Annotated in this window: 112 protein-coding genes (1 of these 112 cut by a window edge); 45 read left to right on the top strand and 67 right to left on the bottom strand. The window is 36.8% G+C overall.

The annotated features are described in order from the left end of the window. The 3 genes from FW781_RS01375 to FW781_RS01365 form a co-directional block, all read right to left on the bottom strand. Positions 1 to 911, bottom strand: partial view of an MFS transporter gene (locus FW781_RS01375; RefSeq protein WP_149385779.1) — the 5' portion only. 265 nt of this gene lie to the left of the window's left edge; 911 of the gene's 1,176 nt are visible here — the first part of the coding sequence; it begins with the start codon at positions 909 to 911; its stop codon lies off the left edge, out of view. Positions 912 to 996: 85 nt separating this feature from the next. Beyond that, positions 997 to 1,605, bottom strand: coding sequence for a hypothetical protein (locus tag FW781_RS01370; protein WP_149385778.1), 609 nt, complete (start codon positions 1,603 to 1,605; stop codon positions 997 to 999). 579 nt (positions 1,606 to 2,184) lie between these two features. Then, positions 2,185 to 2,967, bottom strand: a complete 783-nt coding sequence (locus FW781_RS01365; protein WP_149385777.1) for a helix-turn-helix domain-containing protein — start codon at positions 2,965 to 2,967, stop codon at positions 2,185 to 2,187. Between the two features lie 71 nt (positions 2,968 to 3,038). Here FW781_RS01365 and FW781_RS01360 point away from each other — a divergent pair, with 71 nt between their 5' ends. Beyond that, positions 3,039 to 4,244, top strand: a complete 1,206-nt coding sequence (locus tag FW781_RS01360; protein WP_228720110.1) for a CynX/NimT family MFS transporter — start codon at positions 3,039 to 3,041, stop codon at positions 4,242 to 4,244. A 12-nt stretch (positions 4,245 to 4,256) separates the two neighbouring features. Here FW781_RS01360 and FW781_RS01355 read toward each other — a convergent pair whose 3' ends face one another. Then, entirely contained in the window at positions 4,257 to 4,964 is a 708-nt protein-coding gene (locus tag FW781_RS01355; protein ID WP_149385776.1) for a DUF421 domain-containing protein, read from the bottom strand. A 56-nt stretch (positions 4,965 to 5,020) separates the two neighbouring features. Next, entirely contained in the window at positions 5,021 to 5,791 is a 771-nt protein-coding gene (locus FW781_RS01350) for an MBL fold metallo-hydrolase (protein WP_149385775.1), read from the bottom strand. Positions 5,792 to 5,883: 92 nt separating this feature from the next. On the opposite strand from FW781_RS01350, the gene FW781_RS01345 reads away from it, so the two are divergent. The 3 genes from FW781_RS01345 (at position 5,884) to FW781_RS01335 (ending at position 8,419) form a co-directional block, all read left to right on the top strand. After that, positions 5,884 to 6,198: a winged helix-turn-helix transcriptional regulator gene (locus tag FW781_RS01345; protein ID WP_149385774.1), complete on the top strand. Its 315-nt coding sequence runs from the start codon at positions 5,884 to 5,886 to the stop codon at positions 6,196 to 6,198. A 177-nt stretch (positions 6,199 to 6,375) separates the two neighbouring features. Beyond that, entirely contained in the window at positions 6,376 to 7,827 is a 1,452-nt protein-coding gene (locus FW781_RS01340) for a T9SS type A sorting domain-containing protein (protein WP_149385773.1), read from the top strand. A 40-nt stretch (positions 7,828 to 7,867) separates the two neighbouring features. Then, on the top strand, positions 7,868 to 8,419 hold the full coding sequence (locus tag FW781_RS01335; RefSeq protein WP_149385772.1) for a hypothetical protein: 552 nt from the start codon (positions 7,868 to 7,870) through the stop codon (positions 8,417 to 8,419). A 104-nt stretch (positions 8,420 to 8,523) separates the two neighbouring features. On the opposite strand, the gene bioA is transcribed toward FW781_RS01335, so the two are convergent. The 5 genes from bioA to FW781_RS01310 all read right to left on the bottom strand — a co-directional run bounded on the left by bioA (position 8,524) and on the right by FW781_RS01310 (position 13,493). Further along, on the bottom strand, positions 8,524 to 9,816 hold the full coding sequence (gene bioA / locus FW781_RS01330) for an adenosylmethionine--8-amino-7-oxononanoate transaminase (RefSeq protein ID WP_149385771.1): 1,293 nt from the start codon (positions 9,814 to 9,816) through the stop codon (positions 8,524 to 8,526). Positions 9,817 to 10,115: 299 nt separating this feature from the next. Further along, entirely contained in the window at positions 10,116 to 11,099 is a 984-nt protein-coding gene (bioB, locus tag FW781_RS01325; RefSeq protein ID WP_149385770.1) for a biotin synthase BioB, read from the bottom strand. Further along, the gene (gene bioD, locus FW781_RS01320) at positions 11,099 to 11,713 is read right to left on the bottom strand and encodes a dethiobiotin synthase (protein ID WP_149385769.1); all 615 of its coding nucleotides are present in this window, start codon (positions 11,711 to 11,713) and stop codon (positions 11,099 to 11,101) included. Before bioD ends, bioB begins: the two co-directional genes overlap by 1 nt. 54 nt (positions 11,714 to 11,767) lie before the next feature. After that, positions 11,768 to 12,877, bottom strand: a complete 1,110-nt coding sequence (locus tag FW781_RS01315; RefSeq protein WP_149385768.1) for an aminotransferase class I/II-fold pyridoxal phosphate-dependent enzyme — start codon at positions 12,875 to 12,877, stop codon at positions 11,768 to 11,770. Further along, on the bottom strand, positions 12,870 to 13,493 hold the full coding sequence (locus FW781_RS01310) for a hypothetical protein (protein ID WP_149385767.1): 624 nt from the start codon (positions 13,491 to 13,493) through the stop codon (positions 12,870 to 12,872). Before FW781_RS01310 ends, FW781_RS01315 begins: the two co-directional genes overlap by 8 nt. Positions 13,494 to 13,559: 66 nt before the next feature. Between FW781_RS01310 and FW781_RS01305 the strand changes: the two genes are divergently transcribed. Then, positions 13,560 to 15,050: an aminotransferase-like domain-containing protein gene (locus tag FW781_RS01305; protein WP_149385766.1), complete on the top strand. Its 1,491-nt coding sequence runs from the start codon at positions 13,560 to 13,562 to the stop codon at positions 15,048 to 15,050. Between the two features lie 170 nt (positions 15,051 to 15,220). Here the strand turns inward: FW781_RS01305 and FW781_RS01300 are convergent, their stop codons facing one another. From FW781_RS01300 to FW781_RS01260, 9 genes are read right to left on the bottom strand one after another with little or no spacing between them, the layout of a single operon-like run. After that, complete coding sequence (locus FW781_RS01300) at positions 15,221 to 16,408, bottom strand: PepSY-associated TM helix domain-containing protein (RefSeq protein WP_149385765.1); 1,188 nt, start codon at positions 16,406 to 16,408, stop codon at positions 15,221 to 15,223. Between the two features lie 2 nt (positions 16,409 to 16,410). Next, complete coding sequence (locus tag FW781_RS01295) at positions 16,411 to 18,879, bottom strand: TonB-dependent receptor (protein WP_172625639.1); 2,469 nt, start codon at positions 18,877 to 18,879, stop codon at positions 16,411 to 16,413. Then, positions 18,866 to 20,254: an AMP-binding protein gene (locus FW781_RS01290; protein ID WP_149385764.1), complete on the bottom strand. Its 1,389-nt coding sequence runs from the start codon at positions 20,252 to 20,254 to the stop codon at positions 18,866 to 18,868. Before FW781_RS01290 ends, FW781_RS01295 begins: the two co-directional genes overlap by 14 nt. Positions 20,255 to 20,258: 4 nt before the next feature. Beyond that, positions 20,259 to 20,504: an acyl carrier protein gene (locus FW781_RS01285; protein ID WP_047374822.1), complete on the bottom strand. Its 246-nt coding sequence runs from the start codon at positions 20,502 to 20,504 to the stop codon at positions 20,259 to 20,261. Position 20,505: 1 nt separating this feature from the next. Beyond that, positions 20,506 to 21,909 (bottom strand): MATE family efflux transporter, encoded by a 1,404-nt coding sequence (locus tag FW781_RS01280; RefSeq protein ID WP_149385763.1) that lies wholly within the window; start codon positions 21,907 to 21,909, stop codon positions 20,506 to 20,508. Then, entirely contained in the window at positions 21,906 to 23,717 is a 1,812-nt protein-coding gene (locus FW781_RS01275; RefSeq protein ID WP_149385762.1) for an IucA/IucC family protein, read from the bottom strand. The genes FW781_RS01280 and FW781_RS01275 overlap by 4 nt, the downstream gene beginning before the upstream one ends. A 7-nt stretch (positions 23,718 to 23,724) precedes the next feature. Continuing rightward, positions 23,725 to 25,041 carry a lysine N(6)-hydroxylase/L-ornithine N(5)-oxygenase family protein gene (locus tag FW781_RS01270; protein WP_149385761.1) on the bottom strand — a complete coding sequence of 439 codons (1,317 nt, stop codon included), beginning with the start codon at positions 25,039 to 25,041 and terminating at the stop codon, positions 23,725 to 23,727. After that, on the bottom strand, positions 25,034 to 27,442 hold the full coding sequence (locus tag FW781_RS01265; protein WP_149385760.1) for a GNAT family N-acetyltransferase: 2,409 nt from the start codon (positions 27,440 to 27,442) through the stop codon (positions 25,034 to 25,036). The genes FW781_RS01270 and FW781_RS01265 overlap by 8 nt, the downstream gene beginning before the upstream one ends. Continuing rightward, on the bottom strand, positions 27,414 to 28,940 hold the full coding sequence (locus tag FW781_RS01260; RefSeq protein ID WP_149385759.1) for a pyridoxal phosphate-dependent decarboxylase family protein: 1,527 nt from the start codon (positions 28,938 to 28,940) through the stop codon (positions 27,414 to 27,416). Before FW781_RS01260 ends, FW781_RS01265 begins: the two co-directional genes overlap by 29 nt. A gap of 216 nt (positions 28,941 to 29,156) precedes the next feature. Between FW781_RS01260 and FW781_RS01255 the strand changes: the two genes are divergently transcribed. Further along, positions 29,157 to 30,254: a TauD/TfdA family dioxygenase gene (locus tag FW781_RS01255; RefSeq protein WP_149385758.1), complete on the top strand. Its 1,098-nt coding sequence runs from the start codon at positions 29,157 to 29,159 to the stop codon at positions 30,252 to 30,254. 282 nt (positions 30,255 to 30,536) lie between these two features. Here FW781_RS01255 and FW781_RS01250 read toward each other — a convergent pair whose 3' ends face one another. The 9 genes from FW781_RS01250 to FW781_RS01210 all read right to left on the bottom strand — a co-directional run bounded on the left by FW781_RS01250 (position 30,537) and on the right by FW781_RS01210 (position 38,408). Next, positions 30,537 to 31,349, bottom strand: coding sequence for an alpha/beta hydrolase (locus FW781_RS01250; RefSeq protein WP_149385757.1), 813 nt, complete (start codon positions 31,347 to 31,349; stop codon positions 30,537 to 30,539). Between the two features lie 385 nt (positions 31,350 to 31,734). Continuing rightward, the gene (locus FW781_RS01245) at positions 31,735 to 32,310 is read right to left on the bottom strand and encodes a Crp/Fnr family transcriptional regulator (protein ID WP_149385756.1); all 576 of its coding nucleotides are present in this window, start codon (positions 32,308 to 32,310) and stop codon (positions 31,735 to 31,737) included. Between the two features lie 56 nt (positions 32,311 to 32,366). After that, the gene (locus FW781_RS01240) at positions 32,367 to 32,888 is read right to left on the bottom strand and encodes a GNAT family N-acetyltransferase (protein ID WP_149385755.1); all 522 of its coding nucleotides are present in this window, start codon (positions 32,886 to 32,888) and stop codon (positions 32,367 to 32,369) included. Between the two features lie 9 nt (positions 32,889 to 32,897). Continuing rightward, positions 32,898 to 33,908 carry a S41 family peptidase gene (locus tag FW781_RS01235; protein WP_149385754.1) on the bottom strand — a complete coding sequence of 337 codons (1,011 nt, stop codon included), beginning with the start codon at positions 33,906 to 33,908 and terminating at the stop codon, positions 32,898 to 32,900. Positions 33,909 to 33,977: 69 nt separating this feature from the next. Further along, entirely contained in the window at positions 33,978 to 34,772 is a 795-nt protein-coding gene (locus FW781_RS01230; RefSeq protein ID WP_149385753.1) for a helix-turn-helix domain-containing protein, read from the bottom strand. A gap of 72 nt (positions 34,773 to 34,844) precedes the next feature. After that, complete coding sequence (locus FW781_RS01225) at positions 34,845 to 35,426, bottom strand: 5'-methylthioadenosine/S-adenosylhomocysteine nucleosidase family protein (protein WP_149385752.1); 582 nt, start codon at positions 35,424 to 35,426, stop codon at positions 34,845 to 34,847. 101 nt (positions 35,427 to 35,527) lie between these two features. Continuing rightward, positions 35,528 to 36,229, bottom strand: coding sequence for a DsbA family oxidoreductase (locus tag FW781_RS01220; protein ID WP_149385751.1), 702 nt, complete (start codon positions 36,227 to 36,229; stop codon positions 35,528 to 35,530). A 74-nt stretch (positions 36,230 to 36,303) separates the two neighbouring features. Beyond that, positions 36,304 to 37,470 carry an MFS transporter gene (locus FW781_RS01215; RefSeq protein WP_149385750.1) on the bottom strand — a complete coding sequence of 389 codons (1,167 nt, stop codon included), beginning with the start codon at positions 37,468 to 37,470 and terminating at the stop codon, positions 36,304 to 36,306. 8 nt (positions 37,471 to 37,478) lie between these two features. After that, positions 37,479 to 38,408, bottom strand: coding sequence for an alpha/beta hydrolase (locus FW781_RS01210; protein WP_149385749.1), 930 nt, complete (start codon positions 38,406 to 38,408; stop codon positions 37,479 to 37,481). Positions 38,409 to 38,568: 160 nt separating this feature from the next. Here FW781_RS01210 and FW781_RS01205 point away from each other — a divergent pair, with 160 nt between their 5' ends. Next, positions 38,569 to 38,946, top strand: coding sequence for a winged helix-turn-helix transcriptional regulator (locus FW781_RS01205; RefSeq protein ID WP_149385748.1), 378 nt, complete (start codon positions 38,569 to 38,571; stop codon positions 38,944 to 38,946). Positions 38,947 to 39,033: 87 nt separating this feature from the next. Here FW781_RS01205 and FW781_RS01200 read toward each other — a convergent pair whose 3' ends face one another. After that, positions 39,034 to 40,230, bottom strand: a complete 1,197-nt coding sequence (locus tag FW781_RS01200; protein ID WP_149385747.1) for an MFS transporter — start codon at positions 40,228 to 40,230, stop codon at positions 39,034 to 39,036. A gap of 254 nt (positions 40,231 to 40,484) precedes the next feature. Between FW781_RS01200 and FW781_RS01195 the strand changes: the two genes are divergently transcribed. After that, positions 40,485 to 41,216 carry an MBL fold metallo-hydrolase gene (locus FW781_RS01195; protein WP_149385746.1) on the top strand — a complete coding sequence of 244 codons (732 nt, stop codon included), beginning with the start codon at positions 40,485 to 40,487 and terminating at the stop codon, positions 41,214 to 41,216. Between the two features lie 15 nt (positions 41,217 to 41,231). Here FW781_RS01195 and FW781_RS01190 read toward each other — a convergent pair whose 3' ends face one another. After that, the gene (locus FW781_RS01190; protein WP_149385745.1) at positions 41,232 to 41,573 is read right to left on the bottom strand and encodes a helix-turn-helix transcriptional regulator; all 342 of its coding nucleotides are present in this window, start codon (positions 41,571 to 41,573) and stop codon (positions 41,232 to 41,234) included. A gap of 544 nt (positions 41,574 to 42,117) precedes the next feature. Between FW781_RS01190 and FW781_RS01185 the strand changes: the two genes are divergently transcribed. Beyond that, the gene (locus tag FW781_RS01185; RefSeq protein ID WP_149385744.1) at positions 42,118 to 42,711 is read left to right on the top strand and encodes a Crp/Fnr family transcriptional regulator; all 594 of its coding nucleotides are present in this window, start codon (positions 42,118 to 42,120) and stop codon (positions 42,709 to 42,711) included. 79 nt (positions 42,712 to 42,790) lie between these two features. Here FW781_RS01185 and FW781_RS01180 read toward each other — a convergent pair whose 3' ends face one another. Next, positions 42,791 to 43,417 carry a chloramphenicol acetyltransferase gene (locus tag FW781_RS01180; RefSeq protein ID WP_149385743.1) on the bottom strand — a complete coding sequence of 209 codons (627 nt, stop codon included), beginning with the start codon at positions 43,415 to 43,417 and terminating at the stop codon, positions 42,791 to 42,793. A gap of 224 nt (positions 43,418 to 43,641) precedes the next feature. Between FW781_RS01180 and FW781_RS01175 the strand changes: the two genes are divergently transcribed. The 4 genes from FW781_RS01175 (at position 43,642) to FW781_RS01160 (ending at position 46,732) form a co-directional block, all read left to right on the top strand. Next, positions 43,642 to 44,487, top strand: a complete 846-nt coding sequence (locus tag FW781_RS01175) for an NAD(P)-dependent oxidoreductase (RefSeq protein WP_149385742.1) — start codon at positions 43,642 to 43,644, stop codon at positions 44,485 to 44,487. Positions 44,488 to 44,498: 11 nt separating this feature from the next. Continuing rightward, the gene (locus FW781_RS01170; RefSeq protein ID WP_149385741.1) at positions 44,499 to 44,945 is read left to right on the top strand and encodes a PPC domain-containing DNA-binding protein; all 447 of its coding nucleotides are present in this window, start codon (positions 44,499 to 44,501) and stop codon (positions 44,943 to 44,945) included. Positions 44,946 to 44,993: 48 nt separating this feature from the next. Then, positions 44,994 to 45,578, top strand: coding sequence for a Crp/Fnr family transcriptional regulator (locus FW781_RS01165; protein WP_149385740.1), 585 nt, complete (start codon positions 44,994 to 44,996; stop codon positions 45,576 to 45,578). Between the two features lie 86 nt (positions 45,579 to 45,664). Beyond that, positions 45,665 to 46,732 (top strand): SDR family oxidoreductase, encoded by a 1,068-nt coding sequence (locus FW781_RS01160; protein WP_149385739.1) that lies wholly within the window; start codon positions 45,665 to 45,667, stop codon positions 46,730 to 46,732. A 210-nt stretch (positions 46,733 to 46,942) separates the two neighbouring features. Here the strand turns inward: FW781_RS01160 and FW781_RS01155 are convergent, their stop codons facing one another. From FW781_RS01155 to FW781_RS01145, 3 genes are read right to left on the bottom strand one after another with little or no spacing between them, the layout of a single operon-like run. Continuing rightward, the gene (locus FW781_RS01155; protein ID WP_149385738.1) at positions 46,943 to 47,746 is read right to left on the bottom strand and encodes a helix-turn-helix domain-containing protein; all 804 of its coding nucleotides are present in this window, start codon (positions 47,744 to 47,746) and stop codon (positions 46,943 to 46,945) included. A 17-nt stretch (positions 47,747 to 47,763) separates the two neighbouring features. After that, positions 47,764 to 48,165 carry a GlcG/HbpS family heme-binding protein gene (locus tag FW781_RS01150; protein ID WP_149385737.1) on the bottom strand — a complete coding sequence of 134 codons (402 nt, stop codon included), beginning with the start codon at positions 48,163 to 48,165 and terminating at the stop codon, positions 47,764 to 47,766. Positions 48,166 to 48,169: 4 nt separating this feature from the next. Then, complete coding sequence (locus FW781_RS01145; protein WP_149385736.1) at positions 48,170 to 48,958, bottom strand: SDR family oxidoreductase; 789 nt, start codon at positions 48,956 to 48,958, stop codon at positions 48,170 to 48,172. A gap of 197 nt (positions 48,959 to 49,155) precedes the next feature. On the opposite strand from FW781_RS01145, the gene FW781_RS01140 reads away from it, so the two are divergent. From FW781_RS01140 to pdeM, 6 genes are all read left to right on the top strand, one after another. Then, positions 49,156 to 50,604, top strand: a complete 1,449-nt coding sequence (locus tag FW781_RS01140; RefSeq protein ID WP_149385735.1) for a S41 family peptidase — start codon at positions 49,156 to 49,158, stop codon at positions 50,602 to 50,604. A 286-nt stretch (positions 50,605 to 50,890) separates the two neighbouring features. Continuing rightward, positions 50,891 to 51,913 (top strand): ligase-associated DNA damage response exonuclease, encoded by a 1,023-nt coding sequence (locus FW781_RS01135; RefSeq protein WP_149385734.1) that lies wholly within the window; start codon positions 50,891 to 50,893, stop codon positions 51,911 to 51,913. After that, a complete protein-coding gene (locus FW781_RS01130) occupies positions 51,910 to 53,490 on the top strand; it encodes an ATP-dependent DNA ligase (RefSeq protein ID WP_149385733.1) in 1,581 nt (526 codons plus the stop codon). The genes FW781_RS01135 and FW781_RS01130 overlap by 4 nt, the downstream gene beginning before the upstream one ends. A gap of 42 nt (positions 53,491 to 53,532) precedes the next feature. Further along, entirely contained in the window at positions 53,533 to 55,986 is a 2,454-nt protein-coding gene (locus tag FW781_RS01125) for a ligase-associated DNA damage response DEXH box helicase (RefSeq protein ID WP_149385732.1), read from the top strand. 350 nt (positions 55,987 to 56,336) lie between these two features. After that, positions 56,337 to 56,939, top strand: a complete 603-nt coding sequence (locus FW781_RS01120) for a 2,3-bisphosphoglycerate-dependent phosphoglycerate mutase (RefSeq protein WP_172625638.1) — start codon at positions 56,337 to 56,339, stop codon at positions 56,937 to 56,939. A 48-nt stretch (positions 56,940 to 56,987) separates the two neighbouring features. Next, complete coding sequence (gene pdeM / locus FW781_RS01115) at positions 56,988 to 57,632, top strand: ligase-associated DNA damage response endonuclease PdeM (protein ID WP_149385730.1); 645 nt, start codon at positions 56,988 to 56,990, stop codon at positions 57,630 to 57,632. 257 nt (positions 57,633 to 57,889) lie between these two features. Here the strand turns inward: pdeM and FW781_RS01110 are convergent, their stop codons facing one another. Further along, the gene (locus tag FW781_RS01110; protein ID WP_149385729.1) at positions 57,890 to 59,107 is read right to left on the bottom strand and encodes an MFS transporter; all 1,218 of its coding nucleotides are present in this window, start codon (positions 59,105 to 59,107) and stop codon (positions 57,890 to 57,892) included. A gap of 150 nt (positions 59,108 to 59,257) precedes the next feature. On the opposite strand from FW781_RS01110, the gene FW781_RS01105 reads away from it, so the two are divergent. The 4 genes from FW781_RS01105 to FW781_RS01090 all read left to right on the top strand — a co-directional run bounded on the left by FW781_RS01105 (position 59,258) and on the right by FW781_RS01090 (position 61,035). Continuing rightward, positions 59,258 to 59,848: a TetR/AcrR family transcriptional regulator gene (locus FW781_RS01105; RefSeq protein WP_149385728.1), complete on the top strand. Its 591-nt coding sequence runs from the start codon at positions 59,258 to 59,260 to the stop codon at positions 59,846 to 59,848. A 70-nt stretch (positions 59,849 to 59,918) separates the two neighbouring features. Further along, a complete protein-coding gene (locus FW781_RS01100) occupies positions 59,919 to 60,377 on the top strand; it encodes a hypothetical protein (RefSeq protein WP_149385727.1) in 459 nt (152 codons plus the stop codon). A 2-nt stretch (positions 60,378 to 60,379) separates the two neighbouring features. Next, positions 60,380 to 60,682 carry a DUF3817 domain-containing protein gene (locus tag FW781_RS01095; protein ID WP_149385726.1) on the top strand — a complete coding sequence of 101 codons (303 nt, stop codon included), beginning with the start codon at positions 60,380 to 60,382 and terminating at the stop codon, positions 60,680 to 60,682. Continuing rightward, the gene (locus tag FW781_RS01090; RefSeq protein WP_149385725.1) at positions 60,679 to 61,035 is read left to right on the top strand and encodes a rhodanese-like domain-containing protein; all 357 of its coding nucleotides are present in this window, start codon (positions 60,679 to 60,681) and stop codon (positions 61,033 to 61,035) included. Before FW781_RS01095 ends, FW781_RS01090 begins: the two co-directional genes overlap by 4 nt. Before the next feature lie 47 nt (positions 61,036 to 61,082). On the opposite strand, the gene FW781_RS01085 is transcribed toward FW781_RS01090, so the two are convergent. Continuing rightward, a complete protein-coding gene (locus FW781_RS01085) occupies positions 61,083 to 62,045 on the bottom strand; it encodes a nitrilase family protein (RefSeq protein ID WP_172625637.1) in 963 nt (320 codons plus the stop codon). Between the two features lie 64 nt (positions 62,046 to 62,109). Next, positions 62,110 to 62,907, bottom strand: coding sequence for a helix-turn-helix domain-containing protein (locus FW781_RS01080; protein ID WP_149385724.1), 798 nt, complete (start codon positions 62,905 to 62,907; stop codon positions 62,110 to 62,112). Positions 62,908 to 63,046: 139 nt separating this feature from the next. On the opposite strand from FW781_RS01080, the gene FW781_RS01075 reads away from it, so the two are divergent. After that, positions 63,047 to 63,553 (top strand): pyridoxamine 5'-phosphate oxidase family protein, encoded by a 507-nt coding sequence (locus FW781_RS01075; protein WP_149385723.1) that lies wholly within the window; start codon positions 63,047 to 63,049, stop codon positions 63,551 to 63,553. 60 nt (positions 63,554 to 63,613) lie between these two features. On the opposite strand, the gene FW781_RS01070 is transcribed toward FW781_RS01075, so the two are convergent. From FW781_RS01070 to FW781_RS01060, 3 genes are all read right to left on the bottom strand, one after another. Beyond that, positions 63,614 to 63,847, bottom strand: a complete 234-nt coding sequence (locus FW781_RS01070) for a thioredoxin domain-containing protein (protein ID WP_149385722.1) — start codon at positions 63,845 to 63,847, stop codon at positions 63,614 to 63,616. 9 nt (positions 63,848 to 63,856) lie between these two features. Next, positions 63,857 to 64,741, bottom strand: coding sequence for a dihydrodipicolinate synthase family protein (locus FW781_RS01065; RefSeq protein WP_149385721.1), 885 nt, complete (start codon positions 64,739 to 64,741; stop codon positions 63,857 to 63,859). A gap of 150 nt (positions 64,742 to 64,891) precedes the next feature. After that, positions 64,892 to 65,347: a cupin domain-containing protein gene (locus tag FW781_RS01060; RefSeq protein WP_034698222.1), complete on the bottom strand. Its 456-nt coding sequence runs from the start codon at positions 65,345 to 65,347 to the stop codon at positions 64,892 to 64,894. Positions 65,348 to 65,448: 101 nt separating this feature from the next. On the opposite strand from FW781_RS01060, the gene pdxR reads away from it, so the two are divergent. Beyond that, a complete protein-coding gene (gene pdxR, locus FW781_RS01055; protein ID WP_149385720.1) occupies positions 65,449 to 66,879 on the top strand; it encodes a MocR-like pyridoxine biosynthesis transcription factor PdxR in 1,431 nt (476 codons plus the stop codon). A gap of 76 nt (positions 66,880 to 66,955) precedes the next feature. Here the strand turns inward: pdxR and FW781_RS01050 are convergent, their stop codons facing one another. Beyond that, positions 66,956 to 68,092: an Atu1372/SO_1960 family protein gene (locus FW781_RS01050; protein ID WP_149385719.1), complete on the bottom strand. Its 1,137-nt coding sequence runs from the start codon at positions 68,090 to 68,092 to the stop codon at positions 66,956 to 66,958. A gap of 127 nt (positions 68,093 to 68,219) precedes the next feature. Between FW781_RS01050 and FW781_RS01045 the strand changes: the two genes are divergently transcribed. Continuing rightward, complete coding sequence (locus FW781_RS01045; RefSeq protein ID WP_228720109.1) at positions 68,220 to 69,008, top strand: AraC family transcriptional regulator; 789 nt, start codon at positions 68,220 to 68,222, stop codon at positions 69,006 to 69,008. A gap of 77 nt (positions 69,009 to 69,085) precedes the next feature. Here FW781_RS01045 and FW781_RS01040 read toward each other — a convergent pair whose 3' ends face one another. From FW781_RS01040 to FW781_RS01005, 8 genes are all read right to left on the bottom strand, one after another. Continuing rightward, positions 69,086 to 69,586, bottom strand: a complete 501-nt coding sequence (locus tag FW781_RS01040; protein WP_149385717.1) for a CinA family protein — start codon at positions 69,584 to 69,586, stop codon at positions 69,086 to 69,088. Positions 69,587 to 69,705: 119 nt separating this feature from the next. Further along, the gene (locus FW781_RS01035; RefSeq protein ID WP_149385716.1) at positions 69,706 to 71,844 is read right to left on the bottom strand and encodes a catalase; all 2,139 of its coding nucleotides are present in this window, start codon (positions 71,842 to 71,844) and stop codon (positions 69,706 to 69,708) included. Positions 71,845 to 71,903: 59 nt separating this feature from the next. Beyond that, on the bottom strand, positions 71,904 to 72,281 hold the full coding sequence (locus FW781_RS01030; RefSeq protein ID WP_149385715.1) for a hypothetical protein: 378 nt from the start codon (positions 72,279 to 72,281) through the stop codon (positions 71,904 to 71,906). Between the two features lie 13 nt (positions 72,282 to 72,294). Beyond that, a complete protein-coding gene (locus FW781_RS01025; RefSeq protein WP_149385714.1) occupies positions 72,295 to 72,597 on the bottom strand; it encodes a hypothetical protein in 303 nt (100 codons plus the stop codon). A gap of 64 nt (positions 72,598 to 72,661) precedes the next feature. Continuing rightward, positions 72,662 to 73,249 (bottom strand): ferritin-like domain-containing protein, encoded by a 588-nt coding sequence (locus FW781_RS01020; RefSeq protein WP_149385713.1) that lies wholly within the window; start codon positions 73,247 to 73,249, stop codon positions 72,662 to 72,664. 400 nt (positions 73,250 to 73,649) lie between these two features. Then, a complete protein-coding gene (locus FW781_RS01015) occupies positions 73,650 to 74,264 on the bottom strand; it encodes a Crp/Fnr family transcriptional regulator (RefSeq protein WP_228720108.1) in 615 nt (204 codons plus the stop codon). 50 nt (positions 74,265 to 74,314) lie between these two features. Continuing rightward, positions 74,315 to 74,911 (bottom strand): Crp/Fnr family transcriptional regulator, encoded by a 597-nt coding sequence (locus tag FW781_RS01010; protein WP_149385712.1) that lies wholly within the window; start codon positions 74,909 to 74,911, stop codon positions 74,315 to 74,317. 329 nt (positions 74,912 to 75,240) lie between these two features. Further along, the gene (locus tag FW781_RS01005) at positions 75,241 to 76,125 is read right to left on the bottom strand and encodes a DMT family transporter (RefSeq protein ID WP_149385711.1); all 885 of its coding nucleotides are present in this window, start codon (positions 76,123 to 76,125) and stop codon (positions 75,241 to 75,243) included. A gap of 97 nt (positions 76,126 to 76,222) precedes the next feature. On the opposite strand from FW781_RS01005, the gene FW781_RS01000 reads away from it, so the two are divergent. Beyond that, positions 76,223 to 77,644, top strand: coding sequence for an aminotransferase-like domain-containing protein (locus FW781_RS01000; RefSeq protein WP_149385710.1), 1,422 nt, complete (start codon positions 76,223 to 76,225; stop codon positions 77,642 to 77,644). Between the two features lie 144 nt (positions 77,645 to 77,788). On the opposite strand, the gene FW781_RS00995 is transcribed toward FW781_RS01000, so the two are convergent. From FW781_RS00995 to FW781_RS00975, 5 genes are all read right to left on the bottom strand, one after another. After that, positions 77,789 to 78,385 (bottom strand): Crp/Fnr family transcriptional regulator, encoded by a 597-nt coding sequence (locus FW781_RS00995; RefSeq protein ID WP_149385709.1) that lies wholly within the window; start codon positions 78,383 to 78,385, stop codon positions 77,789 to 77,791. Beyond that, positions 78,382 to 78,762: a bacillithiol system redox-active protein YtxJ gene (gene ytxJ, locus FW781_RS00990; RefSeq protein WP_149385708.1), complete on the bottom strand. Its 381-nt coding sequence runs from the start codon at positions 78,760 to 78,762 to the stop codon at positions 78,382 to 78,384. Before ytxJ ends, FW781_RS00995 begins: the two co-directional genes overlap by 4 nt. Then, positions 78,759 to 79,220, bottom strand: a complete 462-nt coding sequence (locus FW781_RS00985) for a DUF1569 domain-containing protein (protein WP_228720107.1) — start codon at positions 79,218 to 79,220, stop codon at positions 78,759 to 78,761. Before FW781_RS00985 ends, ytxJ begins: the two co-directional genes overlap by 4 nt. Beyond that, the gene (locus FW781_RS00980; protein ID WP_149385707.1) at positions 79,214 to 79,750 is read right to left on the bottom strand and encodes a YfiT family bacillithiol transferase; all 537 of its coding nucleotides are present in this window, start codon (positions 79,748 to 79,750) and stop codon (positions 79,214 to 79,216) included. The genes FW781_RS00985 and FW781_RS00980 overlap by 7 nt, the downstream gene beginning before the upstream one ends. Positions 79,751 to 79,971: 221 nt before the next feature. Further along, complete coding sequence (locus FW781_RS00975; RefSeq protein ID WP_149385706.1) at positions 79,972 to 81,114, bottom strand: DEAD/DEAH box helicase; 1,143 nt, start codon at positions 81,112 to 81,114, stop codon at positions 79,972 to 79,974. Positions 81,115 to 81,403: 289 nt separating this feature from the next. Between FW781_RS00975 and pncA the strand changes: the two genes are divergently transcribed. Beyond that, a complete protein-coding gene (gene pncA / locus FW781_RS00970) occupies positions 81,404 to 82,009 on the top strand; it encodes a bifunctional nicotinamidase/pyrazinamidase (protein WP_047384986.1) in 606 nt (201 codons plus the stop codon). Between the two features lie 172 nt (positions 82,010 to 82,181). On the opposite strand, the gene FW781_RS00965 is transcribed toward pncA, so the two are convergent. Continuing rightward, positions 82,182 to 83,360: a pseudouridine synthase gene (locus FW781_RS00965; RefSeq protein ID WP_149385705.1), complete on the bottom strand. Its 1,179-nt coding sequence runs from the start codon at positions 83,358 to 83,360 to the stop codon at positions 82,182 to 82,184. Positions 83,361 to 83,461: 101 nt separating this feature from the next. On the opposite strand from FW781_RS00965, the gene aroB reads away from it, so the two are divergent. From aroB to FW781_RS00940, 5 genes are all read left to right on the top strand, one after another. Further along, positions 83,462 to 84,508, top strand: a complete 1,047-nt coding sequence (aroB, locus tag FW781_RS00960; RefSeq protein ID WP_149385704.1) for a 3-dehydroquinate synthase — start codon at positions 83,462 to 83,464, stop codon at positions 84,506 to 84,508. Between the two features lie 279 nt (positions 84,509 to 84,787). After that, positions 84,788 to 85,423: a porin family protein gene (locus FW781_RS00955; protein ID WP_149385703.1), complete on the top strand. Its 636-nt coding sequence runs from the start codon at positions 84,788 to 84,790 to the stop codon at positions 85,421 to 85,423. Between the two features lie 234 nt (positions 85,424 to 85,657). Then, positions 85,658 to 86,293 (top strand): porin family protein, encoded by a 636-nt coding sequence (locus FW781_RS00950; protein ID WP_149385702.1) that lies wholly within the window; start codon positions 85,658 to 85,660, stop codon positions 86,291 to 86,293. A gap of 207 nt (positions 86,294 to 86,500) precedes the next feature. Then, positions 86,501 to 87,085, top strand: coding sequence for a porin family protein (locus FW781_RS00945; RefSeq protein WP_149385701.1), 585 nt, complete (start codon positions 86,501 to 86,503; stop codon positions 87,083 to 87,085). Between the two features lie 862 nt (positions 87,086 to 87,947). Continuing rightward, entirely contained in the window at positions 87,948 to 88,655 is a 708-nt protein-coding gene (locus FW781_RS00940; protein WP_228720106.1) for a porin family protein, read from the top strand. A gap of 102 nt (positions 88,656 to 88,757) precedes the next feature. On the opposite strand, the gene FW781_RS00935 is transcribed toward FW781_RS00940, so the two are convergent. The 7 genes from FW781_RS00935 to FW781_RS00910 form a co-directional block, all read right to left on the bottom strand. Then, positions 88,758 to 89,705, bottom strand: a complete 948-nt coding sequence (locus FW781_RS00935) for a glycerophosphodiester phosphodiesterase family protein (RefSeq protein ID WP_149385699.1) — start codon at positions 89,703 to 89,705, stop codon at positions 88,758 to 88,760. A 140-nt stretch (positions 89,706 to 89,845) separates the two neighbouring features. Further along, the gene (gene purF / locus FW781_RS00930) at positions 89,846 to 91,345 is read right to left on the bottom strand and encodes an amidophosphoribosyltransferase (protein ID WP_149385698.1); all 1,500 of its coding nucleotides are present in this window, start codon (positions 91,343 to 91,345) and stop codon (positions 89,846 to 89,848) included. 128 nt (positions 91,346 to 91,473) lie between these two features. Further along, positions 91,474 to 92,196: a phosphoribosylaminoimidazolesuccinocarboxamide synthase gene (purC, locus tag FW781_RS00925; RefSeq protein ID WP_149385697.1), complete on the bottom strand. Its 723-nt coding sequence runs from the start codon at positions 92,194 to 92,196 to the stop codon at positions 91,474 to 91,476. A gap of 36 nt (positions 92,197 to 92,232) precedes the next feature. Continuing rightward, positions 92,233 to 92,928: a DUF3307 domain-containing protein gene (locus FW781_RS00920; protein WP_149387330.1), complete on the bottom strand. Its 696-nt coding sequence runs from the start codon at positions 92,926 to 92,928 to the stop codon at positions 92,233 to 92,235. Between the two features lies 1 nt (position 92,929). Then, a complete protein-coding gene (locus FW781_RS00915; RefSeq protein ID WP_047422919.1) occupies positions 92,930 to 93,535 on the bottom strand; it encodes a SatD family protein in 606 nt (201 codons plus the stop codon). A 170-nt stretch (positions 93,536 to 93,705) separates the two neighbouring features. Further along, entirely contained in the window at positions 93,706 to 93,858 is a 153-nt protein-coding gene (locus FW781_RS22250; protein WP_172625636.1) for a hypothetical protein, read from the bottom strand. Positions 93,859 to 93,965: 107 nt separating this feature from the next. Next, a complete protein-coding gene (locus FW781_RS00910) occupies positions 93,966 to 95,879 on the bottom strand; it encodes an endonuclease (protein WP_149385696.1) in 1,914 nt (637 codons plus the stop codon). A gap of 189 nt (positions 95,880 to 96,068) precedes the next feature. On the opposite strand from FW781_RS00910, the gene FW781_RS00905 reads away from it, so the two are divergent. The 9 genes from FW781_RS00905 to FW781_RS00865 all read left to right on the top strand — a co-directional run bounded on the left by FW781_RS00905 (position 96,069) and on the right by FW781_RS00865 (position 104,857). Continuing rightward, positions 96,069 to 97,208: an acyl-CoA dehydrogenase family protein gene (locus FW781_RS00905; protein ID WP_149385695.1), complete on the top strand. Its 1,140-nt coding sequence runs from the start codon at positions 96,069 to 96,071 to the stop codon at positions 97,206 to 97,208. Between the two features lie 20 nt (positions 97,209 to 97,228). Continuing rightward, positions 97,229 to 97,726, top strand: coding sequence for a DinB family protein (locus tag FW781_RS00900; RefSeq protein WP_149385694.1), 498 nt, complete (start codon positions 97,229 to 97,231; stop codon positions 97,724 to 97,726). A 371-nt stretch (positions 97,727 to 98,097) separates the two neighbouring features. After that, positions 98,098 to 101,028, top strand: a complete 2,931-nt coding sequence (locus tag FW781_RS00895) for a reprolysin-like metallopeptidase (RefSeq protein ID WP_149385693.1) — start codon at positions 98,098 to 98,100, stop codon at positions 101,026 to 101,028. Between the two features lie 473 nt (positions 101,029 to 101,501). Next, positions 101,502 to 102,215 (top strand): glycohydrolase toxin TNT-related protein, encoded by a 714-nt coding sequence (locus tag FW781_RS00890; RefSeq protein WP_149385692.1) that lies wholly within the window; start codon positions 101,502 to 101,504, stop codon positions 102,213 to 102,215. 73 nt (positions 102,216 to 102,288) lie between these two features. Beyond that, entirely contained in the window at positions 102,289 to 102,645 is a 357-nt protein-coding gene (locus FW781_RS00885) for a hypothetical protein (RefSeq protein WP_228720105.1), read from the top strand. A 311-nt stretch (positions 102,646 to 102,956) separates the two neighbouring features. Beyond that, positions 102,957 to 103,424: a pyrophosphohydrolase domain-containing protein gene (locus FW781_RS00880; protein WP_047374946.1), complete on the top strand. Its 468-nt coding sequence runs from the start codon at positions 102,957 to 102,959 to the stop codon at positions 103,422 to 103,424. Between the two features lie 2 nt (positions 103,425 to 103,426). Beyond that, positions 103,427 to 103,990, top strand: coding sequence for a TlpA family protein disulfide reductase (locus FW781_RS00875; RefSeq protein WP_149385690.1), 564 nt, complete (start codon positions 103,427 to 103,429; stop codon positions 103,988 to 103,990). Positions 103,991 to 103,993: 3 nt separating this feature from the next. Beyond that, complete coding sequence (locus FW781_RS00870; RefSeq protein ID WP_047374951.1) at positions 103,994 to 104,599, top strand: DUF4230 domain-containing protein; 606 nt, start codon at positions 103,994 to 103,996, stop codon at positions 104,597 to 104,599. Positions 104,600 to 104,671: 72 nt separating this feature from the next. After that, complete coding sequence (locus FW781_RS00865) at positions 104,672 to 104,857, top strand: hypothetical protein (protein ID WP_149385689.1); 186 nt, start codon at positions 104,672 to 104,674, stop codon at positions 104,855 to 104,857. A gap of 91 nt (positions 104,858 to 104,948) precedes the next feature. Here the strand turns inward: FW781_RS00865 and leuB are convergent, their stop codons facing one another. From leuB to FW781_RS00845, 4 genes are read right to left on the bottom strand one after another with little or no spacing between them, the layout of a single operon-like run. After that, positions 104,949 to 106,073, bottom strand: coding sequence for a 3-isopropylmalate dehydrogenase (leuB, locus tag FW781_RS00860; protein ID WP_149385688.1), 1,125 nt, complete (start codon positions 106,071 to 106,073; stop codon positions 104,949 to 104,951). Then, on the bottom strand, positions 106,054 to 106,662 hold the full coding sequence (gene leuD, locus FW781_RS00855; protein WP_149385687.1) for a 3-isopropylmalate dehydratase small subunit: 609 nt from the start codon (positions 106,660 to 106,662) through the stop codon (positions 106,054 to 106,056). Before leuD ends, leuB begins: the two co-directional genes overlap by 20 nt. A 16-nt stretch (positions 106,663 to 106,678) precedes the next feature. Continuing rightward, positions 106,679 to 108,067 carry a 3-isopropylmalate dehydratase large subunit gene (leuC, locus tag FW781_RS00850; RefSeq protein WP_149385686.1) on the bottom strand — a complete coding sequence of 463 codons (1,389 nt, stop codon included), beginning with the start codon at positions 108,065 to 108,067 and terminating at the stop codon, positions 106,679 to 106,681. A gap of 31 nt (positions 108,068 to 108,098) precedes the next feature. Then, positions 108,099 to 109,262: a 2-isopropylmalate synthase gene (locus FW781_RS00845; RefSeq protein ID WP_149385685.1), complete on the bottom strand. Its 1,164-nt coding sequence runs from the start codon at positions 109,260 to 109,262 to the stop codon at positions 108,099 to 108,101. 148 nt (positions 109,263 to 109,410) lie between these two features. Between FW781_RS00845 and FW781_RS00840 the strand changes: the two genes are divergently transcribed. Beyond that, positions 109,411 to 110,958 (top strand): hypothetical protein, encoded by a 1,548-nt coding sequence (locus FW781_RS00840; RefSeq protein WP_149385684.1) that lies wholly within the window; start codon positions 109,411 to 109,413, stop codon positions 110,956 to 110,958. A 281-nt stretch (positions 110,959 to 111,239) separates the two neighbouring features. On the opposite strand, the gene FW781_RS00835 is transcribed toward FW781_RS00840, so the two are convergent. After that, the gene (locus FW781_RS00835) at positions 111,240 to 112,214 is read right to left on the bottom strand and encodes a dipeptidase (RefSeq protein WP_149385683.1); all 975 of its coding nucleotides are present in this window, start codon (positions 112,212 to 112,214) and stop codon (positions 111,240 to 111,242) included. Between the two features lie 449 nt (positions 112,215 to 112,663). Between FW781_RS00835 and thrS the strand changes: the two genes are divergently transcribed. Both thrS and infC read left to right on the top strand, forming a co-directional pair. Further along, complete coding sequence (thrS, locus tag FW781_RS00830) at positions 112,664 to 114,583, top strand: threonine--tRNA ligase (RefSeq protein ID WP_149385682.1); 1,920 nt, start codon at positions 112,664 to 112,666, stop codon at positions 114,581 to 114,583. Positions 114,584 to 114,755: 172 nt separating this feature from the next. Then, positions 114,756 to 115,256, top strand: a complete 501-nt coding sequence (gene infC, locus FW781_RS00825) for a translation initiation factor IF-3 (RefSeq protein WP_172625635.1) — start codon at positions 114,756 to 114,758, stop codon at positions 115,254 to 115,256. Positions 115,257 to 115,343: the final 87 nt, after the last annotated feature.

Here is a 115,343-nt window from a genome sequence, read left to right as displayed (position 1 = left end):
GTTTTGGAAGCAGATGTCCAGATCAGCAGCTGTCCTGCCACTTCGATGATCAGAGAGATTAAAGCAATCTTAAAACCTCCGTATTTATCAGGAAATGAAGCAAATAAAATTCGGGTAAGAACGTAGCATATTCCGAAAACCATAAAGGCAAGTGAAGCATCCCCCCAATTCTTTTGTGAGAAAAACAAAGCAATAAAAGAAGCAATACAGCCAAAAGCCATTGATGAAAATGCAAGACTCAGTCCCTGGCCTGATATTGCACCGATCACTTTATAGAAAGGCGTCCGTAAATGATCTTTATCTACAGGAATAGAAGGAAGTTTTGCAGTAGAAAGCCAGCTTACAAGCGGAAGTAAGGCAATAAGAACAAAGGCCGGCAGGATATTATATTCTTTGCTTAGCCAGATGCTTAGGGGCGCTCCAATTGCTATTCCGGCATACATAGCAATACCGTTCCATGTCATTACTTTCCCCGATTTAGACTGTCCTGCCAGGCCTATTCCCCACGTCAGTGCTCCCGTAACCAGAAAACTTTCGCCAATACCATGGATGATTCTTGCTGCTAACAGAAATAGAATTGCCATCAGCGGGTGAGCCTGAAATAGTACTGCCAGTACATAAACGATTCCGGCGATAACCGCTAATACTACGCCGGACATCTTACTTTTCTTAGCTCCTTTCGTATCTGTTATTTTTCCGGAATAAGCACGGGTTAAAAGTGTTGACAGCGATTGTAATCCAATAACAAGGCCTATCATAATGCTGTCAAAACCTAATGTCTTCTGGACAAACCCTGGAAGTACTCCCAAAGAAATTCCTATGGTAAGATAAACTCCGAATACCGAAATGATAATGGGAACGGTTGCCTGATAGAAATTAATAGCCTGCCCTTTTTCTAATGTTGTACTCATAAATTTTGTTTAAAATATTCGGGTGCAAATGTCCCTGTACAACAAATACCAAACTTTGATCTAGATCAAAAAAGGTAGAAAAAGGTTACTCAAAATCCAATAAACCGTCAGTAAGCTGTTTCCATTGTATTTTAGCGACTCCCATCATTCCTCCTGCAGCAGTAGCAAGATTTCTGATAATATCAAGGAACTTGGCATTCAGATTAGGTCTTTCATTTCGTCCGTACACTGCGGCTTTTACATGAGTGGGACTTTTTGAGATCATAAAAGTAGAAGTTGCTGCGGAACTGTAAAAGTGAGCAATATGACGGTTTTTTTTATCTTCCGGATTTCTGGATGGCCTGCAGGTCATTGTTATACTTTCAGCAAAGCTGTTCTGATAAAAACAGATATCTGTAATTTCTACCCAATCATATCCTTTGGCTTCAGGTTCTCCCGGTCCCGGAATATCAATCCTGACAAAATCTCCTTTTTGCGGCTCTCGATCTACAGGATAGCCACTGAAATCATATAGTTTAAATGCTGCAAATGCCTCACCACAATAACTTTGCCACTTATTCACTGAGAAAAATCTCTCCTTTAATGTTTCAAATTTTAACGACATGGAGTCCTGATCAAATAGTTTTCTGGTTTCCGTATCATGGAACCCTCCGAATTTTTGTTTAGGGACTCCTTTAAATTTTTTTGGCTTCATGCAATATGTTTTGGAGAAATTACGGCAAAAATTCTATAGAATTTTATGAGTAGAGTCACAAAAAAGTTAAACAATTGTTTGAGTATTGTTTTAAAGAAGCTTTATTTTTATAATAATTCACTTTTTATAATTGTTCTGATTAGGCTAAAAAACGGCACACAATTCATCAGAGCGCGAATTATATTTAGCAGGATATGTTTTTGTGTAAAGAATTTCGGAATCCTAAAGAAAACTAAAATCATTTAGAGAATAATTATTTTTACTTAAAATAAATAATTATTAAAAAAAATAGGCTTATGATGTTTTGCATAACATGATTTTTGTTTATATTTGTGAATCGAAATAATTTTTTTTCATCATTTGTGTTTTTTTAAGGTCTCCATTCGTGGAGACCTTTTTATTTCTAAGAATGTCATAATTGAATATTGACCACTGAAGTGGAAAATGATATAAAATGTGAATTATATCCTTTTTCAAACAAGTCAATTGCTTTTAGATAAAGGATTACACAAAGTATTAAGATCTCAATAAGTCTCTTTTCCTCTATATTTCGACCGCTTCTGCTGGTGCTTTAAACGGCTATTGAATTGTTTTAATAAAATCTGTGGGTCTGAACTGCATCACAGACAGAAAACTTCTGGTATACGCTTGTACACTCTTATACCCTACTTCATAAGCTGTTTCTGAAATAGTAAGATGACCAGCACTCAGAAGCTCCAGACTTTTAATGATACGAAGCATCTGCTGGTATTTACTTAAGGTGAGCCCGGTTTCTTTTTTGAAGATACGTTCTAATGTACGGAAAGACAAAAGCGCTGTATCGCTGAGATCGTCCATTTTAATTTCATCCCGGTAGTGGTGATGAAGATGCTCAATAACTTTTGTAAGGCGCTGGTCTTTTGGAAGACTGATATGGAGAGTTAATGAATGTTCAACAAATCGTGGAAGTTCGTTGAACAATGCTTTCAGAAATAAGTTTTCATCATGGTCCGGAGTCATTTGCTTGGACCATTTTTCTGCATATTTTATCATTTCCTTTAAAACCGGAGGAACAGAAAATACATTGATCTTATGATAAAAGGAATTTTTCGTTCTGATATCAGCAAACATGATCATCAGTTTGATCTTTTCGGAATGTGAATTGGTTTTATGAACGGCATTGGGAGGAATCCATACAGCATGATTTTGTGGAAGCAGATAAATTTTTTCATCAATGGTAATGTACTGAAAACCACTTTCCACATATACGAGCTGGCCTTTCTGATGGTGGTGAAGAACGTCATCATGAACCCAGTTTTCTTCAAACCATACAAAATAAGGCTTCTTCAGATCATCTATTTTTATATTATCATTAGCATTCATGTCGTTTTAGGTTAAAACTTTGGCAAAATTAAACAAAATTACTATATTAATTTTGCAGAAAAGTTTTTATTATGATGAAGAATGAAGTAAAAAAGAATGCTTCGTATATTTTATTAATCATTAATGTTCTGGTAGTTATATTAATTTCCAGTAACCTCCGTTCACCGATTGTGGCCGTAGCTCCTGTATTGGGTGAAGTAAGAGATGCATTGAAACTGGATAATTTTCAGGTAAGTCTGCTTACCTCTATTCCACTGTTTATGTTTGCAGCCTGCTCTGTACTGGTCAGCAGATTTTCTAATAAGTTTGGAATCAGCAAACTTCTGATGTATTCTCTGATTATTTTAAGTTTTGGGTTGTTTTTAAGAATCAGCGGATCTCTTTGGCTGCTATTTTTAGGTTCTATATTCATTGGTTTAGGAATATGTATTGGAAATGTGGTCACTCCGGGATATGTTAAAAATAATTTCCCGAAACAGATTGGGCTTATGACAGGGATTTTTGCCGTATCCATGAATCTTACAGCGGCCCTGGCTTCTGGTTTTAGTGTGAAGATTGGGGAACTGACAGGGTTTGGATGGAAAGGTTCTCTAGGAATTTGGCTGGTTATCGCGGCATTGGGTTTCCTTGTTTTGGCATTGGAATTTATCTTTAATAAAAGAAATCCGAATCCTCCTAAAATGGCACTCAGTACTTCCGATTTTAATATGTTCAAATCTGCACAGGCATGGAATATCAGTATTTTTATGGGTCTGCAGTCTTTATTTTATTATTGTCTGGTAGCCTGGCTGCCTTCATTTCTTGCAGATTTTCATATGCAGGGAGAAAGCTCCGGATGGGTCTTCTTTGTGATTCAGATTACGATGATTCCTGTGACGTTCTGCTGCCCTATTATTGCCAGCAAGATGAAAGATCAGAGACTGATGATTCTTTTTATATGCGCTCTGATGTTCGGAAGTACGATGATGTTTGTATTCCTGAAATCTCAGTGGATTTATGTGAATGCTGTAATCATAGGAATTTCCAACGGTTTGTCTTTCAGTTTATCTATCCTGTTCTTTTCTACAAGAACCAAAAGCAGTATCAATGCTGTTAAAATTTCCGGAATGGCTCAGTCTGTCGGATATCTGATTGCTGCATTTGGTCCTCCGTTATTTGGAAAACTGCATGATTGGGATGTTTCCTGGAACAGCTCATTTTATCTATTAAGTTTTGCGGTAATGCTGATGCTGTATTTTGGAATGAAAGCTGCGAGAAATAAGTATGTTGAGGATTAGGATGGTCAAAGGTCAGGTGACACGTCTTTTATTGCTGGATGCTACCCATTCTTCTTTTTGGCATTTTGGGCAGCGTCCGGCATTACCCGCTTTTTTATGCTCTGTATACCCACAGAATATACAGGAGTAATGTTTATCCTCATGAATATATTGTAATGGATTAAGTAATGAGCCTGGCATAATAGGAAGCCCATATCTTACAGATTCATCTTCTAAAAAGAATACACTGATCTCTCCTGATATTTCTTCTATAGCCATTTCAATCTGTCCAAGTTGCGAAATTCCTTTTAGTCTCAACTCTGCAAAGAATTCGTCACTCCCAAGGTTTTCTTTTTGAAAGTTTTTAATTGAAAATTCGCCATTTTCTACCAGGCAGATGGATTTTCCTTCTACAAGATTTTCAAAACGTTTACTTTTTCCGATAAAATGGGTCACAATAGAATATAGAAGAATAATAACAATAAAAACAATAAGGGATGAAATAATTCCGACATCCTTATTAAACATAGGATCTCCTGCTGCCGATCCCAGGCCAATAATGACTACCAATTCAAAGATTGAGAGCTGTTTTACCCCTCTTTTTCCTAAAATTCTAAGTCCTAAGATAATAGCAATGAACATAATCATGGTACGAAGAATGATCTCTAAAAGAAAAGACCATTCTTCGTGTCCCAATAATAATTCTTTCCAATCAAGATGTAAGAGAAAAGCAGACAGCATACCAATTATTTATCAGAAAATATTCAAAAAATAAGCCATAACGCCTGTTATTTATTTCATATCTGTTTCAGGCTTATCTCTTCTCCGTCTTTCAATATGAAACATTGATTTTCGAGTTTTTTTTCTGTTATTTTTCCCTGAATAAATTTTCTGTCTTCTCTGCAATGGCTTACCGCTTCCAGATGAGTGATCCAAACAGTGGATTCCGGAGCATATTTACAAACTTTTATAATATCTTCACTGGTCATAATAATAGGATCTCCCACCATAAAAGTGGCAGCCCCACCTGCAACAATGATGTGTTGTGGCTGATGCTTTTCAATTTCCCGGGCAATTTCATCATACCAGATGGTGTCTCCTGCGATATAAACGGATATATTTTCTGTTTTAAAAATAAAACCATTTACAATTCCCATTTTCTCTCCAATTTCTCCGGTTCCATGCTGGCCTTTGGTTGTAGATATCTCAATATTTCTCCATTGTACGCTGTCACTAACAGAGATGATATTTGTAAAACCTTGTTCTGCAATTTGCTCAGAAATAATACCTGAACAGATGATCGGAATATTTTTATCAAGAAGTTCGATAGCAGCAGTGTCCCAATGATCAGGATGAAGATGAGTAACAGCTACAGCATCTACTTTTTCAAGTTTTTGATTTAATTCTTCTTTGCTAAAAGGCAGGTCTACCAAAGGATTCAGTAATTCGTTGTCTACCATTGGAAATTTACCAAGAGAGCCTTTTTCTCCAAGCATTGGATCTACGAGGATGGAAATTCCATCAATATTCAATAGCAATGTTGCATTGCGCCATAATTGTAATTTCATTTTGACTAAGTTTGTATAGCAAAGCTATTGCCCGATCGGGGTAAAACAATCGAAGGTTACCAAAAGGTTAACCATAAATATTCAACTGACTTATGAATTTTGAAGAATTTAAAAACTGTGGATTAAGACGGAGCCTTAATATCCTTTCGGGAAAATGGAAACCGCTGATTCTGCATAATCTTTTTGAGGAAGACAAAGTACGTTTTGTGGAACTTTGGCGGAATATGCCAAGGGTTTCCAAGAAAGTTCTTGCAGAGCAGTTGAAACAGCTTGAAGAAGATTTAATCATTGAGCGGATTGAAGTCTACAATTTTCCACCTGAAGTGTATTATAAATTAACAGAAAAAGGCCAAAAATTGGGTCCCATTCTTTCTGAACTACACTTATGGGGAAATGGTCTGGGGTAATAACTATTTTTGAATACTGGCTGGCTTTATTCTAATAAAATGCCTCTCATAAAGCAAAATTTAAGCATCTCTTTATTTTTCTAAAATTTTATCATACATTTGAAAACACAACCTTAAAATTATATACTTACATAGGTTACATTATAACCTCAAAATTTTTATTAAAAAAACCAAACAATGAAAAAACAATTATTATTTGTGCTTACTCTCGTGGCACAAGCTTCTTTTGCACAAATTATTTCTAAAGATCCTGCGTTTGCTTCAAACGGAATTTATACCCTTCCCGCAGGAAGCTCATATTTAGGAACGGGAAGCACCTATGCAGGAGAACTAACTGAAACGACAAATTCAGTATTTTATAAATCCTATAATACCAGCACCAACCAATTAATTATTTCTAAAGCGACAACTTACAGTGGCTCTTTAGATTTGACTTTTGGCACGAATGGCAACATTGCATTGAAATACAATGATGGTTCTCTATTTGGATGTATAAGACATACCGATGATAAGTTAACTCTACTACTCAAGCGCTATGATTCTACAAACAGCACCTATTATTTGGATGTTGTTCGAGTACTTCCGAATGGGCAGTTAGACCCTTCATTTGGAAATGGAGGAATAAAAGCATTAGCCAATTTATCTGTTTCTTTTGAATTGACTAATCTTATACAGCAGGGAAATAAAATTCTTGTTTCAGGAATAAGTATGGATTCTTTTGGACAAACTGACGGGAAAACTCATACCTTGAGATTAAATTCGGATGGTACATCAGACAATAGCTTTGGTACTAACGGAGAAATACTGACTTATCAACAGAATCCCTTTCAGACTTCTTATCTTCCTCGTATCATTTTAGATAATCAGCTTAATCTTCTTTTTTTTGGAAATGGTACAATAAAAAAATACACTGTTGACGGGCAGCCTATGACTGGTTTTGGTAATAACGGAGAAGTTTTGTTTAGCGGAGAACCCAGTATCGTAAAAGTAGATTCTGCGGATAAAATTGTATATGCAAAGAATGATTTAATGTGGCAGACACCGCCCACTTTAGGAAGGCTTAATGCCGATGGCACACCAGATACCACATTCAGTTATAATGGTATTGTTGGTCTGGAATTTCGTGATATCTATGAAAAAAATGGTTCTTATTATATTGCAGGCTTTGCTGACCTTAATAATAATGGATCCACTTATTATTATATATCCAGGCTGAATCAAAATGGAGCTGTTGATCCTGTATTTGGAGAATATATAGAAAATGATCCTAATTTACTCTACCATAATATTAATGCAATAAAGGTTTTTGATAATAATATCATTGTGAGCACAGATGGAGAAACATTAAATATTGTAAAATATCTTGTAAACGGCACCACTACATTAGCAACAAAGGGAACGGTAAAAAACAATCCTGAAATTACTTTTGAAAGCCCTGTACAGCACAATTTAATGTACCAGTCAAAAGAAAAAATTGATAAAATAGAGATCTATACTGTCGGTGGAAAACTATTAAAAACTGTAATAGAAAATAATGCTGATGTTTCTGAACTTTCTGAAGGAGTTTATTTTGCAAAAACTATTTTTGAAAATGGAAGATTCACTACAAAAAAATTAATTAAGAAGTAGAAAAAATATAAATTTAAAAAAACTAATAACAACTCTGTAAATGAAAAGAATCATTGTTTTGATTTCCTTTGTATCAGGTATATGGGCAGCTGCTCAAATCGCACCACCTCCTATTCAAAGATCTTCGCCAACCTCACGTGGACTTACCATCAATTCAAGAAAAGGGACATTAATTGAGAAGAAGATTATTAATGTAGGCAAGTTTAAAACCCTGAATATTCAAAAAATTGCAACGAAAGACGCTTCGGATAATTCTTCAGAAACTTTTCTGGGGATTATGTACGAATATGAAACCTTCGACGAAATATCCAAAAAAACACTTACCGTTGATAAAAATGAGTTGGGAAAATTGATTCAGGCTCTTCATACTGTGGAACAGAAAGAAAATAAAAAATCAAATCAGGAAACCAAATATAAGTTTATCACCATGAGTAACATTGAATTTGGAAGTGTATACCGCGAGAAGCTTTCCTCTTGGGTCAACTATATAAAAATTCCGTCAAGCCATTATAATCAGAGTCTGCTTGAATTCAGTAAAGAAGAACTGAATGAATTGATTGGCATTTTAAAAAAAGCTGAGCAGGAGCTCTAGACAATCAGGCAATTATTGCTGAATATAACCTTAAAAACCTTATAGATTTCCAAAATCTATAAGGTTTAAAAAAATTAAAAAAAATTATTACCTGAAGGGATCGTTTAATCTTTAAACTGATCCAGAACTTCCATAATATTCTGATATACAAAATCCAATTCTTCGGATGTAATACAATATGGCGGAACCAGATAAATTACATTTCCCAACGGTCTCATAACAATCCCTCTCTGCAAGAATTCATTGTAAAGCTTCTTCCCTATTTCATTGAAATAAGAAGTGTCATTCCCGGTTTTGAAATCGAAGGCTAAAATAGTCCCGATCTGACGAACCTTTTCTACATGAGGATGAAAAGCAAGTGCTTTCACAAACTCTGAATGCTGATGAGTGATGCGGTTGATATTCATTTGAGTTTCATTTGTCAATAGCAGTTCCATACTGGCCAGCGCTGCAGTACAGGCCAAAGGATTGGCTGTAAATGAATGCCCGTGAAATAAGGTTTTATAGCGGTCATCCGAAAGAAAACCGTTGTAAATTTCATTGGAGCATGTGGTGATTCCCATTGGCATTGTTCCTCCCGTTAAACCTTTTGAAAAACACATAATGTCCGGCTTTTCTGTAAGATAATCTGCTGCGAAAAGCTTACCCGTTCTTCCAAATCCTGTAAATACTTCATCCTGAATCATAAGAATTCCTTCTTCTCTGCAGAATTTCATCAACTGGCTAAGGTCTTCAGCATTATACATTAGCATTCCCGCCGCACCCTGAACCAATGGCTCATAGATAAAGCAAGCCACTTCATCAGCCAGATCTTTAATCTGTTTTTGAAGGCTTTCCAGGTTTTCAGCATTAGGGGTATCAATAAAAACAACTTCAAACAGCATGCTTTCAAAAGGTCTTGTCCAAAAGCTTTTGCCACTTACAGACATTGCTCCGAAAGTATCTCCGTGATAGGCATTTTTAAAAGCTAAAATCTTCGTCTTCTTTTTTTCTTTATTGTATGCATATTGAATACACATTTTTAAAGCAACTTCTACTGCTGTAGAGCCATTATCAGAATAAAAAACCTTTTCCTGGCCAGCCGGAAGAAGTTTGAGTAAATTTTCCGAAAGCTTTATAGCAGGCTCATGGGTGAATCCTGCAAAAATAACCTGTTCCAGTGTGTTTAACTGCTCAAAAACACGCTGCGCAATATAAGGATGAGAATGCCCATGCAGCGTCACCCACCATGAAGAAACGACATCCAGATATTTTTTTCCTTCAGTATCATAAAGATAAATCCCTTTTCCTTTTACAATAGGAATAATGTCATCAGCCGTTTTCATCTGGGTATAGGGATGCCAGTTGACGGCTCTGTCTCTTTGCTGCAGACTGATTTCTTTTGTTATTGTATTCATATATTGATGTAAAGAGTAGAAATGAGTGATGTAGTGCTTTAGTTTTAACGCTATGATCGTTAAGTTTTTCACTTTGGATGCTGTTGTTTTGAGTTCACAAAGGCGTTTCACTAAGCAATAATAAACATTCTGCCTTGCTGAATAGAATGCCTTTGCGAGTGAAGTATTCTTAGGGCTAATCAATATATCTTTGCGAATCTTAGCGTTAAATATTGATGAAATTATCTATCAATTTTGTAATAAAAACGATAATGCTAATCACCCAGCTCATCACTCATTATTTTATCATTTATAATTTTCTAGCAGCATGTTTCTTTTTTCATCATAGGTTTCAATCCTAATGTCTGCAGCATCTGCATATCTTCAGAAACTCCCGGATTAGGGGTAACTAATAGCGTTTCTCTTTCCCCTGTGAAAATAGAATTGGCTCCTGCCATAAAACACCACGCCTGTTCTGTCTCAGACATTTCTATACGTCCGGCACTTAATCTTACCATAGAAGATGGCATTACGATTCTTGCGGTAGCGATCATTCTTACCATTTCCCAGGTATCTACTTTTTCATTATCTTCCAAAGGAGTTCCCGCTACTCTTGCTAATGCATTGATAGGCACAGATTCCGGATGTTTTGGCATTGTTGCCAGCGTCAGAAGCATTGAAATTCTGTCTCTATGTGTTTCACCAAGCCCGATAATTCCTCCGGAACACACGGTGATCCCTGCATTTCTTACGTTGTTGATGGTGTTGATTCTGTTGTCAAAAGTTCTGGTAGAAATGATCTCTTCGTAATACTGTTCAGAAGTATCAAGATTATGATTGTAGGCATATAATCCTGCTTCCTGTAGTCTTACAGCCTGTTCTTCCGTAAGCATTCCCAAAGTACAGCAAACTTCTAATCCAAGTTCATTTACGCTTTTTACCATATCAATCACTCTGTCAAAATCACGATTGTTACGAACTTCACGCCATGCTGCCGCCATACAGAACCTTGATGATCCGGAATCTTTCGCTTTCTGAGCATGGGCAATTACAGTTTCTGTAGGTAATAAAGCCTGCACTTTGATATTGGTGTGATAGCGGGCTGCCTGTCCGCAGTACGAGCAGTCTTCAGGACATCCGCCGGTTTTGATGGATAATAAAGTGGAAATCTGTACTTCAGAAGGATCATGCCATTCGCGGTGTACGGTTGCTGCTTTATAGATCAATTCCATCAGAGGAAGGTGATAAATCTCTTCGATTTCTTCTTTGGTCCAGTTGTTTCTCAATGTTGTTTTTGTATCCATTATCCTATTTTTGTTATTGTTAATTGCTTTGCAGCGTTTTTTATAGATTCTTTGTCAGTATTGCTGATCTCCGGAATCTTTATGATTTTTGTTTCTTTTTCAATAAAACTGCAGATCACTCTTTCAGTATCTTCGGGAAAGTCTCCGTTAAGAATTAAATATTCCAATGGGATCTCTCTCTGTTGTAATGCTATGATTGATAATAAGCTGTGATTAATACATCCCAGATAATTTCTTACAACCAATGCAGCCGGAAGGTTTAATTCTTCAATCAAATCGATCATAAATGTAGTGTCAGATAAGGGTACCATAAGACCTCCTGCTCCTTCTACAATCAATGGATTTCCGGTTTTGGGGAGTTGAAAATCATTCAGATTGATGATAATATTTTCTTCTCTTGCAGACTGATGTGGTGATGCAGCCAATTGCAGACGATAGGTTTCCGGATGACAGATGTCTGTGTCTGTCCATGCATCAATCTTATCACTGTCTGTATAATGCAGGTCTCCGGACTGTATAGGTTTCCAGTATTCTGTTTTAAAATGCTGAACCAAAACAGCTGAACAAACTGTTTTTCCGATTTCGGTTCCTATTCCTGTTATAAATAATTTCATATGTTTCGAGATTCGGGATTCATGTTCCGGGGTTTGAAAGCTTATTTTTTTGTTTTAAACAAATTCTTTAATAATTCCTGTTAGTTTCACAATTTCTTCTTCCGTATTAAAGCTGTGAAGACATATTCTTAACCGCTCGCTTCCTTCTTTTACTGTAGGGCTGTATATCGCATAGGTTAAAAAACCTTCTTCAGATAAAGTATCCTGTAATTGTTTCAGTTTTTGATTATCAGGAATTACAATAGCCTGAACCGGGCTTGTTTCCATTGATGGAGACTGTAGATTTTGGCTTCGGAAAATTTTAATATTGTCCTGAAGTTGTATCCCCAGATCATGATTTTGATCTAAAAATTCATATCCTGTTTTTATACTCACCCACTGGAAATCCTGTGCGGAGGTACTATAAATGAACGGACTTGCAAAATTGATCAGGTAGGATTTCTCCGTTTCATTACAAAGAATTGCAGCTCCATGGCCACCGAGTGCTTTTCCATAGGTCACCACTGCTGCTGAAATTTGATGTTGTAATTGATACTTTTCAATCAATCCATATCCAAATACTCCAAATGCATGGGCTTCATCCACAATCAGAGAGGCTTTATACTGATCAGCAAGCTGAGCGATTTCCTGAATAGGCGCAAAATCTCCCTCCATGGAGTAAAGACTTTCAATGGCGATATAGCATTGGTTTTCCTGTCTTTTTAAAATGTTTTCAAGATCCTCAAGGTCATTATGCCTGAACTTTAATTTTTTAGCATTCGACAATTTGCAGCCATCATGTACCGACCGGTGAATCTGTTCGTCTACAATAACAACATCTTGACGGCTGGGAAGCGTAGAAAATAAGGCCAGATTCGCATTGTATCCGGACGGAAAAAGTAATGCTGACTCAAACTTATGTTTCTGAGCAATGCAATTCTCTACAGAAACCGCAATATCACTGTTTCCACTGATTAACCTTGAACCTGTACTTCCTGAAAGCAATTGGGGGTTATTTATAATCTTTTGCAGCAGTAAATGTTGAAGTTCTTTACTTTTTGCAAACCCAAGATAATCATTGGAGTAAAAATCAGCTCCATCGGATTGAAGCCGCAAACGCCTTAGCGTTCCCTCCTCTTTCCTTTTATTAAGAGATTCCTGAAAACGAGTGCTGTTGCTAAGCATAATTCAACTGAGCGACTTCTTGGGTAATAGCATTAATCCACTCTTCATGCAGTTCTTTTTCTATAGTAAGAATACATTCTGCGTGTTCTTTCCAGTCAGGCGAAAATTCGTTGAGCTGGTTAATCATTTCTTCCAGATGTCCTTCTTCTTCAAGGATAATAGATTTTACCATGATTCTGGAAGATGCTTCGGTAAGAACCTGTTGATAAACCGGATAAAGCTCATCAGCCCGTACTTCAATGGCATAGGTTACAAAAAGATAGGCGGCATATTTAATATCTGTTTTATTAAGATTGAAAGCTTCCTGAAGATAACGACAGGCTTTTATATCTAATGAGTGAAGATATTGGCTTGTTGCTATGGGAGCCAGAAGCTCTGTGCTTTCATAAGTTTTGCATAATTCAGGATCTATTTTCCCAATCTGTTTTTTTAGATAATAAGCATGGCGGTGTTCTTCAGCAGCATGTTTCAGCTGGATCTGAGAAACCAATGTCGGATGTTCACATTTTGATATTTTTCTTGCACCGGCGTTTTCCATAAAAGAAAGGGTATTCAGCCATTTGGCATGGGTGCTTCCTTCCTGTACAATTTTTTTTAACAGATGATGAAATTCCATAGATTTTTATTTTGATGTCAAAAGTAGTATATTGCCGGATGGTTACATGGTGCCAGTTTTGATATTATGGATAGTCCGGTTAAAATTCCCTATGAAAGTTTCATTAAGATTGATAGAAAATCAGAGACATCTATCTATTTGCAGATTGCTAATCAGCTGATCAATTCGATCCAAAGAGGATTTTTGCCATTTGGAACAAAGCTTCCCGGTACAAGAATGTTCAGTGAAATGCTGGAAATCCATAGAAATACAGCTGTTGCTGTGTATGATGAATTGTCAGCTCAGGGCTGGACTGAGAGTTTTCCGAACAAAGGAACATTTGTGATCGGAAAAGACCAGGAAAAACCTGTTAAATTGAACAATTTTGAGCACAATAATCTTCAAAACTATCCGATAACGACCGGTTTTTCATTTAAAACATCCAATATTCTTGATAATCCCTTTGAACATTCAGACTGTGAATATATCTTCAATGATGGGGTGCCGGATATCCGTTTAACACAAATCGGACAACATTCGCGGTTTTACAGTTCTATTCTGAAACGTAAATCTAATCAGAAAACGCTTGGCCATTATAATCATGACGGGAGTGAGTTTTTTAAAGAACATTTATCACAATACCTGAATCTTTCCCGTGGCCTTCCTATTTCCAAGAACAATCTGCTTATCACCCGAAGTACAGAAATGAGCATTTATATTGTTTCCGAAATTCTTCTTTCCGCTGGTGATACCGTATTGGTAGGAGCTTTGAGTTATTTCTCCGTTAATATGATCTTTATGAAGGCTGGCGTTAACATTGTTTCCATTCCTATTGATGAGGAAGGAATTATGGTGGAAAGCGTGCGCGAAGCCTGCAAAAAGCAAAAAATACGGATGCTTTACCTGACACCTCATCACCACTATCCTACTACGGTTGCTTTGAGCGCCCAGAGAAGATTTGAGCTATTGGAACTAGCGAATGAATACGGATTTATTATTCTGGAAGACGATTATGATTATGAGTTTCATTATGACAAGAGTCCTATTCTTCCTTTAGCCAGTGCTGATACAAACGGAATGGTAATCTATATCGGTTCTTTCGGAAAATCACTGGCTCCTGGATTCAGGACAGGATTTATTGTTGCTCCGGAAAATCTGATGACAGAAATGCGTAAATATCTGGGAATTATTGACCGCCAGGGTGATATTCTGATGGAAAGAGCACTTGGAGAAATGATTGCAGAAGGTGAAATCAACCGTTATCTAAAAAAATCTTTAAAAGTCTATCAGGAAAGGCGTGATTATTTTGCAATGTTGCTGGAAGAAAATCTGGGTGATTTGATCTCTTTTCAAAAACCTTCCGGAGGTCTAGCCATTTGGCTGGAATGGAATATTCCTTTAAACCTGATGCAGCTGAGCCGAAACTGTGCAAAAGACAACCTTTTCATTCCCAAAACACTATTGTATCAGAATAAAGGCCTTACCGCAATGCGACTGGGTTTTGGCGATCTTAATTTTGAAGAAATGAACAAAGGGATTGAAGTTTTTTCAAAAAATGTGAAGGGATTGATAAGCTGATTGTTTTATTAGTTGGAAACGCGAAGGCGCAAATAAGGGCCAAAACAATGTGTTTTAAGGCGCAAGGATTTTATCTCCGATAAAATTGATACTGGATAATATGAAGTTCTAACCTTTTAAATTGATTTTGTGGTTTAAAAAAAGCAAAAGCCCCTTTACAGAGGCTTTTATTAGTATTGAGAAGGAAAAATCACTTTGTTTTTCTTATGTTTTGGTTTCTTCTTTTTCTTATTCAAATAGATGATAAAACCGGTAATGGGAAGTGACAAAGCAATGATAGCTGCCAGAAAATAGATAATTCTCGTAGTCAGTCCCAGAATATTTCCGGTGTGAAGATCATAATTTCTTTCTCTTAATGCGGTTCCATATCCGATATTTTTGTTTTTATAAGATTGAGATTTTAAAATATCTCCCGAATACTGATCAAAATTAAAATGTTCATTTCTGTATTGCCTTCCATCATAAGTAAGCTCGGCATAATAGGTTCCCTCTTCAGATCTTGGAAAATTGATAAGCGCTGATTTCTTATCTTTAAGTCCCTTTTCCATAGTATTTCCAATCAGATTGAGAATATTATTCCGGTTTGAAAATTCTTCAGAAGGGATTGTACTTTTGGCTTTCTTTTCTGTGAGAGTATTTCCGTTCAATGTGTTCTTTACCCATTGGTCTGCATCTTCAAAGCTCCATATCAATGCTGAATAAGAGATCAGAAGCAAAGGAATTACAGCGTAGAACCCCAGTACATTATGAACATCGTAGTTAATTCTCTTCCAATTGGCGGATGTTTTAATGAAGAACATTCCTTTCAGCATGCTTTTGCTCATTTTACGGGGATACCATATCACGAGCCCCGATAAAAGGATAATTGCAAAAATCAATGTGGAGTAACCGGTAATTGTTTTTCCAACTTTCTCTCCCAGCAGAAGTCTTCTGTGAAGATCCAGTACAATTTCAAAGAAATCTTTTTTGGCATCTTCTACTTCCTGTACTTTTCCAGTGTAAGGATCTACATAAATCCGGTAATAATAAAGATAAGTTCCCCAATACGTCCATGCTTTGTCGTCCATTTTCAGTGTGCGGAAGATATAGGTTCGTGAGGGATCGGAAGGTATTACCACTCTTTTGACTTTCAAGCCATCAGGAAGTGCTTTTTCTGCTTTTTCCGTAAGTTGAGATAATTCAAGCCTTTTTCTACCGATGTTTTCAACGAAATATCTGTTAGGGTGAACAATATGTTTTAATTCTTCTTCAAAAGCCAGAATACATCCGGTAGCAGCCATAATAACAACTATAAGCCCGGACGTTAGTCCGAGCCATAGATGTAACTGATATGCAATTTTTCTAAACTTTAACTTCATTCTTAAAATTTAAAGCTAACCTCAGCAACAAAATTACGAGGCATCTGAGCTACTACAACTCCCTGCCCTGCAAAATATTGTACATTACCCAGATTATTCATTTTAAATCCTAATCTGTATCTTTCTTTTTCAAGGGAAATGGAAGCATTGACTAAAGTATAGGCAGGAAATGCAAACTGTCCGGTAACGACCTTGTTTCCGGTAATCTGTTTTCCTACACGGTTTACCCCAAAGCCGACTCCAAGTCCCTGAAGTCCTCTGATAGGAAGAATATAACTTATCCATGAATTGAATACATTCGCCGGCCCTGCAGATTCTGGACGACGGCCATCTACAGCGGGATCTGCTTTTTCATATCTACTGTGGTTGTAGGCGTATCCAGCCATAATATTCAATCCCTGAACAGGATTCATGATCGTTTCAATTTCAATTCCTTTACTTCTCTGTGTCCCATCCTGAACTACAATATTGTATTCTTTTCCGTCGCGGATCACTCCGGTTCCTCTCTGGATATTGTCTACAAGAATGTCATAATATGAAACGGTAAAGTTAACTTTGTTTCTCCAAAGGTTTCCTTTGACTCCTACTTCCCACTGGTTGGCCATCTGTGGTTTCATATCTCCGCTGTAATCAGCCAATTGTTGTGTAACAGGTGCTGTATAGCTGAAACCATTCATATAGTTACCATAAGCAGATAGTTGATCTTTAAGGATTTGATAGACAACACCTACTTTTGGGGACCATGCTGTTTGTTTGAATTCTCCTGCTCGTTTGTTGTCATTCAAATTAAGTTGTCCTTTACTTTCATAGTGGTCCATACGCAAACTGATCAAGGTAATCAAACGGTCAGTAATATGGGTTACATTTGAGATATAAGCTCCATAAAGATTGGATGCGGTGGTATTTCGTACCAATGGAGATTTACCCGCCTGGATTGCAGTTTGGGTAAAAGCCTGAATTTTTTGCAGCGCCAGATCTTTGGATATGTTACCATATATTCCTGTCACTGGTGCAACCACTGGTCCTGAAAGATTTGTCCCATCAATATAATCATATACCACAATCGGGGAATGGTTATTGTTGATGGTCTGATTGAGATAATCTAACCCAATCAGCACTTTATTTTTAATTTTACCGATGTTAAATTCTCCATTAAAGTTCTGTTGAACACTTGTAGAAGAGGCTTCTGAATTCTGCCACTGTACATTACGTTCCAGTATCGCATCACTTGTATTTCCTCTGATGAACTGATATTGGTACAAACCTTCTGTTTTTCTGAAGTTTCTTGAAAGCAAGGTTTGTGAAGTCCATTTATCCGCAATTTTGTAGACAGCCTCAGCTTTTACATTGATAGACGGAGCTTTTAAGGTCATATCATTATTGGAGTAAGATCTTTTCCAGTCAAAGCCAAGTTCATCCGGGTTATGAGCGAAATAAGGTCTTGTTCTCGCCAGGAAAATAATCGGTGTATTGGTTCCTTCATAATTGTAGATCTGAGCTCCAAGGTTGAACTTAAGTCTGTCATTCACCTGATAACTTATCGTAGGTGCCACAAAGAATGATTTTCTGAATTCAGAATCTCTGAAACCATTTTGGTACTGATAAGCAGCATTTAAACGGAACAGCATATTTCGTGATTCTGTAATAGGGCCGTAAACATCAGCGGTTACACGATTCAGATTGTAACTTCCCATAAGATAAGAAGCCTCGCCACCGAAATAATCTTTTGGTTTTTTGGTTACAGCATTGATAAGGCCTCCAAAAGAAGTTACCGCACCTCCATATAAAGTTCCTGAAGGGCCTTTGATCACTTCCAGACGTTCGATGTCAGCAGGATCTATCTCACCATTGGTATTTGCCGGAACACCATCCACCATAGATACTTTGGTGGGGAAACCCCTAAGGCTGTAGTAGAAACTTCCGTCTCCTGAACCTCTTCCCGGGCTTCCCTGCATTTTTACCATACCCGGAACATTTTTCAGTACTTCCGAAATATCGTAAGTAAGCTGTTCTTTCATGATCTGCTGGTTGATACTTGTATAAGCCTGTGGATTTTCAAGAACTTTCAAAGGCATCTTAGCCACTGAAGTACTGTCTTTATCCAAAAATTTATTTCTGCTCACTGCATATACAGTAATTCCCTCAATCACATTATTGTGTAATGGGGCGTAGATAGCAGGGATTTCGTTAACATCTTTCTGAATGTGGATTTGCTCCCTCATCAGCTCGATGTCATTTAAAACCACCTGAAGCGTATATTCTCCAGGTGGTACATTTTCAAAGTAATATTCTCCTAAATTATTTGTTTTTGCCTGATAAGACGTGTTGACAAGCCTTAAAATTGCATTTTTTACCGGTGACTTTTCAGACAGCATGATCTTGCCATGAACTCTGTCGCCCTGCTGAGCAGAAAGCGAATTTGAAGATAAAGCAAGACCAAGAAGTAATATAAGGGTTTTAGATGTTTTCATGCTGTAAGTTTTGTAGCAGGGGATAGTTTATTTTACCGTTTTGTGATAATGGGAATGATTCTATAAGTTCGACGCGTACATATTGCGGGTTGATACGCAGTTTATTTTTAATGGTTTCGGTGATGATCTGAGGATCAATGTCCGGATTGTCATACAGCACAACGATTTTTTTATCATTAGCATTCAGACATACGAAGGTATTGCCCTGCATTTCATTTTTAAGAATAAATTCTACCTCATCCAGATTCAGGCGTATGCCGAAAAGCTTCATGATTCGCTTTATCCTTCCTGTGATATAGTAAATTCCGTTGTCACCTTTTCTGGCTGTATCTCCGGTATGAAGTACAGAAGGCTGGTCATACGTTGTAAGATCTTCCAGTTTATTGGCATATCCTCCGAAAATACTGACATGAGAAAAGAGCAATTCATCCGTTTCAGGATCAATTTTGAAGCTTCCTCTTTCTACCACATTTCCGATTGATGTTTCTTCTTCCAGCAATCCGTCTGTAGTAAGATAAGCCATTCTTCCTCCTGCTTCCGTCTGTCCGTATTGTGCAAAGAAATCTTTTTTAAATTCGTGACAATAAGAGAAAATAGTTTTTCTCAATTCAGCGTTGATCACGCCTCCGGTATGGGTAAAATATCTAAGACTTGGAGAATCTTTTCTGAAAAACCCTATTCTGTTCAGGTTTTCATAAAGGAAAGGAACTCCGCCCAAAGTACTGTAGCCGTACTCCTCCATTTCGTCCCAGAATGCTTTTTGCATAATATCTTTATCTGTACACACGATTCTTCCGGCGCGCATACAGTTGGTGGTGAAAATAGAGAACCCGTACACAAAGTTGATCGGAACGTTTAAAGGAACTACATCCGTTCCCTGAATCGGCATGTACTGAAGAATGCTCAAAGCATTCTGATAAAGGCTTTCATCTGATAATTTAACCAGTTTCGGTACACCTGTTGTTCCTGAAGTGCTCAATAGGATTTTGATATCAGGATGAATGGTAACTTCACTCTTATAATCATCCTTTGCAAAGATCTTTATATGGTCTGAGAATGCTTTCAGAGTGTATCCTTCAATGGTTTCTCTTTGGGGGTCAAAGATGTATTTGGGACGGTACTCCGCCTCGATACGTGCTTTGAATTCCTCATGCAGTTTCTGTCCCAGTAAGGCAATCGTGTGCGCTGTACCATAAAAATTGAGGAGAACCTCAATACCGGGCAGCTGATTGTCATTGTACAAAAAGAGAAGCCCTTTTTCTACGGGGTTTAAGCCTAAAGACCGGTACAGCGTTCCCACCGGTATTGTTGTACCGGTGGAAGCATCTGTAAACCCCAAGTCCTTATTGGCAATTACATTTTCTAAAATTTTCATATGCTTAGTTTTCTACGAATACTTCGTATTTTTTCATTTTTTCGCGAATCTTTCCGACGGTTCCCATCTCCAGAATATCATTAAAGTCAAACTTGATCTGATAAAACTGCTCAAGCGCTTCTACGATAAGAAGATGAGACATGGAATCCCATTCCGGGATTTCCTGATACGTTAGTTTTTCATCTACCAATTCTTTTTTTATGGCGATGGCAGAGGCGATAATTTCATAAAATTCTTCTGTAGTGTTCATTTTAAATTTTTATAGTTTTCCATTTTCCATTTCTAAAAATCATTAGGAATAGCACGGCCAAAACAATTTCCGAAGAAACGATAGCCGTAAATATCCCTCTCAGTTCCCACTGAAATCTTACTCCTAAGAGATAAGCCAGAGGAAGCTGGATCACATAAAACATCACAAGGTACAGCAGAGTAACCTGCAGAATGTTTCCTGCCGCATTCAGAGCACGGCTGATCACCATTGTAAATCCTAATAGCAAATAAGCCATAGAAACCACATGGATATATTGAACTGCATATCTTGCGACGTCCGGTTCTGTAGTGAAAAATTTCACCACATATTCCGCTGCAATCTGCCAGAATAAGGCTACAATTACCAGATAAGTCATGTTGATTGTTCCGGCTCTCCATACTGTTTTTTCAGCACGTTCAGGCTCTCCTGCACCCAGATTCTGTCCTGTAAGAACTCCCGCCGCATTCCCTATTCCCCATGCAGGCATCGTTGCTACTGAAGCAATACGCTGAGCGATAATATATCCTGCAAGAGCAGTAGTTCCGAAAGTAGATATGATCTTCACCATAATCAGCCAGCTGGATGTCGGGATGATATACTGCACCAATCCACCAAAGGCTATTTTCAGAATCTTCTGTAGTAAGGGTACATCAAGCTGAAAAGGTACTCTGATGCTGATGCTGGTTTTTCCGGACAGAAATATAAAGGCCTGGTATAAGACTCCTAGCAATCTTGATAAAACGGTAGCATAAGCCAATCCCATCAACCCGAAAGCAGGGATAAATCCTAATCCGAAAACAAGGATTACTGCAAAGATGATATTGGAAATATGACAGATCCAAAGCGACTTCATAGCAATATCTGCATCACCGGCACCTCTGAAAAGTCCGTTCACCGACAGACGGAGAATCACAAGTCCGATACTCAGAAAGACCAGTCTTGAAAAAGATATTCCATCAGCTACGGCATTGGCATTGACGCCCAGGAAATCGACAATTTCAGCAGAGAAATAACAGGAGATACCACCAATAAGTACGGCAAAAAATAAGGACAGCAGTATAATATACTGAGCGGTTCTGCCCATTCCTTCTTTATCCTTTTCACCGGCTCTTCTTGCAATAAGTGTTGCTGCTGCAATACCAAGTCCTACTGCGATGGCATAAGCAAAGTTGATGTAATTGTCTGTAATCCCTACAAGACCTAGAACTTTGTCTCCTAATTTTGCAATAATCAAAAGGTTGACGCTTACAAAGACAGACTCCATTACAAGCTCCATCACCATAGGAATGGCAAGGCTAAAGATAGAGCGGTTGATGCTTCCGGAAGTCAACTCGACCTTTTTCCCGGCTACAGCTCCATAGGCAAAAACCGCTCCTTCTTTTAGTATATGCAGGAATTTCCTCATACTGCTGCTACTGAATTTTTATTGGCAATCTGATACAGCGGATTCGGCAATGCTCCATCTTTTCTCGGAATGGCAAATGCCTTGTTTTCGCTGTAACCATTATTTTTCAGACGCAGACTGTTGATATAGAATCTTTTGAATGCTGGCACGTACAGGTCATATTTTTCATATCGCTCCTGAAGATGAGTATTTTCAGCTTTATAGTTTTCTACACAGTGGTGAACCAGTTCCCAGAATGTTTCTTCTTTAAAATCAGAATATGTATGCAGAGCATTTGACAGATATCTGAAGAAGGCATCAAAAACTCCTAATAAAATAAACAACGGGATATTTTCTTTATTGGAAGACTGGATCAAACCGCCTGCAAGATGCGCAGGAAGCTTTTCTCTTGCTTCTGTTGTTAAAACAATATCGTCCACAAAATCTTTGATCACAATTCTTTGTGGAACTCCGTTTTTCAAAACAACCATAATGTTTTCTCCATGAGGAGTTACACATAATGAATGGGTGTAATAAATATGCAATAAAGGCGTAAGATAAGCATCAAGATAGCTTGCAACCCATTCTTTGATACTCAGACCTGCTTTTTCTGCAAATGCCTGAACTAATGGAACTCCACTTTCGTCTACATAAAGTAAAGACGCCATGGTTACCATTTGCTCATCCTCTTTCAGATAATTTTCAGCACTTTCTCTCCATAATGCTCCAAGGAATTCATTATACTGATAAGGTACGCTGGCAATAGCTCCGTATTGTGGGTGCAGATAAGTAATTGCGGCTTCTTCTCCTAAGAAAATGGTTTCTTTATTTTCGAGATATGCATCATCTTTTATTAACCCCTTTACCCAATCTGTAATGGCCGGCGCAATTTTCATCTGTTTAGGAGACAGTCCTCTGATATTTCCTGTACTCAGAATAGAAACAGCGGTCTTCAGATATCTTTTCTTGGGATGATCTACATTGAACAAAGTACGGATACTCTGCTGTGGGCTGTAGGTATCACTTCCCTCTCCCAATTGGATTAAAAGTCCGGAAGCAATATCTCCGGCAAAATGAATCTGAAGCTTATGCTCCCACTGCCATGGATGTACTGGGATAAAATGATAATCCTCAGCAATTTTCCCTTGGCTCAATAGCTGCTGCTGAAAATCATTATACAAAAGATCTCCTATTTCGGAACGGTAAAATTCTTCTCTGTTGATATGTTCCAAAGACTGGAATGATGATCTGCTTGTATGGGAAGCCAGCCAGATTACTTTTAAATTTTCATCTGCTTCAGGAGCAAATGTTTTCAGATCCCGTGGAGAAAAACCTAGCCGGCTTTTGTTCACAATTACCCATGGATGTCCGGTCATATTATGCTCTACGGTCTGATAATCTGCATCTGCAAGATCTTTTGAAGACATTACTCCTTTGGATAAGATTAAAGCATCACAATACAGCGTATGCAGTAATTCTTCTGTATATCTTGCAATGGTATAAGGATCTAAGTCGAATACAGACTGCATTTCCAGGAAGAAAGCGGCTACATCCACAGAAGATTGATCTTCATTGTTTTCAGTTTTTGTAATGCTCTCTTTATCAATATGCCAGTAATCCATCATTCTTTCCTGTCCACGGAAGCTGTAGGTAATATTTTCAAGTCCCGTTTCAAGTTTGAAAACGGTATATCCGTCTTTATCTTCAAAAGCAGCCACGGGTTTTAGAAGCTCCTCATGCATCAGTTCTGCGATGGTTTTGGCCATTAGGTTTCTGTTGGCCTGATTCCAGTTTTCCTGGCTTACTGTATTTTTTAAGTTGGTGTTCATTTTTTAATTAAATTTTGGCAGTTGGTAAATCAGCATATTTTTCCACATCAAAGTCCTGGAAAGCAATTTTCTTTTCAATTTTATAATGTTCTCTTCCCAGAATATCATTGATGATGTAGGAATTACGGTAAGCAGCCATTCCCAGATCGGTAGAAATATAGCTGTGTGTGTGGACTTCAGCGTGAAGCACATAGATTTCGCCTTCGTTATGATCTATTGAATAATTCCTGTTGACATCAAATAATCCGCTTGAATCTCTTTTAATTCTGGATTGGATATTCTTTAAGAATACAGGCTCATGATAACGGTATCCGGTTCCAAGAATCAGATAATCAGCTTCCTGATCATAAGGCACTTCCTGTTCCAGTTGTGTAAATTCAAGATTGATGAAATCCGGGCTGCTGTTGTCTACTCTATTCAACTGGCTGTTTGGAATAATTTTAAGATTAGGATCAGCATTGTCGATATTCAGATCGTAAATAAAATCATAGATATCATTGATCAGATCGTAATTGATTCCTTTAAACTGAGCTTGCTGTTTGCTCAAAATAGTTTTTCTTGCAGATTCACTTCTGTTATAAAAATATTCAACATAATCGGGAGACGTAAGCTCCAATGTTAATTTAGAATATTCCATAGGGAAAAACCTGTCCGGACGGGAATACCAGCCCAACTGTGTTTTTTCATTTCTGCTCTGAAGAAGGTCATAAAATACCTCTGCAGCACTCTGACCAGACCCGATAATGGCAATTTTCTTTCCTTGAGATAAAAGTTCCTCTTTTCTATACAGATAAGAACTTGTATGAATGATTCGTGAATCATCTTTCGGAATAAAAGAAGGAATATGAGGCTGTGTTCCTGTTCCCAAAATCAATCTTTCCGTTTTGAAAACAGCTGTTTCTTTTGTTTTTGTGTGAACTGTTTCCACGCGGTATAAACCTTCTTCATAAGTAATATCAACTACTTGTGTTGAAAAACGACACTGTGGAAGCTGTTCAATTACCCATTGGCAGTAACGGTTGTATTCTTTTCTTGGGATAAAGAAACTTTCACGGATAAAGAATTTGTACAATCTTCCGGTTTCCTTTAAATAATTCAAAAGACTCAAGGGATTGGTTGGATCTGCCATGGATACGCAGTCACATAGAAATGGAGTCTGCAGGGTTACATGGTCAATCATCAGTCCCGGGTGCCAGTCGAAACCATCTCTCTGGTCCAGGAAAAGCGTCTTCAGTTCCGAAATCGGATTGGATAATGCGGCAAGTCCCAGATTAAAAGGGCCTATACCTATGCCTATTACATTGTATACGGCTTCGTTAGTCATTTTTTGTGATGTTTGTGGTGATTTGTACCTCTTTATTTTGTGGGAATTTTTCCCAGTACCATTCTCTGTAACAGAAGTTCAGATTGGCTTTTTTATGAGGCATTTCAATTACTTTTTCTACTTTGAAGCCTACGTGGGCTTTATTCATCATAGAAGCAAGTGAGTCTACAGACCCTTCCCCTACCATTTTACCTACCTGTGGCTGTGCAAAAACATAGTCAACCATAGATTGTGTAGATGGAGATACAAATTTCTTCTTAGGGTCAGTAGGTGCAATAAACTGGTGTGTTCCATAATCTGTAGGCAATACATCATAATAATCACCTACGATATCTCTACTTGCCCAATACACCTCTATATTACAGGAAGGCTCATCATTACCTGCAATGATATAACTGTGGGCTTCATCACTTGGAAGCATCAGCCTGTAGTAAGTTTCCAATTCATCAATAGGCCAGTTCATCTGCCATATTTTTACGGCATGTTCACGATTGAACCATTCATGAAGCATTTCAAGGTCATTTTCAAGATCTATGGGACGCATACTTATGGTGACATCTTCTTTCTGGAAATACCTTTTAAAGAAAACTTCCTTTCCTTGTGGATGAATCAGCTGATCTGAGAAGAAATGTTTGTGAAGAAGGTTCGGAACTTTAGCATAAGAAATAGACGCAGCATTCACGCCGCCGTCTACATCAGACACAGCCGACTGAAGGTTTGATTTTACTGCCCAATATCTTTGATTTAACGCATAATCTGTCAACGATGATGGTTCAGATTCATGTAAGCTTTCAAATTCTCTGTACAGAATATGAATCAGTTTTCTTTCTGTAGCCAATCCTGTTTTACCTATTGAAGAGATCAGTGCACTCAGGTTACTTACCAGAAGATGATGAGAAACAATATCAAGAAGGCGTTCATCCCTGATGAAAAGATCTTCAACTTCAGGATAATCTTTAATCAGGTTTTGATATTTTTCTTTGAAACTTTCTTTAATCAGATAACCTTGCCCGTCTCTTACATAGATAGATTGTGGTAAAAGCTGATGATCAAGCTTAACAAGCAAATTCTGCTGATGTACTTCCGGTGCCATCCCTAATTGATTGTACAATCTGTTTAAAGGTGAAAGCAGGAGATTCACATATTTTTCAAACCAGATAATAGCTGCTTTTTCGGCATCTATACCCAGCTGATTGGCTACATTTTTAAAGAAATGTGCTGTAAAATTGAAACCATCTGTAGATTCATCCTGGCAAAGTCTTGCCAGTAAAATGACTTTATCTTCATTTGAAAAAGGATTTTCACGAAGCAGAATATTCAGACTATCCATATTTTTTCCTTCGTAATGAACGCTTAAAGTGGATGGTTCCAATAATAATTTAAAATCCGGAAAGTTTACTTCAAATGAAGCTTTTTCATGCTGCCACCAAATTGCTGAAGCATATCCTCTGTTGAGATCTTTTAAACTGTTTGTTCTTACAGAACCTGTCATCAAAACATGCAAAGAGAACTTTAGCATCCAGCTGAAATCAGGGTTATACACTGTTCTTATAGATGATGTAGCATAAAAATCTTCTCCCAATGGTCCGATATGAATAATTTTTCCGGATCCAAGCATTTCAGGATATTCTTCTGTTGACAAAAGATACTGTGCTTCCCATGGATGACATGGAACAATATAGAAATCATTTGTGTTTTCAAAATCGTAGCTCTCCGGAATAGAAGTCCACTTTTCAAATATTTCTTTTGCTGAAATACCCGGAAGCGACTTTTCTGTAATGCAGTCTTTGTGAATCAGGAAATAATCCAGCTGGAATCCTTTACCGAATTCGGGACCGTATAAAAACTGTTCTTCCTCAGAAAATCCCATTCTTGATTTGGTGAAAGGATGCAGATTGTGTCCTGCCGGAAGCAACTGTTCAGATTCCAGAAAAGAATAGGTTAAAAGCTGATCGTCCTGAAGACATGCTTCAGTTGTCAGTTCCAGATTTCTCAGGCTGCTCTGAATTCTTTCTGCAAATTGTTGAAATCCTGTTTCACTGATGGTTTCAGAAAATTCTTTATAAACCAGTTCAGTCAGTTTTTCATCATTAACCTCAAAAATCTCTTGATTTTGGTGGTCTACAGCCCATAAAACAGGTTCGTATTCATGAAAAAGAGTTTCCGAACGATAAGAAACCGGAGCGAACAGGAACAACCCGCTTTTCTTCATTTCAAACCTCATATACAGCGGATAATTACTGTTCTGGAGAGCTTTTGCGGTAAGAAGATCATATTTTGGAACTCCAAGATAGAATTTTCCGTTTCCCAGTTCTCTCAGCATTCCGTTCAGCATAATTCTGAAGGTAATTTCCCTGGCTTTTTCTGCTGTTTTATTTTTCTGAATTAAAGTCTTCTCCATGTCTTTTGATTGTGGTAAGAATTTGATGAATATCTTCAGTGGTGGTAATCGGGTTCAGGAAGGTAAATTTCAAATAGAAATTTCCATCAACCTTTGTGCTGGCTACAAGGATTTCTCCGCTATAGAACAATTTCATCTTGATGTATTGATTTAAAGCATTCAGATCACTGATTTCCGGATTTACATATCTGAAAACAAGAACACTCAAGTCAGAATCTGAAAGAAGTTCAAAATCTGCATCTTCCGTAATCATTGCGGCAGCATCTTTGGTAAGATCAATAACAGTATCAGTATATTCTGCCAATTGCTCTCTTCCCATCATTCTTATGGTAAACCAAAGTTTTAAAGCATCAAATCTTCGGGTGCTCTGTGTAATGGATTTATTGATCTGTGCCGGAATTTCTTCTTCATCCATTTCTTTCGGATTCAGATAATCGGCGTGATGTTTAAGAATCAGGAGTTCTTTTTTGTTTTTAACAATGAAAGCACTGCTGCTGATAGGCTGGAAGAATGATTTATGGTAATCAATCGTTACAGAGTCTGCTCTTTCAATACCATTGATCAGATCACGGTATTTGTCACTCAGTAATAAAGCACATCCATAAGCTGCGTCCACATGCATCCAGATGTTATAATGCTCTGCAATATTGGCGATATCTTCCAATGGATCAATGTTTCCAAAGTCTGTAGTTCCTGCTGTGGCAACAATACCAATAGGAATATTTCCTAACTGTTCTTCTCTTTTAATGTATTTTTTCAGAAGAGAAATATCCATACGGAATCTTTCATCGGTAGGAACTTTGATTATACTTTTCTCACCCAATCCCATAATGGAAGCATTTTTAAGGTTGCTGAAGTGAGATTTATCTGAAACAAATATTCTGAAACGGCTTGCCTCTGCCGGCAGGCCATCCATTTTAATATTATGATTATATCTTTTCTGAGAAAAACAGTCACGCATCATGACCAATCCCATTAAATTGCTCTGTGAGCCCCCTGCTGTGAAAACACCATCGCTTTCATTGGTATTATATCCTATCTGACCCGCAGTCCAGTCGATCAGTTTTCTTTCCATAAAAGTTCCTCCTGCACTCTGATCATAAGTATCCTGTGAAGAATTGATAGCACTTACAAGAATTTCTCCTGCCAATGCCGGGATTACTACAGGACAGTTAAGGTGAGCTACATATTGAGGAAGATGGAAAGCTGTAGCGTGTTTTACATAGATTTCATCTACTTCCGCAAGAAGTTCATTATAATTGGTGAGTTTTTGATTAAGGTCGATCTGTTGTACCATTCCTTTCATTGTTTTGGCTTCTATACCACTGAAAGGTTTGTTGTTTCTGTAAAGAAATTCCTGAACCAGGTTTAAAGTACTATTGACTGCATTACGATAATGATCATAATTGTCTGGATGAAAAATATTCCCAAAATTCCCCGAAATGTGAGGTGAAGTAGTGCTTGCTTGCTCTTCTAGGGAAATTAAATTGTTGTTCATAAAAGTTTTGTAATGTGATTTTTTAAATCTGTGAGTTGTTGTGGTTTTTTTGATATACGATTATATATATCTGATAGTCAGGTTTTTAATTTTTACATTTTTTTTAGATTTTATTTGGTGATTGAGTAATTATTCATAAATTTGACTCGGTTATTGTTATTTAGAATAATTAAAAACAAATATAAAAATTATTAGTTAACACCAAATTTTTTTTTAATGAATTCTACAGAAATTTTAGATAAAGACTGTTCAACAGTGGTAAAACTGCTTCCTACGGTCATAGAGGTCACCTCACAGGAGAGAAGAATGATAAAAGATGCGGCATTACATCTTCAGAAAAAGTATGACACTTATGAAAACCGTGATTTTATTAAGCATGTACATCAGCTGGCGTCTTATTTCTTACCGGAGAGAATTTTAAATATAGCGGCTGATTTTGCAAGTGACTTTTCAAAAAATCAGTATGGTGCCCTGATCTTTACCGGATTAATGGATATAGATCAGGAGAATATAGGTTCTACGCCTTCCAATTGGCAGTCGGCAGATTATTCAAAATTTAATTTATATGGTTTTGCGTGTGCGCTTATTCATGGGGCACTTCCATCAAAGCCTGTACAATATTATTCACAGCGTAAAGGAGGCGGATTGATCCATGCCATCATTCCTGACGAAAAAATGAAAGAAACACAGACAGGATCGGGATCTTCAACAGATTTGTATGTACATACCGAAGATGCCTTCCTGAAACATCAGGCTGATTATTTAAGCTTTATGTATGTAAGGAATGAAGAGCAGGTTCCTTCTACTCTTTACTCGATCCGCTCTCATGAGTCTATTGGTGAAAATTACAGACCTCTTTTTGAACGTATTTACAAAATTCCAAAGGATGCCAATCTGGAAACAGGAGATACTGAGGAAGAAACATTAGACTCTGTATTATATGGGAATTTAAGTCTTCCTTTTATGAGGTTTGATGCTGCAGAACAGCTTTTCAATTCCAGCATAAGACAATCTGAGGAAGCTCAAAGTACGCTGCATGAATTCTGGGAGGAAGCCAGACATTTGATTTATTCAGGATTTACTCCTCAGGCAGGAGATGTTATTCTGGTTAATAATCATTTATGTGCTCACGGAAGATCTGCTTTCCGGGCAGGAGTAAGAAATATTGACGGAATAGAACATCCGTGCGAGAGAAGAATCATGCTTCGTATGATGAGTAAAGTGAGCCTTATTGATATGAGAGCTCACACCCTTACGGAAGACCCGTTCTTTGTGATAGAGGAACATTTGGGTAAAAACTTTCAACATTTTTAATAGAATGCTTGGTTAGCATTTTTGAACATTCAATCAATCGAAATCCTTTTTGGGCATAGCTCAAAAAGGATTTTTGTTTGTCTTATATTTTCAAAATTACTTGATTTTCTATAAGTTTTGGCTAAAGCCAATATTACATTAACAATAAAAAGCAAGCGGGCTAAAGCCCGCTTCTATTGATAGAAAAACTAATCAATATTCAAAAGGAACGGGCTTTAGCCCGTTTTAACAAATAAAAATATAAATCCTTTGGCTTTAGCCAAAACTTAAAAGCTTATAATTTTACTGTTTAAAAAACCTGTCAAATAAAGATAATTGTTCAGACAATGATCTGCTCCAGTATTCAGGAACGTGTCCACCTAAAGATTCTGTGTAAAGATGCTGGATTTTCATTTCAGTCAGCTTTTTATGAAAATTCCGGTTCATATTGATCATCTGGGTATCTTCCGTTCCGCAATCGAAAATATATTGCTGTTCTGCTCCGGCCATCAGTTTTATTTTGCTGTCAGTAAGGAAATTGGGATTAATAGATTCCAGTGGTCCAAGAACTTTATTCACCATATATTTTTGGTATCCTTCTCCAAACGAATTGAAATCTAACGCTCCACATGAACTTCCTACGATACCAAATGTCTTATTATACGTAACTCCGATATTAGTTGCTCCGTAGCCTCCCATACTCCATCCCATAATTCCCCGGAATTTTTTATCAGCTTTCACCGGATAATTTTTATCAATAAATTCCACCAACTCTTTTCCAATAAAAGTCTGATATTGTGACTCTTTTACAATAGGACTATCTACGTACCACGAACCGTAATTGCCATCCGGAAGCACATAGATTATTTTGTATTCCTGAGCTTTTTTAACCAAATCGGGAATATCCTGCTTAATGATTCTGTCCGGATTACCGCTGAAACCATGAAGAATATAGACAGACGGATACTTCATATTAGGCTGAAGATTGGGTGTAATGATAACCGTTTTGATCTTCTTATTCATTTTCGGACTGAAAATTTCCTGATGAATAATTTTTTGTGCTGATAATGGGATAAATGCAGCCAGCACAAATACAATGTTGATGAGCTTCTTCATGTTTTAAAAATGTTTAATTAATGATAATCACAGGTTCCTTTATTGTAAAACATATAGTGTACCAATGATCTTGTGATAAAGCAAAATTGCACCAGAAAAAGAACAAAATCCTCAACATATGTTGAAGCTTTTATTAATTTTATCCTCAGTCCAGATCTGGAAATTTAATTTTTAATGATGTCAGGAAGCTGTAAGAGCGAAGTTATTGAAGTTCAAAAACAGAATTCCAAGAGGGTTTATTATTTTTATAAAAGATTGTTTAACCTTTACAAATCACTTTCATGGTTAAGAAATTAATGTAAAAGATCATACAAATTCAGACCAGAAAATGTGAATTTCCTTAAACCCAACTCAGGTTAATTTATTTTACTCATATTTAGGAATATCAGCTGAGTTCCTTCTTTATCCGGCTAAGCTGTGTAGGTGTAATCCCAAGATAAGAAGCAATATGATGCTGTTTTAATCTGTTGTAAAGAGATCTATTTTCAAGCAATTGCAGATATCTCTTTTTTGCTGTTTCGTATTTCAGGGACACCTCCAAAGGTTCTTTTTTCACTACCCAGTTTTTTTCAAGATAATACAGATGAAAAAGAGCCAGGTCATGGTGTTTTTCAAGCAATTCACGGTAGGCTTTTGCAGGATACTGTATTACAGAGCAGTCTTCCAGTGCAATAATATTGAAATCGCTGGGTTCATTTTTAATAATGGCGGCTGTAGAAGCTGCAAAGCTGTTTTCTTCAAAGAAGATTTTATAAATATTATTTCCCTGTTCATCTACTGTATAATACCCTATCAGTCCGGATTTGATGAAATAATAATATCTCGCCATGGAACCGGATTCCAGCAGAAGATCATTTTTGTGATAGTATTCTTCTGTACAGATATCCAGTAAATCTTGAATTGTTTCTTTGGACAAAGTATAATACTGATTGAGCTGTTTTACAAATTCTGAATTGTTCATTTTGAATATTTTACACAATTATCTGTAAAAATTTGTGGTATCTGTGGTAAATATTTTTAATCCAAAATTTTCTTCATCATCAGATCGGTCTGCTCTTCTTCTCCAAGTCTGAAAATGTGCTTGTCAAACTCAACGAATCCGTTTTTTCTGTAAAAATTCAAAGCTCTGAGGTTTTCTTCCCACACTCCAAGCCATATATAAGATTTATTCAGATGCCGTGCCGTTTCCAAAGCCTGGTTATAAAGAAGCTGTCCTACTTTTTTCCCGTGATGGCTCTTCTTTACATAGATTCTTTCAATTTCCAGGCCGGCTTCGTCCTGAAGCTCTGTCTGTGCTTTTCCGGAATTGACTTTCAGGTAACCTATCGGATTGTCTTCTTCCCAGGCAATATAGAAAAAGGAGTCAGGATTATTCAACTCTGATTTTATCTTTTCAGTATTAAAGCTTTCCTCCAGATATTTCCTCATAGCCTCTTCAGTATTATCTTCTGCAAACGTTTCTGTGAAGGTTTGTATACCAATATTTTGGAGTATCTCGAGGTCTTTTTCACCGGATGTATTGATGATTATTGATGACATAACAGCTATTTATTGTTCTAATTTATAAATAAGATTTTTTATTTCGGGTATGGTTAATTCTGTTTTTGCTTCTGTTGTTACCATATTCTTTAAAATTTTAATGTGAGCAGCCTTTAAAGCATCTTCACTTTTCACTTCCTGATTGGGAGTTACGCCTATATGCTCCCAGTTTTTCTGGCTTATTAGAGGTGTTATTTTTCCTGCCGGAACAAGCAGTAAATATTGATCTTGGATAATAAAATGATCTACAGGGTTGGCCGCTCCTCCGGTTTTTTCACCTATCACTTCAGCAAGTTTATACTGCTGTAAAAAGTAAGCTACTGCTTCTCCAGCTGAAAAAGTCTTTTTACTGGTAAGAATATAGATCTTTTTGTGAAGATATTTCTGTCCGGAAACTACAGGCTGGGTGCTGTTTAAAACCGTTTTGTTATCATGCCGGAAATAGGTAGTATAAAGATCTGTTTTTTGATCAAAAAAGTAACTGCAGAAGAGAAGAACCATCCCGTTTTCTCCCCCTCCGTTTTCCCGGAGATCGATAATAAGAGAATGGGTATTTGCTACAAAATTCATGGCAGCAGCTAATGTATTTTCACTGGCTTCGGGAGAGGCAAAACCTTTAAAATTGATGTAGCCGATATTGCCCGGTAGCCGTTGAACCGTTTCAAACCCAAAGTTCTCAAGACTGTTATGTTCGTTATTCAATTTCTCTTTTTCTTTTTCACTTATCTGTTTTTCGGGAGTATAGTTTTCAAGATATTTAACAAAGAAATGTTCGTCTTCAATAGTGGTTCTCAGTTTTTGAGTGAGAAAGGCAGCAAAATCCTTCTTACTGAGTTGATTAAAAGTTCCCTTTTTCAATTCGTTCTGAAATAAAGAGTTTACTTTTTTATAAGTTTCTTTATCAATATAATAGTCTTTTACTTTTTCTGTGATATCAGCAAGGATTATTGATGTATCATTTTTCTGGGCATAAGAAAATAAGGAAGTAAAAAAGAAAAGCCCGACATATAATTTTTTCATTGAAATAAGGATTTAATATTTCAACAAATGTATTTCAATGAGATTTGTATGAATTGTAAAAATGGAAACTCAGATAAATAACCAGACATTATTTTTCTCAGTATCTACATTCTCAAAGAATTTCCCGGGACTTATTTGGGTGAGTTCTTTAAAATCTTTAATGAGATGAGACTGATCATAAAATAGATTTTCGTAGGAAAGTTCTGTAAGATTTCTGGATTTTTTATTGGAAATCAAAACCTTGCGAAACCGTTGTATTTTTCTGAATTCTGAAGCTGGTTTGGCCAGATACCGCTGAGCTATCTTGTTGACATATTGTCTCGTAATTTTATTTTTTGCAGCAATTTCTTCAATACTCAACTCTGTTTCAAAATCATTTAATATGGTATAGGCCAGATGCAAGTCTCTCTTCCGGAATTGGGAAAGGCAATAATTTTCCAGGATTTCAATTTGTATTTTCCTGTCAGGCTCTTTTAAAATAGAATTCATAATTCCTATAAAATCTGAAAGAAGGATTTCCTGTTCCAGATCTTTGCTTTTATCAGCATTAAAAAAATGATAAATACCTAATGGTTTAAAATAAACGGTAACTTCATTAACCGATTGCCGATAAAAAATTTCAGTAGGAACAGAACATCTGAATACAAAATCTACCACGATATTCTCAGATGAAGATCTGGCAATTTCTACCCATCCTTTGTCCTGAATAACAGTTACATCCTGACATGCTGATACAATAAAGTAGTTATCTGGAAATGTAAGATATTTAACAGGTTCCTGATCATCATCTTTTTCTATAAAATAATATCCTTGAATATAGTCTTTCAAAACAGAATGTACCGGCTCATAAAAAGTAACTTTCATAGTAGGGATGGGTTGGAAGTAAAAATACAAATAGAAAACAAAATCCTGAAACTTTGTTCAGGATGATATTATTTATGAAAACAGTATTTTTTTAAAGGCTTCAGAAGCCAGATGTACCTGTACACTCCAATCATCTGCTGCATCACTTCCTGCATCGTCAGAGATGTATTTCAGGCATAGAAACGGGATTTTTTCCTGTTGTGCAATCAATGCTAGCGGATAGGCTTCCATGTCTACAATATTATAATCGGTTTCAGAGTGGTTCATTTCAAAACTGTCACCGCTGCCGCAGATTCCTTCTTGCAAGGCATCCATTTTAAGACCGTATTCCAGCACAGGCGGCACTCCGGATAATGGAGTTTCATAAAGTTTAAATCCCAACCCTCTTACATCCATATCTCTCTGGATAAATTTTGTACAGCATACTACTTCTCCTTTGTGAAATCCTTTACTTCCAGCAGAACCTAAATTCACGATCAGTTTAGGTTTTCTTGTATGAATTTCTTTAGTTAATTCGATTGCTGCATTTACTTTCCCGATGCCGGTAATTAATTTGTTTTTATCGTCAAAAACTCTTCCTGCTTCAGAATCTAATGCAAAAACAAAAAGGGTATCATCAATTGAATAATGAGTTTCGTTGTTAATTTTTATCATTGAGAAATCAGATTTATACAGCTATTGGTACTGTAATACAAAGATACAAGACTCTATTAAATTAAACCCCCAAAATAAAACTATTTTGGGGGTTAATATTTTTAAATACTGCATCCGTCGCCATCACAGGAAGCTCCGTTTTTACCGGAGAGATCCTTAAACGGGCTTATCGTTTCTTTATAAGTCTGCTGAAGCGCATTTTCAAATACTTCTGCCGGCTGAGCACCGGAAACGGCATATTTACCATTCAGAACAAAGAAGGGAACTCCGGAAATACCATTGTTTCTTGCCTCCTGAATATCCTGATTCACTTCATAATCCAATTGATCCGTTGTAACAGCCTGTCTTGCTTCTTCCTTATCAATTCCTAAATTTTCAGCAAGAGCCACTAAAACATCTGTATCGCCTACATTTTTCCCGTCAATAAAGTGAGCGATAAATAAGGCTTCTTCCATTTCATTGGACTTGTTGTGCTTTTTAGCCAAATGAAGTAGTTTATGAGCACTGAACGTATTGGTGATCAGAGCTTTTTCAAAATTAAAATCAATTCCGGCTCCTTTTCCCATTTGAGTTACCTGCCCAATCATTTGCGTAGCCTGAGCTTCAGGGAAACCTTTTTTTTCTCTGAAATATTGAAGGGTATCCTGAGTTTCTTTAGGATCTAAGCTTGGATCCAGCTGAAAACTCTTCCACTCCACCTCTACTTCATCTTTAAAAGGCAGCTTATTCAAAGCCTGCTCAAAATTATTCTTTCCGATATAGCAAAACGGACACATCACGTCCGACCAGATTTCTATTTTCATTGTATTTAATTTTAAATCAAATTAATAGTACAAAGATAGTATATTTTATTTAATGTAACAAAAATTATTACAATTCAATTCTGACAGGTGGAAAGTACCTGATTACGCTTCTCCGATATCACTTTTAAGATCATCATCAGAAATGCAAGAATCCCGAAAACAAGACCTATCCACGGAATATACTCTACCCCCTTTGTAACAATCACCCACCCACCGATTGTAGTTCCCACCGTCACACCCAAATTTCCAAATGAGGTAGCAAGACTGTTGGCAAACTCAAGTGATTCCGGTGCTGAAGAGATCATATAAGTGGATGCATTCAGAAAACTTGGAGAATACAAAAATCCCCACACTCCAATTACCAGAATAGTTGCCCATAAATTTCCATCAGAAAAATATAAAAGTACAGGTACGACAATAGTTCCCGAAAGAAAGATAGCGGTAGTACCAGCCACATTTTTATTAAGCATTTTTCCGGCTACTCCATTGGCAGCAACTCCGATAAGCCCAAACAGAAGCAGCATATAGCTTACCATTGAAGTATCCATTCCTTTTGCTTTGTTCAGATAATCTGCAAAATAGCTGTAGGTAGAAAACCATGCAGTAATCATGAAAAAATTAGTCAGCGTACTCAGAATAAATGGAGGCTGTTTCAATATTCTGATCTGATTTCCGTAGGATTTTTTCTCTTTCACAGGCATTGGAGGAAGAAGGAAGTAAATGACCGCTAAAGCAACCAGACTTACTGCAGTCTGTATCATAAATGAATACTCCCAGGACCAAAGTCCCGCAATCCATGTTGCAAAAGGAACTGTGGTTACCATGGCAATGGCAACTCCATTAAATACAATTCCCATCAGCTCATTTTTTTTCCGGTCATCTGCCTGGGAAACTGCCACAGATAATGCTGTCGCAATATACACAGGTTGCAGAAATGCCGGTAAAATCCTAACCAGCATCAGCAGCCAGAAAGGAGGCGAAAAAGAAGACACAAATCCAGTAATCAGAAACAGGGATATGGCTGCAAGCATTATTTTTTTACGATCAAAACCTGATGTAAGTAAGGTCATAAAAGGTCCTGTAAGAGCGATAATTAATGCAAAAGCGCTCAACAAATACCCTGCTTTGTCTATACTGATTTTATAATGTTCTGCCACTTGCGGGAGAATTCCGATGACTCCAAATTCAGTTGTAATAACCGCTATAAAACCCAGACATCCAATGTATGCGTATTTTTTCATGATCGTTTTTACTCGTCAAATTTTAAATTTTGATGGGCAAAAGCAGCCATTTCATCTACTGCTGACTGTACTTGCTCCAACAGTTCTCCCATGTGCATAAAACCGTGAACCATATCTTTGTAAAGATTAGTTGTAATTTCAATCCCTGCATTTTTCATATTTTCAGAAAGCTGTTTTCCATCGTCCAGTAAAGGGTCATGCTCTGCAAGGATTACTAAAGTAGGTGGAGTTTTTTTAAAATCTTTTATTAAGACAGGAATCGCCAGAGGATTATCTTTTTCTTCGTTGGGAAGGTACCAGTCCCATGCTTCTATACCTCCCTGTTTATTAAGAACAGGTCCGTTTTCATAAGTTTCCCATGATTTTGAATTGAGTTGATTATCGGCAGCAGGATAAATTAATATCTGAAATTTCAGATGTTTTCCCATTTGGGTAGAAACAGCGGCAGCCAATGCTCCGCCGGCGCTATCTCCTATAATTCCTATTTTATCAGGATCTATTCCTAAAGATTCTGCATTGGCTATTACCCATTTTATACCATTAAGAGAATCGTTTAAACCTGCCGGAAAAGGATGTTCCGGAGCAAGACGGTAATCTATAAAAATAATCACAGATCCGGTTTTATTAGCCAGTTTACGGACTACCGCATCATGGGTTTCATATCCTCCTGCTATAAACCAGCCTCCATGAATATAAATAATAGCCGGTGAATTCTGAACATCTTTTCCCTTAGGACGATAAACCCGAATGGGAATCTGATGGTTTTCCTGTTGAACATCCAATTCTTCAATCATTGTAACGGGTTCTTTTTTACCACTAAGCTGAATAGACATTGCTTCAAGATATTTTCGGGCTCCGTCTAATGAATTCTGTGGGTTAAAGGGTTGTATTTTTTCTAAGTGATTTAAAATCTGTGTTATATTGGGGGTTAATTGCATTTTTATTTTAATTTAAGTTACTATTGTTTTCACAGGGAACGTAAGCGCTATTGTTCCTTACTGCTGCATATTTTCTGCTTTCTGTGTACAAAATTAAATTTCAAACCTTACATTTGCACTGTATACAGCTAAATGTATGGTACTAACAAATTTGTAAGTAATGGGAAAGCTAAAAGAAAATTCAACAAATAATATCAACAGACAATATATACAAGGATGTGATCTGAGCTATGCTGTATGTAAAATCGGAGGCCGATGGAAACTGATTATTTTAAACAAACTAAAAGACGGAAAATTACGTTTCAGCGAACTTAGAAATTCTATTTCAGGAATAACGGAAAGAATGCTTACCCTGCAGCTGAGAGAGTTGGAAAAAGAAAGCTTAGTAAAAAGGACCGTGTATGCAGAAGTTCCTCCAAGAGTTGATTATGAACTTACAGATATTGCCCGGGAGCTGATCCCTATCTGGAAACAGCTTGATGAATGGGGAGGAAAGCACAGGGAAATGATGCAGGCACAGGAAGCCATTGAAGAGTAAGAAATTCTGCAGATTTTGAAAATAAAAGAATCGGGATTTTATCTTTGATAAAATCCCGATTCTTAAACGTCTCAGAAATATAAACAATTACATTTCAGTGTTTGCTCTATTTACCCTTTTTGAAAACAAAATATGAGCGATCAAAGCCAATACCCCAAATACCGTTCCTACAAAACATACACCGCTCCATTGAGCCTTTTGCCATGCAACGGATGCCAGCCAGGTTCCGAGTGAGCCCCCGATGAAATAAGAGACCATATATACTGTATTCAGCCTGTTTACAGCATTAGATTTGATCAGAAAATAATTGGTCTGGTTCATAATATGGCTGGACTGCACTCCAAGATCCACAAGAATTACTCCTACAATCAATCCCCAATAGGTTTCTCCGGCAAAATAAGTAAAGCCCCAGCTTCCTATAACGATCAATAAAGAATATAATATAATTCGGTTAATATCCAGATACTTTTGCAATTTTCCCACTTTGGCAGCCGCTAAAGCTCCTACAGCACCTGCTAATCCAAAACTTCCCACAACGGATGATCCGGCATTAAAAGGCGGTTTCTCCATATGAAAAACTAAGGTTGTAAACAAAGCACACATAGAACCAAATGCCATGGCTCCACGGAAAGAAGCCAGCTGAAGAACAGGCTGTGTTTTGGCAAGATGAGCAACAGAACGCATCAGCTCTTTGTAGGTACCTTTAAAATTAGGAGACATTTCAGGAAGCATTTTATAGACAGCCAGCCAAACCAGTATCATCAGTCCTGCAGCAATACCAAACATTGCTCTCCAACCCCATACTTCTCCTACAATTCCCCCTATAAAACGGGAAAGAAGAATTCCCAGCAATAATCCTGACATTACCAGCCCGATATTGGAGGATTTTTCTTTATCTGATGAAAGTTCTGCAGCAATAGGAACAAACAGTTGCGGGATAACCGATGTAGCCCCAATCAGTAAACTGGCAGCATACAACATCCACAACTGGGTGGCAAAAGTCATCCATAAAAGGGATCCAAAAACAAGAAACAAGTCTATTAAAATCAATTTCTTACGGAAAAACTTATCCCCCAACGGAACAATCAGCAACAGTCCCAATGCATAGCCCATCTGAGTAAGTACAGAAATTTTACTTGCTGCGCTCTCAGAAACCTGTAACTCTTCTGAAATAAGTGCCAGTAAAGGCTGGTTATAATAATTGTTGGCGACTACCAGTCCGGAAATAACGGCCATAAGCCAGATAACAGTCCGGGAAATACCTTGGGAAGAACTCTCCTGCATTACGTATAAAGTTTTTATTAGAATTGAAGGTGTCTGACGGCAGATCATTATGCATCAGCCAGAATTTTCAGAGATCAAAGATAATCATTAAAAAAAGAAATTATTCGTCCCATCGCTTTACATTTCTATGAATTATATAGGATTCTGCGGTAAGTAGAATGATTTCAACACGCTGTCTGTATGATTGTTTTTATGGATGATATATATCGATGGAAAACCTTTTGAATGTTAGAAATATTAAGGAAATTTGCAGCATGAAAATCATTCCACTTAAAGAAGGCAATTTCTCAGCAAGCAAAACCAAAGACTTCACTCTTTTAACAGAAGAAAATTTTGATAAGGTGGGTGGGATCAAAATGTCTGTACAGCCTTTTCTTATTATCACTGAAAATGATTATATTCTTTTGGATGCCGGAATTGGCTGGAAAAATGAGTCAGGAGCAACTGTTATTTCAGAAATTCTGGAAAGAGAAAATATTCATCCTGATCAAATTACAAAGCTATTGCTATCCCATCTTCACAAAGATCATATTGAAGGTGCAGTAACTGCTACTGATAATGGTTTTGAAGCCACTTTTCCGAATGCTCAGATTTATATTCAGAAACGGGAACTGGATTTTGCGATGGAAAAAAAAGGTAATCCTTCTTTTGATTTCAATATGCTGGAACAGTTGATTCAGCTGCCCAATATTACATGGATGGATGGAGATCAAGGGCAGATAACAGATGAAATTTCATATGAAGTAGTGGGCGGACATACCCCTTTTATGCAGGTTTTCTGGATCAGGGAAAATGGGGAAACGGTTTTTTATGGGGCTGATGATCTTCCACAGGCTAATTATTTAAAATACCATGTAGCCTATAAAAGTGATTTCGATGGCAGAAAAGCAATGGAATTGCGCCTTAAATGGGAAAAAGAGGCAAGAGAAAACCGTTGGAAAATTCTTCTCTATCACGATCTGAATAAAGCGGTAATAGAAATTTAAATATTAAAAAATGGTTTAAATTTCATTAAACCATTTATAAATATCAAATTCAGAAGGAATGTTGAGTTTTTTTCTGATCCTGTTTTTTCTGTTTTGTATCGCTTTGGGGGTTACAAAAATACAGGTTGCAATTTCCTTAGTGGTCATATTGAGCTTTAGGTAGATACAAAAGATCAGTTCAGAATTTTTAAGGGCAGGCTGTATAACAGATAACTTTTTAAAAAAATCAGGATGAACCAGTCTGAATTTATTCAGCAAACGAGGAGAATTTGCCTTGGCTAAGGCCATAATTTCGTCTTGTACAAGAATTTTCTGGTTCAAATCCTCTAAGTTGGATTCAGGTTTTCTATTTTTCATAATACTTTCTCATCTCTAAGCATTTCAGATACCACATCTTTTGTGAATCTGTACAAAGTCTTTATTTTCTCTGTTCAATCTGTGTTTTGCTAATTTAATATCGGGAACAAAATAATTTTTATGTATTCAAAATTTTATTGGCTTTTATAATTATAATGCAACAATTCATAATGTATAGCTTGTATTTATCCAATGATTGTGTTAAAAAAATCACACCTATGAATTTTATTCCATTTTTATACTGGCAAAGAAAGAAAAAATGATTAAAATTTTATAAAAACCGCGTACCACATAGATACCACGTTATATTTTAAGCAAAAATTTCTTAACTGCTTTTATCAGCCTGTTTCCCTCTATCTGTGCATTAATTTTTGGTAGGATGTAAATGTAACGGGTTATTGCCTTTACTTTTTATGATCTCAGTCAATGTTTTTCGGGCTAAACACATATAAAAAATGAAAATATGTGGTATATGAATGGTACCCTATAATAAGAGAAATCAATAAAATCTGCGTTCCTTTATTTTATAAATAAAATCATAACTATGATCATTGAAAGTTTATTAATTTCTTTTGGAGCGGAAACAAGAACTTATCATACAGGCGAGATAATCTTCCGAGAAGAAGAACTCCCATCCCATTATTATCAGATTGAAAAAGGAAAAATTAAACTCAATAATTATACACAAGACGGAAAAGAATTTATTCAGAATATATTTTCAGACGGTGACAGCTTTGGTGAATCACTGTTGTTTGTAGACCGGCCTTATCCCATGAATGCTGTAGCGATAGAAGATTCAGTTATTTACAAAATGCCGAAGCAACATTTTTTGGACTTGATCAAAAGCAATCCTGAAATTTCACTTAATATTTACGAATGTCTCGCTGAAAGAATGTATTATAAATACGTCATGTTATATAATCTTTCTTTTCAAAATCCTGTTTCTAAACTGAAGCTGCTGATGGATTACCTGAAAAGTTATCATGAGGATAAAACGCCTTATTCTTTCCAGATTCCTCTTACCCGCCAACAACTGGCTTCGCTTACCGGATTATGTGTAGAAACGGTTATCCGGACCATAAAGCAGATGGAGAAAGACCAAATTGTGAAAATAGAAAAACGGAAGATTTATTACTAAAAAACAAAAGCCGGATAAGTCCGGCTTTAATTAATGTTAAAACAATATATATATCATTTTCTTCAAACTCTATGATCTTCTACTGATCAAGCTGTCTTTGAAATTCTTCCATGTATTTGGCAAGGTGAAGGCCATCAGCCAGTCCATGGTGGGCTTCAATAGAAACCGGAAGATATTTTCTGCCTTCGCGGATATTGAATCTTCCAAAAGCAATTTTAGGAACCGATTCTGCGGTATTAAAATCTGTAGGATGCAATATAGCACTGAAGGAATTCCATGGAATGGTCGTATGTCTTACGTGATCTTTTCCCAGTCTTTCATTGCTTAATCTTAATCCTGAAGTCTGATGCACTCCTTTTATTTCCTCCTGCAGCGCTTCATTGAAGGTTTCAAAATCTTCTGAGAAAGGAGTAAATGAAAATCCGAAAGTACCATCCGGTCTTCCGATCGTACTACCGGCATGCACAGTATCAAACTGTATCACCTGTCCATCAATAATTCTGAGTTTTAGTTCATCAACAGTATTAATTGCGGCCATAGACTTGTGAAAATAATAGGCAAAAAAAGAATATCCTTTTTCTTTAGCAGTATCATATGCTTTTGTACAGTCTACCTCCGTTGTAAATCCAAAATAAGGGCTTGCCATTTTAGAAAAAAATTCAAAATGCTCTTTTCTGTTCCAGTTCTCTATATCTACGATCTTCATTAATTCTTATTTGCTGCAAATTTCTGAAAGTTTATCCGGTTTTAAAAGCTTATAGATAAAAATATAATTAAAAATTAATTTTGATAAGTCGCTGTTTGGTTGATATTTTGATGAAAAATAAACGTATTTTACAATATCACTAATGTGCTTTCAAGTAACTCCTTTTCATTCAGGAGACTGACAAGATAAAAACTTAATTAATAACACTGTATAAAGAAAAAACAATGGAAAAAATCGGATTTATCGGATTGGGAAATATGGGCCATCCTATGGCAAAGAATATTGAAAAAGCAGGATTTCCACTTTCGGTTTACAATAGAACTTCTGAAAAAGCCCGGGATTTTGAAGGGAAGTCTTCAGTCTATACCCAAATTAAAGACCTGGTACAAAACAGCGATATCATATTCACAATGCTGACCAACGACAATGCTGTAAAAGCAGTGTATGAAGAAATTCTTCCTTCAGATATTCAGGGAAAACTCTTTATAGATATGAGTACTATTTCCCCGGAAGCCTCAAAAGAAACCGCAGCCGCCCTGAAAATAAAAGAAGCTTCCTTTATTGATGCTCCCGTAGCTGGCAGTACCCAGCCCGCAAAGGAAGGTACATTAATTATTATGGCTGGAGGTGAAGAAAAAGACCTCCAACGTGCCATGCCTTATCTTTTGAAAATGGGGAAATCTGTAAAACATCTGGGTGAAAACGGAAAAGGAATTGCAGGAAAACTATCTGTCAATTATTTTCTATCCACAATTTATCAGGGACTGGCAGAAACTGTTTTACTGGCCGGAAAATTAGGAATTGAAAGATCAGATATGCTTGAAATCATTAATGAAAGTGCCAGTGGAAGCGGTGCTACTAAGGTAAAAACACCCTTATTAATAGCAGACCAATATGCTCCGGCATTTGCTCTTGAACTGATGCTGAAAGATATTCTACTTGCTAAAAATGCAGGTGCTGATTATCCTTTATCCAAAGCTTTAATTCAAACCTATCAAAATGCACACGAGAAAGGCTTTGGTCAGGATGATGTTATCGGAATCATCAATTATTTAAAAACAATAGGATAAATAAGGAGATTATGAATTACAAAGGAAACCATTGGTCTGCAAGAAAGGTAGATCAGATTTATATTATAAGTCTTGACAATCATTCCAATATTGCAGAAACTTTAACGGATTTTATTCAAAGCCAAAATATCCAGGCAGGAGAAGTGACTGGTATAGGAGCTGTGAGTGAAGCCACTCTCCGATTCTTTAATCCGGCAACCAAAAAATACGTGGATAAGACTTTTAAAGAACAGATGGAAGTCACCAATATTTCAGGAAATGTCTCTGAAATAGAAGGAAAACCGACTCTACACCTTCATATTACGTTGGGAAGAGAAGATTATACAGCTTTGGCCGGACATCTTTTAGAAGCAAAAATCCAGGGAGCCGCAGAATTTATTATATATCCGTTGGATACCAGAGTCGTAAAAATTAAATATGAAGAAATAGGAATCAATCTCTATGATTTTGAAAAATAGAGCTTTGATTGCTACTGAAAATAGTATTTTTGATAAAATATTTATTTGATGTTTGAGGTCCTGCTTTCCCATATCGAGAATAAGGTTGATATCACCAATGAACAGAAAAATCAGGTTCAGTCTTTCTTTACCTTTAAAAAACTTCGTCGAAAACAATATCTTCTTCAGGAAGGAGATATCTGCAGATCGCTGTCTTTTGTAAGTAAAGGTCTGTTAAAATCTTATTTTTCTGATGAAAAAGGAAATGAACATATCAATATATTTGCCTTTGAAGGCTGGTGGATCTCAGACTTCAACAGTTTCATCAATCAGGAAAAATCTGTACTGAATATTGATGCTATTGAAGAAACAGAAGTATTGATGATCACTTTGGAAAACTATGAAAAAATGTTGTTGGAAATCCCTGTAATGGATCGGTATTTCAGGATTTTATACCAAAATAGTCTTGTTACAAAAGATTACAGACTTATTGTTTCCAACGGTTATACTGCTGAAGAAAAGTATCTTCAACTGATACAAAAGAACCCGGAAATGATAAAACGAGTGCCTCACAATCTTATTGCTTCCTATCTTGGTCTTGCACCTGAAACCGTAAGCAGAATCCGTAAAAAAAATTCTTTAAACAACACTTGATCCAGATCAACCCTAATACATGATCCAAATCAAGGATTAAAGACTGATATCAGCCATAATTTTGTACAAGAAATTTTACAATACTTATGGAAAATATTGCATTGGTAGTAGGCGCTACCGGAATTACGGGAAGTAACCTAGCTGAGGAACTTATCGCTCAAGGCTGGACAACATATGGACTGTCCAGGAATCCAACCTCCAATATCCAGGGCCTTCGTCCTATTAAGGCAGACCTGATGAATGAGCAAAATCTTGCTGAAGCTCTGGAAGGGATCTCTCCTACTCATATTTATTTTACTACATGGATGCGTAATGATACTGAAGAGGAAAATATCCGTGTCAATGGTATGCTTGTGAGAAATCTGTTAACGGTTTTATCTCCTAAAAAATCAGTGAAGCATGTCGCTCTGGTTACGGGCCTTAAACATTACCTGGGACCATTTGAAGCTTATGCCAAAGAGGGTATTTTACCTGAAACTCCTGTCAGAGAAGAACACCCAAGACTTCCGCTTCCCAACTTTTATTATGCACAGGAGGATGAAGTGTACAAAGCTTCCGAAAGAGAGGGCTTCACATGGAGCATTCACAGGCCACACACGGTTGTTGGATACGCAGTGGGAAACCTGATGAATATTGGAACCACATTGGCTGTGTATGCCAGTATCTGTAAGGAAACAGGACGAAAATTTATCTGGCCGGGATCTGAAGCACAATGGAATGGCGTTTCGGATGTAACAGACGCACGAGTCCTGGCTAAACAATTAGTTTGGGCATCCACCACAGAGTCAGCCAGGAATCAGGCATTCAATATTGCCAATGGAGATGTTTTCCGCTGGAAATGGCTATGGAAAAGACTGGCAGATTGGTTTGGTATAGAAGCTGAAGGTTTTGACAGTACGATAAAACCGCTTGAAAAAGAGCTGGAAAACGACCATCAGGTCTGGACAGCCATTGCAGAAAAATATAATCTTAAAGAAAAAAATCTTGATCGTCTGTCTTCAGCATGGCATACCGATCTGGATCTGGGAAGACCGCTGGAAGTGATGTGTGATATGTCAAAAAGCAGAAAACTGGGTTTCACAGCTTATGTAAGCACAGAAGATTCTTTCACAGATGTTTTTAAAAGATTAAGAGCTGAAAATATGATTCCTTAATCGAAATTGTCGGAAACGCAAAGACGCAGGAAAACCACAAGCTATATTAATCTTATTGCAACTCAGAGGTATTATGCAGGTTCAAATTTTATCGGAGATAAAATCTTTGCGCCTTAAGAATATTCACACCTTCAGATTCTCTTTGTACCTTTGCGTTTTCCAACAATTAAGTAACATATTAAAAATTGATTTTTTTAAATGATTTTTACATTAAACTTCTGTAGTCGTTACACCAAATTTCTTTTTGAAAGAAGAATAAAAGTGGGATAAATTCTCAAAACCCAGATCAAGATAGATATCTGAAGGTTTTTTATCCCTGTTTTTAATTAAATAATAGGCTTCTTTCAATCTTTTTTCCTTCAGCCATTGTTTGGGGGTCATCTTAAATGTCTTATTGAAATCTCTTTTAAAACCAGATAAACTACGCCCTGTAAGTCTTGCAAAAGTATCTACCGATACATTGAACATAAAGTTTTTGTTCATAAACTCTGCAAGGTCAATTTTATAAGGTTCAGAAAAATCAAAAACAAGATTTTTAAGATCAGGATTACTCAGCAAAAGAAGTTCTATAGCTTCTTTCACCTTTAAAGCGGCTAATTTTGGAGGAATCTCCTGTGTTTTGTTAATGTAAGGAATAAGAGATGCAAAATAGCTGGAAAAAAAATCATTGGGCTCAAAAAACAAGCGCTGATTCTCTGGAAAATTGCTATTTACAGTTATTTTGTTTTCACTGGCATACTGTCTCAACGTTTCATCATCAAGCGTGATGGAGATAAACTGATACTTTTCATGCGCTGAAGGATATTTAATAGTTCTGATCAGCTGATTTTTTCTGACCAGAACTACTGTATTTTCTTTGATCACGGTCTTACCCTGCTCATGAAAAGCATGTGTTTCACCGGAGATCTGAAATCCCAGAAAATGGTCCGGAATAAATTCTTCATGACCTCTGTAAGACTCAAAAGCACATGAATAAACCAGTTTGTCGAATATGATCTCAGAAGTGTTTTCCATGATACAAATATCTGAATTTAAGCAATAGCCTGAGCGCCCGCCTCTGCAATTTCTTTATCCTGTTCGGGAGTTCCGCCTGATGAGCCTACTGCACCAATAATGTTTCCATCCGCGTTCTTAATGACAACACCGCCTGCAATTGTCAGAAGCCCATCATTTGAATTCAGCATACCGTAGCCATGAATTCCGGTTTCAGAAATAATTTCGCCCATCAGATCACTGTTTACACCAAACATCACCGCTGTTTTTGCTTTTTTAATAGCAAAATCAATCACTCCATAGACACTATCCAGCCTTGCCAACGTCACCAGATGCCCTCCGGCATCCACCACGACAATGCTTACAGGAATATTCATGGATAATGCTTTTTCCTTTGCTGCATACAGCGCTTTTTCTGCGCTTTTAAAATTCAGTTCCATGATATTAGCTTTTCGCGGTCCATGCATCTGCCTGAAGCTGTTTTACAAAATCTTCAGTTTCTTTTGGGTGTACATTCCTGAAATGACTCTCATCATCTAAAGCTACATTCACAATCACTTCTGCCATAGACTGCGGATCCAGTTGATGAGCTAAAGATTCTGCCGCTCCATCAAAAGCAGATTCCGGAGTAAAATTAATTTTCGGATCATACCAATGGAAGATAGAATCTACTCCCCTGTCATTAAATCCTGTTCCAAATACTCCCGGATTGCAGGTTGCAATTTTGATATTAAACGGGGCAAGTTCGGTTCTCAAACCTTCAGCAATAGATTCCAAAGCATGTTTTGATGCACAATAAGCGGCTACATACGGAACAGTCCATAAACCTCCCATTGAAGAGGTGAAAACAATCTTACCGCTTTTCTTTTCAACAAATTTTTTGATAAATCCCTGAGCAAGATTCAAGGCACCAAATACATTCACATCAAACATGGATCGGATAATATCCACAGGCTGTTCAGCAATTGGGCCGCCTTCCATAATTCCGGCATTACTGATTAAAATATCTATATCATATTTTTTTAAAATATAATCAATATCTCTTTGGCTGGTTACATCCAGTTTATCCACGGTAAGGTCAATTCCCTGTTCATTAGCTTCGCGGATTAAATCACTCATTTGAGGATAGACCTGTGCTGTAGCAATTACCTTATGTCCTTTTTTAGCAAGTTCAAAAGCTGCAATCTTTCCGAATCCACTTGCAGCACCTGTAATTAAAATTGTTTTACTCATTGTATTCTTTTTAAATGTTGGTACAAATTTCAAAGATTTCAGGAAGCTCAATATTGCTGCAGCGTTCAATTTTATATTGCTGAAAAGTTCAGATAATCCTGTGAGAAGGGAATGTTTGGCTAAATAAATATTTTCAAAATCATAAAAAATTATATTTATCGTTAGATTTGTACCTATTAAAAACTAAAAACCATTGTATGCTTAAAATTAAGACACTTCTTTTAATTTTTATCTCCTCCTCTTCTTTTAGCTTTGCTCAAAACTGTAATTGTGAAAGCAATTTTCAATGGGTAAAAAAAACATTTGAGGAAAATGACGCCGGATATCAATATGCAATCGATAAAAAGGGAATTTCTGCTTATCAGGCTCATAACAGCGACTTTCTGAGCAAAATCAAAAATAGAAAAGCAGATTTAGAATGTGCTCAGACCATTTACGAGTGGCTTAAATTCTTCAGATCCGGTCATTTTTCCGTTTCAATGATTGAACAGAACAACCAACATACAGAACCGGCAGCCACGGAAAATAGTAAAACAGAAAGCGTAAAAGTAGATATTGATAAGTTTAAAAAGGAAGTTATCTCTAAAAAAGACTCAGATATTGAAGGAATATGGGAAGTCCAGCCTTACACCATAGGAATTAAAAAAATTGGAGATGCTTATAAAGGCTTTATTATCCAATCCGGAGCAGAAAACTGGAAACCTTATGAATTAAAACTGATCCTTAATGCTGATAAAACAAAAGGAACTTTCTATTTAAGAAACAAATCCGGACAGGAAATAACCAATGTAAGATTTATTGGAAAGAATTATCTTGAAATCAATGATTTCACTTTAAAAAGAGTTTCTCCGAAATTTGAAAGAGATGAAAAGATTGAGACTTATTTTGAAGCAGCGAAGGCACAAAAACCCTTTTTAAAAGAAATTAATAAAACTACCCTGCTTTTAAGGATTCCTTCCTTCAACGGAGCTTTGAAAAAAGATATAGACAGCGTTATCACAGCCAATCAGTCTAAAATTGAAAGCACAGAAAATCTCATCATTGATATTAGGAATAATGGCGGCGGAAGTGACAATAGCTTTGCTAAAATCATTCCATATCTCTACACTAATCCTATCAGAAGTGTAAGAACACAGTTTTATTCTACAAAACTGAATAATCAGAGAATGCTGGACCTTTATGAAAACTATCAAAAGTACGGAATATCTCCGGAGGACAGGGAATATCTGAAAAAGTCTTATGACAAATTAAGTCAGAATTTAGGTAAGTTTGTAAGTCTGCAGGATGATGGAAACATTGTGGGAATCAATAAAATGGATAAAATCTCACCATATCCCAAAAATGTAGGAATTATGATCAATGAAGGAAATGGCAGTACGGCAGAAGAGTTTTTGCTGGCTGCTAAACAGAGTAAAAAAGTAAAACTTTTCGGAACCACAACTGCCGGGGTTTTGGATATCTCCAATATGTATTTCGTCAACTCTCCCTGCAACGAATTCAAATTAGGATATTCTCTCTCTAAAAGCTTCCGTATCCCGGAGATGGCCATTGACGGAAAAGGGATTCAGCCGGACTATTTCATAGACAAAACAATTCCTGATTATCAATGGATTGATCATGTAAGTGATATCCTTAACGAAAAATAATATAGAAAAGCTGTTTCAACCTGAAACAGCTTTTTTTATTACTTTTAAATAGTAGTATTCATTTATCAATTACCATTTACACATTGCAGGACATCAATAGAAATGGGTTTTAGCCCATTTATTCCTCATAATATTCCATCGGCTTTAGCCCAAACCTATCATAAAAGATCATTCATAAAACAGAAATTTGGTTTTGACATTTCAGACATTCAATCAATAAAAAATAAACAGTTTATTGTAAATTGGTTAAGTTTTTGAAGCTTATTCAATAAAACCATTCACACCATTGAAATTAATCACATTTACCAAAAAAGGAATTTACTGTCCGCAGGGAAAATTTTATATCGATCCATGGAGACCTGTAGACATGGCGGTTATTACCCATGGCCATGCTGATCATGCCCGTTGGGGAATGAAAAAATACCTTTGCCATCATTTCACGAAACCTATTCTGCATCAAAGAATCGGAACGGATATAGAATGCCAGAGTCTGGAATATGGAGAAGTTGTGACTATTAATGGGGTAAAACTCTCTCTACATCCTGCTGGGCACATTATAGGCTCTGCACAGATCAGACTTGAATATAAAGGATATGTGACCGTCATTTCAGGAGATTACAAAGTTCAGGATGATGGATTGAGCACTCCTTTTGAGTTGGTAAAATGCAACGAATTCGTTACAGAAAGTACTTTTGGGCTGCCCATTTACAATTGGCTGGAAGTTCCCGACTTAAATAAAAAACTACAAAATTGGGTACTTAAAAATAAAGAAAATAATAAAACATCAGTCTTTATCGGATATTCTTTGGGGAAGGCCCAGCGTATTATGAAAGCTGTAGAAGACCTGGGAAAAATATATGTCCACTATTCTATCGGAAAACTGAATGAAGCCTTTGAAACAGTAGGAATCAACCTTCCGGACTATACCATTGCAGATTTCAGAGAACGTCCAAAAGAAATGGAACATGAAATTGTAATTGTTCCTCCTGCTTTACTCGACAGTAATATCATCAAAAAGATTCCTGATCCTGCTACGGCAATATGCTCCGGCTGGATGCAGGTTCGCGGTGCCAGACGATGGCGGAGTGCAGATGCAGGCTTTGCCATGAGTGACCATGCAGACTGGAAGGGATTATTACTGACTGTAAAGGCCACGGAAGCTGAACTCGTACATGTTACCCACGGACAGACTGAAGTTTTTTCAAAATATTTGAATGAAATCGGAGTCCGGGCAGATGTTGTGGAAACCTTATTTGGAGAAGACGAAGAAGAATCTGAAAAAGAAATCATAGAAAATCCGGAATCATGAGACATTTTGCAGACCTTATCAACGCCTTGGAAACCACCAATAAGACCAATGCTAAAATTGATGCCATCATCGATTATCTGGAACGGGCTCCTGATGAAGATAAAGTATGGTTTATTGCCTTGTTTACAGGAAAAAGACCCAAGAGAAATGTCAATACCAATTACATGAAAGAATGGGCGCTGGAAATTACAAAACTTCCTTACTGGCTGTTTCAGGAATCTTATTCTTCCGTGGGTGATCTTGGAGAAACATTATCTTTAATTCTTCCTCCTCCAGAAGAAAGTATAGAGCGAACCTTATCAGAATGGATGAATGATATTGTTGGTCTGAAAGGGAAAACAGATACCGAAAAAAAAGAATTTGTATTGAACTCATGGAATGGTTTGGACTATACTGAACGTCTGATTTTCAATAAATTAATTGGAGGAAGCTTCAGAATTGGGGTATCGGATAAAACCTTGATCAATGCTCTGACAAAATTTTCCGGCCAGGAGTCCAGCGCATTAATGCATAGCTTAATGGGAAAATGGCTGCCGGATGAAGTGTCTTTTAAAGAGCTTATTGATGCTGAAAATGTAAACCCTGACAACTCAAAACCTTATCCCTTCTGCCTTGCTTACCCTTTGGAAAAGGAAACTGAAGAACTTGGAAATCCTGATGAATGGCTGGTGGAATACAAATGGGACGGAATACGCGGACAGATTATCCGTAGAAATGATGAAGTCTTCATATGGTCCAGAGGAGAAGAGCTCATCACAGAACAATTTCCGGAGATCACAGAAGTAGTAAAAGCCATGAAAGGCAACTTTGTAATAGATGGAGAAATACTTGCGGTAAAGCAGGGTAAAGTTTTAAATTTTAATGAATTACAAAAAAGATTAAACAGGAAAACTTTAACTAAAAAAATGCTGTCGGAAATTCCTATAGAAGTCTTTGCTTATGATTTATTAGAGCTTGAAAATAACGATCTGAGAGAAAAACCCATCTCTGCAAGAAGAGCTTTGCTAGAAGAATTATTATTAAATGAAGTACCTCAGAATATCAGCATCTCCAAAAGTCTTGACTTTGAAAAATGGGAAGAACTGGATTCTCTTCGTGAAAATTCAAGAGAAGTAAACAGTGAAGGATTGATGTTAAAACAAAAAAACTCACCCTACCATTCCGGCCGGAAAAAAGGCGACTGGTGGAAATGGAAAATCAATCCGTTTACTATTGATGCAGTGCTTATTTATGCCCAGAAAGGAAGCGGCAGACGAAGTGCCTACTATACAGATTATACTTTTGCTGTAAAAAACGGAGATACTCTGGTTACTATAGCCAAAGCTTATTCCGGACTTACGGATAAAGAAATTATGGAAGTAAGCAGATTTGTGACCAAAAATGCCACTGAGAAATTTGGCCCTGTAAGAACTGTAAAAGCAGAACTGGTATTTGAAATTGCCTTTGAAGGAATAGGTTTCAGCAACCGTCACAAAAGCGGTGTAGCTCTCAGGTTTCCAAGAATTGTGAGGTGGCGGAAAGATAAAACTGTAAATGAAATTGACTCTCTTGAAGAAATAAAAAAATTAATACAATAATATTTTAGCAAGTTTTATACTAAAATTTAAAGCAAATATAAATTGGCAGCTTTTGAACATACCAACGGATTTAAGATCATCCAACAATGGATGACCGGTAAAGGTATTGTCCCCTTTAAATTCCAGCTTGAAACCTGGAAGAAATTTGGAAATGGCTACAGCGGAATGGTTGTGGCTCCTACTGGTTTCGGAAAAACTTTTTCTGTCTTTTTAGCCTTAGTTTCAGACTTTTTGAATCATCCTGAAAACTATAAAAAAGGCTTGAAAATGATCTGGATTACTCCATTGCGGTCTTTATCCAAAGATATTGCGAAAGCCATGCAGGAAGCTATTGACGAAATAGGACTCGATTGGGCTGTAGGGGTAAGAAACGGAGATACCGATCCGAAAGTAAGACAGCAGCAGGTAAAGAAAATGCCCGAAATTCTGGTTGTAACTCCGGAAAGCCTCCATTTGCTTCTCGCTCAGAAGAATAATGAAACCTTTTTCAGGGATATGAAATGTGTGGCTGTGGATGAATGGCATGAACTATTGGGATCAAAACGTGGGGTTATGGTGGAACTCGCTATTTCCCAACTTAGAAAATATGTTCCGAAAATTAAAATCTGGGGGATTACAGCGACCATTGGAAATCTGGATGAAGCCATGGAAGTCATCATTCCTTATGATGGCAAAAAAACAAAAATTACAGCCAAAGAACACAAAAAGATAGATATTCTCCCTGTTTTTCCGGACGAAATTGAAATATTACCTTGGGCAGGACACCTCGGAAACAAACTCGCAGATAAAGTTGTTCCGATTATTCTTGAATCAAAATCTACCATTGTTTTTACAAATACCAGAAGCCAAAGTGAAATGTGGTATCAGCTTTTGCTGGATGCCCACCCTGATTTTGCAGGCCAGATTGCTATTCACCACAGTTCCATTGATGCCCATCTGAGAATCTGGATTGAAGAAAATCTAAGTTCCGGCAAATTAAAAGCAGTGGTCTCTACATCATCACTGGATCTTGGTATTGATTTTAAGCCTGTGGATACCGTTATTCAGGTAGGATCTGCCAAAGGAGTTGCGCGTTTCCTTCAAAGAGCAGGACGCAGCGGGCACTCCCCTTTTGAAACATCCAGAATCTATTGTGTTCCGACCCATTCTTTGGAATTGATTGAAGTTTCTGCTTTAAAAGAAGCTGTAAAACAAAAAGTAGTTGAGCCCAGAGAACCACAGGTCTTGTGTTTTGATGTTTTGGTTCAATTTCTGATGACGCTTGCCGTTGGCGATGGCTTTTATCCTGATGAACTCTATGAAAGAATCAAAAAAGTTTATGCCTTTCAGGAAATACTCGATGAAGAATGGAAAGCCATTCTCGAATTTCTTACTATTGGCGGCAGTGTGTTGAAAAGCTATGAAGAGTTTCATAAGGTTGTCATTATGGAAGACGGACTTTATAAAGTCACTTCAAGAAAAATAGCTATGCTCCACAGAATGAATATGGGGGTAATTGTAAGTGATGCCATGCTGAAGGTGAAATTTATTTCCGGTGGTTATATCGGAATGATTGAAGAATATTTTATTTCAAAACTGAAAAAAGAGGAAAAATTTATTCTGGCCGGGCGCACGCTGGAGGTTGCCATGATCAAAGATATGACCGTTTATGTAAGAGCGGCCAAAGGAAGAGCGCTGGTTCCGAGTTATCTTGGAGGAAGACTGCCTCTAAGTTCCAATCTGGGACATTTTTTAAGAGAAAAGCTGTCCCATGCCTTAAATCCGAAGGCTTCGGAAAAAGAACTGAAATTTCTTCATCCTCTACTAATCAATCAGGAAAAGAATTCACATATTCCCAAAGAAGATGAATTTCTTGTCGAAATGATTAAAAACCGTGAAGGATATCATCTGTTTATGTATCCTTTTGAGGGCCGTCTGGTACATGAAGTAATGGCCGCATTGATTGCTTATCGTATCTCAAAATTAGCGCCTATTTCCTTTTCTATGGCAATGAATGACTATGGATTTGAACTGTTCAGTGATAAAGAAATCCCGCTTAATGAAGAGAATCTGCAGCAGATTTTAACCCGAGAGAATCTGATGAACGATGTGATTGCAAGTATCAATTCTGCTGAAATGGCAAGGAGAAAATTCAGGGACATTGCTGTAATTTCAGGAATGGTGATTCAGAACTATGCCGGGCAGCAACGCTCCAACAAATCATTGCAGAGTTCAGCCGGACTTATTTTTAAAGTACTTGAAGAACACGATTCCAATCACTTTTTAATAAAACAGGCCTATACGGAAGTTTTTAATATGCAGCTTCAGGAACAGCGGCTTGTAGAAGCTTTTAAAAGGATTGAAAAGTCCGAAATTATTCTGAAACATTCACGTTCCTTTACTCCATTGAGTTTCCCTATCAAAGTAGACAGTCTCAGACAAACACTTTCCAGTGAAGGACTTGATGCAAGAATTAAAAGAATGCTGAACCTATCCAATATAAGTGATCTTTTATAATCAATTAATGTGTTTTCTGTAAGAGCAGATATGCCGATGAATATTTGTTTATCGCAAAGACGCAAAAAATTGATAATAATAATGTTTTAAGGCGCAAAGTTTTTATCTCCGATAAAATTTAGTCACATTAATCTTGCTGAAAATCTTTGATTTTCTTGCGCCTTAAATAAAAATAGATAACATAAAATTTGCGCTTTTGCGAGATTCTAAAATTTATAAAATCAAATAAAAAACCTATCGTTTTAATCTTATTCTTAGCCTAATATTCTAAGTTAATTTTCTTGATAAATTTAAATAATCATCGTAACTTAGAGTATACCTTCTTAGAAGTGGTAAATAAAATTTAAATAATGGAAAAATTGTTCTTGGTCCGTCACGGACAGTCACTCTGGAATCTGGAAAACAGATTTACAGGGTGGAAAGATATTGACATAACCGAAGCCGGTATTGAAGAGGCAAAAAAAGCAGGCATTGCTTTAAAAGGAGAAAGAATAGATATCGCTTTCACTTCAGCGCTCATCAGGGCTCAGCATACTCTATCCATCATTCTGAATGAAATAGGAAACCCTAATATCCCCATCATTAAGGATAAAGCACTCAATGAGCGTTCTTACGGAAATCTGGAGGGATTAAACAAAGCAGAAACGGCTCTCAAATATGGTGATGAACAGGTGCATACCTGGCGTAGGTCTTATGATGTGATTCCTCCCGGAGGAGAAAGCCTTAAAGATACATATAACAGAGTAATTCCTTATTTTGAAAGTCAGATAAGACCATTACTAAAAAAGGGAGAAAATGTATTGATTGTCGCTCACGGAAACAGTCTCCGGGCACTGATCATGTACCTTGAACATCTGTCCCCTGAAGAAATTTTAGAAAGAGAAATAGCGACAGGCTTTCCTCTCACTTATGTTTTTGATGAAAAGTTTCGTGTAAGCCGGAAGGCCGGATGATTCAATAATATAACGTAACTTTAAACATTAAATTTTCAATTATAAAGCGTGTTTATAGCCACCAAAAGCATTTCTGTCAACAATGAAACTTTCATTCTGACCAATCAGCGTGCGGTATTCCGGGAAAAGGAAAAAGCTCTTATCCTTTCTGATCTTCATATCGGAAAAACAGCGCATTTCCGAAAAAATGGTATTGCACTGGCCAATCATATTATGAAAAGCGACCTGGAAAGATTATCAGCATTAATTGAATTCTTTCAGCCGGAAAAATTTATTGTAGTTGGAGATTTACTTCATGCCGGAGACAATTCTGATGTGGATGAGTTCTGTACATGGAAAAACCAATATCCCAATCTACAGTTTTATCTTATTGAAGGAAATCATGATCGAATCTCGGAAACATTGGAGAAGAAGTTATGCTTTCATCACAAATCTGAATGGCTGGAAATAAACGGCATTACCTTTATCCACAATTTTGATACGGCCAGATCCGGATTTCAGGTTACCGGACATATTCATCCCGGAATTGTGCTTCATTCTGCTGTGAAAAACATCAGACTTCCCTGCTTTGCGCTCAGCAATAATCAGTTATTGCTTCCGGCTTTCAGTGAATTTACAGGATTGGATACTAAAAATTTGCCTAAGAAAAGTACATTTTTTGTGTTTACAGATACGGAGATTTATGAAGTTTGATAATAGGACAGAAAAAAGCTAAATGACAACTCTGTATTCTTTTCAAATAAACAGCATTACACAGAAATTTTCAGCTGATAACTTTTTAATTGACTTCAGTATTCAACTCAATAATAAATAAAGACAGGTAAAAACCTGCCTTTATAACACCACCCACTTCATATCATCAACCTGTTGATGCCCCCTTCATCTACTTAAACCTAACATGTGATGTGTACTTTGTGCATTGAGCACATTGTATGAAATCTATATAAAAACTATTTTTTCTTACTTAAGCGGATGCTGTAAAATGTAATCAATACGGTAACCACCAAAAATAAAGCTCCTATCCACGGTGTACTCGCCAATCCTAAAGAGGATGTCACAATCGTTCCTCCCACATAAGATCCGATTGCAATTCCCATATTAAATGCAGCAATATTAATCCCGGAAGCTACATCCTCTGTTCCCGGAAGTTCTTTTTCCGCAATCTGTACCACTAATAACTGAAGGCCAGGAACGGAAGCAAATGATAATGCTCCTAAAAAGAACAATGTAATAATGCTTAGCACCGGGCTGCTCACAGTAAAATAAAAGACGAGCAATACCAACCCTTGAGCAGCAAACATCCATAGAAGAGCTTTCAGAGGATTTTTATTCGCTACTTTCCCACCAATCAGGTTTCCCAGGGCAATGGCAATTCCGTAAATTAAAAGGATAAAAGTGACGGTAGACTCCTGAAACCCTGTAATTTTCTGTAAAATAGGTGACAAATAAGTAAAAACTACAAATGTTCCTCCATATCCCAAGGCTGTCATTAAAAAGGCAAAAATCAGACGTCTGTTTCCCAATACTTTAAACTGGCTTTTTAAAGAAGCTGTCTTTCCGTTTTTCAGATTGTTGGGAACCAATAATAAACTGGCAACTAATCCGATAATTCCAAGAATTGAAACTCCAATGAAAGTTGCTCTCCAACCAAAATGCTGTCCTATAAAAGTTCCTAGCGGAACTCCTGTTACAATGGCGAGTGTAAGTCCGGCAAACATAATGGAAATGGCAGTTGCCCGTTTTTCTTCAGGGACCAATGAGGCTGCAATGGTAGAACCTATGGAGAAATAAACCCCATGGGCAAATCCCGTAAGAATTCTTGCCAGCACTAAAGTAATAAAACCGGGAGCAATAGATGCCAGCCCGTTTCCGATAACAAACAAAAGCATAATGGAAACCAAAAGTGTCTTACGTGGAATTTTCCCTGTTAATGCTGTTAATATCGGAGCACCAATAGCCACTCCTATCGCATAAAGACTTACCAGCAGCCCTGCGGAAGGAATGGTGATTCCAAGGTCAGAAGCCACAGTAGGAAGCAGCCCTACAATTACAAATTCTGTAGTTCCTATTCCGAAGGCGCTTATCGTTAATGCCCATAAAGCTGCAGGAAGACCTTTTTTAGCAGTCTGTGTTGCAGTATTGATTTGTATTTCTTTTTGATAATTCATTGTTTTGTATTTTGTTGATATTGACAAGGCAAATTTCCGACTAATAACTGTATTATAAAAATTATTTAAATTGTAACGATATATCAGAATAATAATAGTTAATGTTTTAAATTTAAAATTTGTTCCTTTGTAGAATAATCAGTTATTTTAATGAAAAAATCAGAAGCAACCCGTCTTACTATTCTTCAGAAAGCGTTCGAATTGATCTATGTGAAAGGTTTTCAGACTACAAGCATTGATGAGATTATCGCAACGACTCAGGTGACGAAGGGGGCTTTTTATTATCATTTTAAAACCAAAGATGAAATGGGACTCGCTATTATCAACGAACTGATGAAGCCCAATTTCAGACGAAACTTTATTGAATCTCTTCAGAATAATAGAAATCCGCTGGACAATATTTATGAGATTATCTACAACCTTCTGATGGAAACTGACTTTTTAAAAGTTGAATATGGCTGCCCTACTTCTAATTTTGTACAGCAAATGGCACCATGGCATACTGCGTTTACTCAAGCTTTACATGAACTTTCAAAAGAATGGGAAAATGCTTTTGCAGAAAGTATAGAAAAAGGCAAAGAAGCAGGAATAATCAAACAAGAAGTAAGTGCCAGAGAAGTGAGCGTTTTTGTTATTTCCGGATATTGGGGCGTCAGAAATCTTGGAAAAGTTGAAAATTCTAAAGAGGTATATCTTGTTTATTTAAAAGGACTTAAATCGTATTTTAAAACGCTTCAATAATTTTTTTAATCAAAAACATACTAATTAGTATGTTTTTATTATACCTTTGCTGTGTTCAAAAAAATAAACAATGTATCAAACCCTAACTTTTTTACATTCTCAGACCCGCTGGCTGGTTTTAATAAGCTTGATGTACGCCATTTTCCGTTCCTGTAAAGGATATTACTCAGACAGGAAATTTACGGGAACAGATAATTCTGTGAGACACTGGACGGCTACGATAGCTCATGTACAATTAATTATCGGAATGATATTTTATCTCAAAAGTCCTGTGATCCAGTATTTCTGGAAAAATTTTAATGAAGCCAAAGAATCTTTTGAACATCTGTTTTTCGGATTGATTCATATTTCATTGATGGTCACGGCAATTATCATCATCACAGTTGGCTCAGCTTTAACCAAAAGAAAACTTTCAGATAAAGACAAATTCAAAACCATGGGTATTTGGTTTTCTATTGCACTGATCATTATTTTCATTGCTGTTCCGTGGCCTTTTTCTCCTTTAGCAAACAGACCTTATTTCAGATAATTATGATGGATTTATTCAAAACAAAAATCGGCAGGCTAAGAATTCTGGCGATTCTGGAAGGCATTTCATTATTAAGCTTAGTATGTATTGCCGTTCCCATGAAATATTGGATGGGAAACCCTTTACTTGTACGATTAATAGGCCCCGTTCATGGAACATTATTCCTGCTTTTTCTGTTCAATACACTGAGCATTGGTGTAGAACAAAACTGGAAGTTTAAGGAAATAACATGGAAAGTGATTCTTGCCTGTTTTATTCCTTTTGGAACATTTTATATTGACTGGAAAATTTTAAGCAAGCTATGAAAAACATTCTGATAATCTGTGGCATTGCTATTACAGTATATATTGTATATAAAATTTACCGTCTTCAGACCTTAGATAACGGGTTGCCTGAACTGATGAAAAAAGGAGCAGTCATTCTTGATGTAAGAACTGAGAAGGAATACAAAACAGGACATATAGAAGGTTCGATTAATATTTCATTAGGAACAATCAGAGAGCGGTATATAGAATTGGATCCTGAAAAAACATACATCACAGTATGTTCACATGGACTCCGAAGTGTAAAAGCAGAAAACATCCTGAAAGAAAGGGGTTTCAAGCATATTTACAATGGTGGTGCCTGGAGTGATCTTCAAAAAACAATCAACCCATAAAATATCCCCTCCCATACTCTGTCGCGGGAGGGGTTATATTTATTTTTTTAAACAGGTTTATCAATTTTATCATCCAGCCATGCCACCTTTTGTTCAGATGAATGCTCCTGCCCTATGATGTCCCTATATAACTCAGGTCTTCGGGCTTTAATATATCTGTATCCTCCTGCATGAGTAAGCTTTTCAGAAGTAATCATCACAGATTCAAAACTGTCTTCCCACGAACGACATTCTGCAATAACATCCCCGAAAGGATCTATAATCATTGAACATCCGTTTTTCAACTGGTCATCATCCATCCCAACAGGATTTGAAAAAACAAGGTAAGCTCCGTTATCATAAGCTCTTGACGGCAGCCATTTCATCAGCCAGTCTCTACCTTTCATTCCTTCAAATTCAAGACGTAAAGACGTAGGATCTGCCTCCCTGTTTTCCCAAAGCCGGGAATCTACAAATCCTGCTCCAGGCCTTGTAGAAGGCGTACACATCGTAACATGAGGCATAAAAATAATTTCTGCGCCAAGAAGCCTTGTCGCTCTTACATTTTCAATGATATTATTATCATAGCAGATAAGAATACCACACTTCCAGCCCATGATATCAAATACACAATATTCATTACCGGCTGTAAGATAAGGATTGATAAAAGGGTGCAGCTTTCTGTACTTAGCCTTCAGTCCTGTTTTATCAACACATACATATGCCTTAAAAAGATTGTCATGCTCATCTTTTTCAAACAGCCCGGCTAATATGATGATATCATTCTGAGCGGCAATATCCTGCAGTTTTTGGATACTCTCCCCTTCCGGAATACGTTCCGCAATATCAAGAAGCTGTTCTCTGGAAAGTTTCCGGGCAAAAGTATACCCTGTAATGGAACATTCATGAAAAGCAATGACATGAGATCCCCGGGAAGCAGCCTGACTGGCCAGTTTTTCTATCATAGACAGATTATAAGCCTTATCACCGCTTCTATTTTCAAATTGTGCGGTTGAAATTTTAATATTCATAATTTTTTTAAGCAAAACTAGATGGCCCTGCCTCTAAAAAATTGTATAAAACCGACAAACCTATTTATAATTCAATGAAGTTGACCGCCATTTTATTTTCTGCCTTCAAATACTGTTTGGGAGTAAGCCCGATATTGTTTTTAAATTCCCTGATAAGATGAGACTGATCAGAATAACCTGCTTCATAAGAAAGCATCGTCATATTTTTATCATCAACCCCTTTATTGACCAGGCTTAAAAAATAATGGAGACGGATAATATTTCCATATTTTTTAGGAGATATTCCCATATGAAATTCAAATTTCCTTTCCAGATGACGTTCAGAGTATCCTGTAAATTTTTCTAAGTCTTTAGACGACACAATCCCTTTATTTTGAAGAACATATTGCTGTGTAGCCGCTATAACAAGATGATCTGTGCTTATTGTTTCGGATAAAAATTCAGTAAAAAGAATGTTCAGATTATTGATAATAGTCAAGGGATTGATTTTCTTAAAAAGTTTTTCCTGAAATACCTCCAGTTTATCTTTTAAAACATCTTCCACAGAAACAATCTGATTACGAAGCTCTTTAGCAGAAGTTTTTAAAAGAATAGTTAAAAAATAGGGCTGGAATACAATGGCAATCAGGGAAAATTTTCCTTTTGAAGAGAAATCTTTATACCCATTTAAAGTTCCATAAAAAAAAGAAAGCGGCATCCGGTCTTCTGAAATACCGGAATACAGATTCATGTCTCCGGATAGAATAAGCCCGGAGCTGCCATCCGTAAAAAGCCTTAAATTCTTTATAGCCTTTTCAGAATTTTCCAAAAAGATATAATGTCTGATAAAAGGAGCCAGATGTTTGGGTGGCGAAATCTGCATTCATCAAATGTACATAAACTTATTGGCAGAAAAAAAACAGTTTTTTGAAAAGAAATTTATTCTGCATACCACATTCTATTGTCTTTTGGTCAGGTATTTGAATGATTTAGTTTACACCAATCACTTAAAATATTATATTATGTCAACACAGAATCTCAGCCATCTCGAGGCAATCAAAAAAATCAAAGAACTTTCAGAAAGTGCAAGAATATGTATGTTCTGTACAGAATTGGAGACCGTTCCTGTCAATTCAAGACCTATGACCCTTCAGGAAACGGACGACAGCGGAAATCTCTGGTTTATCAGCAGCGGAACCAGCAATAAGAATTTTGAAATTAAAGAAGACCGAAGAGTGCAGTTGTTTTTTATGAATAACAGTGATTCCCAATATCTCTCGGTGTACGGAGAAGCTTCTGTTTATAAGGACAAGGCTACCATAGAAGAAAAATGGTCTCCTTTAGCGAAGGCATGGTTCGATGGAAAAGACGATCCCAATGTTACCATTATCCGTGTAGAACCTAAGGAAACCTATTATTGGGATACTAAAGCAGGAAAACTGGTCAGCCTCTTTAGCTTTGTTGCTTCTGCCATTACAGGTCATAAAACTAACAACTCTGACGGTGTAGAGGGAAATGCAACAATATAAAAGTTCTAAATAAAAAAACGGCTCAAAAAATTGAGCCGTTTATACAACAAGATTACTATTCTATTTTTTCACATCTTCCATAGATGCTCCAAAATTAATATGAAGAACGTTGCCATTAGGCGTTACTAAAGCAGGCACAGATTTTACACCAGCTTTTTCAGCCTCTTCAATTTTGTTTCTGTCATTTCCCAAATGGATAATTTCAACATTTTCCAGACCTGTAAGGTTGATAATATCATGTTCTGCACTGATACATACAGGGCATCCTGCGTGATAAAAAATGGATTTTTTCATAAAATTGTATTAATTAACAAGGGTTTTAATAATATTTTTTAATTCTTCAGTTTCTTTTTCCTGAAGAGGTTTTAAAGGACTTCTCAAATTTCCGCCGTCTTCACCCAGAATCGTAAGACCTGATTTTACAGCTCTTGGTAATCCTTTATTGACAATAAATTTTAAAAGGTCAAACTGCCGGTAGAAAATAGCTTTTGCTTTTTCAAGATTTCCTTCCTCAATGGCATTATAAAGGCTGATATTCAGTTCAGGAATAAGATTCGGTGCAGCAGTACACCAGCCTCTTGCTCCGGCAGAAAAGGCGGCCAGTGCCAAAGGATTAGAACCGTTATAGAATGCCACTTCTTCTCCCAATTCTCTTCTCAAAAAGTGCATCCTCTGAACATCTCCTGTACTTTCTTTGATCATGGTTACATTAGGAATTTCCAGAAGTCTTTTCAACAAGGCTGGTGACATATCTACTCCGCTTGTTGCCGGATTGTTATACGCCATAATCGGAATAGAAATTTTCCGGGCTACCGCATCATAATGCGTTACAATCTCATCATCTGTAAGTTTCCAGTAACTCATGGGGATAATCATCACTGCATCAGCACCTGCTTTTTCTGCAAACCGGGCATGGTGAATTGTTTTTTCTGTTGTAAGATTGGAAACCCCAACAAGAGTCGGAATTCTTCCTTTTACCTGCTGTAAAGTAGCTTCTGTCACTTCTTCTTTTTCTTCATCAGATAAGTAAGGCATCACCCCTGTACTTCCCAATGGAGCGATTCCATGGTTACCGGAAATGACCAGCCTTTCTACCAGATGCTTGAAAAGTGGAATATTTACTTTTTCATTTTCATCAAAAGGTGTTATGGGATAGGCAATAATCCCTTTAAATGGAACATTTTTCATGTTTTGCTGATTTAAAAAATTAAAATAATTGTGAACCATTAAGAGGACTTAAATTGTTAAGAATATCGGAATTTCATTTTCATAAGGAAATCACATCCATATCAATACATCTTAACAATGACAGTATCTTAATGGTTTACCACATTGGTATTAAAGGTCCCTGCCTTCTTCCTCTCTCAACGCAACACCCAGATTCTGAAGCTGAGGAGCATTTTCGCAGGCAATATATTTGGCAGGCTCTGTATCGCTAAGGTTCTGATGCTTATGCCATGCCCATGAAGGAATATAAACAGCATCTCCTGCTTCCCAATGTACTCTTTCATCTTCTACTTCTGTCCAGCCTTTCCCTTCAATAACAAATAATACTGTTTCATAAGTATGGCGGTGTCTGTTGGTTTGCTGCCCGGGAGTAAGTCCTCCAATCGTCATACTTACATTCTTACTTGGAAGATCTACAAAGAAAACCGGGTGTTTCCTTTCTGTTGAAAACTGATTGTGTTCTCCCGCATTTTCTACATTTTTATGAATCAGATGGCTTGGTTTTACATACTTTGGTCTTGCAAAAGTTTCGTGGAAATCCTTAGAACTGAATTGTTTCTTATCCATGATTTTAAAATTATTATGGTTTTGTGCTTTATTGCATGACAAAATTATTTTATATTTGGACCATTCAAATGATTCAGTTTTTACATAAATAGATAGTCCAGATGCTTCGACCTTGGAAATTAGAATTAGAAATTGATAAAAAGCTTGCTAAAGCCGTTTATCTACAGATTGCAGATACAATCATTAGCGATATCCGTTCAGGAAGATTAAAAGCCGGAGATGCACTTCCGGGAAGCCGAAATTTTGCTCAGACTCTAAAAATCAATAGGAATACCGTTGTAGAAGCGTATCAGGTACTGATTAATGAGGAATGGGTAATTTCAAGAGAACGGAAAGGTATTTTTGTATCGGAAAGGCTACCTCTTTTGCATGAAAAAAATACTGAAACCATCCATACTTCTCCCCATCAGCAGAGAGCATCTGGTGGCATTTTAATCAATTTCGATGATGGTCATCCTGATAGCAAAATTGCCCCTGTAACAGAGCTTGCAAGAGCCTACAGACAGATTTTCAGCATCAAGGCAAAATGGCAGATGATGGGCTATGGAGATGAACATGGTGATAGGGAATTCCGCAAAATGATTTCCCGGATGCTTAACCACCAGCGTGGAATGCATATTCATGAAAATGAAATTTCCATTACAAGGGGAAGCCAGATGGGAATGTTTCTCACTGCTCAGACCCTTTTTTCTTCCGGTGATGCTGTTATTGTTGAAGATCCGGGATATCAGCCTGCATGGCAGGCTTTTGAATATGCAGGAGCACAACTTTTACCTGTACCTGTAGATAGAGAAGGAATCAGTATTGAAATCATTGAAAAACTTTTGACAAAGCATCAGAATATAAAAGCGATATACATTACTCCTCACAGACAATATCCTACAACAGTTACCCTGAGTTTATCAAGAAGATTAAGATTAATAGAATTATCAAACCAATACAATATCACGATCATTGAAGATGATTACGATAACGAGTTTCATTTCGGGTACCGCCCAATACTCCCTATTTCAAGCTTTCCGGAGCTTAAGAATTATGTTTATATCGGAACGTTGAGTAAGGTTGTAGCCCCCGCTTTGAGAATTGGCTATCTGGCCACCGCAAATCAGGAATTACTGAAAAAAATAGGAGATCTGAGAAAGATTATTGATGTACACGGAGATGTCATTATGGAACAGGCCGTTCTTCAGCTAATAAAGGAAGGAGCCATAAAAAAACACATCAGAAAAGCAACCGTTCATTATAAAAATAAAAGAGATTTTGTTTTTGAGCTGCTGAAAAAGCATATGATTAATATTGCAGATTTTACGCTGCCTGAGGGTGGACTTGCTTTTTGGATTGTGCCTAAAGTACAATTGGATTGGGAGATTGTAACCGCAAAGTTATTGGAAAAAAACATTAAAATCATTCACCCGAAACAGTACAGCCAGAATCATGTGAATGGATTCAGACTGAGCTATGGAGCGCTTTCTGAAGAACAGCTGGAGCAAAGTATCCCTGTTATTTCAGAGGTTTTTGCTAAGTGTTTTTAATTTTTTTGGATTATTTATACAGCATAAAATGAGAAAATCTGTGGTTATTTTTAGCCACAGATTTTACTTTTGAGATTTACTCTACTTCAAAAACTGCCTGAATTTCAACAGAAGAATTTACCGGAATTGAAGATGCTCCAAAAGTCGCTCTGGCGTGCTTTCCCTTATCCCCGAAAACTTCAACAGCAAGATCAGAAGCAATATTCATCAAATCTGCATGTTTTGTATAATCATCTTTTGTATTGAAAATTCCTGTAAGCTGCACACATTGCTTTACTCTGCCTAAATCTCCTCCCACCGCTTCTTTCAATACGGAAATTACGTTCAGCATGGTAGCCTTTGTTGCATCTTTTACCTGTTGTTCATTTACTTCAACACCTAATTTTCCAGGATTGAGAATTTTTCCATCTTTCAAAGCAACCTGATTAATAAATACCAGATTTCCGGAACGGACAAACGGCTGATAATTTCCTGCGGGTTTCGGAACCTGTGGAAGTATAATATTTTTCTGTTTCAGTATTTCATTAAAATTCTGATGGTTTTCAACGATAGTCGTAGTTTTTTTCGGACGGGTATCTTTCAGTGCCAATGCAATTTTTGCAAAGTTTTTTCCCTGAAGTTCAGCAATATTGCGTTCTCCTTTGGTAGGTCTTTCCACATCTTTTAAAGAGGCCATACTTGTGACTCCTAAAACGGTATTTCCCTGTGGAATAGTTTTGTTCAGTTCTTCTGTTCCTCGGATTCCGTTAGATACCAATACCATCCCGTGTACAGCAAGGCTGTTCCAGAATGCCTGAAGTGCAAGTTCCTTTCCTGCCCCGCTTCCCGCTGACATAAAAACAGTAGCCGGAACTCCTTCCAAAGCGTGATTGGTCCACAGCTGAACGGTTTTGGATAAAAATTCACTCATTCCTGTACTGATATTCCCGAAATAAACCGGTGAACCAAATGCAATTCCGTCATAGTTTGTCAGTTCATCTACTGTTGCTACAGGCAGATTTTTCAGATTGGGATGCTGGGATGCTTTGACCAATTTGATATAAGGAACCGCATTATTTTCGCTTTCAATGCCTTTGGCGATTTCTTTGGCCAGTTCGTAAGTTCCGCCATTATCAGAATGGATAAGAACCAGTATTTTAGCTTTATCTTGTGCCATGATATTGGTGATATTAGATAATAAAATTAAAATAAAAAAAAGACATAATTTCTTCATTCAGAATAAGATATAAGTTAATATTTTTTGTTGAGACTATAATTTCTAATGTCTGTAATCTTGATGATACAAAATTACTATTGTCGTTTTTATTAAATTTGCCAAAATATACATACAAAACGACAACATGAAATGTGGACTGATTGAAAAAACGGAAAGCCAGTTTGTAGATTCCATTGAAAAGGAAGCTTATGTGTGGTGTGAAAAAAACTGGAAACATGATGATTATGAACATCAGCACAACCGTGCCCAGCTTACCTTTGTGGAAGAAGGTTATCAATATTTCCATATCGACAGGAAGATCTATCTTGTCCCGCAGCATCATGTCATCTGGATCCCGTCTGAAAAAGCCCACAAAATTACTTCTGAAGCACAAACTGTAAATCTGATGGTATTTTTGTTCAAATCTGTTTTTGAAGATGAATTCTATCAGAATGTACAGGTATTTGCCGTTCCTCCTGTTCTAAAGGAGATGCTTTTGTATGCTTCAAAATGGAACCAGTCATTGGATGAAAATGAAGAACAGGACCTATTTTTCAAAGCTATTTTAAAAAGCCTTCCTAACTTCTGCAAAGAAAGCAGCAGCCTGGAAATCCCTGTTCCTACAGACACCAGATTAATTCCCGTATGCAATGATATCAATGTAAATTTTAAATATAATCTGGATATTGATTCGTTAGCTGAAAAAGCGCAAATGTCTGTGAGAAGCCTTCAGCGGATTTTTAAAAATGAAACAGGAATTACCCTGCAAAAATACCTCCAGCTGACAAGAATTTTAAAAAGCATAGAGCTGATAGATACCAGACAATATACCTTAAGTGAAGTTGCTTATAAAGTAGGTTATCAAAGTCTCTCAGCATTCACATCATCTTATTTTGCCATCATGCAGGTAAAGCCAAAAATCAATAAAAATTAGGGGGTCTCATCATGCGGCATTGTCAATTTAAAGGTTGGTCATCGCTACAAAAAGTGCATTCTTCAGATTGATAGCATTTATTTTAAGATTAAAAGCCTGTTGAGCTCACTTTTAAAGCATCCCAATATAAATTCCGTATAATACAACTGGGCATTAAGGGCTTGTGTTTTGGGGTGAAGTTCCAGCTTTTTAGTCAGAATGATCTCTCCTTTATAGGAAAATGAGAAATAGGCAAAAATCTTATAGCCAGAATTCCGGTTCGGGGTACAATAGCCGGTTGTGGCAATAGACCAGTCCGATTCGTAGAGTCTGGCAACGTTTAATGCCATAGTTTCTGCAATATTTTCTGAAACACAGTCACATTCTTCAGCTTCCTGTCTGTTAACTTTTAACAGTCTTACTTTCTCCGGTAAAGAATAGGCCGTCACACCTCCTTTATAGAACATAGAAGCATTAGGCATCTGGGAGAAAGCCAGCTGTAAACATCCTGAAGTAACACTTTCAGCAACGGAAATGGTCTCGTCAATGGTCATGAATGACTGGCTTATATATTCAAGAAGATTTTGTTGAAATTCCATAATATTATATTTTGAATGAGGTTTAAAATTATTTTGAGAAGATGAAAAAGAGAGGTTCAAAAAGCTGCTGAATGAGTAAAAACAGCAGCTTTAATATGGTGTGAAAGGTATTTTAATGATTATGAATTTCTCTCCATTTCAAGATCCCATACTCTGTGTTTAGCAATAGCATTGATAAATTTATCTGCAGGATTTCCATCTTCCCAAGTAATGATTCCAGGATCAGCATGTTGTTTGGCCGATATATTGGAATCATGATAAAGAGCCTGTGTATCTGTACCAAAACAAATTGCCTTACAATGTTTATAAGATTCATTGATAAAATGCAGCACATGGTGTTTATTTTCTGAAATCATCAGTTCTTTTACGGAGCCTGCGCCGGAACAAATGAATAATGCATCGAAACAGACACTGGCAGTATTGGTAAGAGAATGTTTCGGGGTAAGGTCTGTACCATCATCAGTTTTTATACGAGCAAGACTTGGTGCAATTAATTCAACTTTGGCTCCTTTTGCTTCAAGTTTTGCCTTAAAATCTTTTACGGCTCCGCCATCAGCACCATTGGCCAGGATAAATCCTATTTTTCTGCTTTTAATCGTATTCTTAACGGTATTTACCATGCTTAAGGCATCAGAAATCTTGGTATGAGGCTCTTTTTCTTTGCTCTGAAGGTCTATGATATTACTGTCTGCCGGCAGACTTTGGTTGGGCCGTTTTAATTTTTTAACTTCTACACCTACTTTTTCTGCAACTCTCCGGGCCATAGACATATCAATGTAAGCCAGCTGCCCTGCCATTCTCTCTCTGATCTCTGGACGGGTTACTTTAGACAGTTCAAAGATCAATGCATTCTGAAGATGCATTTTTTCCGGTGTCGACTGGCTGTTATAAAATAGTTTAGCCTGTGAATAATGATCTACAAAGCTTTTACTTCTTTCCCTGATCTTTACTCCGGAAACTCTTTCCTGTTGGGAAGCAAACCCGCCTTCAGACATCATTGCCTGAAAAGGACATCCGCCTCCTATGGAATTGGGCTCGTAGCTCGTTTTTCCTTTGACAATCTGCTGCCTCATGTGCCCATCTCTTTGATTGTTATGAACGGTATTGATGGACCTGTTGATTGGTATTTCATGGAAATTGGGTGATCCGAGCCTTGACAGCTGAGTATCAGTATATGAAAATAATCTTCCCTGCAGCAGCGGGTCATTCGTGAAATCTATTCCGGGAATGATGTGCCCGGGATGAAAAGCAACCTGTTCTGTTTCTGCAAAGAAATTATCCGGATTTTTGTTCAGAGTTAATGTTCCTACGATTTCTACGGGAACTTCTTCCTCAGGAACCAGTTTTGTAGGATCAAGAAGGTCAAAATCAAATTTGTGTTCGTCTTCTTCAGGAATCAGCTGTACTCCAAAGTCCCATTCAGGATAGTCGCCATTTTCAATGGCTTCCCAAAGGTCTCTTTTATGAAAATCAGCATCTACTCCTGAAATAATCTGAGCTTCATTCCAGGCTACAGAGTGTACTCCCAGTTTTGGTTTAAAATGGAATTTCACAAAATGTACTTTTCCTGCTTCATTAATGAATTTGAAAGAATGTACCCCGAAACCTTCCATCATTCTCAGACTTCTCGGGATAGCTCTGTCGCTCATCACCCACATAATCATGTGCATACTTTCAGGCATGAGTGAAATAAAATCCCAAAATGTATCATGAGCTGAAGCGGCCTGTGGAATTTCATTATCAGGTTCCGGTTTTACAGCATGTATGAGATCAGGAAATTTAATGGCATCCTGAATGAAAAATACAGGTATATTGTTGGCCACCAAATCATAATTTCCTTCATCAGTATAGAATTTCACAGCAAAACCTCTTGCATCTCTTGCGAGATCTGTACTCCCTTTACTCCCTGCAACAGTTGAAAATCGTACAAAAACAGGCGTTTCTTTTCCTGGTTCTGTCAAAAATTTTGCTTTGGTGTAAGCTGCAAGGCTCTTGTTAAGTTTAAAAACGCCATGGGCACCGGAACCTCTGGCATGCACTACTCTTTCAGGAATCCTTTCGTGATCGAAGTGGGTAATCTTTTCTCTGAGAATAAAATCTTCCAGTAATGAAGGACCACGCTCTCCGGCTTTCAAAGAATCCTGATTGTTATTGATCTTTAAGCCCTGATTGGTGGTCAGCTTTTCATTTTCATTGGAAGTACTGTGTACATCCAGCTGTTCTGCTTTTTTGCTGTGTTTGTTCGTTTTCATATTCATAATCTTTTTGTGGTTGGTATAGGGTTCAAAGCAATAGGATAAAGAGCTATCCCGCAGAATTAATCTGCTTTTTTCTCCAGAATTTCAAGAAGCCTGTTGATATATTCTTCTTCCTTCAGTACTTTATAGTAGGCTGTTTTAGCATACAAAGTGAAATCCGGGGATTCAAATCTTATTTCATCATTCCTATCAGTGCTTTCCATGCTATTTTTAGTATGAAACTCACGGATATGAAGGATATATTCTTCCATATAAGCATCTATTACTCTTTTCAGAACCTCACATTGAGCATTATTTTTAATCTTTTCCAATGATTTGATCAGAAAAGCTGTCACTCCGTAAGAATTGATAATAGGCGGAAATAAAGATTCATTCTCTAGTGCATTATTTTTATCATTCAGCCCGGAATGTTGTAATGTTTCGTTTTCAAATATCATGTTCAAAAGGGTATTAGTTATGAGAAGCTTTTAAATATTGCTCAAAATAATGGAGGTCATTTTTATCTTTGATGGACAGATAAAACATGATCTGTTCCGGTTCTTTTAACCCAATACTGCTGAAGCAGTCGAAATGAGCAATTAATGCCTGTATATTTTCAATATCAATATCTTTCAGGATAATGAATAAAAGAAAAATATTTTCCCTTATTTCTTTGGCATAGATTGCAGCTCCATCCTCAAAACATTTTCCTGTATGGGTTACTTTTATAAAATCTTTGTGTCTCAGTGTTTTTATTATTTTATGACCGTCCATATATTTTTGATTTCATGGTTAAAATGGGTCATATAGAACAGGCTATATGACGTATCGTGTATTTTTAATCTTCCTGTTCTGCATCAAAATTGATGGATGTTTCCGCAATATCTGTAAGATGCGAATCGGTATCTTCTTCTTCCTGAAGTGTTCTTGCAAGGAGATCAGCAGCTTTATCATGTCCCATGGTAACTGCAAGTTGTGCAAGGCCGCCATACGCAGCAATTTCGTAATGTTCCACTTTTTGGGCGGCAATAATCAATGCGGCATCTCTTGTTGCAGAACCGTTTTCTGTAGATTTGATGACTTCTTCACCTTCTTCAATGATTCCTTTTATAGCCTTACATTCTTTTTTTTCGGGCTTTTCGTCAATAAGTTTGAAAACTTTTTCCAGACGTTTTACATGCTTTTGGGTTTGAAGATGATGATCTTCAAAGGCCTCCTTCAGTTCTTCAGTGGTAGCAGCTTCCTGCATTTTTTCCAATGCTTCAAGAATGGCGTTTTCAGCGTAATAAATATCTTTCAGGGCACTTACAAAGAGTTTGTGAAGTGGAGCCTTTTTCATTTCGTTCTTATCGACAGTCGTCTTGTCTGCAGTTCCTTTTTGGATGGCAGAAACTGAATTATTGGTTTCTAATATTTTATTTGGCATGGTGTTGATGGTGTTTGTTAAAGGGATTACCTCTTTATATTTGATTAAAGAGACAATCCCGGAAAAAAAATTATGAATTATGTCTGCCTCCGAATCCGGAATGTCCTGATGATCTTCCGGCTACGGAGGATAAATGGTCTCTTGAACTGCGGTTTCTTGAATTTTAAGCTTTCATAACTGAGTTTCTATATTACTGTTTAATGATGGATATTACAGTCCGTGACTAATATCAGTATTAGACGGCAACAATTGAGTGTCGGTAATTTTAAATGAATAATAAAAGCAAAATGCTTTTTGCGTGCCTTTTATTGAGGTCTTAGGAATGGTATCGAATAATTCTTTACCAAATATACGTCAGAATAATTCACTTTTTTATGACCTGAGTCATGTTAATCAAATATTAATATAAAATTTTGCGGTCTTTTAAAGTTATGCTGCCTTCTTTTTCCATTTTTTTTAAAGTTCTGATCACTGTTTCCACACGCAGGCCTGTAAGATTGGCAATCTGCTGACGTGTAAATGCAATATGGAAACACTGGTGGCAGTCTTCATCATGATAGCTTTTAAGATAATCCAATAAGCCTTTCAACCTCTGCATAGGGTTTTGCGATGCCAGGCTCTGCATCATTTTTAATTTATAAAAAATTTCCTGTGAAAGGCAGGCATTCATTTCCAGAGAAAGATCCGGATGCTGCCTGATCATTTCAAAGAAATTATTTTTGGGAAGTCTTATTATTCGGGAATCTTCAAGACATATGGCATTGATGGGATAATCCTGGTTGAGAAAAAGCATTGCTTCTCCAAAGCTTTGTTTTCTGCCCAGAATATTATGAATGAATTCTTTTCCGTTTTCATTATAATTATTCAATTTTACTTTTCCTTCACCAATCTGAAAATAATATAATGCATGATCCTCCTCTCTAAAAACTGATTCCTGTTTTTTATAGCCTTTGTCTTCTGCACCAAAAGAGTACAGAAGATTTTCATCAATATTCATGCAGCTTATTGTCTTCATAACTTCACTAGGTTTTTCAATAAAAAAATTTACAATTAGTATGCTTTAAATTAGTATAAAATTTTACGATTTTCAATTCTCACAATTTTATCTCTTTCCATATGTTTGATGGTTCTTATTGCAGTTTCCACACACAGACCTGTAAGGCTCGCCATTTGCTGTCTCGTTAACGGAACCAGAAAAGAATAAGGGGTAAGATCCTTTTGAGAACTTTTAAGGTAATCCATCAATCCTCTCAGCCGTATAGAAGGATTTTGAGATGAGAGGCTCTGCATCATAATGAATTTATAATAAAGACGTTCTGAAAGAAAACTGTTTACCTCCATATACAATTCCGGAGAGTGATTCAGCAGATTGAAAAAGGCAGATTTATGAAGTCTGAGAACACTGCATTCTGTAATGGCTTCTGCATTCATAGGGTAAGGTTTCTCTATAAACAGAATGGATTCGCCACAGCTTTCTCCGTCAGATAAAATGTTCTGAATAAATTCTTTCCCTTCCTCATTATAATTGTTGAGTTTTATTTCTCCTTTGATAATCTGATAATAATAATTAGGAGTATCCCCTTCATAGAATATAATTTCTGAAGAGGTATAATATCTCGTTTCCGCTCCCGCTGAAATCAAAATGTTTTCGTCGATAACCATAATAGCCTTTTTTGGAATTGTTTTCTTCTTCCTATCCTCTTAATCTCAGTAAAAATATTATTGGTAATCGATTGTAAGTTGCATGCAAAAACTGCACCTTAACTATCGATTAAAATGTTAAATAAAGTTAAATAAACTATTAATTTCAACCATTTTTAAGCTTATTGATTTAAACTTATCAAAAAATTAACTTTATAAGCAATATTTCGCAATTAAAAAAGGTTAATATTTACCGCAACATTTTGATTACGAAAGCAAAAGCCCTGTTTCTGCATGAAACGGGCTTTCTTTATGTAGTTTCCAAGGGATTCTTGGATTTCAATTTTTAATTATTTCGCAAATTTCTTAGTACCTGCCACACATAAGATTACTCCTACCGTCACACCCAGCATTCCCATACTCACCTGCTCATGAAGAAGCAAGGCTGCCAGTGCCAGGCCAAAGAAGGGCTGAAGCAGCTGCAGTTGTCCCACAGTAGCAATACCACCCTGCGCTAATCCTTTATACCAGAATACAAAACCAATAAACATGCTGAAAAAGGAGATATAACCCAATCCAAACCACCCCTGGAAGCTAACATTCCCAATATCATCAGGAAAGTAAATAAAGAATAAAGGAATCATAACAGGCAATGCCAGTACCAATGCCCAGGAAATCACCTGCCAGCCACCTAATGTTTTGGATAGTTTTGCCCCCTCAGCATAACCCATACCGCATAAAACAACAGCAAGCAGCATCAGAATGTCGCCAATGGGTGAAGCAGATATTCCTTGTGAAACCGCATATCCAATCACTAAAAGACTTCCAACAATAGAGAAAAACCAGAATATAGGATGTGGCCTCTCACCTCCACGGAAAACTCCGAATATAGCGGTTGCTAAAGGTAACATTCCCAGAAATACAATAGAATGAGCCGAAGTAAGATACTGAAGAGCCAACGCAGATAGAAGAGGAAAACCTACCACACAGCCAAGTGAAACCAGAAGTAAAGGAGTTAATTGTTCTTTAACAGGACGTTTTTCTTTACCCAGCCATAATACGATAAGAGCTAATATCCCTGCCACAGCTGCCCGGACTATTGTTACAAAAGTTGGGCTCATTTCCATAACTGCTAATTTGGTAGCGGGTAATCCACCGCTAAATAATACAACACCAATGAAACCATTGATCCATCCGCTTATATTTTCATCTTTTGTTATTTGATTTGTCATCATTGTAAGAAAGGTTTTAATTGATGGTTCAAAATTAGAAAGGATAATTTGATAAACACAGTATCAGTTTTGTATATTTGCATGAGCACAGTTTGAAAATATGAGCAAAGAATTTTTATACACAGAAATTGCAGACGGAATTGCAGGACAGATCAGAAATGGTATTTTAAAGACCGGAGATAAGCTTCCTTCGGTAAGAATGCTATGCCAGGAACATCAGGTGAGTATGAATACAGCCAAACGTGTTTTCCTCGAACTGGAATCCCAGTCTCTGATAGAATCAAAACCACAATCCGGCTATTTTGTAAGCCAGCTGCCGTCCACAAAACTGCCTTTACCGGAAGTAAGCCGCCCATCATTGATTGCCAATAATGACGAACCGGATGAACTGATTAGTAAAGTGTATGAAAATATGGGTAAAAAGGATCTCACCTTTTTCTCAATCGGAATACCGTCCGGAGATCTCTTACCTCAGGCAAAACTTAAAAAAGAAATCGTAAATGCTATCAGGGAATTAAAAGAAGGGGGCACAGAATATGAAGAGCTTCAGGGAAATCTCAAATTAAGAAGAATGATTGCTATACGTTCTCTGCAATGGGGTGGAAATCTGAGTGAAAACGACCTGATTACTACCAATGGCGGAATGAATGCTTTGTCTTTCTGCTTGATGGCATTAGGAAAACCCGGCGATACGATTGCCATTGAGAGTCCTTGCTACCCGGGAATTTTACAGCTGGCCAACGGATTGGGTTTAAAAGTACTGGAACTTCCTACACATCCTACTACCGGAATAGAAATCGAGGCTTTAAAAAAAGTAATCCCCCAAATAGATATCTGCCTGCTCATTCCTAACTTCAATTCACCTTTGGGAAGCTGTATGCCTGATGAAAACAAAAAAGAAATAGTAAAAATACTTTCAGAAAACAGCATTCCGCTGATTGAAGATGATGTCTATGGAGATCTTTATTTCGGCTCTACCCGCCCGAAATGCTGTAAATCTTTTGATAAAGACGGAAGTGTGCTGTATTGCAGCTCCATTTCAAAAACTCTGGCTCCGGGATATCGTGTAGGCTGGATTGCACCAGGAAAGTATAAAGATAAAATCATGAAGCTTAAACTCCTGCATTCCACATCCTCTATTTCAATCGTCAATGAAGCTGTAGCCAACTTTCTGAAATCCGGAAAATATGAAAAACATCTGCAGCAGCTCCGCAGAACTTTGCAAAATAATTATCAGAACTATGTTCAGACCATTGCAGAGTTTTTCCCGGAAGGTACTAAAACCAGCCGTCCACAGGGAGGATTGTCTTTATGGGTAGAATTTGACAGGAAGATACGGACAACGGAGTTATACGATCTGGCTATCAAGCAAAGTATAAGCATTGCTCCCGGAAGAATGTTTACCTTACAGGAGCAGTTTGAAAACTGCATGAGACTCTGCATAGGGCTTCCATGGTCAGAAGATACCCAGGCAAAACTCAGACAGGTTGGAAATCTCGCGAAAAAAATTTATTTGAAGTAAGGAAGATAGAGGCTGGAAGATGGAAGTTATTATAGTTTTAAGAATAGATTATGTCAATTCTTATTAAGGATGTTTAAATAATAACTATCAAGTTCTTTTGTGTTTACCGGAACTTCAAGCTTCCCTCTCCCATCTTCCAGCTTTTTATTTATTATCCGGAATGAAGTTTTTTCTTGCCAGTTCTTTTCTTACACGGCTCAGGCTCTCAGGAGTAATTCCAAGATAAGAAGCAATCATCCATTGCGGTACTCTCAGAAGCAAATCAGGATACATTTTAATAAATTTCATATATCTTTCTTCTGCAGTCTCACCAAGCAAAGAGTTGATTCTGTTTTGAAGGCTTCTGATATGTTTCTGAAGCAGAAAATCACTTCTTTCAATACTGTTTGGAAACTGTTCAACCAGCTTATTAAAGAAATCAGGATGCAGAAACAGAATTTCTGAATCTTCAACTGCTTCTATATAATAAATGGATTTTTCATTGAAATAAAGACTGCTTCGGTCAGAAATCAGCCAGCTTTCAGGAGCAAACTGTATAATATGCTCCTTCCCGTTTTTATCAATGGAATACATCTTCAACAGCCCTTTTTCTACGAAGAATATATGCCTGCAAATTTCGCCGTACTGAAGGAGAAACTGATTTTTAGGAATTTTCTTTACCTCATAGTGCAGACTGCAGGTGTTCACATTCTGAAGGGGAACGTTTAAAACTTTGGCTAAATAATCATTTATATTCTTCATGATACAATCTGGCTTAAAGAAATATCCTGGTGTGAAGCATTGTTTACAGGCTTTCCGTTCTCTATTACAATCAGCTGCGGACTTTCGTGTCTGATCTCAAAATCTGCCGCTATTTTATTGGAAACAGATCTGTAAGCTAATAGATCCAGATAGTATACATTGACCGGCTGATCAGAATTTTCAACTTCTTTTTCAAAATTCTTCAGTACAGTTCTGCTGATAAAACAGCTTGTTGAATGCTTAAATATAGCAATTCTATTCTGAAAAGAATCTTCTATAGCTTTTGTAAGGTCTTCTTCAGACTCTATCTTTTTCCAGAACGTTTTTTGGTCAGGGGTTTCGTTTTTTCCACCGAATATTTTATCAAAAAAACTCATACATTAAATTGTTTTAGATGATGATCAAGATGTTTATATTCTAAAAATGTCCAGTCTTTTTCAGTCATGCTTCCGAATAGTCTGTGATGATCCGGCAGGCTGTTTTTTTCACAAGCTTCCCGGAATTCCTCCAGTGTTTTCAGCAGATTGGTTTTTGACACATCAAAATCACACTCAAAATTAACGATTAGTTTTTGAAAAGTAGGCATGTTTCTGGGAATTCCATTATTGAAGACATACATTTCTGCTTTAGTGAATATGCCTATCGTCTTATACACGATGTTGATACGGGGAAGCTCTACTTTTTTCAAAGCTACCTGAAGAACTAGGTCACAGTGTTTTAGCATTTGACATACGTTCATTTTCCCCCATCTTCCATGGGAATTTTCAGATAACATGGAAATTCGGTCTACAATTTCCTTATAATAGATGGGATTATTAAGAAGCTTCCTTACCAACCTTTTTCTTTCTTCAGATTTTCAATATGAGCAAAATGATGGTTACAGTGCCAGACGTACAAAGCAAGGCTGTCTCTTAGATTATAATCTCTTTGATGCTCCGGGTGATGAAAAGTTCTTTCAAATTGTTTATTTGTAAGGCTTTTAAGGAGTACAACCCATCTTTGGTGTGTTCCTTTCAGCATTCTCATAGCCGGTTTTACAGGCATGTGGAAACTGTCCTGAAGCTCTGCCCATTTGGCTTCATCATAAGGCTTTATGGTAGGATTATCTTCTGTAAGAGCCAGCTTAAAACGTATAAAACTATTCATATGACTGTCCGAAAGATGGTTTACAAGCTGTCTTACCGTCCAGCCTCCTTCTCTGTAAGGAGTATCCAATTGATCGTCCGTAAAATGTTCAATGAGATTTTTTAACCTTCCGGGAAAGTCTTTGATCACTTTGATGTAAGTATCCAATGTAGTATCACAGATGTTTTCCGGAACTTCAAACGGGCCTATTGGAAACTTTTTTTTCTCTAAATCACTCATTGCTCAGTTTTTTTAATTTTTAAATATTGACGATTTGTCCGGTCATTACCATTTGGACAATTGCTCGAATATCATTTGGTGTAAATTTATCAAAAATTCAAGAATTTAAGGTGAATAAAGCATTAATTGTACTTATAACAATTTATAAAGTTCAATATCACTGCCAAATAAAAAGGCTTCAGTTTGATAAAACTGAAGCCTTTACTATTGTAAATCAGGCATTAATATCCATGTAAATCAATACCTTCTGTTCTTTGTAAAGTTACTTTTTTTCCCATTTTCTTCTGAATCACTCTGAAATGCTGTAATTCATCATCCGTCAGAATACTAATTGCCGTTCCTTTCTCATTAGCACGCCCTGTTCTACCGATACGGTGAATATAATCTAAAGGCGAACGCGGCAATTCGTAGTTGATCACACATGGTAATGATTCAATGTGAATTCCACGGCCAATCAGGTCTGTTGCCACCAGAATCTGGGCTCCGTTTACTTTAAACTCTTCCAGGTTATTCCTGCGGGCACCCTGGGATTTCTGGCTGTGAATAGCCACTGCCTTAATTTTATTCTTTTTAAGCTTTTCCACCAGGTTATCCGCAGATCTTGTAGATGAAACAAAGATCAAAGCCTTTTCCACTTTTTTCTCTTTAATCAAATAACGCAGGAAAGGTCCTTTATTTTCCGGTGAAACATGATATGCAAGCTGTTCTATATGATCAATTTCAACTTCTTCTTTTTTAATTTCGATAATAGTGGGATTAATAGACAGGCGTTCTTTCATTTCAGAAACCTTATCATTTAAAGTTGCTGAAAACAAAGTCGTTTGTTTCACTACAGGCATCATTGCGAAAAGCTTATTCATTTCTTCACCAAAGCCCAGCTGAAACATCTTATCCGCTTCATCTATCACCAGATGCTGAATTCCTGAAATACTCAAAGCATTATGGTCAATTAAGTCTAATAAACGTCCGGGAGTGGCAATAAGAACTTCCACCCCAAACATTCCTTTCATCTGAGGATTGATGGAAACACCTCCATAAACCGCCATTGTACGAACCTCACGCTTCAGATTTTCCGTAAAAGCTCTGAAAACTTCATCTATCTGAATAGCCAATTCACGTGTAGGAACCAATATTAAGACCTGAACATTACGGTCTTTTTTAACTTCAGTATTCTGTAGTTTTTCTAAAATGGGCATTACAAAACAAGCCGTTTTCCCGGAACCTGTCTGTGCAATCCCCATGAGGTCTTTTCCCTGCAAAATTATAGGAACCGCCTGCTCTTGTATTGGAAATGGCTTTAAATATCCCAGCTTGTTAACAGAACGAATAATATTGTGTGATAATCCTAACGATTCAAATGACATAAAAATACTTATTTACTGCAAAGATAAGCTATTGAGATTTAGTTTTATTTTTTTGAAACGCAAATGCCTGAAGTCCGAAGATAGAAGTAATGATAGATATAAAAGAATAATGACACTCTCTGTTTCATCATTTTAAAAAAATTGTTATATAAAGACAATCAGCCGCTGCACAACTGAAAGTAATTCCTTCTTCCGGCTTATTTTTTGCCGATTTGTCCGATAATTCAGTTTTGGACAAATTTTTGAAGATTAGTTTTGTAAATTTATCAAAAATTCGAGAATTCAAAATATGAAAAAAGCGTTAATAATAGTCGATGTACAGAATGATTTTTGTGAAGGCGGAGCCCTTGCAGTCCCTGGATCCAGCGAAATTATCCCGTATATCAATCTTCTGATGGAGGAAAATGCATATGATCAGGTGGTTCTTACACAGGACTGGCATCCTGCAGGCCACAAAAGTTTTGCAAGCAGCAATGGCAGACAGGTGGGAGAAAGTATTATTTTAAATGGTGTTCCTCAGTTTATGTGGCCGGATCATTGTATTCAGGGGACTTTCGGAGCAGAATTTCACAAAGATCTGAACCGAGACAAAGTAACCCATATTGTACAAAAAGGAAAAAATATAGAAATTGACAGCTACAGTGGTTTTCAGGATAATAATCATTTTATGAAAACCGGACTGGATGATTTCCTGAAATATCATGATATCCAATTGGTAGAAATCGTAGGACTGGCATTAGACTATTGCGTTAAATTCACTGCTCAGGATGCTGTGGCCAACGGATATGTAACATGCCTTCACTTCAATGGTACACGTGCTGTAAACGTAAAACCAGACAACGCCAGAGACGCCATCTACGAGATGATTGAAAAAGGAGTGACAGTTTTGGGGTAATGAATTTTAATATAGAAATTTCAAAACCCACAGCCTGATTGATATATAAAAAGCGCAGAATTAATTTCTGCGCTTTTTTATTCTTTACACTTAAATGTACTTTAAAAGAATGATATAAGTTAAAAATCTGAATCCTTTATTCATCATCTATAACTCATAATTCATCATTAAATTAAAGCATTTTAAGGTTATTTACCTCCAGTTCTGTAAGGATTCTCCAGTGTCCTCTCTTGATATTCTTCTTCGTTAATCCGGCAAACATTACTCTGTCTAAAGCTTCCACTTCATATCCTAATCTTTGGAATATTCTTCTGATAACACGGTTCCATCCAATATGAATCTCGATTCCGATCTCATTTTTAGGCTTTCCTTCAATGTATGAAATCTGATCAACAACTGCTACCCCTTCATCAAGACGGATTCCTTCTGCAATAAGACGTAGATCTTCCCCGGTAAGCTTTTTATCTAACGTTACATGGTAAATCTTTTTAGCATCAAAAGATGGATGCGTTAATTTTTTAGTCATGTGTCCGTCATTGGTCAATAAAATAACCCCTGTTGTAGAACGGTCTAATCTTCCAACCGGGAAAACTCTGTAAGGAGAAGCATTTGCTACAAGATCCATTACTGTTTTTCTGGCTTTGTCATCTTTCGTCGTAGAAATGTACCCTTTTGGTTTATTAAGAAGCACATAAACAGGTTTTTCAGGAGTAATACTCTGTCCGTCAAAAACTACTCTGTCGGTTTTCTGTACCTGATAGCCCATTTCGTTGACTACTTTTCCGTTTACTTCTACCAATCCCTGAGTAATAAGTTCATCAGCTTCTCTCCTACTGCAGATCCCTGAATTCGCTATATACTTATTTAGACGGATAGTATCTTTATGAACATCTTTGTCAATTTTATTTAACCTTCTTTTTTGTACAAAAGATTTTGCTCTGTCATCCCTTTCATCTCCATTAGAGGGTCTTCTGCCATATTTCAGACTACCTCTTTCATATTTATCTCTTGTATTAAAACTATTTCCTCCTCTTTTGGGTTTTCCGAAAGACTTTCTCTCAAAACTCTCACTTTTATTGGTGATGTAAGGTTTTTTTTCAGATTTTGAACCCATATCTTCATTGGAACCTTCAGAGCTGTCTGCAGTTCTCTTGAAAGGTTTCTTGTCAAATTTTGAGTTAGTCCCTCTATGTTCCGGCGCTGTTCTGCCTCCGTCTTTAGAAAAAGGTTTTTTAAAAGGTTTTGATCCTGAAGAATTTCCAGATCTGGAAGCACGAGAATCATCAGAACTTTTCTTGGTTGAAATTCTTGGTCTCTTTGGTCTGTCTGAATTATTATTATCTCTGCTCATTCTAAAAATTTCTGCAAAGATAGTAATTTAGTTACGAGTTAAAAATTAAGAATCATAACTTTGCACTATAGTTTACATTTTAACTTTACAAATATTAGAAGATGATAACAATATTAAACGATAATTTTTCTCAGCTTAATACGTTTCTTCATGAAAAATCTTTCAGCAAAATCTTCATTCTTGTTGATGAAAACACTCATGAATACTGCCTTCCTATTCTTTTAGGAAATATGGAAACAGACCTTGGCTTTGAAATTTTAGAGATTGAAGCCGGAGAAGAAATGAAAAATATCCAGACTGCCAATCAGCTTTGGGAAATTCTTACAGAAATGCAGGCAGACAGAAAAGCACTGGTTATCAATCTTGGTGGCGGTGTAATTACTGATATGGGTGGCTTTGTAGCATCTACTTACAAAAGAGGAATACAGTTCATCAATATCCCCACTACCCTTTTATCAATGTGTGATGCTTCCATAGGAGGAAAAACAGGTATTGATCTGATGCACTATAAAAATATGGTAGGAACTTTCGCTTTCCCGGAACAGATCTTTATTTTTCCGAAATTCTTAGAAACATTACCATTTAAAGAATTAAGAAGCGGATTCGCTGAAATGCTGAAACATGGATTAATTGCTGATAAAAATCATTGGGACCAGCTGATCCAGATTCGCAAACTGGAGGCAGAAACAGTCATTCCGCATATTCAGACTTCTATGAATATCAAGCAGGACGTTGTAGATAAAGACTTCCACGAACAAAATATCAGAAAAACGCTGAATTTTGGGCATACAATAGGTCATGCTGTGGAAAGTTTATGCTTACAGCAAGGAAATCCTATCCTTCACGGAGAAGCGGTTGCTATGGGAATGATTGCAGAAGCCCATCTGGCCTATCTGGAAAATCTTATTTCTGAAGCAGATGCAAGTGTCATCATCGAAAATGTACAGAGATACTATCCTTACCTGGATATTAATGATTTTAAAGATGAGGATATCACCGCATTATTACTGAATGATAAAAAGAATACAGACCGTAAAATCAACTTTTCCCTGCTTTCAGGAATTGGTTCTTGCACTTATGATCATCAATGCAGCCAGGAAAATATCCTTGAATCTCTGTCTTTTTATAGAAAATTGAATAATGCTTAACTCTTTTTTGGAAAGAAAAACCTGGTGTAAAAGGTTATTTTTAACAAAATTGTCAATTTAGACCTCTTCTAAACAAATGTTTATTTAAATTCATAATCAATTGTTAATCAATTAATTATTTAAAAAATCATTTAAACGCTAAGTGATTTTTTTATTGATTTTAATCATAAAAAATATTTTTGGCAAGCAATTTGAAAGATACTCTGCGTTCAACTGAAAAATGTTGAACAAGTAGTAAAATTTAAAATTAAGAAAGAGTAAAATTAAAAAATTAAAGTTATGAAAAAGTTAATTTTAGGATTAGCGTTAACTGCAGGAACATTCGCATTCGCTCAACAAACAGGAAACACATCTTCTAATCCAGTAACATTTGGGGTAAAAGGGGGAATGAACGTTTCTTCACTTTCAAAAGACAGTGGTCTTGATGATCAGAAATCTAAAATAGGGTTCAACGCAGGTGTATTTGCAAACATTCCATTAGCAGCTTCATTCAGCGTACAGCCAGAGGTATTATATTCACAATATGGTAATAAATCAGACTTTACGTCATTTGGAACAAAATTTTCAGCTTCTACTAAGTTAGATTATATTGCTGTACCAGTAATGTTCCAGTATAATTTAATCCCTAATCTTTATGTGGAGGCAGGACCAGAATTCGGTTTCATGGTAAGTGCTAAAAACAAATTAAAAAATGAATCTAACGGAGATTCTACTACATCAGACAATTACAAAGACAACTTCAATACATTCAATTTTGGAATCGGTCTTGGTGCTGGGTATTATTTCACTCCGAACCTAGGACTTACAGCTAGATATGTAGCAGGTTTAACAGATATCGCTAAAAACAGACCTAACGGATCTGATGCTGTCAGAAACAATGTATTCCAGGTAGGTTTAGCTTATAAATTCAAATAAGCTCACACATTCACTAACAAATTTTATATTCAATAGAAAAGATCAGATTAATTTTTTAATCTGGTCTTTTTTTTATGGTAACGTATTGATGCTTTGATATAACGTTAAACATATATCCCGAAGCATTGATTTTTCAATTAGTTAAAAATATAATAAAGTCCTTAGTGAAGGGGTTTCACGGCATGTTGTTTGTTGCTTTCCGAGCGTTAAACAACTTAAAAATAAAACTAATCTATGAAAAAGATTTTTTTAGGCCTGTCACTTATTGCAGGTACTTTTGCTTTCGCTCAAAGCACATCCACTTCAACTTCTGAAACGACTTCTCCGGCACCTTCTTCTTCTTCTAAAATCAAATTTGGTTTAAAAGCAGGGCTAAACGTTTCTACCCTTTCTAATATGGATATGAAAGCAAAAGCAGGATTCTATGGTGGTGTTTTTGTGAATATTCCTGTCGCTAAGGATTTCTCTGTTCAGCCGGAACTATTATACAGTGCTGTGGGAGCTAAAGAAAAAGGAGGCCGTAATTCAAAACTTAATTTAGAATACATTTCCGTTCCTGTAATGTTTCAATATAAAGCACTTCCTAATTTTTATGTAGAAGCTGGACCTCAATTTAGTTTCCTGATGGGGGCAGAACAAAAAGATGATGTCGGAAGTTTACAACTTAAAAATGCAACCAAGAGCTTCGATTTCGGAATAGGATTGGGAGCGGGTTATAATATTACTAAAAATATTGGCGTGAATGTGAGATATACTGCAGGGTTATCTGATATCGTAAATGCAAAACAACAGAGATATCTTTATGGATATGGCAGACCGGGATCTGTAAGAAACGGAGTATTCCAGGTAGGGGTAAATTACAAATTCTAAAGCTTATTTAGCTTTTCTCGTTAAGTTTTTATAATTAAAGTGAAGCCGGATTAGAATTAATCCGGCTGTTTTATGTAATAATAAGATTTACTTTTTCCAATATACCGCATAAACATTGGATATACAACCTGTTTTAACTTTGGCACGCCATTTGATTCTTAATGAAATGTTAAATAAAACTTAAAAACTATTAAAATATAAAAACTTATGAAAAAGATTTTTTTAGGACTTGCACTAGTAGCAGGTACTTTCACTTTCGCTCAGAAGACTTCAACTTCTACTGCTTCATCTTCACCAGTTAGATTTGGTGTAAAAGCAGGTCTTAATATCTCTACTATTTCAAACAGTGATTTGAATTCAAAAGCTGGATTCTACGGTGGTGTTTTTGCAAACATTCCAGTGGCACAAGACTTCTCTGTACAGCCGGAAGTATTATACAGTGGTTTGGGTGGTAAATATAAAGGTAACAGTGATCTGAAACTTAACGCGGATTATATCGCAGTACCGGTAATGTTACAGTACAACCTTATTCCTAATTTATATGTAGAAGCTGGTCCTCAATTCGGTTTCCTTATCAGTGCTAAAGGAAAAGGCAACGGTGGATCTGTAGATATTAAAGACAATTTGAAAAGTTTTGATTTCGGAATTGGTCTTGGAGCTGGATATTATTTCACACAAAATATCGGAGTGAATCTAAGATACACTGCAGGATTGTCTGATGTCCCTAAAAACAATCCAGGTGATGCTTCTAGAAACGGAGTATTCCAGGTAGGATTAGCTTATAAATTCTAAAAGTCAGGAAGCTTTAAAAGCAGACTTTTCTAATCAATACAAAGCCGGATTAAATTTAATCCGGCTTTTTTATTATGTTGATATTTTTTGGCAAGAAATTTGCGTATTGAGTAGTGATTGTACTCTATTCTGGAAATCCAACTTATGATTCCGTTTTTACAATGAAATAGGTATTGGTTCAATTGAATTTCAATGCTCAAATCTAACTATTACCATTATAAACTTTTAACGAGAACAGCATTGGGTTGTTAACATATAGAATGCAAGGCATGATACAGAAATGTATGTTGTCCAATAATTAGATACATTTTGATTTCAATAGAAAAAGTCAGGTTTATTAGTTTAAGCCTGACTTTTTCGCTTATTTGCCAATTCCCTCCTTGCAATGAAGAAAAATTAAAACTTTAAAATCTTTAAAAACGCTTTACACTACTGGGGAGCATCCAGCCGTAAGAAATAATACGTTTCAAATTGTAGTTGCTTATAAGTTTAAATAGGAATATTTATTATTTTCAAATCGATACAGGGCCATAGATAGTTCAGTGTTTTTATTTCAGATTTTGAAAACAGCGGGATGTCTTATCATTATTTATAAAAATCGGTTCTGTTTTCTGAATATTTTATCATTTCAATTATCTACATTAAAGCTTTCTGAGTCTTCAACTCTATTCATAAAATATTAAGTTTGGCAATATATTTATTCATTAAAAAGGGATAAATGATTAAAAAAAAACTTTCCAAAAACCCCTTAAAACCCTCTATGAATAGGCGTTTTTCAACTTTGGCAAGCATTTTGCAAAATAATTGGAGTCTGATTGAAAAATCATTCAACACACAAATAGTAAAATTAAAAAATAAAATTATGAAGAAGTTATTTTTAGGATTAGCATTAACTGCTGGTACATTAGCTTTCGCTCAGGAGACAGAAACAAAAACAGTAAATGCATCACCACTAAAAAAAGATGTTCAACCCGTAAGATTTGGAATTAAAGCAGGGGGAAACTCCGCTTATTTCAGTCAGCAGAAGTTTGGGATCAATACCCAGCAACTAGGTTTTCATGCAGGTGCATTCGTTAATATTCCAGTTTCAAAACAATTCAGCATCCAGCCAGAGGTACTATTTAACCAAATGGGGGCAAAAGATGTAATGTATTCTACAGAAACTGACAATGGAGTTACGAACGTAAAGACGAAGGTGCAGAGCAGAGTACAAATGAACTATATTTCAGTTCCATTAATGGTTCAAATGAGACCTGTTGACAAGTTTTATATTGAAGCAGGACCTGAATTCAGTTATTTCCTTAATGGTAAAAACAAATCCGAATCTAGTGTAGCAAGTACTACAGGCGGTGTTACTACCACTACTGAAAGTTCAAATTCTCAGGATATTGACAAAGATATGATCAACAAATTCAATTTCGGATTGGGCCTTGGTTTAGGATATGATATCACTTCCAACATTGGTATCAATGCAAGATATGTAAACAGCTTAACGAAAATTGATAAGAGCAGACCTGCTGCTGAAAACAATAACAGAATATTTCAGTTAGGCCTGAACTATAAATTCTAATCAAAAGAACCAATTTTTAACCCTAAGTGCAGGTATCTGCACGCATAAAATAGCCGGAAGAATTTCTTCCGGCTATTTATATTATGTAGAACATTTTAAAATTTATTCAAATATCCTCGGATCATCGCTGATTACTCCGTCTATTCCCATATCCTTTAGTTCCTTCAATCTTTCTTTTGTATTCACAGTCCATGGGATTACTTTCATTCCTAATAAGTGGCACTCCTGTACTAATTGTGGTGTTACAAGGCTATGTTCAGGACTGTAAATAGAAGGAGTGAAACTCAGGAACTTCATATCTCCTGCCACTCCACTCAGATGATCGGGATACATTTTGAATTTCTCCACAGGAATATTTTTAAAATAAGCCTGCTGCTGAGCCCGTTTTTTATCATCCACTTTTTCTACCAGAAGAGCTGTCATTATTTTGGGATATTCTTTATGAAGGATTTCCAGTGTCCTGGGGTCAAAAGACTGGATAATCACTCTGTCCTGAATCTTTTTCTCTACAATAATTTTCATCATCAGATCTACAAATTCTTTGGGTTCCGGATGAAATATGTTATCAGAGAAAGGACGTGTTTTTGTTTCTATATTATAAAAAGGCAATGGTCTCTTTAGTTCACGGGCATAGGCTTCACATGCGTCTATGACTTCTGACAAGAGAGGTTTCTGAGCCATCATTTTCTTTTGATCGGGATAGTTATTCAATTTTTTTAATCCTACATCAAATGTTTTAATCTTTGCATAAGGCATCTCATAAATCTTATAATAAAAACCAGAATCTTTGGGGATATAGGTTCCATCAGCCTTTGTGACCAACTCCGGCGACAGGAAAGCATCATGGGAAAGGATTACCTTTTTATCTTTTGTGATGGCCAGATCCATTTCCAGGGTTGTTATATTCATTTTTAAGGCATTCTTCATTGCCGGGATGGTATTTTCCGGGTAAAGAGACTTTCCTCCACGGTGTGCCTGTTTATCAAAAGATTGTGACGTGTAAAGTTGGGCAAATGCCAGAAAGATACCCGTTAAGAATGCGTTTTTCATATCCTGAACTTTTAATCAGACAAAATTAAAACTCTATTATATATTGTATAATACAGGAATATTAAGCTTCTGCTACATTTATAAAACAAAAGAGCCGGGTTATAGCCCGGCTCTTTTATTTTATGGTTTCAATAAAGAGGTTAATTGAATAAATCTACCTCTTCTCCTTTTCCTACAGGATATTCTTCTGTAAAGCATCCGAAACAGTGATTTGCAGATCCTAAAATGGTTTTCAGGTTATCTATGCTTAAAAACTCTAAAGAATCTACTCCTAAATAGTTTTTAAGTTCTTCTGTCGTCATATTGGCTGAGATAAGATCATCTTTAGACGGAGTATCAATTCCAAGGTAGCACGGGGCAATAATTGGCGGAGAAACACTTCTGAAGTGAATTTCCTTTACTCCTGCATCTTTCAGAATTTTAACAAGTCTCTTAGATGTTGTCCCTCGAACGATAGAATCATCAATAATCACTACTCTTTTATCTTTCATTTCAGAGATGATAGGATTCAGTTTAAGGTTCACAACTCTTTCTCTCATTTCCTGTGTAGGCACGATGAAACTTCTACCGATATATCTGTTTTTAATCAGAACAGGACGGAAAGGGATTCCTGAAGCTTTAGAGAAACCAATGGCAGCAGGAACTCCGGAATCCGGAACGCCAATAACCAGATCAGCTTCTACAGGAGCCTGTTCCCAGATCTTCTCCCCAGATTTTTCTCTGATCTCGTATACATTGATGTTTTCTAAGGTAGAGTCAGGTCTTGCAAAGTAGATATATTCAAAAGAACAGATTCTCTGCTTTCCTTTCGCTTCATCCATCATATAGGAATGAAGTTTTCCAGGTTCATTTTCATTGGTGTAAATGATCTCACCAGGAAGGATATCGCGTACGTATTGAGCTCCTACAGCATCCAATGCCACAGATTCTGAAGCTACTACATAAGATCTTTCGTCGATAGCTCCCAAAACCAATGGACGGATTCCGTTGAAATCTCTGAATGCAAAGAATTTATTTCTTGTCATCCCTACTACGGAATAAGCTCCTTCGATCTTTTCCATGGTTGCTTTAATAGCTCCTCGAAGACCTAAATCAAGGTTTTTCTGGATCAGTCTCAGAATCACCTCAGAATCGGAGGTTGCTCTGAAAACTACGCCTTCAGCCTCTAATTCCTGTTTTAATTCTTTCGCATTGGTAAGGTTACCATTGTGTGCTATAGAAAGTATAATCTGGTCATATTCGTTTTTCGCGAAAAATGGCTGGAAGTTATATTTCTTTTTATCTCCTGCAGTGGTATAACGGGTATGCCCGATTGCAGAATTTCCCATAAAAGTTTCAGGTTCCTGAATTTCTTTATACACATCTAAAACCAGCCCTTCATCTTTCATATTGGTGATTCTTCCGTCTTTTAAAACGGAGATTCCACAAGCTTCCTGGCCTCTGTGCTGTAATGCAAAAAGCCCGAACTGTGAAAGAGAGAATGTATCCAGATCATTATCCGAATACAATCCGAAGATTCCACACTCTTCATTGGGAGCATCCAGTCTTTCCTCTTCCTGAGTTCTGAAAAGATTTCTTCCGTAAGTCTGGGTTTTAAACTGTTTTAAATATTCACTTTTATGAATGTCTAAACTTTTCATTTCTATTTTTTCTAATGATTAGAAGTTAGATATTAGATGTTAGAAATTAGTCTAAGTTAACTTCAGTTTTTAATTTTTGTTTTTAAATAACAAATTGTTTTTCAGAATAATATCCTTTCTCTGAAAGCTTATTTCTGTAAAAGGTTCTTAAGACGGTTGTAGATTTCTACATAAGCTTCAGTAACTTCTCCTAAGTCTCTTCTGAATCTGTCTTTGTCAAGCTTTTTCATGGTATCTTTATCCCAAAGTCTGCATGTATCAGGAGAAATCTCGTCAGCCAGGATAATTTCACCGTCTGAAGTTTTACCTAATTCGATTTTGAAATCTACCAGGATAATATTGATTTTGTCAAACAGGTCGATAAGGATTTCATTGATATCTGAAGTCAATTCATACATTTCGTCAAGCTCTTCGTAAGTAGCTGCTCCTAAGAAAACAGCATGATGATCATTGATAAGCGGATCTCCCAATTCGTCTTTTTTGTAGCAGATATCGAAGATTGTTACCGGAGATTTGATTCCTTCCTCAACTCCTAATCTTTGTGCCATACTTCCTGCAGAGTAGTTTCTTACCACCATTTCCAAAGGAATGATAGATACTTTTCTTACCAACTGCTCTCTTTCGTCCAATTGTTTGATGAAATGAGTTTTGATTCCTTTTTCATTTAAGTATTCAAAAATAAGGGTTGTGATCGCATTGTTCATTTCCCCTTTAAGGTCTACCTGACCTCTTTTTTGAGCGTTAAATGCTGTAGCATCGTCTTTGAAACGTACTACTACTTCATCAGGATTATCGGTTGCAAATACCTGTTTTGCTTTCCCCTCGTACAACATTTCTTTCTTTTGACTCATAATTTTACTTTCTAAATTGTAGTTAGATTTATTGATTTATTTTATAATTATTCCTGTTAAGACAGCCAGCCCAAAACTCAGCAGCGTACCAATTAATACATATTCTGTAAGCTTTCTCTGTTTTGCCTGTGCCAGGTCGCTGAACCTGAAAACAGATTTGGCAGCCACCATGAAACCTACGCCTTCCCAGTGATTCACCATAATAAAAGTGAAGACCAGCAGACGTTCTAAAACTCCGATATATTTTCCGGCACTTGATAAAGATTCGGTTTGAATAGTATTGGGGCCATCCGGAGCGGGTGTCCATGATGACAATATGATTTTGATAAAAATAGATGCCGGTGTTGTTAGAAACAATGCAGCCATAATGATCTTTAAAAACTCCTGATTCTGCAAAAAGCTGAAGCTGAATTCCTGAAAATACAGAGAAACTCCGCCAATTACCAGAACATGCAGAAGCTGATCAATGAAAAACCATCTTTTTTTAGTCTTTACCTTTTGAAATGTAAGTTTAGCTGCATCAATAATAAAGTGAGTAATGCCCACCAAAGCTGCTACCCACCAAAGTTTCAGATCCCAAAGAAAAATAAAACTTAACGCGGTGTGAATCAGAACATGAAAGTATAAAAACTTACTTTTTAGTTTATAGTTTTCCTTATCTGCAACCCATGAATTTGGCTGAAGTATAAAATCTCCAAGTAGATGTGCCAATATGAGTTTGATAAAGATCATGCTATAGTTCTGAGATTTTCTTTCTGAAATACTGGTTGGTTTCCACGATGAGCTCATAGTTAGCTCGCTTCAGTCTCTGGCTTACAGAAGACTGTGAAATAGCAAATCTTTTGGCAAGATCTTCCTGGGTAATATCCTGATTCATGATCATTTCATGAATGATTTCTGCTGTAGCCATAGTCCAGTTGTCAAAATCTTTAGACGACCATTTCAACAGGATATTAAGATCCCTGTCTACCGGATCACTGGATGTTTTGATGGCAACGGTATGGCCGTCATTTTTAAGGTCATTAAGCAATCTTCCGGAATGTACATAAGCTGTACCATTGGATTCTGTGATTTTCTCAGAAGAGAAACTTTCTTCACCAATACCGATGGCCATTCTTACATCTAAATTTTCCAGACTTTTAATAAGAGATTTTATGGCTAGAAACCGCCAGAAAACGTCATCAATATTGCACTTGAACTGGAACTCATCTCCTCTGTAGATTTCCCATGTGCCAGGAGCGCTTCCCCATCTTTCGAGAAGATTTTTAAGTCTGGTAATCCAAACTTCAGTGTCCGCATGCTGTGAATTTATAATATCACCGGTAATGACCGCTATCATACTGCAAATATAAGCATAATTACTTATAAATAAAAAATATAAGCAGAAACACTTATAGATATTGATTATTAGTGAATCTGCTTATATCGATTATGTACTAATCATAAGGTTTTTAAGCCTTTAACAAAAAATGTAAAATTATAAAAATGCAAAAAGATTTTTTGTTACATTTATTTTAACTCTACTTTTTCCACTTTATTTTTAAGTAAGAAGCTATTTCCTGCTATCTGCTCATACTCCTCACGCCCTAGCTGTCCTGAACTCAGCCAAAAGATCTCTTCCTGCTGCGGGGTAACCGCTCCTATCAGGGCTAAAACAGTCATTACGAGCAAAGCGAAGCAATCCCATCACCCCTATTAAAATAAAACCTCACAGATTTTTAAAATCTGTGAGGTTTAGGTTTGTTACTAATAAGTAGATCCTGCAACTGTTATCTTTTAATAAACTGATGCGTTTTCTCATCAAGTTGTAAGAAATAAACTCCTGCCGGGATTCCCTGTACTGAAATATTTTTCTTATTTCTGAACGGATCTTTCTCTGTGTAGATCACTTTTCCGGAAAGATCTATAATTCGGGCTGTTTTTATTTGTTCCGTTGCTCCGCTTACATAAAGATCATTGTAAACCGGGTTGGGATATATTGTAAATTCATTATGGGCAGTAATGAGTTCTGCAGCAGATAATGTACCTCCCAGATTCTGACAATAATTAGACGGATAAGAATCCCATTCGTTGATATTAAAGGTATCTGTAGGCTTATTGATCGTACTTTTTCTATATAAAGAGACATTCCCGTTATTATTGGTCGTGTATTTCACACCGATAGCATCTATAGTTACCGTCTTATTATAAGCAAGCTCCACATAGTTTTGCCCTGCAAACATCAGAGGATCAGAAGCCGTTACAAATCTTGCCTGATCATTGGTATAGCATGATAAAGAAGCTTTTGGATTCAAAATAACAAAAGTTTCGTTGTTTCCAACTTTACCTTCCAGTTCATAGGTATCACCGCTGTAAATAGCTCCTGAAGAGTTGTTTTTAAACTGAATATTAATTCTGTAATTATTTAAATTAACCTCATGCCCGGTTTTATTAACGATTTCCAGAGCATTGTTCTTAACAAAATCTGTATTGGTTCCTGATATATACTTGGTAATCATAAGGTCCTGAGCATAGGAATCCGAAGCAATTGTTGCAGCTGTAACCGTATTGCTGAACGGAGACTCCAGATATGCTTTATCAAAAGCTTTCACTGTAAAAGTATATGTTGTTGAAGGGCTCAGATGGTCAATAATTACAGAAGTTCCTTTTGTAACTGCAATTGGAGTTGTGGAGCCATTCATGTAAATCCTGTATCCTAAAATATCCGTGTCAGAAGAAGCCGTCCAGTTCAGATTCACAAAATAAGCATTCTGCTGGGTTGAAACCAATGATCCCGGTGCTGCCGGTGCAATATTATCAGGAGTTTCAGACCAGATCAGATCAATCCATTCAGGATGATCAATAAATGGATTTCTGTTTTTCTGTATGTTGTAGATAGCATTATTCCTGTCGATTTCTCTTTGCGAAACAGGATCTGCTGCACTCCATTGCTTTAGCATGGCAACATATGGAAGATCTATGGCTCTCTCTTCGGTTCCGTCAAGCGGACACTGATCTGTAGCCGGTGTTATGTTGGCTGATGTAGTATAAGCTGTATTAAATGACCCCAGTTTTCCTTCATATCTTACTGCAAAATACAATAAAGTCCTTGCAATATCACCTTTAAACTCGTTAATAGGTTCGTAAACTCTTCCGGTATAAGGATAATTTGGAATTGCAGCATTGGATATCCTCGAAGTATTTGTGAAAATATAATGATTTGTATTGTTTCCTATTCCATAAGGATAATTATTCCTTCTCTGGTTGATATAAGCATCAACAGGAATAATGAAGTTCAGATCCGAATACATAGGATAATCACTAATAGACGAACTTGTACTGAATGTGCTTTGCGGCATCATATGTTCTCTGTTATAGCCCTGCCCTTCTCCAGCTGCACCAGCGATCAGTTGATCCGCTTTGTATTCATAAACATCCGGTCCTGAAGGTATTTCCGAATAGATATCCAGCATATACTGAGTATTGGAAGCATCATGATCATAATATTTGTCAAGATCAGTTTGATTATAGAGCACCTTCAGATCGTCATAATGCCAGTTGATCATTTTATTCGAAATAATATCGTGAAGCTTCGACTTCAGAGCATACCCCGTCAATCCTGCTGTTCCGTCGTAATAGCCGGCAGGTGCCTGCGCAGAAATAGAAGAGGAAATTAAAATGATAGGAAGTAAAATTTTTTTCATGCCTTAAAAATTGAGAACCAAAATAGTGAAATAAAAAATGTAAAAGGCTGAATATTTTATTAAGAAAACATTAATTCTGGAAATATAAAAAATTGAAAATTAAACATATTACCGCTTAAATATTACGAATGAAATAATTATTTTAGCATTCCATCAATTTGGTTATCTTTGGGCACTAACTATTATTATATGAATACAGAGACTATTGACAACATCAAAATGATAGCGGAGACGGCTAGAGAATTTGCAGAAAAGAACATCAGACCGAATATTATGGAGTGGGATGAAAGCCAGACTTTTCCAAAAGACTTATTCCACCAGTTAGGTGAGATGGGTTTTATGGGAATTGTTGTTCCTGAACAATATGGAGGTTCCGGTTTAGGTTATCATGAGTATGTTACTATTCTGGATGAAATTTCTCAGGTTGACCCATCTATCGGTCTTTCTGTAGCAGCACACAACTCACTTTGCACCAACCATATCTATGAATTTGGAAATGAAGAACAAAGACACAAATGGCTTCCTCAGCTGGCTTCCGGAAAAGTAATCGGAGCTTGGGGACTTACAGAGCACAATACAGGTTCAGATTCAGGAGGAATGTCTACTACCGCCGTAAAAGATGATGACGAATGGATCATCAACGGAGCTAAAAACTTTATCACTCATGCTATTTCAGGAGATATTGCTGTAGTAATGACAAGAACGGGAGAAATAGGCGCTAAAAACAACTCTACAGCTTTTGTTTTAGAGAAAGGAATGCCTGGGTTCACTTCCGGGAAAAAAGAAAATAAATTAGGAATGCGTGCTTCCGAAACAGCTGAATTAATCTTTGATAATGTACGCGTACCGGATTCCCACCGTTTAGGAGAAGTAGGTGAAGGTTTCAAGCAGGCTATGAAAGTACTGGATGGTGGTAGAATTTCTATCGCTGCATTAAGCTTAGGTACTGCAAGAGGAGCTTACAAAGCTGCTTTGAAATATGCAAAAGAAAGACATCAGTTTGGAAAACCTATTGCAGATTTCCAGGCAATCAACTTTATGCTGGCAGATATGGCTACAGAAATTGATGCTGCTGAGCTTCTTATTCAAAGAGCTTCTACCCTGAAAAACGCAAAACAGAAAATGACAAAAGAAGGAGCTATGGCTAAGCTATATGCTTCTGAAGCTTGTGTAAGAATTTCTAACAATGCGGTTCAGATTTTCGGAGGATACGGTTATACAAAAGACTTCCCAGCTGAAAAGTTCTATAGAGATTCTAAACTTTGCACCATTGGTGAGGGTACTTCTGAGATCCAGAGACTGGTCATTGGAAGAGATATTACAAAATAAATCTTTAAATCCCAATACAAATGATTAAACAGGCACTTTTAGGTGAATTTCTGCACGAAGCTGAAAACACCAGAAAAATTTTACAGGCAATCCCTGACAGCGCATTAGACTGGAAACCGTCTGAAAAAAACTGGACAACCGGCCAGCTGGCTTCTCACATTGCTGAAGTATACAATTGGTACGAATCTACTTTCAATCAGGATACTTTTGATATGGGTGCGTACAAGTATGACAAAGGAGATATTTCAAAAGCGGAAAATATCCTAGCAAAATTTGAAGAAAATGTTGCCAACGCACAGAAAGTTCTGGAAAACTCGGATGAAAGCACTTATTTCAATGAGTGGAAAATGGAAATGAACGGAAATGTAATTTTTCCACCGTCTCCAAGAATCCAGGTGGTTAGAGGCTTTCTTTATAATCATTTGTACCATCACAGAGGTGAACTGGTTGTTTATTTAAGATCAACCGGGAACAAAGTCCCTGGACTTTACGGTCCTACTGCTGATGACAAATTCTAAGTAAGGATTATATAAATATAGTAAAGCTGTTTCATTTTGAAACAGCTTTTTTTGTAAGCAGGATGTAAAACATTTTGCAATCGTTGCGAAAATTCAATTTACTAATATTATTCACACATAATTAAATAATTAATAAATTTTATTGTCTCATTTTAATAAATTAATAATAAAATACATCTATTTTATTTTTTTTGAAATTAAAATTCATTTCTTCACTTCCACTTTTCTTTTATTAATGAGCCTTTTCAATTATATTTAATGTATCGCATAATATTTTAAAGCAACATTCTAAATTTCCCTTAAAAAATTTTGTTTTTGATAATGTATTTTTCATTAGCTTTGATATTCCACAATCAAATTTAATATTTAATATGAAAAAACAATTAACGCTGATTGGAATGCTCCTTATTTCGGGTATTTCTTTCGCACAGACTGACCGTCTTTGGTCTGAAGGTTCCAGAAAAACTTCATCAGAGGTTTTTGAAAACAAAACCGGTATCAGCAATCCTAAGGTTTATAACCTGGACATCAACGGATTGAAAAATGCTTTGGCAAAAGCTCCCAAAAGACTGGCTGTAGGCGAAAAATCAGAACTCATCATCTCTTTTCCAAATTCTGAAGGCAGAATGGAAAATTTTAAAGTGAGGGAGAATTCCAATTTTGCTCCTGAGCTGGCAGCAAAATATCCGGATATCAAATCCTACGTAGGACAAGGTCTGGATGATCCTAATTCCACAGTCTATTTCAGTGTTTCTCCACTCGGACTGTCATCAATGGAAATTTACGGTGATAAATCTGCAGTTTTCATTGAACCTTACACTAAAGATCTTTCTTCTTATGTAGTGTACAGAAAATCTGACAAAAAAGACGATCTTAACAAGTTTGAATGTACAGTAGTAGACGCTGCACAGAAAGGAGTTTCCAACTCTGCTCTTGCCGCAAGACCTAATGCTGATGACGCCAAACTAAGAACGTTCAGACTGGCACTATCCTGTACCGGAGAATATACTACTTATTTCGGAGGTACAAAAGCTCAGGCTCTGGCTGCAATGAACACCACAATGACCCGTGTAAACGGTGTTTTTGAAAAAGACTTCGCAGCAAGAATGGTTCTGATCGCCAACAATGATGCCGTAATCTACACCAATGCATCTACAGACCCGTATTCTGCAGCTTCCGGAATGAGCAGCTGGAATTCCCAATTACAAAGCACTTTAACTTCTGTAATTGGTGAAGCCAACTACGACATCGGACACTTGTTCGGAGCTTCAGGAGGTGGTGGAAATGCAGGATGTATCGGCTGTATCTGTACCAACGGATCAAAAGGAAGCGGATATACTTCCCCGGCAGATGCTATTCCTTCAGGAGACAACTTCGATATCGACTACGTAGCTCACGAAATGGGACATCAGTTCGGAGGAAATCACACATTCTCCATGAACAATGAAGGAACAGGCGCCAATATGGAACCGGGATCAGGATCAACAATCATGGGATATGCGGGAATTACCAGCCAGGATATCCAACCTCATTCTGATGCGTTTTTCCATGCAATAAGCATTCAGCAGATCACAAATAATATTAAAGCTAAAACCTGCTCTGTCAATACCAATACAGGGAATTCAATTCCTACAGCAAGCGCAGGCTTAGATTATACAATTCCAAAAGGAACTCCATTCGTACTGACGGGTACAGGAACAGATGCTGACGGAGATTCTCTAACTTACATCTGGGAACAAATGGACAATGCTTCTTCTTCACAAACAGGTGCAAGTTCAGCCGCCAGCGCAACAAAAGCTTCAGGACCGAACTTCAGGTCATGGACACCCACTACTTCACCTGCAAGATACTTCCCAAGAATGGCTTCTGTATTAACAGGCGCAACCACTACAGCAGGTTCTGAAATCACAGTAGAGGCACTTTCTTCAGTCGCAAGAACATTAAATTTCAGATTTACTGTTCGTGATAATAAAGCAGGAGGTTCAGGAAATAATTCTGATGATGCCGTAATCACTGTTAACGGAACTGCCGGACCATTTAATATTACTTCTCAGAACTCAGCCACAACCTATGCCGGAGGAAGTTCTCAAACCGTTACATGGAACGTAGCAGGAACTACAGCTAATGGTGTAAATGCAGCTAATGTAGATATCCTTTGGTCAACAGACAATGGAACTACATGGACTACTCTATTGGCAGGAACTCCTAATGACGGTTCACAGGCGGTAACTATTCCTAATTCTACCACAACTACAGGAAGAATCATGGTAAAAGGATCAAATCACATTTTCTTTGATGTCAACAATGCGAACATCTCTGTAAATGCAGGTTCCGGAACTCCTGATACCGTTGCTCCTACAGCTCCTACTCTTGCTGCTTCAGGAACTACTGCTACAACAACTAACCTTTCATGGTCAGGTGCTACTGATAACGTAGGCGTTACCGGATATGATGTATATCAGGGAGCTTCATTAATAGGTTCTACAGCTTCTACTACATATACCGTAACAGGACTTACTCCATCAACAACGTATTCTTTCTCTGTTAAAGCGAAAGATGCGGCAGGAAACGCTTCTGTTTCCAGCAATACGGTGAGTGTTACCACTCTTTCGGGCGGAACTGTTACTTATTGCTCTTCTTCAGCATCCAACACAGCTGATGAAAGAATCGGAAATGTAAAATTCGGATCTATTAATAATACTTCTACGGGAACAGCTGGTTATGAAAACTTCACTTCAGTTTCTACCAATGTAACAAGAGGAAGCGCTTATACAATCTCCGTTACTCCGGTTTGGACTTCTACAAAATATAGCGAAGCATATGCTGTTTATATTGATTACAACGGTGATGGAGACTTTACAGACAGTGGAGAATTAGCTTGGACAAAAGCAGGATCTACAACAAGCCCGGTTACCGGATCTATAACAATTCCATCTACAGCAACTGTTGGATCTACAAGAATGAGAGTAATGATGAAATATAGCTCAATTCCTACTTCATCATGTGAAGCGTTCACTTATGGCCAGGTTGAGGATTACACTCTTAATATCGTTTCATCAGGAAAAGGAGATCTTCAGAATACGAAAGATCTGATCACAGACATTAAGCTTTATCCAAACCCTGTCAGAGACGTACTTTATATTTCCAATACAACTTCAGAAGATTATAAAATCTTCGATATGGGTGGAAAACTCATTGACTCAGGAAAACTTCAGAGAGGCTCTGTAAACGTAAGCAACCTGATTAAAGGCGCTTATATGCTTCAAATTGGAGAATCAACTAAAAGATTTATTAAAAATTAATAACCTTTAAAGTTAAACGATGTGAAAAAACTGCCCTTTACGGGGCAGTTTTATTTTTGTAAAATGTAAAATATTACATTAAATTCATTTATTACTGTAATTAATTTCATAATAATATTTTATTTAAAATAAAATAACTAGTATTTGAGTTTTTTGATTTAAATTTATCGAACAATAATATTCTTTTATTGTACCGTTTACCCAGTTTGTATTTAAGGGAGCTCCAAAGTCGTTTTTTAAACGTCTGATACAGTTGCTTCTCTCGACCCTGTTTTGGCTGAGCTGATCTTTTAACAATTTGATGCCAAAAAAACTGTTATTAAATTAGATTCTGATCATTATTTTTTATTGGCCGGAAAAAACATTAATAATATACATATCAGTATTTCCACTTAAGATTTTTAAGAACGATGTTTCAAAAAGGTAGCCCCTTCTAATACCTCCTAATTTTAAAATAATTTAAAATTTTTTATATGAAACATTTATTTAAGTACATCTTTTTTTTAGCCATTACTTCGTTCTCGGTTGCCTGTAACTCAGACAATGATGATGTAATAGACATCAATCCCGATGTCACCACGGTATTCTACAAAAATGCAGATGAACTGGCAGTAACTTATGATCCCAATAATTCGGTGAGTGAGGCGCTTAAAAATCAAGCTTACGATTTATACAAAAGAGGAAAATGGAGCGAACTGGAATCCCTTTTTAAGGCGAACAATTTAAATGGCGGGTGGCCGCCTGCAAACGGAGGCTACAATATCGTTGATGATGTTGCATTACAGGTTGGACAGAAATTTGACCGATACAGCGGCGCCGTAGGCAGTTACAACGGAACAGGCGTTCCTACCTTAGGAGGAAGCTTTACAAGCCCAATCATCAACGGATATACCTACACGTTTACCCAAAGAGCATTAAACCAGGCTGAAGACAAGTACGACTTCTATTATGAGATTGATGTTCTGAACAATTCAATGCAGTTTAAAACCCAGACAGCAGACATTATTCCTTGGTTTAGTCAGGCTGGAAAAGGAAAACAAACCATGTGGAAAATTCCGGTTGATATCAACACAGGTTATCAGAAAACATGGAATAAACTGGCAGAAGAAGGTTATATAAAAGTGACCATCAAGAAAAGTCCAAGCGGAAAATATCCTAACTTAGTGGGCACAGTTATTCAGCCATAAATCAACTCAGATGTATTCAATTTCAGACAAAATAAACATTATTAAAAAAGCTTCAGTTACAAAAAGCAATTTTATGAATGATGAAGCTCTCCCCTCAGCCATCACCACCTTTACCTGCTGTAATTGCGGTCATGAAAATACCGCTGAGATAAAGCCTTATGAATCAGGATTTCCAATCTTCCAGCTGTACAACGAAGATAAAGTTTTATCCAAAAGCGAATTGTTAAAGCACGGAATGGTTAGTGAAACTTCTCAAAGAATGCTTCATTTCGGAGAACTTACAGTCAATGATCAGCCAACTTTATATTTTGGCACCGATTGCCCAGCCTGTCATTCAAAATACATAGGTGTATTCAGTTATGGTGAAAAACAACCAGGGTTATCGATCTTAAGTATTTCAGGCATCTGGAAATATGAGGAGCTGAAATAATTGAATAGAATCAACAGAATTTAAAACAAAACCACAACTTAAAATTGTGGTTTTTCGATTTTTATAGATTAAATTTCGCCCACAGATGACACAAATTTTCGCAGATATTTGTGTTTAAAATATGACTGTATATTCAATTTTGTCTTGAAAATTAAAACCTTGTACATTATTATCTGTTAAATATGTACTATCTGTAGTTCTATAAACGTCAGATATTATAATTCTCTCCCACCTCCTTATTCATACATTTCCTGCTGTACATTTCACATTTTACAAATCCTTTTCTATCTTTGTGGGAAATAAAAAAATTCATGGATAAAATTGATAGTCTGAACCAAGTAGCAGAATTCCATACTACTTTCAAAGCCCCTATTTTAGATACCCCGCAAATTCCTTCTCCGGAAAGATGCAATCTTAGAGTAGAACTTTTACAGGAAGAATTGAACGAATTGAAGCAGGCCATTGCAGACAATAATATTGTAGAAATTGCAGATGCATTATGCGATCTTCAGTATGTTTTGAGTGGTGCTGTGCTGGAATTCGGACTTGGCAGCAAATTTGTAGAGCTATTCAACGAAGTTCAGCGTTCCAATATGTCGAAGGCGTGTGATAATGAAGAGCAGGCAAAAGAAACCGTTGAATTCTACAAAGAGAAGGAAGTAGAATCTTTTTATGAAAAGTCCGGAGAAAAATTTAACGTTTACAGACAGGCAGATCATAAAGTGTTAAAAAACAAATACTACTCTCCTGCTGATTTAAAATCAATTATCGAGAAATAATTATGAAAAAATTTATTACCAATATTGTTGCCTTTTCAAGCTTATTTTTAGCTGTACAACAGCTTAGCGCTCAAAAAGTAGTGGTAAACCGCGAGGTTGATACTCAGAAAGACGGCAAAATGCTTTTGGGAAACCAACTGAAAGAGCAGTTTTTAAAAGCTCCTTATGCAGATTGGTATGTAAAGGAGCATGATGAATATGCCCTTGACCAAAAAGCAGTCAGTGAATTGAAAAAAGAGAAAATCGGTACCTACGACATTATTGTTTTCATGGGAACATGGTGTGAAGACAGCCACAGAGATTTTCCAAGACTGATGAAAATATTGGAGGCCGTAAATTATCCGGAAAATAAATTAAACATTATTGCCGTAAACCGTAAGAAAGAATCTCCTACCGGGGATGAAAGTCTTTATAATATCCAGAAAGTTCCTACCATTATCCTGAAAAGATATGGAAAAGAGATTGGAAGAATTGTAGAAATGCCTACCACAGGCTACATTGAAAGAGATTTAGTTGAAATCCTTAAAAAGAAAGATTCCTCTGTTATTAAAGAAATTTTTAAATAGATTTTGAGAAATTATAGAACAATCCTGTCCTTTGCAGCCGGTGCCGGCGCTATGGTGCTTCTGTTTTTTGGTCTGAAGTCATGTCTGAACCTTGGAACTAAAACTGAACAGTCGGATTATTATATCCTGACCAATCAGATTTCCAAGATGAATAAGATGGTGGTGATGGAACAGAACACTTCCAGCATGCAGAAAACCAAAATGGGCTATGAAGTTTTCGGGAAAGAAGTTTCCAGCAACAGCATTATTACGTATACAAAGACCAATGCACAGGTTTCTTATGATCTTAATAAAATGAAGATCGAAGTAGATTCCATCAACAAAAAACTGATTATTACCGAACTTCCTGATGCTGAGATCAGAATTACACCGAGTGTTGAGATTCAATCTTTAGATGATTCATTCATAAACCGTATTTCGGAGAAAGACATTAAGAATGTTACTGCAAAGGCTAAAGAAACGGCAGAAAAATCAATTGATCAGAATCAGCTGAGAAATGAAGGGCGTAAACAACTGATGGAAAATCTGAATAATGTTTTCGTTTTGGCGAAAGCTCTGAATTACACGATTGAGGATAAAACCGGAAAAATTGGTATTTTAGGACTTTAGGATAAAAAAAGTCCTGTTTGGCAAACCCTTTGAATGATACTATCCATATTCTTGAAATTAAAATTTAAAGTCATGGATACAAAAGGAAACACCAAAAAAAAAGAATCTGCCAATACCGCAGAAACGAAACAGCAAAATCAGGATTTTCAGAATATTCCTGCTGCATCGAAAAAGACCAATCCGCCTGATATTGATAAAGAAGATATTCAAAAATCTTCAAAGAACAAATCAGGAAAAACGGATAACACAAAAAAATAAAAGAGCCATCAGGCTTCTTTATAATTGAAAAGTTCCGTCTCATACGAGGCGGAACTTTTCTTTCTAACTATCTAATTGAACTTTTTGTTTTCTATACAATGGTTGATTTTCCGATCTTGATATTTTCAAAATTATAATATGATTTTTCGGAATATCTGATATGGTCGGCGATAAAACTTCCCACTTCACTTGTTGAGTAATATTGTTTTGTATTAAGATCAATCGTGACATACTTGTTTTCAATGGCATGTTCTACAGATTGTCTTAATTTATCTGCTGCAGCCTGTAAATTAAGATGGTCCAGCATCATGGCCACGCTTAAAATAGAAGCAACAGGATTGGCAATTCCTTTCCCCTTTGCCTGGGGATAAGATCCATGGATAGGCTCAAACAAAGCATTTTTCTCCCCTACCGAAGCAGACGGCAACAGTCCGATAGAACCTCCAATTACACTTGCTTCATCAGAAATAATATCTCCGAACATATTTTCCGTCAAAATCACATCAAAATGCTTAGGATTAAGAATCAGCTGCATCGCTGCATTATCTACAAACATATAATCAAGCTGTACATCAGGATATTCAAGGGCAATTTCCTGACAGGTTTTCCTCCACAGCCTTGAAGTGTCAAGAACGTTCGCCTTATCAATAAGGGTAAGCTTTTTCTTTCTTTTCTGAGCCTCCTGAAATGCCATATGCGCAATCGGAATAATGTCTTCACGGCTGTATTTACAAACATCATAAGCATACTCACCTTCCGGATCTGTAAATTTTTCACCAAAATAAATTCCGCTTACCAGTTCTCTGAAAATCTGAATATCTGCTCCTTCAATAATTTCTCTTTTAAGAGGACTTTTATCAATTAAAGAAGCATAGGTTTTCAAAGGACGGATATTGGCAAACAATCCCAGCTCTTTACGAAGTTTCAACAGCCCCTGTTCCGGTCTTACTTTTGCTTCTGGATTATTATCAAAAACCGGATCACCAATAGCTCCGAAAAGTACGGCATCAGATTCTTTACAGATTTTCAGCGTCTCTTCAGGCAAAGGATTTCCTGTCTTGAAAATAGCTTCTGCTCCGATCAATCCATAGTCAAAATGGAATTTACATTGAAAAGCTTCGGCAATGACATCTAATATTTTAATGCTTTCATTAATGATTTCCGGGCCAATCCCATCTCCGGGAAGAACCGCGATCTTAAAATAATTGTTGCTCATTTGTTTTTTGTGTTTTTCGTTCAAAATTTGTGATGGTCTGTTTTCTGCTGATTAAAAAATCAATATCGTCATAGCCATTCAACAGGCATATTTTTTTATAAGAGTCTATCTCAAAAGTCTCTGTTGTATCTTTAAAGCTTACGGATTGTAATTCCACATCAATCGCGATCTCATTGTCAGGATTTTCATTGATTCCTTCTAAAATTTCTTTTAAAAATTCTTCAGAAACTTTTACAGGAAGAAGTCCGTTATTTAAAGCATTTCCTTTGAAAATATCAGCGAAATAACTGGAAATAATCACTTTAAACCCATAATCCGTTAATGACCAGGCTGCATGTTCACGGCTGCTTCCACATCCGAAATTATTTCCTGCAACAAGAATTTCACCACTGAATTTAGGATTATTCAAAACAAAATCAGGATTCGGTTCTCCTGTATGGATATTGAATCTCCAGTCTCTGAACAGATTTTCTCCGAAACCTTTTCTGTCTATACTTTTCAGGAATCTTGCCGGAATAATCTGGTCTGTATCTATATTTTCTGCCGGCAATGGAACTGCGCGGGATTTTAAAACAACTAATTTTTGCATGTACTTTTAAATCTGTTTAGTTTACACTTTCAAGAGCTGAAATCTTACCTTCTATTGCGGCTTTCGCTGCAGTAAGCGGACTGGCAAGAATCGTTCTTGAACCCTGTCCCTGTCTGCCTTCAAAGTTTCTGTTGGAAGTGGAAACACAATATTCTCCTTCCGGAATTTTATCATCATTCATGGCCAGACACGCTGAGCATCCCGGCTGACGAATCTGAAATCCTGCCTCATTGAATATTTTGTCCAAACCTTCTTCATAAATCTGTTTAACTACCTGCTGAGATCCGGGAACAATCAAAGCTTTTACCGCTTCCGATTTACTTTTCCCTTTGATATATTGGGCTGCAGAACGGAAATCCTCTATTCTTGCATTGGTACAGCTTCCTATGAAAACATAATTAACTTTGATGCTGTTAACTGTCTGTCCAGCCTCCAGTCCCATATATTTCAACGCTTTCTCTTCGGATTCGTTCTGCGGTACCGGAATAACTTCGCGAATTGAAATACCCATTCCCGGATTTGTACCGTAAGTAATCATCGGGTAAATATCTGATGCATCAAAATTCAGTTCTTTATCAAATGAAGCTCCTTCATCCGTTTTCAGAGTTTTCCAATACTCTACTTTTTCCTCCCATTCTTCTCCTTCCGGCGCAAATTTTCTTCCCTGAACATATTCAAAAGTAGTTTCATCAGGAGCAATCATTCCACCTCTGGCCCCCATTTCAATGCTCATATTGCAGACTGTCATTCTTCCTTCCATTGACATTTCTTCAAACACATTTCCTGCGTATTCACAAAAATATCCCGTTCCGCCATCAGTTCCTATTTTTGAAATGATATAAAGAATCACATCTTTAGGTTGAACATTTTCATTCAATTTACCATTGACTGTAATTCTCATTGATTTTGGTTTGTTCAATAACAGACATTGACTGGCAAATACCTGAGCCACCTGACTGGTACCAATTCCAAAGGCAATAGATCCAAATGCCCCATGGGTAGAGGTATGGCTGTCACCACACACAATACTCATCCCCGGCTGGGTAACCCCCAATTCCGGAGCAATGATATGAACGATTCCCTGATATTGATGTCCCAATCCGAAAAGTTCAATATTGTTTTTTTTACAGTTTTCTGTAAGCTGTTCTACCTGATTTCTTGACAGAGCATCTTTAATGGGCTGTTCCTGATGCAAAGTAGGCACATTGTGGTCCGCAGTAGCTACAATCTGTTCCGGTCTGAATATTTCCAGATTTCTTGATTCCAGCTCTGCAAAAGCCTGAGGACTGGTTACCTCATGAATAAGATGTTTGTCTATATAAATGATCTGAGGTCCGTCAGGGATGGTTTCTACCACGTGAGCGTCCCATACTTTATCAAAAAGTGTCTTTTTACTGTTGTTCATTTTTACTTTTATCTTGATTTTAAAATCAAACCTATCCTATTTTTCTGCTGAAAGACTCCATCATCAGGCTCAGATCATCATTGCCTATTTCTTTTTTAAGGTCAGCGATTTTCAAAAATTCCTGATACAGATAGTCCAATTCATTTTTGGTAACCTCATATCCGATATGCTTGAAACGGTAAGCCAATGCTGAACGGCCGCTTCTTGCAGTAAGAATAATCGAAGAAGCATTCACTCCTACTTCTGCAGGATCTATGATTTCATAAGTTTCTCTGTTTTTGATGACTCCATCCTGATGAATTCCGGAGCTGTGAGCAAAAGCGTTGGCTCCTACAATAGCTTTATTGGGTTGTACAGACATTCCCATCAGGTCGGAAACCATTGTACTCATTTCATTCAACATTCTGGAATTCACATTAGTATGCAGATTCAAATCTTTATGCTGCTTTAAAATCATGACGACTTCTTCCAACGCTGTATTACCAGCTCTTTCTCCCAATCCGTTGATGGTACATTCAATCTGACGTGCTCCGTTGATAGCTCCGGCAATAGAATTGGCAGTAGCCAGCCCAAGATCATTGTGACAATGACATGACAGCACCGCTTTTTCAATACCTTTCACATTTTCTCTCAGATACTTTATTTTCTGCCCATATTCTTCCGGCAGACAATATCCTGTGGTATCGGGTATATTCAAAACAGTGGCTCCAGCTTTGATCACAGCTTCACAAACTCTTGCCAGATATTCATTGTCTGTTCTCCCGGCATCTTCAGCATAAAATTCTACGTCTTCCACATACGTTTTGGCATATCTTACAGCCTCTGCTGCTCTTTCAATAATATCTTCTCTCGTGGAGTTGAATTTATATTTAATGTGAGAATCGGAAGTTCCGATTCCCGTATGTATTCTTGGTCTTTTTGCAAACTTCAGTGCTTCCGCTGCGGTATCAATATCTTTTTTATTCGCTCTTGTCAGTCCGCATACTTTAGCTTTTCTTACCAGTTTTGAAATTTCAGAAACAGATTCAAAATCTCCCGGACTGGAAATTGGAAATCCCGCCTCAATGATATCAATCCCTAGCTCATCAAGCCTTTCAGCAATAATCAGTTTTTGTTCCGTATTCAGTTTACATCCCGGAACCTGTTCCCCATCTCTCAGTGTCGTATCAAAAATTTCAATTTTTTCGGAATCCATAAGTGAAGTTTTTTACTTAATTTTGGTTCAAAACTACGGGTTGCAATATTTCTTCATTTTCACTTTTTCTGAAAATTACAATATTCAACAGTTGAAAAAACAATCGTATTCATTTATTAATCAGTATTTTAATTTATAAAAATTTACAATGGCAGAATTGCAGAAAGATTTTTTGTTTGTATTGGTAAAGTCATTGACCACCTCTGAAAAACGGCAGTTTAAGTTATATGTGAACCGTCTGGGAATTAATGTAGATGCCAAATTTCTGCTGCTCTTTTCCGAAATGGATAAGATGAAGGAATATGATGAAAGTGTAATTATTGAGAAAAAAATATCTACCAAACAACAGCTTTCCAACCTTAAAGCCCACCTCTACAAACAGATCCTTGTAAGTCTTCGTATGAACCCGAGTCATCAGAACTACAGAATTCAGCTTCGTGAACAGCTGGATTTTGCCAATATTCTGTACCAGAAAGGACTTTACAAACAGGCTCTGAAAATATTGGACAAGACCAAGCAGTCTGCACTGGAACTGGACGAAAAAAGTATCGCTTCTGAAATCATAGATCTTGAAAAGGTAATTGAATCACAGTTTATTACCCGGAGTATTGAAGGCCGCGCTGAAGAACTTATCAAACAATCTCAGGAGATCAGTAAACAGAACCGCTACACCACCAAACTGTCTAATCTTTCTCTGAAATTATACAGTGAAATGCTTACTCATGGCTACGTAAAAAATGATGCAGACCGACAGGAAGTGATGGATGTTTTTAACGCCCAGATTAAAAATATAAACCCCGAGAAGCTAAACTTCACGGAAAAACTCTGGTATTATAAAGCTCATGTCTGGAAAAACCAGCTTTTGCAGGATTATAAGTATACATTGAAATATGCGTATCAGTGGGTAGATCTGTTTCATAAAAAGCCTGAAATGATCTACAGCCACCCGGTTTGGTATATTAAAGGGAATACTTATCTACTGAAGATCCTGTTTTTGTATGGAAATATTGATATTCTTGAGGAGCATTTCGCGAATTTTAATAAGATGGTACATGCTGAGAATTTTATCCAGAATGAAAATCTCCAGTCCCTTATTTTCCTTACCCATTACAATACGCTGATGAATATTCATTTTGTAAAAGGGGAATTTTTCACAGGAACCAAGCTTATTCCTGAAGTGGAATTAAAAATGGAAAAGCTCAGAGAAAGAATAGATGAACACCATTTTATGATTCTCTACCTGAAAATGGCCGCCATGTTCTTCGGCAGTAAAATGTTTGACAAATCTATTGAATATTCTATGAGGGTCATAGAATCTAAGGGGAATGTGCAGGAAGATTTGCTCTTCCACACAAGGATTCTGATCTTAATGGCAAAATATGAGTCTGGCAATGATGAAGATTATGATGAATTTATTGCTTCTACTTTAAAGTTTGCTAAAAAAATGAAAAAGCCGGAAGAGTTCCATTTTGAAAGTATTCAGTTTTTTAAAAATCTTAACAATCAGGTTTTGGATCAAAAGCAGAAAGCGTTTGAAAGTTTTGATAAAAAGCTGGAAGCCTATTCTAAAAATGAATATTACAGACGGTCATTATTCTATATTGACATCCATGGATGGATCAAATCGAAAGTGCAGAATGTAGATGTGATTGAGATTATCAAGCAGAAAGTGAAGTATAAAAGAAAAATCAAATAAGAATACGTAAAATTCTATTTTACAATACCTTATCGTATTTTATTTCACGTAAAATAAAACACACAAATCTATTTTCTTTTTAAGATAATTTAACAGACTCAGGTATCAACAGGTCCGGAGCTTTATTTTTATGAGAACTTCATTTTTTTTGCAGATCCCCGATGGGATCAAAGACAGCTCCAATAGGAGCTAACTGTTAATAGTATATCGTTTAAAAATTATAGCTCCAGAGGAGCGACCTGTTAATTATGCTTTGATTCAATCAGACAAGAATATTTTTTTTATTTATACATAGTTTCTATAAAATTCAACGCATTTCTGTGGCTGATCTTTTCTGCCAGCTCAGATGAAAACCGTTCCTCGATTTCTTTATTGACCGTTGGATATCCCGAAGCGTTGGCATGTTCAGGAAAGAAAAAAGGATGACGGGATTTGTCCGGATGATCCTTCCAGTAAAAATAATCTGCCCCGTATGCTATGCTGTCCTCTCCGCCAAGATCCAGTCCGTGTTGAATATGCTCATAGAGTCTTTCAGGATGCTCGATATCAACATAATCTTTGATAAAATTCAGGCCGATCAATCCTTTTCTGTGGATCACTTCCTTCGCCAGTTCATCAGGGAGATTTCTATTGTTTTTATAAACAGTTCTGTAGTTGGAGTGGCTTGCCAGAATAGGAATTGAATAATTTCTCTGATCAATATAAGTGAAAATATCATAAGCCAGCTGATCGCTGGTATGGGCTAAATCAATGGCAATTTTACGGTCAGAAATATAGTCGATCAACACTTTGCCATCGTCTTTCAATCCTGCTGTGGCATTATTTCCACCTCCGAAACGGTTTTCCAGATGATGGGTAATGCCGATATAAAAAACTTTTTCAGTGTTTTCAATAATGGTTTCCAGGTTTTTAAATCCGGACTCCAGACTTTGATTCTCATCACAGAAAGCAGACGCATTTTCAATAGAAGCAATGACTCCTACCCGATTTTTATTTTCCGGAGCATTGAAACTATCATTGTTAAAAAGGAAAAAATTTTTGTTTCTGATAAGTTTTGAAAACAATTTGCTTTGTTCTATTCCGTAAACCGTGCTGTCAGCTCCTGTTCCCGCATACATTGCCATCACCTGAAGCTTTACATTTCCATCCTGTAAATAAGGCAGCGAACAACCTATTTCTTTATCATCAAGCGCTGAATCTGAACTTAAAAGGTAATATAAAAGATCACAATGTAAATCGATGTTTATCCTACTCATGGGATTGTAATTTTGAAATTTAAAATGTATTGGATTCTGATTGAATACAGGCTATTGCATTTCAAGAATTTATAAAATATTAGGACAACTTCTTGTCCTCATTTATTCTAAACTTCTATTATTATCAATATGCTGTATTCACGGGATTAAGATATTAATTTTAATCTTCTCAAACTTATCTTTTTATTCTTTTTATAAGATTTAAAATTTCTATTACTTTTTCTGTAATCTATTTAAAAACACACCCGATACAGTGATGAATTCAAGCCATACTAAGGAAATAAAAGTAACATAATTATTTTCGGAGGACACTACAATCTAAAGCATATAACTCTCAAACGTTAAAAATCTTTCTGTTTTCGATATTAATTCTCATTCTAAATACAGATGGATATAGTATTTTATCTAAAAAATGCGTATTTTTGCCTCTTAAAATTTCTTAGTAAACAATGATAAAAATTACACTTCCAGACAATAGTGTCAAAGAATTCGAGGGAGCAGTGACTCCTCTAGATGTGGCAAAATCTATAAGCGAGGGATTGGCTAGAAACACCATTTCCGCAATTGTTAATGACAAACAAGTAGAAACAACCACACCTATAACCACGGATTCAACGGTACAGCTTTTGACCTGGAATGATGATCTTGGAAAGAAGGCTTTCTGGCACTCTTCTGCCCACCTTTTGGCGCAGGCTATCCTTGACTTTTATCCTAATGCTAAGTTGACAATTGGCCCTGCCATCGAAAGCGGATTCTATTATGACGTAGATTTCGGGGATGAAAGCTTATCTGAAAAAGATTTTGAAAAGATTGAGAAAAAGATCTTAGAAAACGCAAAGAAAGGTTCTACCTTCTCTCTATACCCGGTTTCTAAAGAAGAGGCTTTAAAAACATATGCAGACAATCCTTACAAAGTGGAACTGATCTCAAATCTTAATGACGGAGAAATCACTTTTGTAACGCATGATAACTTCACAGACCTATGTCGTGGTGGTCATATTCCGAATACCGGAATCGTAAAAGCGGTTAAAATTTTAAATGCAGCAGGAGCGTATTGGAGAGGAAATGAAAAGAACCCTCAATTGACAAGAGTATATGGTATTTCTTTCCCTAAACAGAAAGACCTTACTGAATATCTTGAAAGACTGGAGGAAGCTAAAAGAAGAGACCACAGAAAATTAGGTAAAGAGCTTGGAATTTTTGCATTCTCTGAAAAAGTGGGTGCAGGTTTACCTCTTTGGCTGCCAAAAGGTACGGCTTTAAGAAGAAAATTAGAAAACTTCCTTTCTGATGCTCAGAAAAAAGGAGGATATGAATTTGTAATGTCTCCACACATCGGGGCAAAGGAGCTCTATGTAACTTCAGGACACTGGGATAAATATGGAGAAGACAGCTTCCAGCCAATTAAAACTCCGAATGAGGGGGAAGAATTTTTGCTGAAGCCAATGAACTGCCCTCACCACTGTGAAATTTACAAAACTTCACAATGGAGCTACAGAGACCTACCAAAAAGATATGCAGAATTCGGTACTGTTTACAGATATGAACAAAGTGGAGAGCTTCACGGTTTAACAAGAGTTCGTGGATTTACTCAGGATGATGCCCACCTTTTCTGTACTCCGGATCAGCTTTCTGAAGAATTTGAAAAAGTAATTGATTTAACTCTTTATGTATTCAAATCTTTAGGGTTTGAAGACTTTGTAACTCAAGTATCATTAAGAGATCCTGAAAACAAACAAAAGTATATCGGTTCTGATGAAAATTGGGAGAAAGCAGAAAGCGCCATCATCAATGCAGCTCAGAAGAAAGGATTAAAAACAGTTGTAGAATATGGCGAAGCGGCATTCTATGGTCCTAAACTTGACTTCATGGTGAAAGATGCTTTGGGAAGAAAATGGCAGCTGGGAACAATCCAGGTAGATTACAACCTTCCTGAAAGATTTGATCTTCATTATATCGGAAATGATAATGAAAAACACAGACCGGTAATGATCCACAGAGCACCATTTGGTTCTATGGAGCGTTTCATTGCTATTTTGTTGGAAAATACAGCAGGTGATTTCCCATTATGGTTAAGCCCGGAACAGTTTATTATTCTACCGATCAGTGAAAAATATGTAGATTATTCGAAAAAAGTTTCACAATTTTTGGAAAATCACGATATTAGCGGTCAAATTGATGACAGAAACGAGAAGACTGGTAAAAAAATCCGTGATGCAGAATTGAATAAGATTCCTTTCATGCTTGTAGTGGGAGAAAATGAAGAAAAAGAAGGGACAATTTCTGTAAGAAGACGTGGAGAAGGAGATCTTGGAGTGATGACACTGGAGGATTTCGTTGCTTACTTTAAAAAAGAAGCAGCCATATAAATAAAAATTAAAAGATTGAAGGATTCAAAGGTTAATACAATAACAGAATCTTTCAATTTTTAAATATTTGAATCAATTAAATTAAGTAATTAACCAATAAAATTATAATACAATAGCACAAAGATTTAACAACAGGGGCCCACAAAGACGTCCTGTACAGGAGGACTTACACTTGATCAACGATAAAATTCGTGTGAGAGAGCTTCGTTTGGTGGGCGATAACGTAGAGCCAGGAATTTATCCAATTGACAAAGCAAGACAGATTGCTGCGGAACAGGAATTGGATTTAGTAGTAATTTCTGATAAGGCTGAACCTTTTATTGCAAGAATATTAGAATACAAGAAATTCTTATATGAGCAAAAGAAAAAACAGAAGGAACTTAAAGCTAAGCAAGTAAAAGTGGTTGTAAAAGAGATCCGTTTCGGACCTCAGACCGATGACCACGATTATGAATTCAAAAAGAAGCATGCTGAAAAATTCCTTGAAGAAGGTTCTAAGCTAAAAACCTACGTATTTTTTAAAGGACGTTCGATTATCTTTAAGGACCAGGGAGAAATTTTGCTTTTAAAACTTGCTCAGGAATTAGAGCACGTAGGAAAAGTAGACCAGCTTCCTAAACTTGAAGGAAAAAGGATGATTATGATGATGAGTCCTAAAAAACCAGCAAAATAATTAAGTCATTATTTTAATATAAAAAAACCTCAAAGCAATTTGAGGTTTTTTTATGCTAATATTTCAGAGAAGACAGTAAATATTGCT

This window comes from Chryseobacterium panacisoli, assembly GCF_008274625.1.
GTDB classification, from domain to species: Bacteria; Bacteroidota; Bacteroidia; order Flavobacteriales; family Weeksellaceae; genus Chryseobacterium; species Chryseobacterium panacisoli.
This window is presented reverse-complemented; position numbering and strand designations above follow the sequence as displayed.

Excerpts from the sequence above, each read along its gene's own strand:
- FW781_RS01005 (WP_149385711.1), bottom strand. The coding sequence starts at position 76,125 with ATGATGACAAATCAAATAACAAAAGATGAAAATATAAGCGGATGGATC.
- FW781_RS00865 (WP_149385689.1), top strand. The coding sequence starts at position 104,672 with ATGGATACAAAAGGAAACACCAAAAAAAAAGAATCTGCCAATACCGCA.
- FW781_RS01300 (WP_149385765.1), bottom strand. The coding sequence starts at position 16,408 with ATGAAGTTAAAGTTTAGAAAAATTGCATATCAGTTACATCTATGGCTC.
- FW781_RS01270 (WP_149385761.1), bottom strand. The coding sequence starts at position 25,041 with ATGACTAACGAAGCCGTATACAATGTAATAGGCATAGGTATAGGCCCT.
- aroB (WP_149385704.1), top strand. The coding sequence starts at position 83,462 with ATGATAACAATATTAAACGATAATTTTTCTCAGCTTAATACGTTTCTT.
- FW781_RS00905 (WP_149385695.1), top strand. The coding sequence starts at position 96,069 with ATGAATACAGAGACTATTGACAACATCAAAATGATAGCGGAGACGGCT.
- FW781_RS01025 (WP_149385714.1), bottom strand. The coding sequence starts at position 72,597 with ATGGACGGTCATAAAATAATAAAAACACTGAGACACAAAGATTTTATA.
- FW781_RS00915 (WP_047422919.1), bottom strand. The coding sequence starts at position 93,535 with ATGATAGCGGTCATTACCGGTGATATTATAAATTCACAGCATGCGGAC.
- pncA (WP_047384986.1), top strand. The coding sequence starts at position 81,404 with ATGAAAAAAGCGTTAATAATAGTCGATGTACAGAATGATTTTTGTGAA.
- FW781_RS00940 (WP_228720106.1), top strand. The coding sequence starts at position 87,948 with ATGAAGAAGTTATTTTTAGGATTAGCATTAACTGCTGGTACATTAGCT.
- FW781_RS01290 (WP_149385764.1), bottom strand. The coding sequence starts at position 20,254 with ATGAAAATTTTAGAAAATGTAATTGCCAATAAGGACTTGGGGTTTACA.
- FW781_RS01085 (WP_172625637.1), bottom strand. The coding sequence starts at position 62,045 with ATGAATATTAAAATTTCAACCGCACAATTTGAAAATAGAAGCGGTGAT.
- FW781_RS01310 (WP_149385767.1), bottom strand. The coding sequence starts at position 13,493 with ATGGAATTTCATCATCTGTTAAAAAAAATTGTACAGGAAGGAAGCACC.
- FW781_RS01360 (WP_228720110.1), top strand. The coding sequence starts at position 3,039 with ATGATGAAGAATGAAGTAAAAAAGAATGCTTCGTATATTTTATTAATC.
- FW781_RS01275 (WP_149385762.1), bottom strand. The coding sequence starts at position 23,717 with ATGAACACCAACTTAAAAAATACAGTAAGCCAGGAAAACTGGAATCAG.
- FW781_RS01215 (WP_149385750.1), bottom strand. The coding sequence starts at position 37,470 with ATGAAAAAATACGCATACATTGGATGTCTGGGTTTTATAGCGGTTATT.
- FW781_RS01150 (WP_149385737.1), bottom strand. The coding sequence starts at position 48,165 with ATGGAACTGAATTTTAAAAGCGCAGAAAAAGCGCTGTATGCAGCAAAG.
- FW781_RS01040 (WP_149385717.1), bottom strand. The coding sequence starts at position 69,586 with ATGGAATTTCAACAAAATCTTCTTGAATATATAAGCCAGTCATTCATG.
- FW781_RS01340 (WP_149385773.1), top strand. The coding sequence starts at position 6,376 with ATGAAAAAACAATTATTATTTGTGCTTACTCTCGTGGCACAAGCTTCT.
- FW781_RS01220 (WP_149385751.1), bottom strand. The coding sequence starts at position 36,229 with ATGAAAATAGAAATCTGGTCGGACGTGATGTGTCCGTTTTGCTATATC.
- FW781_RS01165 (WP_149385740.1), top strand. The coding sequence starts at position 44,994 with ATGTTTGAGGTCCTGCTTTCCCATATCGAGAATAAGGTTGATATCACC.
- FW781_RS00935 (WP_149385699.1), bottom strand. The coding sequence starts at position 89,705 with ATGAAAAACGCATTCTTAACGGGTATCTTTCTGGCATTTGCCCAACTT.
- FW781_RS01265 (WP_149385760.1), bottom strand. The coding sequence starts at position 27,442 with ATGGAGAAGACTTTAATTCAGAAAAATAAAACAGCAGAAAAAGCCAGG.
- FW781_RS01255 (WP_149385758.1), top strand. The coding sequence starts at position 29,157 with ATGAATTCTACAGAAATTTTAGATAAAGACTGTTCAACAGTGGTAAAA.
- FW781_RS01185 (WP_149385744.1), top strand. The coding sequence starts at position 42,118 with ATGATCATTGAAAGTTTATTAATTTCTTTTGGAGCGGAAACAAGAACT.
- FW781_RS01100 (WP_149385727.1), top strand. The coding sequence starts at position 59,919 with ATGTATCAAACCCTAACTTTTTTACATTCTCAGACCCGCTGGCTGGTT.
- FW781_RS00950 (WP_149385702.1), top strand. The coding sequence starts at position 85,658 with ATGAAAAAGATTTTTTTAGGCCTGTCACTTATTGCAGGTACTTTTGCT.
- FW781_RS01020 (WP_149385713.1), bottom strand. The coding sequence starts at position 73,249 with ATGCCAAATAAAATATTAGAAACCAATAATTCAGTTTCTGCCATCCAA.
- FW781_RS01120 (WP_172625638.1), top strand. The coding sequence starts at position 56,337 with ATGGAAAAATTGTTCTTGGTCCGTCACGGACAGTCACTCTGGAATCTG.
- FW781_RS01365 (WP_149385777.1), bottom strand. The coding sequence starts at position 2,967 with ATGAATGCTAATGATAATATAAAAATAGATGATCTGAAGAAGCCTTAT.
- FW781_RS01350 (WP_149385775.1), bottom strand. The coding sequence starts at position 5,791 with ATGAAATTACAATTATGGCGCAATGCAACATTGCTATTGAATATTGAT.
- FW781_RS01280 (WP_149385763.1), bottom strand. The coding sequence starts at position 21,909 with ATGAGGAAATTCCTGCATATACTAAAAGAAGGAGCGGTTTTTGCCTAT.
- leuC (WP_149385686.1), bottom strand. The coding sequence starts at position 108,067 with ATGAACAACAGTAAAAAGACACTTTTTGATAAAGTATGGGACGCTCAC.
- FW781_RS01155 (WP_149385738.1), bottom strand. The coding sequence starts at position 47,746 with ATGGAAAACACTTCTGAGATCATATTCGACAAACTGGTTTATTCATGT.
- FW781_RS01130 (WP_149385733.1), top strand. The coding sequence starts at position 51,910 with ATGAGACATTTTGCAGACCTTATCAACGCCTTGGAAACCACCAATAAG.
- FW781_RS01045 (WP_228720109.1), top strand. The coding sequence starts at position 68,220 with ATGAAATGTGGACTGATTGAAAAAACGGAAAGCCAGTTTGTAGATTCC.
- FW781_RS01235 (WP_149385754.1), bottom strand. The coding sequence starts at position 33,908 with ATGAAAAAATTATATGTCGGGCTTTTCTTTTTTACTTCCTTATTTTCT.
- FW781_RS01065 (WP_149385721.1), bottom strand. The coding sequence starts at position 64,741 with ATGAAAAATGTTCCATTTAAAGGGATTATTGCCTATCCCATAACACCT.
- FW781_RS01190 (WP_149385745.1), bottom strand. The coding sequence starts at position 41,573 with ATGAAAAATAGAAAACCTGAATCCAACTTAGAGGATTTGAACCAGAAA.
- FW781_RS01090 (WP_149385725.1), top strand. The coding sequence starts at position 60,679 with ATGAAAAACATTCTGATAATCTGTGGCATTGCTATTACAGTATATATT.
- FW781_RS00980 (WP_149385707.1), bottom strand. The coding sequence starts at position 79,750 with ATGAGTGATTTAGAGAAAAAAAAGTTTCCAATAGGCCCGTTTGAAGTT.
- FW781_RS01070 (WP_149385722.1), bottom strand. The coding sequence starts at position 63,847 with ATGAAAAAATCCATTTTTTATCACGCAGGATGCCCTGTATGTATCAGT.
- FW781_RS01075 (WP_149385723.1), top strand. The coding sequence starts at position 63,047 with ATGTCAACACAGAATCTCAGCCATCTCGAGGCAATCAAAAAAATCAAA.
- FW781_RS00975 (WP_149385706.1), bottom strand. The coding sequence starts at position 81,114 with ATGTCATTTGAATCGTTAGGATTATCACACAATATTATTCGTTCTGTT.
- FW781_RS01050 (WP_149385719.1), bottom strand. The coding sequence starts at position 68,092 with ATGAAGAAATTATGTCTTTTTTTTATTTTAATTTTATTATCTAATATC.
- leuD (WP_149385687.1), bottom strand. The coding sequence starts at position 106,662 with ATGCAAAAATTAGTTGTTTTAAAATCCCGCGCAGTTCCATTGCCGGCA.
- FW781_RS00885 (WP_228720105.1), top strand. The coding sequence starts at position 102,289 with ATGAATGATGAAGCTCTCCCCTCAGCCATCACCACCTTTACCTGCTGT.
- FW781_RS01210 (WP_149385749.1), bottom strand. The coding sequence starts at position 38,408 with ATGCAATTAACCCCCAATATAACACAGATTTTAAATCACTTAGAAAAA.
- FW781_RS01295 (WP_172625639.1), bottom strand. The coding sequence starts at position 18,879 with ATGAAAACATCTAAAACCCTTATATTACTTCTTGGTCTTGCTTTATCT.
- FW781_RS00900 (WP_149385694.1), top strand. The coding sequence starts at position 97,229 with ATGATTAAACAGGCACTTTTAGGTGAATTTCTGCACGAAGCTGAAAAC.
- FW781_RS00995 (WP_149385709.1), bottom strand. The coding sequence starts at position 78,385 with ATGAAGAATATAAATGATTATTTAGCCAAAGTTTTAAACGTTCCCCTT.
- FW781_RS00910 (WP_149385696.1), bottom strand. The coding sequence starts at position 95,879 with ATGAAAAAAATTTTACTTCCTATCATTTTAATTTCCTCTTCTATTTCT.
- FW781_RS00965 (WP_149385705.1), bottom strand. The coding sequence starts at position 83,360 with ATGAGCAGAGATAATAATAATTCAGACAGACCAAAGAGACCAAGAATT.
- FW781_RS00835 (WP_149385683.1), bottom strand. The coding sequence starts at position 112,214 with ATGAGTAGGATAAACATCGATTTACATTGTGATCTTTTATATTACCTT.
- FW781_RS01015 (WP_228720108.1), bottom strand. The coding sequence starts at position 74,264 with ATGAAGACAATAAGCTGCATGAATATTGATGAAAATCTTCTGTACTCT.
- FW781_RS01345 (WP_149385774.1), top strand. The coding sequence starts at position 5,884 with ATGAATTTTGAAGAATTTAAAAACTGTGGATTAAGACGGAGCCTTAAT.
- bioB (WP_149385770.1), bottom strand. The coding sequence starts at position 11,099 with ATGGATACAAAAACAACATTGAGAAACAACTGGACCAAAGAAGAAATC.
- FW781_RS01205 (WP_149385748.1), top strand. The coding sequence starts at position 38,569 with ATGGGAAAGCTAAAAGAAAATTCAACAAATAATATCAACAGACAATAT.
- purF (WP_149385698.1), bottom strand. The coding sequence starts at position 91,345 with ATGAAAAGTTTAGACATTCATAAAAGTGAATATTTAAAACAGTTTAAA.
- FW781_RS01140 (WP_149385735.1), top strand. The coding sequence starts at position 49,156 with ATGCTTAAAATTAAGACACTTCTTTTAATTTTTATCTCCTCCTCTTCT.
- FW781_RS01060 (WP_034698222.1), bottom strand. The coding sequence starts at position 65,347 with ATGGATAAGAAACAATTCAGTTCTAAGGATTTCCACGAAACTTTTGCA.
- FW781_RS00845 (WP_149385685.1), bottom strand. The coding sequence starts at position 109,262 with ATGGATTCCGAAAAAATTGAAATTTTTGATACGACACTGAGAGATGGG.
- FW781_RS00840 (WP_149385684.1), top strand. The coding sequence starts at position 109,411 with ATGGCAGAATTGCAGAAAGATTTTTTGTTTGTATTGGTAAAGTCATTG.
- FW781_RS01170 (WP_149385741.1), top strand. The coding sequence starts at position 44,499 with ATGAATTACAAAGGAAACCATTGGTCTGCAAGAAAGGTAGATCAGATT.
- FW781_RS00945 (WP_149385701.1), top strand. The coding sequence starts at position 86,501 with ATGAAAAAGATTTTTTTAGGACTTGCACTAGTAGCAGGTACTTTCACT.
- FW781_RS01195 (WP_149385746.1), top strand. The coding sequence starts at position 40,485 with ATGAAAATCATTCCACTTAAAGAAGGCAATTTCTCAGCAAGCAAAACC.
- FW781_RS01160 (WP_149385739.1), top strand. The coding sequence starts at position 45,665 with ATGGAAAATATTGCATTGGTAGTAGGCGCTACCGGAATTACGGGAAGT.
- FW781_RS01110 (WP_149385729.1), bottom strand. The coding sequence starts at position 59,107 with ATGAATTATCAAAAAGAAATACAAATCAATACTGCAACACAGACTGCT.
- bioA (WP_149385771.1), bottom strand. The coding sequence starts at position 9,816 with ATGAATACAATAACAAAAGAAATCAGTCTGCAGCAAAGAGACAGAGCC.
- FW781_RS01080 (WP_149385724.1), bottom strand. The coding sequence starts at position 62,907 with ATGCAGATTTCGCCACCCAAACATCTGGCTCCTTTTATCAGACATTAT.
- FW781_RS00955 (WP_149385703.1), top strand. The coding sequence starts at position 84,788 with ATGAAAAAGTTAATTTTAGGATTAGCGTTAACTGCAGGAACATTCGCA.
- purC (WP_149385697.1), bottom strand. The coding sequence starts at position 92,196 with ATGAGTCAAAAGAAAGAAATGTTGTACGAGGGGAAAGCAAAACAGGTA.
- FW781_RS00920 (WP_149387330.1), bottom strand. The coding sequence starts at position 92,928 with ATGATCTTTATCAAACTCATATTGGCACATCTACTTGGAGATTTTATA.
- FW781_RS00880 (WP_047374946.1), top strand. The coding sequence starts at position 102,957 with ATGGATAAAATTGATAGTCTGAACCAAGTAGCAGAATTCCATACTACT.
- FW781_RS01230 (WP_149385753.1), bottom strand. The coding sequence starts at position 34,772 with ATGAAAGTTACTTTTTATGAGCCGGTACATTCTGTTTTGAAAGACTAT.
- FW781_RS01260 (WP_149385759.1), bottom strand. The coding sequence starts at position 28,940 with ATGAACAACAATTTAATTTCCCTAGAAGAGCAAGCAAGCACTACTTCA.
- FW781_RS22250 (WP_172625636.1), bottom strand. The coding sequence starts at position 93,858 with ATGACTGTTTTAGCCCTGATAGGAGCGGTTACCCCGCAGCAGGAAGAG.
- FW781_RS01095 (WP_149385726.1), top strand. The coding sequence starts at position 60,380 with ATGATGGATTTATTCAAAACAAAAATCGGCAGGCTAAGAATTCTGGCG.
- FW781_RS01305 (WP_149385766.1), top strand. The coding sequence starts at position 13,560 with ATGGATAGTCCGGTTAAAATTCCCTATGAAAGTTTCATTAAGATTGAT.
- FW781_RS01245 (WP_149385756.1), bottom strand. The coding sequence starts at position 32,310 with ATGAACAATTCAGAATTTGTAAAACAGCTCAATCAGTATTATACTTTG.
- FW781_RS01010 (WP_149385712.1), bottom strand. The coding sequence starts at position 74,911 with ATGGTTATCGACGAAAACATTTTGATTTCAGCGGGAGCGGAAACGAGA.
- FW781_RS01175 (WP_149385742.1), top strand. The coding sequence starts at position 43,642 with ATGGAAAAAATCGGATTTATCGGATTGGGAAATATGGGCCATCCTATG.
- FW781_RS00875 (WP_149385690.1), top strand. The coding sequence starts at position 103,427 with ATGAAAAAATTTATTACCAATATTGTTGCCTTTTCAAGCTTATTTTTA.
- FW781_RS01250 (WP_149385757.1), bottom strand. The coding sequence starts at position 31,349 with ATGAAGAAGCTCATCAACATTGTATTTGTGCTGGCTGCATTTATCCCA.
- leuB (WP_149385688.1), bottom strand. The coding sequence starts at position 106,073 with ATGAGCAACAATTATTTTAAGATCGCGGTTCTTCCCGGAGATGGGATT.
- FW781_RS01315 (WP_149385768.1), bottom strand. The coding sequence starts at position 12,877 with ATGCTTAGCAACAGCACTCGTTTTCAGGAATCTCTTAATAAAAGGAAA.
- FW781_RS01200 (WP_149385747.1), bottom strand. The coding sequence starts at position 40,230 with ATGCAGGAGAGTTCTTCCCAAGGTATTTCCCGGACTGTTATCTGGCTT.
- bioD (WP_149385769.1), bottom strand. The coding sequence starts at position 11,713 with ATGAAATTATTTATAACAGGAATAGGAACCGAAATCGGAAAAACAGTT.
- FW781_RS01035 (WP_149385716.1), bottom strand. The coding sequence starts at position 71,844 with ATGAATATGAAAACGAACAAACACAGCAAAAAAGCAGAACAGCTGGAT.
- FW781_RS01355 (WP_149385776.1), bottom strand. The coding sequence starts at position 4,964 with ATGCTGTCTGCTTTTCTCTTACATCTTGATTGGAAAGAATTATTATTG.
- FW781_RS01030 (WP_149385715.1), bottom strand. The coding sequence starts at position 72,281 with ATGATATTTGAAAACGAAACATTACAACATTCCGGGCTGAATGATAAA.
- ytxJ (WP_149385708.1), bottom strand. The coding sequence starts at position 78,762 with ATGAGTTTTTTTGATAAAATATTCGGTGGAAAAAACGAAACCCCTGAC.
- FW781_RS01285 (WP_047374822.1), bottom strand. The coding sequence starts at position 20,504 with ATGAACACTACAGAAGAATTTTATGAAATTATCGCCTCTGCCATCGCC.
- FW781_RS01000 (WP_149385710.1), top strand. The coding sequence starts at position 76,223 with ATGAGCAAAGAATTTTTATACACAGAAATTGCAGACGGAATTGCAGGA.
- pdxR (WP_149385720.1), top strand. The coding sequence starts at position 65,449 with ATGCTTCGACCTTGGAAATTAGAATTAGAAATTGATAAAAAGCTTGCT.
- FW781_RS01145 (WP_149385736.1), bottom strand. The coding sequence starts at position 48,958 with ATGAGTAAAACAATTTTAATTACAGGTGCTGCAAGTGGATTCGGAAAG.
- FW781_RS00890 (WP_149385692.1), top strand. The coding sequence starts at position 101,502 with ATGAAACATTTATTTAAGTACATCTTTTTTTTAGCCATTACTTCGTTC.
- FW781_RS01180 (WP_149385743.1), bottom strand. The coding sequence starts at position 43,417 with ATGAAGATCGTAGATATAGAGAACTGGAACAGAAAAGAGCATTTTGAA.
- FW781_RS01370 (WP_149385778.1), bottom strand. The coding sequence starts at position 1,605 with ATGAAGCCAAAAAAATTTAAAGGAGTCCCTAAACAAAAATTCGGAGGG.
- FW781_RS00895 (WP_149385693.1), top strand. The coding sequence starts at position 98,098 with ATGAAAAAACAATTAACGCTGATTGGAATGCTCCTTATTTCGGGTATT.
- FW781_RS01225 (WP_149385752.1), bottom strand. The coding sequence starts at position 35,426 with ATGATAAAAATTAACAACGAAACTCATTATTCAATTGATGATACCCTT.
- FW781_RS01240 (WP_149385755.1), bottom strand. The coding sequence starts at position 32,888 with ATGTCATCAATAATCATCAATACATCCGGTGAAAAAGACCTCGAGATA.
- FW781_RS01105 (WP_149385728.1), top strand. The coding sequence starts at position 59,258 with ATGAAAAAATCAGAAGCAACCCGTCTTACTATTCTTCAGAAAGCGTTC.
- FW781_RS01335 (WP_149385772.1), top strand. The coding sequence starts at position 7,868 with ATGAAAAGAATCATTGTTTTGATTTCCTTTGTATCAGGTATATGGGCA.
- thrS (WP_149385682.1), top strand. The coding sequence starts at position 112,664 with ATGATAAAAATTACACTTCCAGACAATAGTGTCAAAGAATTCGAGGGA.